The following is an 87,200-nucleotide window of genomic DNA, read 5'->3' as shown; positions in this document are numbered from 1 at the left end:
AGGATGTGCTGGAACGTTTGCCGTCCTTGCCGGCCCGCCGTATCGACGAACTCCTGCCGCATCGCTGGCGTCCCGCCGCGTAACTTCACGCTCCTCCAGCCTCAAGACGGGATGGCCGGGCGCTTACTAAGCATCAGCAAGCAGCCGCAAAACAAGACAAAGCCCGCGACCGGCAAGGCCTGTCGCGGGCTTCGTCGTTGATAGTGCCTGCATCGCCGGGCGCCGAGGCGGCTACCGAGCGGCTTATGCGGCTTTGAGCGGACGCAGCGGCATGCTGTCGAACTTCACGCCCGCCCAGCCGGACTTCATGAAGTTGCGGATGTTCTGGTGATCGTTGCCTTCAGGGTGCTTTAGCACATCATCGCGATAGTACGCACCAAAGCAGGCGAGCGTCTGCGCTTCGGTCAATCCGTTCAGTGAAGCGAACGCAAACAGTTTGCATGAGCCCGAGTTCTGGCCGGATTCATTCCTTACTGCACCGTTGGTGAATGCGGCAGGGGTGAATTCATACGATGCATTGATGCAGGCCATCGTGTCATCGAAGGTAATGGACTCGGGATTGTCGTTCAGTTTTTTAAGGAAGGCGTCGATATGCATGGTGTCCACAGCAGAAATGGGTGAGCGCGTCAGTTGCAGCGACATCGTATGTGGTCGCCTGCAACGCGAGCGGCATTTTACATACATTCAAGAAACGGACGCAGGCCGAGCGACGGAACGCCGGGAAGATACGTGATGAGAAGGCCAGGAAGACGGTAGTGGGGTAGGGAAAGTGCCTGGGAAGAGCGACGATGCTTTGCTCTGAGCGCTCCGTTGAGTGCAGCCCGACAGGATGCTGCGTATTCACGTAGCTGTGATGCATACATCCTGCCGACTGCTGGAAAGTGGTGCTGGTACTGCTTCCGACCGCCAGCTCCGGTGGATGCAGCCTGTTCTTTTGAAAGCGATGCCTCACTCCGAACGCTGCATGGGCACGCATGGTACAGAGATTGAATGACATCGGTGTTACATTGAGTAACTGCGTTGATGCTGATCAACAAGCTCGCTGCTTCGTTGCTTTGATCGCAACTACCCATCGCTTGCCCGCGAAGAACAACTGCGCCGTTATGCACTCAAACCGTTACTGCCCTGAATTGAGGGATAATGCGCGCCCGGCGTCTCGTCGCATTGAATGCGTAAATTGAACGCGTTTATTGAATGCGGTTATTGAATGCACTTCATCGGCGACTGCCTGGAACATCAGTAACTTTTTGAAAGAACATTACCTTGGCCACCAAAAGCAAACGCTGGAACGGCGATTTCGAGTCGCTTCCAGTCGAGTATCTCAAAGGCGTGATGGAAAAAATGGTCGATTACGGCGACCGCGTCCAGTTTTCTCTGATCAGCGGCGCAGGCGAACCGAGTTACCAGATCCTGAACACACTGGACAAGTCGATGGCCTTCGACCGCAACCATCACTTGTTTCGCCCCGAGCATGATGAATTCACCGGCCCCAACGCCACGCGTACGTTCACCCTTGACCAGGTCAAGGCTGCAGTCTCCGGGGTTGGTGCCAGCTCCCGCCCAACCGCACGTTCTCCGCGTGCCGTGCGCAGCACTGGCGGTGGCGGTACCCGTGTCAGCGCAGCGAAACTGAACGAGCAGTTTGCCGTGCAGCGTTATGAGTACTTCAGGAATAACCGGCAGTCCCTGCCGGCAGCCATCACTGAGCATTCGGATGAAATCACAGAGCTGATGAAGCAGGGAAAATCCGTCGAGGATGCCTTCGGTGAGGTTGTGAAGAAGTATTTCTGATGCAATCGACGTTGAGATGATTGCCCCGCGGCAGGCTGCTTGCGAGCCTGCCGGTTGTCTGGGGCTGCATTGCCGTAATGCAGCAAATTGCAGCAAGCTGCATCAAATCCCATCAAACCGTATTGATCCGGATATCGGGCGAACGTCACGGCCGCTTCCTTGCCGGACTTTCTTTACCGGGTTGCTTTTCCCGTACTACACCAGTTCGAGGACCGCGCCGTTCGGGGCGACGCGGCACATGTCTTCGATGCGCATCACCTTGGTTCGCCCTGACGCTTCCTCGATGAACAGCCAGTCTCCGGCGATGCCGGTCACCACGCCGCGAAACTCCGCCATGGCCGGGGCATTGCATTTCCTCACAACTTCGCGACGGAACGTCACGGTATCGCCTACACGTATCCAGCTCATTGCCTGCTCTCAAAAATATTGAACGCCCGATAGACAGCTTCTGCGCAGCAATGTTCCGGTGAGCAATTTTGCACATGCGCCGAGATCGCGGCCGTTGCACGAAGGTCTCGAATATCACGAACCCCGCACGCCGACGTGACGATGTTGGGCAGGCCGGAATTTTCCAATTGCGGGAATATATCTTTTCACTTTGAAGAAAACGGCGGCCACCATGGCAGTTTGCGTCTGCAAACATTTTTCCTCCAGTAGACGCGGTGCGGGCATTCTTCTTGGGGCCGCAAGCGTACCGGCGTAAAGGCCCACTTCCGTTCGGCGCGTGGCGCCGTGGCTCTCCCTTCCACGCCCATGGATTCTTTGCACCAATTTGGCGGATGGCACTAGTCTTGCTCCTATGCATTAAGCAAGCGGCCGATTCCTGAAAACGGGAATGCGCACTCACAACAATTACACCGGGAATGAGGCTCAGGACGTTTGGGCGCCCGGCCTCGCCGGCTTGGTCGGGAGAACGCGGGGATCCGCAACAGCATTCCATCCGGGCTGCCTGAGAAGACAACGACCTGGTCTCGGATTGACGGAATGCAGCACCAATACCGATAAGGAAACATGATGGACACATGGATGATCAATGTCGCTTATGTGCTGGCGGCCATCCTGGCATTGACCGGGCTGTTCTTTTTTGTCTTCACGCGCGGGACATTGCTGGTGCGTGAACTGTCACCCGCCGCGAAGAACGAAAGCTCGCACGTGTATCCGGTTTACTCGAGCATGCGGCTCATCAAGGCAGTCGATTTCCAGCCGGTCATCTCCGCGATCCTGCTGTTCCAGTACCGCCGCCTCGTATCGAAGATCGTTTCCGGCATCCGCCAGATGAACCTGAAGGACAAGAAGCTGCTGATCACGTCCTGTGCATTCGGCAATGTGATGCCACGCGTGGTCAAGGCGGCATTCCAGTCCGGCGCAAAAGGCGTGATCGTTGCCGACATCATCCCGAACGAGCTCGATCATGCGAGGAGCAAGCTCGCCAGATATGGGGACAAGGTGGAATACGTCGAAGACAACGCGACCGCGATGCAGCTGCGCGATGACGTGGTTGCCGCCAACGTGATCTTCTTCCTGTTGCATGAACTGCCGCATCACCTGAAGGGTCAGGCACTGAGCGAAGCCGGCCGCATGCTCACACCGGATGGCAAGCTCTTTCTCGCAGAGTTTCACCGGCCAAGCCTTGGTGTCATGCGCGCGTTGAGCTGGACCTACTTCAAGGTCTTCGAGCCGCTCGGCCTTGCGCTGTGGGATACGCACGATCCGGTGAAGTATCTTGAGGAGACGTGCGAGTGGACCTGCGAACGGTCGACCTGCTTCTTCGGCAATTTTCAGGTCATCACCGCGACGAAGAAGTGATCCGGCCTGAGCGGCTGTACTGCGGAGCATGTCGGGGCACAGTCGGGCGCAGGCCCGGATTTTTTATTGTTAGCTTGATCGCTCAGCATCTTCCTACCCGCCGATGATCTTCACAAGCACGCGCTTCCTGCGCATGCCATCGAACTCGCCATAAAAGATTTGCTCCCAGGGACCGAAGTCAAGCTTCCCCTCGGTAATCGCCACCACAACCTCACGCCCCATCACCTGTCGCTTGATGTGCGCATCTGCGTTGTCTTCGCCGGTGTCGTTGTGGCGGTACTGCGTGACGGGCTCGTGCGGCGCGAGCCGTTCCAGCCAGGCATCGAAATCATGATGCAAACCGCGTTCATCGTCATTGATGAATACCGACGCGGAGATATGCATGGCATTTACCAGCACCAGTCCTTCCGTCACACCGCTTTCGGTCAGACAAGCCTCGACTTGTGGCGTGATGTTGATGAAGGCGCGGCGCGTTGGCGTGTTGAACCAGAGTTCCTTGCGAAAGCTTCTCATGGCGGGGCTCCTGTGAATGCAGTGACCAACGATATTAATGGACGGGAAAAGGCGGTCTCCCGCAACGCATCAAAGGAATGCATGCACCCGCTGTCGGAGCCCGTGGCAGGTATCGCCAGCGTGAACTAAAGCACGGCAATGTTGCCTCATTCGTATCGTCCACATGGAGCTTTCATCATGAACAGCGAACAAGCAAAACCCGGTGTCGCGCAGCCCGCGGAGGAAAGCCTGAAAAAGCACGGTGACCAGCTCGAAAAGCCGGTCGAGCAGGCGGCCGGCACGGGGCAGCATGACAGCCAGCACGAGAGTGCCGACTCCAGGCAGGGAAAATCAGCCGGCGCCTGATGCAGCTCCCTTTTCGACATCACCTATGCGCACACCGCCCAGTCGGGCGCATGGAAAGTATTGCAGGAGATACGCATGCAGATTGACTCATCGTTGTTGAAGCGCACACTGACCTCGGGCACGGTTTCCGGTCTTGCCGTGGCCTTGACCGCGAGCCTGGCGGGCAAACGCGAGGCCGCGTCGTACTCGGCACCGCTGAACGCGACCAGCCATATCCTCTGGGGTGACGAAGCCGCCCGCCACAGCGAACCCTCGGCCAAATACACGGCCTCCGGCTTTCTTCTCAACCATGCCGCGGCGCTGATGTGGGCCGGCGTCTACGAGAAATGGGTCGAGCCGGCCGTCGAGCGATGGTTTGCGCAGCGGCCTCAGCTGGCACCGCTGGCGCCTGCTGTCAGCGCCGCCGCCGTGTCTGCCGGCGCCTACATTACCGACTACTACCTGGTGCCAAAACGTTTTACGCCAGGCTATGAAAAGCGTCTTTCCGGCAAATCGATGGCGGTGATTTATGGTGCACTGGCGCTGGGACTGGCTGCGACGACGCTGTTGAGAGACAGGCGCCCGGTCTTCGAGGCTGACTGAGCAATTGCCGGGATAGCGCGGCGGGGCGGCCTGCCTCGCTTCTATTTGGCATAGGCACGCTGCAAGCCTGCAATGTCAAGCTTCTTCATCTGCAGGAGCGCGCTCATCACGCGCTCGGTTCTTGCGCGGTCGGGATCGGCCATCATCTTGCTGAGGGAAGCAGGAACAATCTGCCAAGAGACGCCGAACTTGTCCTTTAGCCAGCCGCATTGCTGCGCGTTCGGATCTCCCCCGGCTGACAGCCTTTCCCAGTACTCGTCGAGCTCTCCCTGCGTTTCGCAATTCACCTGGAAGGAAATCGCTTCGTTGAACCGGAACGCCGGTGTGGCGTTGAACGCCGTGAAGGGCTGGCCGTCGAGTTCGAAGGCCACTGCCATCACGCTTCCCGGCGCCTTGCCATGAAACTCATGTCCGGCTTCGCCATAGCGGGAGATGGTGCCGATCGTCGAGTTTTTGAAGATGCCGGTGTAGAACCGGGCCGCTTCTTCTGCCTGGTCGTCGAACCATAGGCAGGGTGCGATTCTTTGGAGGGCTTGCATGGTCGATCTCCTGTTCTGTTCGCGCGTCGATTGATGATGGCGGATGCCCTGCGCGGTTAGGGGACTCTCACTTCCCCGACATTCACATCCCTGGCGGTGCATGCCAGTTGCGCGCCACCGGTTGCAGCATGCTCGCACGGTTTCCCTCGGTGTCCGAGAAGGCGACGTACTGGCCCACGCCGGGAATCTGCATCGGTTCACCGTAGACAGTTCCACCGGCCTGCGTGACTTTTTGCATGGCCTGACCGATGTCGTCCACGGCAATCACGACGGAAGGGGATTTCCCCGGCCAGTCGGGGCGGTGCGGAAAGAATCCGCCATTGATTGCGCCCGGCCGTACCGGTCCGGTGTCGTCGGTTTCGGTCGTCGTGGCCAGCACATAGTTGCCCATGTCTTCGCCCAGCTTCTGCGTTTGCCAACCGAAGGCCGCTTCGTAAAAGCTCGTCATGCGGTCGCGGTTGGAGTAGGGCATTTCAAAGTGAACGACTGGATTCATTTCGTTTCCTCCATGGTCATCGGATGGTGGCCGGGCAGGCTGGGCGCGGCCGGTTGATTGAACAGCAGTTCCAGATAGCGCCGCAGGTGCGCGAGCGAAGCGATGGCGACCTCCGGCCCTTGTTTTGCCTTCGCAAGAACGAATGCGCCTTGCAGCACGGCTTGCATGAAGTTGCCAAGGCTGTCGGCAGTCCACGTCGCATCGGGCGCGTAGCGCTGGCGGGCGGCTTCGATGTCACGCTGCAGCTCCGCGACATGGCTGCCGAGCACCCGCTCGCAGGCAGCGCGAATGCCGGGATGGGTCGCATACACCTCCTGCGTCAGCGTGCCCATCAGGCAGGTGAACTGTGCGATGTCGCCGCAGAGCATGGCGCTGCGAAAATCGATATAGCCCAGCAGGCGTTCCAGTGGGTCGCTCGCCGCATGGTATGGCGCTGCGGCGAACAGCTCTTTCGCCATGGTGCCGAATTGCTCCACTGCCGCAATGCCAAGCTGTTCCTTGGCAGTGAAATGATGGAAGAAGCTGCCCTTGGTGACGCCGGCTACAGCACAGATGTCGTCGACCGTGGTTGCCGCGTAGCCTTTGCTGCGCAAGACATCGCATGCGGCGTACAGCAGACGTTCTCTTGTCGCGGCCCCATCCCTCATGGCGATTCCACACTCCATACCAACTGGTTGGTATGGAGCTTAGGCGAGCGTGCGTGGGAATCAATGAGGAGCGAAGGCCGGTTTGCGAATGGTCAAACCGGCATGCATCCGAGCATGGCTGGTGTTTCTTCCATGCCCTCACATTGATGGTTCAGCCAAACCATCATCTGAACATCAGCCGAGCATGATCTGAACATCAGCGCTTGTAAGACCGGACATCCACCGAGTGACCATCGGCATCAAAACGCCGTGCCAGCGAAAACGATGTCACGCCGATGGTCCGCAGCGCATCGCACACGTCATCCGCTTCCTCTTCGAGCTCGCGGGCAGGGGCGAGCGGCTTGTCCGTCGAGGCGACCAGCGCACCATCGGACAGTGCATGCAGGTTCACGCGCAGCACCATTTCTTCGCCGGCTTCGGCCGGGCCGATCACCGCCTTTGTATTTTCCGGGGAGGTGTTGTGTACCTGCAGCCCATGGTGCAGGTCGGACATCATCTGCAGCATGTCGAGTTCTGCAATGCCGCTCTCCTTGCCGCCATGGAACAGGTCCTGGTAGAGGAAATCGATATCGATCTCGCGGCCGTCCGTCACCAGGCAGCGCTTGACCAGCGGCAGCGCTTCTTTCGTCCAGTGCCGGAAACGTGCGGCGCGTGTATCGAAGTAGCGGTCAGCGGCTGCCTCATCCTCCGGTACGCGGTAGAACGGGTCGTCCAGCGGCTTCAGCGCAAAGCCGAGCAGGAAACGCAGCTCCACTGCCTGGTCGTCCGGTGCAAAGTGGTTTTCCGGCCAGCCGCTGATGCTGCGACTGATCTCGGTGGCCGCCGTCTTCTTGCCAAGGAGTGAATCGGCCGCTTCGCGCACCATGTCGTTAAGCCGGCTGTAGTTGATCCGGTCGATTTCATCGAGATGGTAGGCGTGGCTGACGAGGACGACTTTGGCCTTGCGGCTTTCGAGCTGCGACTCGGAGATGCTTTGTTTCAGCAGATCGAAGGCTTCTTCGTCCTGAAAGCACTGCTCGCTGTGCAAGCCGCCTTGCGTATGGGCGAACAGCGGGATCACGAAGGCATTAACTTCCATCGGGCGGTCGCCGTCGGGCGTGAAGACGATGGTGCCCGAGGCTTCTTCTATGTTTTCCTTCAGGAAGACATAGCTGCCGTCCTCCGCCTCCAGTGCACGTTCCAGCGCTTCATATAGCACTTCGTCCTTCTTCTGGTGCAGGCACTTGCGGATGATCTTCTGGAAGTCGCTTTCCTTGTTCTTCAGCACCTGTGACGTTGTTGCGTGCAGTTGTTGGCGCGCCAGTTCCGCAGCAAGCGTCACCAGGCTTCGTGTCATTGCTTCTTCCTGCTGTTCCGGCGAATCGACGCCTTGTTTTGTGCCCGGGCGTTTGCCCTGTTTGTTTTTGTGCATGCTTGTCATTCCAGTAATTTTCCTGTGCGTGCGAGTGCTCTCGTTGCAGCAATGGCGCGCGCTTCTTCTTTTTTCCACACCGCTACCCTTGCTTGGTGTACGCTGGCCTCATGGACAGTGAGAACGTCATTCAGTTGAGTGGCCCGTTCAGTGTCACGGATTCCCTTGGGCGTACCTGGGACCTCAATGGTATCCGTATCTTTGACGAAGGCTACGGAATTATCGACGTCTACGTCGATTTCGCTTCTTCGATGGGCGATGAGCCGCTCTATGAAGACCCGCGGCTGATCGCGCAAATTCTCGACAGGCTGCATGTGCTCGGCTATGCCGGCCCCGACTTCGGCCCCGGCGACCCCGGCATGCAGGACGAGAAACTGATCGTCCTTGAGGCTCCGGAAGAATTCGGCCGCTTTGCCGCCAGCAAGGGCTGGAGAAACCTCGCTGCAGAATATGTGGAAGACTCTGATGCAGAGAATGCCGCCTTCTCCGGTGACATGGCCGGCGACATCCCGGCGCACCCGCTTGCACAGATCGTCTATGCCGCGCTAATGCAACGGCTCGGTGTCGGCCGAAAACCCTAGCAGTAGTTTTTCAACAGCCAGTCAGAGGGTGTTTTACATCGGCAACCACGCGCAGTGCGATGGAAGCGCCTGCTGAACGATTCATCCGGCGGAGAATCAGACGGATCTCCGTCTTCCTGCATTCGCGCCATGCCGAATATCCACGAACCCGCCTCGCGCAAGCGCGCACCGCGCATGCCCAAACAGCCGCCGCCGCGCGTTGCGCCGGATACGGGCACGCTCGCCGATGTGCGCAATGCAGCGCGCGACTGCAAGGCATGTCCATTGTGGATCGATGCAACGCAGACGGTCTTCGGTGAAGGCCCGGTGCCTGCACGCATCATGCTTGTCGGCGAGCAGCCCGGCGACCAGGAGGACCGCAAAGGGCATCCTTTCGTCGGGCCGGCCGGACAGTTGCTCGATCGGGCGCTTGCGGATGCGGGCATCGACCGCAGCCAAGTGTATGTCACAAATGCGGTCAAGCATTTCAAGTGGGAGCCGCGCGGCAAGCGGCGCATGCACAAGAAGCCCGGCGAGCTTGAAATTACCGCATGCCATCAATGGCTGGAACGCGAGCTGGAGCTGGTGGCGCCGCAACTCGTCGTCGCGATGGGGGCGACCGCCGCACGCGCCTTGCTTGGGCGTGCCACGCCGATTGAAGTTAACCGCGGCAGGCTGATGACTTTCGAGGCCGGGGTGCAGGTACTTATCACCGTCCATCCGTCCTACCTGCTCCGCGTGCCGGAAGAGTCACGCGTGGAATCCTATGGCCGCTTCGTGCGCGACCTGAAAATTGCCATGCCGTTTTCCAGGGAAGAAGGGCATTAGCAATCTGCAGAATATGCGCAGCGCGCTGGTCGGAAGGCGCAGTGTACGCACGAGTGATACGCAGTGGACCGCAGCGCAGGAATCAGGATCGGCTTGCGCAGTCGTTTCAACGGCGCGCTAGGCTGTGTTTGACAAGTGTAGCGAGCGGTTCGGAGTGGCGTCGAGGAGCGCACGCGTACGACTGGTACGCCGAGCACCGCAGACATCAATCCGGGCCGCGCAGTAGCTTGTCAAACACGGCCTAGGCCGGTTCGTCGGACTCCTTCAAGCCCAGCCTGAGCCGCAGTGTCGCCTCATCGATATTCATCAGCTTCGCGATGGCGGTGAAGTCGTCGGGAATCGCCGGGTCATCCCAGCCGTGCGCGGTGTGGCGCGCCAGGTCGACGGCCAGCTTGACGTTCTTCACGCGCGGCCTTTCGCTGTGCTTGCCATCCATCAGGCTGAGCAGCAACTCCGGCAATTGCCAGTTCTTGCACAGCACTTCCTGCAGATCGATCAGCGGGAACCCGAGCACCGATTTTTGTGCGTCAGCACTTCGCAAGGAAAGGTTGTCCTCCTGCAGCGCCTGGATGCCCAGCGCCTGTTGTGGCGAGAAGCACCAGACCAGCATTTCGGCGAGGTCGTGCAGCAGCGCCGCCACACCGATCTCTTCGCTGTTCAGGTCGCTGCGCCAGGTGGCCCAGTCCAGTGCGTACCGTGCTGCGCGCTGGGAGCGGCGGATTACCTGCAGCAGGCCGAGCAAGGCTTTCGGCTGCGCCTTGAGCGTATCTTCGACGATGTCGAATTGCGAGAAATGATGGAAGAAGGGCTCGACACCAAGCATCAAGATCGCATGTTCGACGGTGGAAATGTCCTGCAGCTTGCGCCGGCCGCGATGGCGCACGACGAAGCGCAGCACACGCACGGTCATCAGCGGATCGCGCATCACGATATCGGCCAGTTCCCGCACGTTGATGCCGTCGGCACGCTGGCGCGCCGCGGCAATTGCCCGGGGCGTCTGCCGAAGGACCGGGATTTCCCGCTCGTTCAGGAATGCCGTCCAGGAGTCAATGCCGGACAGTGAGGTTGTCATGTTGGCGGCTCGGAAAAACGGATTGGATGCGATGCATTGTACTGCGGACATACTGTCTGCCAAAGGGTTGCAATGCGAAGGAATGCACCTGCCTTTTTCCGCTGCGTGAAACATTTTCATGGTTTGGAGCCTTACTAGGCGCACCGTGCGAAATGCGGGCGCTGGGTGTGAAGCGCTTCATGGTTCACCTGTATTTGCAGGTTGCAACGAAACGGGAGGGCAACGCAGATGGGTTCTGAAGCAATGGCTTGCGACGTCAGGTTCGTATTGCCGCATGCATCATTCAGTCATGCTGCGTATCAAAGCGTCCTCCATTCAGCCGAAAACTTTTTCACGCTTTGCAGTCTTATCTGACTTCCACGACCGGAAAGGGGCTACATGCGACTGGCTGCTTCCCCGGTTTCATCAACACAAGTTCCGACCAGGCATGCTTCGTTTCGCCAGGTATTACAGGCAGGTGATGCGGCGTGCATGGTTTGTCTGCGCTATAGGAGAACCATCGCATGCTGCCCTCAAAAGGATATGGTGCAACCAGCGCCACCGAGCCGCTCAGTCTGCTGCAATTTGAACGCCGCGATCTGCAGCCCAAGGACGTCCAGATCGACATCCTGTATTGCGGCGTGTGTCATTCGGACTTGCACACTGCGCGCAATGAATGGGGAAACACCGTCTATCCGGTCGTGCCGGGCCATGAAATCGTCGGGCGTGTTGCTGCCGTCGGGGATCAGGTGCAGCGCTTCAAGCCGGGCGACATGGTCGGCGTCGGTTGTCTCGTAGACTCGTGCCTGCGTTGCAGCGCCTGTGCCGAAGGGCTTGAGCAGTATTGCGAGAACGGATTTGTCGGCACCTACAACGGCGAGGAGGGGCATGTCGGTGGCATGACGTATGGCGGTTATTCGACCAACATCGTGGTCACCGAGAAGTTCGTGCTGCGCGTGCCCGACGGGCTTGACCCGGCTGCCGCCGCTCCGCTGCTGTGCGCGGGCATCACCACCTATTCGCCCCTGCGGCAATGGAAGGTCGGCAAGGGGCAGAAGGTCGGCATCGTCGGCCTTGGCGGGCTGGGGCATATGGGCATCAAGCTTGCGCACGCAATGGGTGCCCATGTAGTGCTGTTTACGACTTCGCCGGGCAAGGCGGACGATGCGAAGCGCCTTGGCGCGGACGAGGTCGTCGTGTCGAAGAATGCGGCTGAAATGAAGGCGCATCTCAATTCGTTCGACTTCATCCTCAACACCGTGGCCGCGCCGCACAACCTGGACGCGTTCATTGAATTGCTCAAGCGCGACGGCACCATGACGCTGGTCGGGGCGCCTGCGTCGCCACATCCTTCGCCGCAGGTATTCGGCCTCATCATGCAGCGACGCCGCCTTGCAGGCTCCCTGATCGGCGGCATTGCGGAAACGCAGGAGATGCTCGACTTCTGCGCCGAACACGGCATCGTGTCCGATATCGAGATGATCCGCATCCAGGACATCAACGACGCCTACGAGCGCATGCTCAAGAGCGATGTGAAGTACCGCTTCGTGATTGATATGGCTTCATTGAAACAGTAATTCCGTAGGAGCTCTACGCGCCCTATAGGGCAAGCCGGGCAGCGCGCTGAGAATCGTCTTAAGGCTACGCTGAACAAGTTCACGCGTAGCCTTAACAGTCGAGCATGTGGCTTCCAGGCGGCTCGGGTGCCGGGTCGCTTCGGCCTCGGCTCTTTGGCAGCAAGCTTGCAACGGCGTGCAGCAGCGCATGCGCGGCGATGGGTTTGGGCAGATGCGACGAAAACCCGGCATCCAGCGCCTCGAGGCGGTCCTCCTTGCGGGCGAACGCCGTCAGCGCAATGGCGGGGATGCTTCTCTCCTCTCCGAGAAAGGCCTTCACATCGCGGATAAATGCATAGCCGTCCTTTCCCGGCAAGCCGATGTCGCTGATGATGAGGTCGGGCGTCTGCCGGACCACGGCTGCAAGCGCTTCATCTGCGGAGTGGTACGCGCGCACGCTGGCGCCGCGCGCTTCCAGGATCTGCTTGAGAAGCGCATTGGTGTCGACGTCATCGTCCACCGTGACGATCTGCGAGCCGGAGAACGCATGCTCGTCTACAGTGTGCTCCGGGAGCATGTTCCCGGGCCTGCCGGGTCCGTCGTATCCAAGCAGTGGCAGCGTCATGGTGAAGATCGCGCCGGAGCCTTTGCCATGGCTTTTCGCCTGCACGGCTCCGCCATGGCGTTCCGTGATGTGCTTGACGATCGCCAGCCCCAGGCCGAGGCCGCCATGCTTGCGTGTTGTGGAGGCGTCCGCCTGGCAGAATCGGTCGAACAGATGCGGCAGGAAAGCGGGATCGATGCCCTCGCCGGTATCGGCAACGGAAAACCGCGCGACGCCATGCTGTTCGACGAGCGAGATCCTGACTTGGCCGCCGGCAGGCGTGAACTTGATCGCATTGTCGAGCAGGTTCCAGATCGCCTGCTGCAGGCGCGCGGCATCGCCTTCCACCATGCCGCCCTCTGCGCAAAGGCATTCCTCAAGCTGCACGCCTTTCTTTTCGGCCGTGTGGCGCACGCTCTCGACGGCGTTGGCGATCACTTCCGCAAAATGCAGCCGCGTCGTGTTCAGCTCGAACTTGCCGGAGACGATGCGGCTCATGTCCAGCAGGTCTTCGATCAGCCGGACCTGTATCCATGCATTGCGCTCGATGATGTCGGCGGCCTTCTTCGTATCGCCGCGATCCATCGCCATGATCTGTGCCCAGCCGAGGATTGCGTTGAGCGGCGTGCGCAGTTCATGTGACAGCGTGGCGAGGAACTCGTCCTTGACGCGATTGGCGCGTTCCGCCTCGTGGCGCGCAATACGCTCGCTCTCGAGCAGGAAGCTGCGTTCTTCCTCCGCATGCTTGCGGTCGGTGATGTCGCGCGCGACGCCGAGCAAGCCGATCACATTTCCCTCCGTGTCCAGATAGGGAACCTTGCGGGAGAGCCAGGTTCGCTGGGTGCCGTCGGACAGAGGGACAGTTTCCTCGAAGTCTTCGGCGATGCCCTGCTGCATGACACGACGGTCGTTGGCCATCAACCTCCGCGCGGCTTCCTTGTCGTCCCAGAACTCCATGTCGGTCTTCCCGAGAATCTGATCCAGCGGTTTGCCGAGGAGGGCCAGCGTTGCCGGGTTGGCGTACGTCAACCGGCCTTCGCGGTTTTTTGCAAAGAAGGCATCGCCGGTGGTGTCGCTGATTGCTTGCAGCAGCAGGGTACTTTGCCGCAAGGCTTCGTCGGCATGTTTGCGCGCCGTGATGTCCTGCAGCGTGCCGCGCATGCCGACGATGTGTCCGGCCGCGTCGCGCACGACTTCGCCGCGTGCGGTGAGCCAGATCGGCACCCCGTTCCGGAGCGACTGGAAATCCAGCGTGTAGCCTTCGCCTGTACGCAACGCGTGCTGCCTGGCCGCATTCAGGCGCTCCCATTCGTCGGCGGAGTAGCAGTGCCCGCGCTGAGCATGGAACGCGGGGATGTCGTCCGTCTCGGGATCGATGCCGTAGATGCGGCAGAGCTCTTCGGAAGCGGTGACCATGTCGGTCCTTGCATCCCAGTACCAGTTCCCGATCTGGGCGATCCGCTGTGCCTCCTTCAGTTCGGCCTCGGTGCGGCGCAGCGCCTCCTCTGCGCGTTTCTGTGCAGTGATATCGATCTCGGTCACGACGCCGCCGACAATGCGCCCCTGTGCATCGCGGATCGGCGCGGCGGCGTTGATGATAGTGACACGTTCCTTGGTGTCGAATTTCTCGATTTCGATGACGTCGCCCGGCACGACCTGTCCGGTACGCAGCGCGCGCGCCATGGCCCAGTCATCGCTCTTGAGCGGCTCGCCGGTATCCGCCCATCGGGCCCGCCACCGTCGATAATCGTCAATGGACTGCGGCAAAGGGTGCGCGCCCCAGATGCGGACGAGGGCGGCGTTGAACAGCGTTACCCTTCCCTTGGCATCGGCAATCGCCACCCCGGCGGGCAATGCCTCCAGCACAGCTGCAAGGCGACGCCGTTCCAGTTCGGCACTTTCAAACGCGATGCGTACAGCATCTTCCGCCTGCCTGCGCGCGGTCACGTCGAGCACGACCCCTGGAAAGCGTACAACCTTCCCGTTTGCCTCGCGCTCCACCTTGCCGCGCGCAATGACCCAGCGTACCTGCGTGCCATGCATGATCCGGTATTCCGCCTCGTAATTCTTGCCTGTTTCCACCGTATAGTTCACCAGCTTCATGACCTGGTCGCGGTCGGCAGGATGGATGGCTGCCAGATAATCTGCCAGGGGGGCCGCCCCGGATGCATCCAGCGTAATGCTGAAGATCCGTGCGAAGTTGGTGTCGCCCCACAGGCGGTCGGTTACAACGTTCCATTCGAAGGTGCCCACTTCGCCAGCGATGAGCGCAGCGTCGAGTTTGCGGCGGGTTTCGACAAATGCCGCTTCGGTTTGCACGTGTCTGGTTTCGTCGGTGAAGGTGCACATCACGCCGCCCACCTCACCACTGTCGTCCAGGAGCGGGCTGCATGACACGGCGAAATAGGCATCTTCCCAGTGCTGACCTGCGCGCCTGCTGCGCAGATGCACGGCTGCCTGCGATGTGGACTCGCCGCACCGGGCAGCCTCGATATGCGGTTCCAGCAGATGCCATCCCTCGGGCCAGGCATCCGGCGCCGCCAGCCCGAGCGCTTGCGGATGGCGATCGCCGAGAATCGCGGCGAACGTGTCGTTGTAGATGCCGATCAGCTGCGGTCCCCACCAGATTGCCGTCGGGACCCGGAAATGCAGGCATATGCCGGCCGCGGTCCGCAAGACGGGTGGCCACCCGGTAACCGGACCGAGAGGCGTGTCGGCCCAGTTTCGTGTTTGCATGAGCCGCGACATTTCTCCGTCTGCTGCTCTTGTCACCGAGATGTTCGAGTGCAACGGAATACCTTGTCTGATTGTTCGCCGTGCGGGGAAGGGCTTATCGTGCAGGCGGCGAGCCTGCGGATAAGCGTTCTGATCCTACGCCTTCAACAGGCGGCGAGTCTGATCTAAGGCAGCTTTCATGTCGTCTCGTTGCACGTTGCGGCAAGTCTGGCGCATGTGGGGCATGGCACGCGGCGTTCATCGTGCCATCGTGCAAGTCAATCGCGGGGCATGGTGCATACAGACATTGGAGCGGACATTGATAGGGGCTGCAGGGAAATCTAAAAGGCTTTCCTCAGCCAGGCATTTCTCCTGACGCCGTTCTTGCGTCGGACTCCTTCCCTGAATCAGGCAGCAAGGACCGCTTCCAGCCATGTACGGAACAAATCGAAGGCGCGGCGTAAAACCACTTGGACCGACCGACATCCAAGACGAGCATTCTTTACTCTACGGCGCCGTTGCCAGTCAGCGGCTGGCGGTCTCTTGCTAGTCGATACCAGCGCGAGCATCCGGTTTTGCCAGCTATTTTCCGTGGTGCAGCAATCCCGTGAGCCGCGCTTGCCAAATGCACATTTATGGTGCAAAGAGGTGTTTCAACGAAATTTTTGGTGCATTCCAGCAATAAATGGCGAATAATGCTCCGTTTGAGTGCAGTGTGCGCACCAGTTTTTAACGTCCGGAGGGTATAAATGAAGTACCAGAACCTTGAGCAATTCCTCGAGTACGTCAAAGAGCGTAACCCGGGGCAGCCTGAATTCCACCAGGCGGTAGCGGAAGTGATGGAAAGCTTGTGGCCTTTCATTGCCGAAAACCCTCGTTATGCGGAGCATGGCCTGCTGGACCGTCTGGTCGAGCCTGAGCGCATCATCCAGTTCCGCGTGTCATGGGTGGACGACAAGGGTGAGGTGAAGGTCAATCGCGGCTACCGCATCCAGCACAGCTCGGCCATCGGTCCTTACAAGGGCGGCCTGCGTTTCCACCCCTCCGTCAATCTCTCGATCCTGAAGTTCCTCGCGTTTGAACAGACCTTCAAGAACGCGCTGACCACGTTGCCGATGGGCGGCGGCAAGGGCGGCTCCGATTTCGACCCGAAGGGCAAGAGCCCGGGCGAAGTCATGCGTTTCTGCCAGGCGTTCGTGTCTGAACTGTTCCGTCATGTCGGCGCTGACACCGACGTACCGGCCGGCGATATCGGCGTGGGCGGACGTGAAGTCGGCTACATGGCCGGCATGATGAAGAAGCTCTCCAACCGCGCCGACTGCGTGTTTACCGGCAAGGGCCTGACCTTCGGCGGTTCGCTGATCCGTCCGGAAGCAACCGGCTACGGCACCGTCTACTTCGTTGAAGAAATGCTCAAGACCAAGGGCAAGCAGCTCGACGGCATGCGCGTATCGGTGTCCGGCTCCGGCAACGTCGCCCAGTATGCAGTGGAGAAGGCAATGGCCTACGGCGCGAAGGTTGTGACCGTGTCCGACTCCAGCGGCACAGTGATCGACGAGCAGGGCTTCACCGCAGAAAAGCTGGCCGTCCTCATGGAAGTCAAGAACCATCTTTACGGTCGCGTCAACGAATACGCCGAAAAGGTCGGTGCGAAGTTCGTGCCTGGTGTACGCCCATGGGATGTCCCGGTCGACGTGGCGCTTCCCTGCGCAACGCAGAACGAGCTGGATGAGAAAGACGCGGCAACGCTGATCAAGAACGGCGTGCTGTGCGTGGCAGAAGGCGCGAACATGCCGTGCACGGCAGAAGCGGCGAAGCTGTTCGAGGAAAAAGGCGTGTTGTACGCACCGGGCAAGGCAAGCAACGCCGGCGGCGTGGCAACTTCGGGCCTGGAGATGAGCCAGAACGCGATGCGCCTGTCCTGGAACAAGGACGAAGTCGATGCTCGCCTGCATTCCATCATGCGCAACATCCACGATGCTTGCGTCACCCATGGCAAGCGTGCGGACGGCAGCATCAGCTACATCGATGGCGCCAATATCGCCGGCTTTGTGAAGGTTGCGGAAGCGATGCTGGCACAAGGCGTCATATGATCTTGCATCACGTCTGGACAGAGGTTGCTGGACGGGATCGAACGGGGTGGCGGCATGCCATACCTCGCCGGCAAAGGCACGTCATTCCTGACGAGATCAGAAAAAGCGCTCACCCGAGCGCTTTTTTTTCGCCTTTACCGAAAGCGGCGATGTGGATTGCCGATTCGGTTCGGGTGTCTTCCTATTACCCGCCAAGCAACACTTTCAGCTGATTAACGCTCGCGCACTGTCCATTTCGTGCGGTTCATGCTTACAATTTGTGTCTTTTAGGCAAGTTTCGCCGATTGCGAAGCAGTTCATCTTTCATTTAAAGGGCCGCGCACCATGTTGATGACCAATACCGAAATCATTCCCGGAAAACGTATCACCGTCTGCCACGGGGTCGTGTCGGGCAGTACTGTGCGCTCCAAGCATGTCGGCCGGGACATCATGGCCAGCCTGAAGAACATCGTCGGCGGCGAACTCAAGGGCTACACGGAGCTGCTGGAAGAATCGCGCAAGAGCGCGACCGAACGCATGAAGGCGCAAGCGAGGCAGATGGGTGCCAATGCCATCGTCAACGTGCGCTTTGCGACGTCGTCGGTGGCCGCCGGTGCCGCCGAAATCTATGTCTATGGCACCGCCGTCACGGTGGAGTAACCCGCCATGGAAATCCTGTTCTGGGTCGTACCGATCCTGCTGGGCTATTTCTTCGGCAAGCGCAACGAGAAGAAGCATTACGCTTCCATCAAGCAGCGGGAAAAGGCCTTGCTGAAGCTGCCGACAACCACCAGCAAATTCCCGATGGAGATTGCGATTCCGAGCATACAGCGCTCCGAGCTGGTGACCGGCAGCGTGGTGATCTCCGTCGATTACTTCAAGCGCCTGCTTGCCGGGCTGCGCGCCATCGTCGGCGGACCGGTGCAGTCCTATGAAACCCTGGTCGACCGCGCACGCCGCGAAGCGATGCTGAGGATGAAGGAAAGCTGCCCGGACGCAGACCAGATCATCAACGTGCGGCTGGAGACCTGCCCGATTTCCGATGGCGCTGCTAACCGCGTGAGCTCGGTCGAAGTGCTTGCCTACGGCACGGCGATTTACTGCAAGGCGCGATGAAATACCAGCCAGGCCTGCCAGAGCATAACGACAACATATCGCACGAGCAGCCCGTGCGCGAATTCTTCCTGATCGTCGGCGGCCTGGCAGCGCTGGCTGCGATCGCATTCTGGCTGCTCGGCCTGCTGGTCGACATCGGCGTGGACAATCTCAGTCCCGAAACCGAGGCGAGGATCAATAGCGCGTTCGTGGCGAAGTGGGAGAAGGAGAAACCCTTTGCACCGGAAAAGCGCGCCATGCTGCAGAAGATGGCGGACGAGCTGAAGCAGTGCGCCGACCTGCGGTATCCGGTGACGGTCTACTTCACGGAGTCGGAGATGCCGAATGCGGCTGTCTTCCCCGGCGGGAATGTCGTCGTGTTCTCGGGACTGCTCGACAAGGTGCAGTCGCAGAACGGCCTGGCCTTCGTGCTGGCGCATGAATTCAGCCATTTGAAGAACCGCGACCACCTGCGCGCGATGGGTCGCGGCGTGCTGCTCGCCATGATGTCGGCGATCCTGACCGGCTCGCAGTCGGACATGACGCAGGTCTTCATTCCGCTGAACAAGATGACAATGGCAAGGCATTCACAGGGCAGGGAGATGCAGGCCGACAGCAAGGCGCTGCATATCCTCAACTGCTACTACGGCCATGCGGGTGGCGCCACCGAGTTCTTCGAAGCGATGCAAAACGACCTGCGTTCGAAGGACGATGGCTATTCCCACTACTTCGGCACGCATCCGCAACTGCAGGTGCGCATCGACAACATCGGCCGGCTGACTCGGCAAAACGGCTTCCGGCTTGGCCCGGTCATACCGTTGAAAGAACTGAATTGACCGGCTGTTGAGCAGCTGCTTTGCGGGCCGGTCTGGCCGCATTCAGCCGACATTCAGGCCGGCCGCTCCTCCAGCGCAGTGTGCTCCAGCTCCGCCTTGTAGATGCAGGTACGGTTGCGGCCCGTATTCTTCGCTTCATACAGCGCAAGGTCGGCATTGCGCATCAGCGATTCGTCGTCCTCGGTCGTGTCCGGGAGGACGGTGCACACTCCGATGCTCACGGTGACGGGAATTTTGCGCTCTTCGAAGTGAATGTCCAGGCTTTCAACCGCCTTGCGGATGCGTTCTGCCACATGAACTGCGCCTTTGACGTCCGTCGCGGGCAACAGCACGACGAATTCCTCGCCGCCCATGCGGAACACCGCATCCGCCGGGCGTTGCAGCACGCTGAGGAAGGTTGATGCCACCTGTTTGAGGCAGGCGTCGCCGCCGAGGTGGCCATAGGTGTCGTTGACCTTCTTGAAATGATCGATATCCAGCACGAGCAGGCTGAGCGACTCGCCCGCACGCTGGCAGCGGCGCCATTCCTTGCCAAACACCTGGTTGAAGTAGCTGCGGTTGTTCAGGCCGGTCAGGCTATCGGTATGGCTGAGCGTGGTCAGCTTCTCGTTCGCATCGGAGAGCCTCTTCAAGGCAATATCCAGCTCGGCGGTGCGCTCGCGCACGCGCTGCTCAAGGGTCTCGGTGATGCCGCGCTGGATGGCTTCATTTTCCATCCGCAGCAGGCGCAGGCGGTGCGCCAGCGCGTAGGACAGCAGGATGGTTTCCAGCGCCGCTCCGATCTGCAGGCCGTATTCCGTGACAAAGACGTGCGGCAGGATGCCGACGGTTTTCAGGGTATAGAAGAAGATGAAGAACAGCAGGACGCTCCATGCAAGCATGAAGTACTTGGCATGCAGCACGCCCTTTTTCAGGCAGACCGCACCGGTGCTGAAGACCAGAATGGTTGCCACCATGGTGAGGAAAGTGCCGACCTTGATCGTGAACGTGTAACTCAACAGGAAGGAGCTCACCATCACCATCACGAACATCCAGAAAAACACCTGGAATACCGTGTCGACCCGGGGCAGGTGCTTGCGCAGATTGAGGAATTCGCGCGAGAACAGCATGATGGAGGTGTAGGCCAGCCCGATGGAGAACGGCGTGGCCACGTTCGCCCACCATGGGTGCTCGGGCCACAGATATTCGTAGGCGAGACCGTTCAGCGAACTCTGGAACAGCTGCACGCTGACAAGATAGATGACGTAGTACAGGTAGTTGATATCGCGGTTTGCGAGATAGATCATCAGGTTGAACAGCAGCATCGCCATCAGGATGCCGTAGAAGGCGCCGAGTACCAGGTGTTCTTCCTGGTCACGCTCCAGCAATGCCTGCGGGTTCCACAAGACGAGCGGCACCTGCATCGAACTGTCGGTCCGGACCCGGATCAGCATGGTCACCGTTTCCCCGGCTGCGAGTGGGACCTTGAACAGCATGTTGCGGTGCCTGACCTGTCGCTCCGAAAACGGGATCCGATCGCCGCCGCGTTAGGAGACAGTGCGCGCATCGGGACCCGCATACACGAGATGCAGGTCAATATAGTCAAGCAATGGATATTGCACTTCCAGCAGCCATTCCGATGTGCCGGAATCCTCGCTGCGCAGCGTCGTCTTGAACCAGTAGGTTGAACTCGTAAAACCGAGATTCGGTGACGGCTGGGTATTCCGTACGAAACTGCTGTCGAACTTTCCCGCCAGGACGTCGGCCAGCGTGATCTTCTGCGCCGCATCTTCCAAATAACTGACCTGCGGGCCGAGCGCATAGTGTTGCGTGCCCGGCGGAAGCCGGACGGCATCGTCTGCCGACGCGTTGCCGAACACTGTCCAGAAAAACAGCAAGGCAGCAATCAGTCGAAATGCAGAACGCGGGAGGAAAACGCCGCTGGATGAGGTGGGTAACCGCGTCATGTGGCTGGCTTCCGGAAGCGAGGTTGGCAAGGGCCGGTAAGCCCGTACCTCTTTTTTCATGACTATATTGGTTTCCCGGTGGAAATACAATTTGTAATCATTTTGCGCTGCACTAAAAGTTACAGCAGGGCGCTTGTGGTTTCATGGCGACAGAAAAGCGCCACAAGGCGCCTAGCGGCTGATGCGACGCAACGCCTGCCGTGTGCTTTCGGTTAGACTGGCGCTCATTTTCTCTTAACATACTGTCATCATGAAAAAACTCGCCGCCCTCATTCTGTCCCTTGCCTTTATCTCGGTGTCCCATGCCGCAGCCGATCCGGACCGCTACCTGCTGACCCCGGTCACGCTCAAGAAGATGCATGCAGTGACCCAGGACCTTGAGAAGGCGAACATCGAGGAACAGGACGACGAGGACGACAAGGATTTGTCCGTGGAAGAGTTTGCTCGCCTGCTTGAATCCAATCCAAAGGCCAAGGCAGTGCTGGCAAAGAACGGTATCTCCGCGATGGATTACGCATTGGCGACCTACGCAATGCTGGCGGCGGGACTGCACCTGATGTTCGAGCCGAGCATGGACAAGAAAAAGATCCCGGCGCTGCTTGCCAGCTACCCGAAGGAGCGCCAGGCCAACATCGAACTGCTGCGCAAGAATCCGCAGTACCTGAAGGCCAAGGAGTAGGGCGGCCTTTCGGCGTGTGAACGTACCGCGGGGCGGATGAAAAGAAGACTGTTTGTCCGCCCGCGTTCAGGCGCCCAGCACGGTGACCACGACGCTGCGCTGCTGCGCGCTGGTGCGGTGCTCCCACAGGTAGATGCCTTGCCACGTCCCGAGCAGCATGCGGCCCGCGCCGACCGGTATGCTCAATCCCGGGCCTGTCAGTACGCTGCGCGCATGCGCAGCCATGTCGTCCGGCCCTTCCAGGTCATGGCGGTAGGAAGGGTCGCCGTCCGGCGCAATGCGGCCGAGGAGGGTTTCGAGATCGCGCCGCACATCGGGATCGGCATTCTCGGTAATCGTCAGCGAACAGCTCGTGTGCTGCACGAAGACATGCACGATGCCGGTTTTTACGCCGGATTCTGTAACGACGCGTGCAACGTCCTGCGTGATGTTGCGCGTGCCGCGGCCGGAAGTGGAAAAGTCGAGGATACGCTGCAGGTCCTTCATGTTTCCCTCATTCGAGAAGTGCAATACGGCGTTCCAGATGCGGCAAACGTCCGGTTTGCATGAAGTGACGTCTCATGCCGCCTCATGTCGCCTCATGTCAACTTATGCGGCGGGCTTGCGTCCCATCGCCTCGCCCATGCGGATCGCACGTTCTGCCAGCCATTCCGGATTGAACTCAATAACGCCGCGCGGGAACAGCATGACGACGGTGGAGCCGAGCAGGAAGCGTCCCATCTCTTCGCCTTTCTTCAGGACGATGTTCTCGTCCTTGTAGTGCCATTCGCGCACAGTGCGCGAGCGCGGCGGGTTGACCACGCCATGCCAGACGGTCGCCATGCTGCCGACGATGGTTGCGCCGACCAGGACCAGCACGAACGGTCCGTAGGGCGACTCGAACACGCACACCACGCGCTCGTTGCGCGCGAACAGTCCGGGCACGCCGCGGGCAGTCGTCGGATTGACGGAAAAGAGCGCACCGGGCACATAGATCATGCGTGTGAGCTTGCCGTCGCACGGCATGTGGATACGATGATAGTCGCGCGGGCTCAGGTACAGCGTGGCGAAGCTGCCGTGGTCGAACTGGTCGGCCAGTGTCTTGTCGCCACCGACTAAGGCGGTGCTCGAGTAACGATGGCCTTTTGCCTGGATGATCTGGTCGCGCTCGATGGCGCCAAACTGGCTGATCGCGCCGTCCACCGGGCAGATGAAGTCGGCATCGGCAAGCGGGCGCGCATCGGTACGCAAGGCGCGGGTGAAGAAATCGTTGAAGCTGGTGTAGCTCGACAGATCCGGATTCAGCGCTTCCGCCATGTTGACGCCATAGCGCTTGGCGAACCAGCGAATCAGTTGCGGCGTGAATCGGCTGTCCTCGGCACGCGCAAGCCGTCCGGCGAAGGTGGTCAGTGCCTGCTTCGGCAGAACGTATTGATGTAGAACGGAAAATCGCTTGGACACGGCCAACCTCACGGAAAAGAATCGGCCACGATTATAGCCGCAGGTGTTGGGGCGGGTAAGGCAAGCGGTGATCGACAGGTGAGCGGTGAGTTTGAGATATCTCCGGTTCGTTGACCCCGGGATTTGATTCTCACCGAAAACGTCCTAAGGTAATCTGGCATGCTGTTTGTTCGTGCACGCTGCGGTGGAGGCTCGGTTGATGAAGAAAGTACTTGGATGGATGCTTGTGCTCATCCTGCTTGGCGTCGGCGCATTTGCGCTGTATCTCTGGAAACAAGGACGGTACGAACCCTTGCCGCCACTACCGCTGCCAGCGCCGGCGCCGTCTGTTGAGGCACCTCCGCCGGCGGCCGGCAACGCAGAACCGGTGATCCAGTACCCCGTTCCGGAAACGGCCGAAACACAACTGCCGCCCCTTGCCAGGAGCGACTCGACGGCCTTGGCTGCATTGGCCGACGTGCTCGGAAAGAACGCGGTAAAGCAGTTCTTCCAATCCGAAGAGGTTATCCGTCGCATCGTCGTAACCGTCGACAATCTGCCGCGCAAAGTCGTGTCGGCGCAGTTGATGCCGACCAAACCAGTCGAAGGAAAGCTGCGCACGGACGAGGAGGGGGAGAAGCTGGTACTTGCGCCGGCCAACCATGACCGGTACACGCCCTTCGTTCGTCTGGCGGACATGGTAGACGCAAAGACCTTTGTTGCGGCCTATGTCAGGCTCTATCCGCTGTTCCAGCAGGCCTATCGCGAACAAGGCTATCCCAAGGGTTACTTCAACGACCGGCTGGTCGCGGTGATCGACCATATGCTGGAGGCGCCGGAAGTCGATGGTCCGATCGCACTGGTGCAGCCACGCATTTACTACCAGTTCGCCGACCCCGAGCTGGAATCGCTGTCGGCCGGGCACAAGCTGATGCTCCGTATCGGCAGCAGGAACGCGGCACGGGTCAAGGCAAAGCTGCAAGAGATCCGCAGTGAACTGGTCGCTGCCGCGCCAGCTGCCGAATAGCTCGGCTATTGCCAGGTATCGCCAGGTTCCGCCGCCTTCCTGCGCACTTCAAAACCGTCTTTTCGGCACCGCATGCACCGCCTGACACACCAGGGGCGAGGTGTTTTTATGGCTTCCTGGAAGCCCATGGGAAACCGTCTGTCCGTCAATTCCGACCGCTCGTAAAACAGGCGTCGGCAGAGCGCTACGTTTCGCTCTTTTTCTTTGTAACAATTTATTTTGATTGACTAAACTCAAAACGAGTTGCTGCATAGTAACGATACGCAGCATGGCGACCCATGTGAGCGAAAAAGATAAAAAATGGTGGAGCGGGACACAGACGGGAGGCTGTATGGAGAAATATCATTTTTCTATTCTGTCGCGGAATAGGCTCAGGATCGACAGCATTGCCATCATGGGCAGGGACAGGGACGAGGCGGAGCGCAAACTGCGCCAGATGTACCGTCACTGCGAGGTGCTCAGCTGCGAAACCAGGCCGACGGCCGCCAGACCGGTCCCCGTGCCGGTGCAAAAGCCGGCGAACGACGACCGGATGTCCCTGGAACAGATCCTCAGGCTGATTTCGGTCTGATTGTTCCGGATCCAGGGTTACGCTGCACACCTTCACGCGCGCCGCGCGGACATGTAGCAGCCCTAGCCGAGAAACCGGTCCGCCAGCAATTCCTCCAGCAAAGCGACATAGTCCCTTGCTCCCCTGCTATTCGGCGCATGTTCAAACACCGTCTTGTTGTAGGCAGGGCATTCCGCCAGGCTCGCGCTTTCCGTGATATGCGTATGGCAGACTTCGTCGCGGAAGTGTTCTTCCAGCATGCGACGGACCTCGCGCTCGACGCGGCGGCCCGCATCAAAACGCGTCAGCACATAGCGGCGCCTGACCCGGCGTTTTAGCACCGGTTCCAGCGCCTTCAGGGTTTTCTCGATCTGCAGCGCACCCTTGTACGACAGGTGGTCCGCCGACACCGGCACCAGCACGCAGTCACTCGCGAAGATCGCATTCAGCGACAGCACGCCGATCATCGGACTGCAGTCGATCACCACCTTCGCGCCGTCCTCCGACAATCGCTCCGCTCGCAGGCTTGTGTTCAGCCGGTTCACCACGTCATAGCCCTTGCCGAACATCGTATCGACCTTCGACAGCTCAAGATGGGAAGGGATGATCCGGATATTGCTGGATGACGGGCACAGCAGCTCGCGCAGGGGACGCTCACGCTGGAACAGGCTCAGGACCGTGTCATCGCCGGACGCGGCAGTCACGCCAGCCATCGTGCTCAGGTGTGCCTGCGGATCAAGGTCGATTCCGCAGGTCGTGTGCCGGATTTGCGCCAGCGCAGCGGCAAGGTTGAGGGCGGTAGTGGTTTTGCCCACGCCGCCTTTCTGGTTGAAGATCGCGATGACTGTCATGGTAGTTGCAGCAATTTTAATCTTGATAGTAAGCAACTACGAAGCAGCGTGTCGTTCGAAAGCCGGTTTGGAGGCGGCAATACAACACATCGGCATCTTCTGCGGCGGGCATCACGCTGCGCGACAATCCCGGCACCTCCGTCGAGATGAGGGGGCCGGTTAAAGATCCCGTGGCGCCAGTCCTGCCAGTCCCGCGTAAAAGGCCTCCTTGTCTCAAACGATTTCCGCTCGACATCGTTCCTGATGCGACGTGGAACGACCTTTGATTTTCACCAATATTTCTCGCCAGCTGCCTTTAAGTTCCGCAACATTCTTGTTGGCATTTCGACAAATACTTTCTCCAGCCGTGCAGTGGTCACAGGCAACACAGGCCATGAAGGAAAGCAACTGCAGCAGCAGCGATGTCACACCATCAACGCTGCACAGCTTTCCGGCACCCGGGATCACGATCAATCCATTTGAGAAAGGGAGTCTGAACATGCTGATGAAAAAGAACCTGGTAATACTGGCCGCGATCGCGGCGCTTGTTTCCGCCTGCGGCGGTGGTGGTGGCGGTACGCCGAAAGTCGTCGGTGGCGAGCAGACCACGGACACCACCACTCCGCCATCCAACAATACGGGCAATCCGCCGCCGGCCGACCCGGTTAACCCGCCGGATGAGGATCCGTCCACGCCGGCCGACCAGCAACTCGCTGGCGATGTGCGCCTGGTTGCCAACCAGATGGCGTACATCCGGACAAATCGCTCGATCTATAACGCCATCGCGATCGAGGCATTCGAAAGCGAGCAGGGCATGTACGACTTTGCGTCCGGTACGGCGACACCGGAAACCGATGTTGCCGTACCTTCACCTGCGGCTGCACCGGCTGCCCCGATTGCAGCGGTTGGCTTCCGCGTAGACAAGTTCGTGCACGGTACTGGGGACATGCAGGTCTCCAACCAGACCGTCGTCGGCCGCATCGCGTTCAGCTTCACCGAGCGCGCCGGTTCCGCAGGCATTGGCGAGAACGAGATGGCAGAGATCATGCAGTTCGTGATCGATGGCGTCGAGCTGTCCACCGATGAAAATGGCCAGCTCTCGGCCAAGGTACGCGAAGGCGCGCAGATGCATGTTTATGGACGCAATGCCGGCAATGAGGAAGTGCGCGAAACCATCCCCGTCCCGGCCGGCGCAGTGCAACTGCTGGATGTCTCCGAGGTGCTCGACAACCTCGGCGACACCACCAGCACCGTGCTGCTGGTGGATCTGGAAACCGCGTTCTCGCAGGCTGGCCAGAAACTCGCCGCACTCGAAAACATCCGCGGGCATTTCGCTACGCAGGTCACCATGTCCGTCGCCAGGATCGTGCGCCCGGCAGAAGGCGCAACGGAGATGACGCCGGAACTCGAAGAGCGCGTGCTCATCGGTGAGCCGATCACGGTCAACACCCAGCCCGCCGTTACTGGCGCTGGCATCAGCGGCAATGCCTGGATCCGCATGTATCCGCCGCAGCCGTAATCAAAAACTTTTTCATGCCTGAAGCGAGGGGTTGGAGCGGATCGGATATCCGCTCCTTTTTTTGGGGGCCTATGTTATTTCGATCACGCATTGATGCCAATGTGATCGGAATCTCCTGCCGCGTAACGTTCCCGCGTAACGTTCTCTTACAGGAGATACAGGTTTAGTGGCTCTCAGTGCGAGGCTTTCTCCTTAAGATAAGTTCTGCAACACATCCACAATCGCCTTCCGGAGAAAGCATGAAACACACGAAGTCCCTGAGCCACGCTGCCATTCTGGGCGCACTCGCTGCTGCCATGATGTCGACGGGTGCTGCCGTTGCACAGACAACAACGGATGCAGCGACAACCACTACGACTACGACATCGGCTACTGCACCGGCCACCACCACGACAGCACCGGCACCGGTTACGACAACGACCGACGCGACGACAACGACGACAACGACATCGGAACCCGCCCGGGTCAGGAACGGTGCAACGGTCTACAAGCCGGGCACAACCCTGCCGGAGGGCGTAACCGCCAAGATGAACGGCAACGGCGCTGCCGTTGTGCTGCCCGAACCGGCGCAGGCCGGCCAGGCACGCGCGGCCGAGCACAGGGCCGCAGCCGTTGAGAGACGCGAAACTGCAGCCGCCACCAGGGTGGAGCGGGTAGCGAAGGTAGAGCGGGTCGAAAAAGCAGAACGGCCGGCGAAGATCGAAAGGATCGAGCGGCCTGAAAAAGTCGAGCGCACGCGCCGCAACTAAATGATTCACCCACGACCGGGCGGCATGCCCGGTTTTTTTATTTTGTATTTGAGATTGTTAAACGCATGAAAAAACTGAGTCTTGCAGTCGCTGCTCTTTTGTCGCCGATGGTGTCGAACCTCGCGTTCGCCGACAACAACCTCTCGCTGAAGACCGGCTTTGACTACACCACGGGCAAGTACGGTACCAGTGAAACGACCGAGATCACCTCGATTCCCTTCATCGCCAACTATGAAACCGGCAACTGGGCGTTCAAGGCGACGCTGCCTTACCTGCGCATCACCGGTACCGACAATGTGATCGCTGGCGTCGGCGCAGTACGGCGCACGTCGACGGTCACCCGCACCGACTCCGGCCTGGGCGACCTCACCACGTCGGCAACCTATTCCTACTTCGGTGACCCTGCCGCGCAGTTCGGCATCGATTTCACCGGCAAGATCAAGTTCAGTACCGCCGACAGCGACAAGGGCCTTGGCACCGGCGAGAACGACTACTGGGTCATGGTCGACCCGTACAAGAGAGTCGGCAAGATCACCTACTTCGGCGGCGTGGGCTACGGCATCCTTGGCGACTCCAGCACGCTCAAGCTCAAGAACGTCATCAGCGCCAGTGCCGGCCTGGTGTACAAGCTCGACCAGAAGGCAAGCATCGGTGCCGTCCTGGATTACCGCACCAAGTCGACTGACAACGGCTACAGCCAGCGCGAACTCACCGGCTTCTATTCGCGAAAGCTCACCGACCAGTACAAGCTCCAGGCTTATGTGCTGACGGGCTTCTCCGACGGCAGCCCGGATTGGGGCGCGGGCGTTAACGTGGGTTACGCCTACAAGTAAGCCACGTCAGGCGAATTCTCAGCCAGACAAGAGCGGCGCACTTTGGCCGCTCTTTTTCATTTTGGTGAAAATGAAATGGGCGAGAACGTCGTAGCAATGGAATAATTACCCTACAGTAAGAGCCGATCCCGCCGCCCGGCGATCGCGACAACGTAGGAAACCACTTTGGAAGCACATCACAAGCTGCGCGATCTCGTCGCGCGGAGCGCAACACGCATTGCCGGCTATTTCAAATCCGTCATCGACCCCGCACTCGGCAAACCGGCGAGGTTCAAAGCTCTTGTAAAGGCGGCATTCGCCAGCGGCGTCATTGCTGCATTGCTGCTGTTTGCCTACGCCATCATCCTGATCCCGTTCACGCCCGGTATCGCCGACATCCGCAAGGCCAAGGCGGAGACGCCAAGCATCCTGATGTCGGCTGACAGCAAGGAGCTGGCCGTCTTCAAGCGCATGAACCGCGAGTGGGTCGAGCTGGACCGGATTTCGCCACATGTGGTCAATGCATTGATTGCGACCGAAGACCACCGCTTCTACGAGCATCATGGCGTCGACCTCAAGCGCACTGCGGCCGGCATCCTGCGTACGCTGCAAGGCGACCCGGAAGGCGGCTCCACGCTGACGCAGCAGCTCGCACGCAACCTGTATCCGGAGGAGATCGGCCGCAAGCGCACCATCACCCGCAAGCTCAAGGAGCTGATCACCGCACTGAAGATCGAGTACGCGTATTCCAAGCAGGAGATCCTGCTGACCTACCTCAACACGATGCCCTTCCTGTACAACGCCTTCGGCATCGAGATGGGCGCGCGCACCTATTTCGACAAATCCGCGTCGGAGCTGAACGTGCTCGAGAGCGCAACCCTCGTCGGCATGCTCAAGGGCACCAGCTACTACAACCCGGTGCTGCGTCCCGAGCGCGCGCTGGAGCGCCGCAACGTCGTGCTGTCGCAGATGGCCAAGCGCGGTGTGCTGGCCAGGAGCGAGTTCGAACGGCTCAAGAAGCGCCCGATCCGGCTCGACTTCGAGCGCCAGCCGGAGCCGGTCGGCGCTGCGCCCCATCTTGCCGTGCAGGTGCGCAAGTGGCTGATCGACTGGGCCGACCAGAACGACTACAACCTGTATTCCGACGGCCTGGTCGTGGTGTCCACCGTCGATTCGCGCCTGCAGGCCTATGCGGAGCAGGCCGTCGCCCGCCAGATGCAGGCACTGCAGGCGGTGTCGGATGTGGAGTGGGGCGTCGGTTCAGGGCGCCTGATCTCCACCCGTCCGCAGGCCTATCTCGGCATGCGCTCGCAGGTGCGCCCGTTCGGGTTTTTCTGGAAGACGCATGGTGAGCTGCTGGATGCCTTCGTGCGAGAGTCCGCTGCCTATCGCAAGGCGATCGAAGAGGGCGTCGCGCCCGAGCAGGCGCTCAAGCAGCTGAAGGAAGATGCCGTCTTCATGGCGCAGCTGCATGCGGACAAGACGAGGCTGGAGACGGGATTTGTGGCGATCGACCCGACCAACGGCCATGTGAAAGCGTGGGTGGGCAGCCGCGATTTCAAGGTGGACCAGTTCGACCATGTCGCACAGGCGCGCCGCCAGCCGGGCTCCACCTTCAAGCCCTTTGTGTACGGTGCTGCGCTGGAAAAAGGCATGGCGCAGGACGACAAGTTTGCCGATACCGAGATTGAAATCAAGATGGACGACGGCACCGTCTGGCGGCCCACCGACATGTCCGGTCCGAGCGGCAGGCAGATGACGCTGCGCGAGGGGCTGGCCTATTCGAAGAATGCCATCACCGCGCAGGTGATGCAGGAAGTCGGCCCGAGGCGCGTTGCCGACTTTGCGCGCAAGCTTGGGGTCAGGCAGAGCCCGCTGGAAGAGGTTCCGGCACTGGCGCTCGGCACCAGCCCGGTCACGCTGCTCGAAATGACGACCGCCTACAGCACGATCGCCAGCGGCGGCGAATACCGCCAGCCCATCCTTGTCAGTCGCATCCTCGACAAGGATGGCAAGGTGCTGGAGACCTTCAGCAGCGATGGCGAGCGCGTCATCTCCGCAAAGACCGCGGACGAGCTGACGGACATGCTGCGTGCCGTCATCGACCAGGGGACAGGCCGACCGATGCGCTGGCAGGTGGGGCGGCGCCCGGATATCGCGGGGAAGACCGGCACCACGCAAAACAATGCCGACGGCTGGTTCATCCTGATGCACCCGCGTCTCGTTGCCGGTGCATGGGTTGGCTTCAACGATGCGCGGATCACGATGCGCAGCAATTACTGGGGGCAGGGCGCGCATACCGCACTTCCGCTGGTCGGCGACTTCACCCGGCGTGCGTTCGGCGCGCGTCTGGTTGATTCCGCCGCGCGTTTCCCCGAGCAGCCCGAGCCCTTCTTCGACGCGCTGATGGCCAAGGTGAAAGGCTGGTTCGACTGGCGCAATCCTCAGCCGGAGCCCATTCCTTCGCCGCCAGATCGTCCTCAGGTACCGCGCAAGCCTGCTCCGCAGGAGCTGCAGCCGCTGCCCGATCCGCGCAGCGAAGAAATGGAACGGATCAGCAACCAGGCAGAACTCGTGCCGATCAACGGCGAAGACAGCAACTTTGACCTGTCCGCACCGGAAGAGCCTGGGACGGCGCCTTTCCCCGCTCCAGGGGCAGCCGGTTCGATGAGCGACGAGGAAAACACAAACGCTCCCGGGCAATAGCGAGCTGCAAAATCCTCCGTGGCAGGTGTTGGTGATCGAATAATAGAAAGCAGAACGGTGGCGTGAGCGTGTCGCATGCCGATGCAGTACGCGCACTTTTAGGCTGTGTTTGACAAGCGTAGCGAGCGGTTCGGAGTGGTGTCGAGGAGCGCACGCGTACGACTGGTACGCCGAGCACCGCAGACATCAATCCGGGCCGCGCAGTAGCTTGTCAAACACGGCCTAGAGCGTCTGACACAATGCTGATCGCAAGGCGCGCCGACGAAGACAGTACATGGCGTACGGCGAGGAAGCGGACGGCCGCCCCACGCAACGCTGCAAGTGGCATTTTGTTAGACGCTCTTAGTCTGTGGGTTTGCGAAATTCGTTCTTGCAATCATCGCCTGCGTGATAGCATAGGCGCCCTTTTATTCATGCCGTTACCGGGATCATTCCAATGGCCGATTTTCGAGGCATGCTGCAGGATATCGTTATCACGCATGAGCTCCTGCGAAGGCCAAGTCGTCCGGCCAATCCACACGTAGAGAAGCTCGCGCTGGACGAGATCGCACAGCAGACGCCCCACGGCCGGGACGCCATTCTGCACGCCTTGTGCCGTCTCGGATTGCGGCTTTGCGATGGCGGGTCGTGCGGCATCAACCTGCTTGAAAACAGCCGGGAGGGTGGGCACTTCCGCTGGGTCATCATCGAAGGTGCGTTTGCTCCCTATAAAGGCGGCACCGGTCCGGTGGATGACAGCCCTTGTGGTTATGTCCGGGATCAGAACGCGCCGCAACTGCTCGCCAACACTGCGCGTTACGTCGAGTGGATGCAGGAAATCGAGATCCCTGTCGTGGAAAGCCTGATCGTCCCGTTGTGCAGGGAGAAGGACGAGGTCATCGGCACCATCTGGGTCGTGTCGCACGAGGAGCAGCGCCGATTTGATTCCGAGGACCTGCGCATACTGTCGCTGCTGAGTAACCATGCCACGGCGGCGCTCAAGCTGCACGAGTCGCTATACACGCTTGGCTGAGCCGCGACCTCGAGTCTTTTCAGGCAAGGATCTCTACGCGTGGAATGCAGTTATCTCTTCGCGTGTTCCAGCGTCACGCTCTTTTGCATCTCGAGGGCGTCCGGCGGCCAGTTGCTCTTGATGTAGGCGAGCACTGCCACAATCTCCTCTTCCGACAGCGTCTTGCCATACGCCGGCATGTCGGTCTGGTAGCCGTCCGGCGCCGTCCTTCCCGGTACCAGGCTGTTTTTCACGATGTCGATGAGCACCGCATCCGCGTGATGCCAGGTATGCCCGGTTTCGTCATGCGGAGGCGCCGGCAATCGGCCATTGGCCAGGCGCCTGCGCCATTCCGGCTGGCCTTCCAGGCTGGCGCCATGACAGGACGCGCAATGCTGCGCATAGATATCTTTTCCTCGTGCGACCAGTGCCGCATCGGACGGACTGATGAAGGCGCGTTCCGCTTTTGCTCCTGCGCTGGTGAAATACAGGACAGTGGCGGCTGCCAGTGCCGCGGCGGCGACGGTGGCGATGATCAAGGTTTTCTTTGCCATTGCATGAAAGTCTGGAGGCGTACAGTGAAGGAAGGTCCGGACCGCAAAGGCGATGCCGTGACCTCTCCTGCGGGACGCTCATTATGAGGCTGTCTTCGACAGGGCGGAACTGCAGATGTCCCCGTTCGACCGCTCCCTCGCCGTTCCCTTGAATTCACGTCAACGACAAAGGCGCAACCATGAAACCAGGACTGGAAGCGGTCAAAGCCGGACCTGCCATGATGAAGGCGAATGAGGGCATTTGGAAGAGGTTGCCATTTCCGGGCCGGAGCAACCCGCAGCCGATGGCGCCAATGTTCAAGCTTTCTGCCTGAACTCGTAGTGCACGAGATAGGTTCGCCTTCCGTAGATTACGGCAGTGGTGCGCTCGATGCCTTCCTCGGAATGCACGACATGCACTTCGAGGCAGTCCGGCATGCCAGGCGGAAGAACGCACAGTTTTCTGGCGTAATTGCGCACGGGAAGAAAAACCGGCATCACCCATTCGCGGACCGGTGTGGCGTCCGTCTCCGCGGAAGAGAAATGCGGTGCGTTCGGAAAGATTCCTGGCATTGGGGACCTCAATGAGAACAAGACGTGTGGCACGCTGGTGAAAAACGCCGGCGCAGGCCGCACCTGCTTGCCACGTTTTTCTGCAGCCCGCCCGGCTTTACGCCAGGCACTTGTATTTGGCATCCCGCCACCAGCTTCGTTCCGCTACAGGACACGAATACTCCGGACTTCCGGTTCTGGCAGCGGTTCCGCTGCCAGAGGTGCTAATGCCTCGGACCTGTTCCTTCACTATCCGTTGGTGGCGACTGCATTGGTGTCTGGGAGCCTGAAGAGCTATTGGTGTTGGAAACATTGGAGCCGTTGGAACCGTTGCGGCGGTCGGCCGTATTGCGCGGCACGGCACGTCGTTCCGCCATTCGCCGTTCCCTGAATTTGTTGAGATCGTAGCTCGCGGCTTCGAAAAGATCGTCAGGTCTTGTCATGGCTGTCTCCTTGTGTTGCTGTAAGAGAAGTATGCACCCGATTTGCACGAACAAACTGTTGATTCTTTTGACGCAGATCGACCTTTCCGTTGTGAATGCCCTTATTGCCACGGTTCGTTGATGCTTGTTTCACTCTTCATGTATCCGATTGATGCAATTCATGCAAGCCTAAGAGCCTGTTTGAAAACTGTAGCGAGCGGTCCGAGTTTGGCTTGAGAAGCGCAGTCGTACGTGAGGTACGACGAGCATCGCAGAGCCAAAATCGGGCTGCGCAGTAAGTTTTCAAACAGGCTCTAAGCGCGCATTGAATCGAGCATGAACTCACCCCTTGCACTCCGACTCCGCCACACACTTTGCCGCAGCGGCTTGTTGCCGGCAGTGCAGTGAGCCTGACTGTGTCCATCTTCCAATGGTAGTGGCCGCAACGATTGGTGCTGCCGCCCGGAGCAATCAAAAACGCAGCAATATTCCGGCCGGTACCAGCTGCGCATTCTCAACAAGACGCCAGAACCTTTCTCTCCCTGCGCAGCCTATCGGAGGGAGATTGTCGCGGTGATAACGGAGGGAGCATGAACATACCAGTACTCAGTCTGCTCGGTTTCACGCTCTGGACCATCTTGTTGCTGCTGGCAACGGTGGGCGTGTATCGCTGGCGAAGGATATTGACGCGTCGGGTGGCGATCAGCCGCTTCGTTGCCGGCGATGACCTTGGTGACGAGTGGTATGGCCGCGCAATGCGCGCGCATGCCAACTGCCTGGAGAACCTGCCGATCTTTGCAGTGCTGGTGCTTGCTGCCGGAGTGCTGGGCGCGGGAGGGCAATGGTTTGACGGCCTGTGCATCCTCGTCCTGGCCGCACGCGTTGCGCACTCGCTGATCCATGTGTGCTTCGTGCAGACGGATCGCGTGGTCGGTGTTCGATTCGTTTTCTACGTGATGCAGGTGGTGGCCTTTCTCGTGATGGCCGTGGTGCTGATCCGGTACGCCATGGGCGCCTGAATGAATGCAAGGAAAGGCCCGGCCGTCTTCCCCTTCCGGCCGGGCCCCCTTTTCGCCATACCGCTGCCGCCGTATCAGGCAGCGGCCTGCGCCAGACGCTTTTCGCGCGGTGCACTCCTGCGGCGGGTTTTCTGCGTTGCGGCGCCTGCCGGAAGCGGCGCGACAGAGGCGAGCTCCGGCTCGTTCACCCGCACTTCCATCCGGGCTCTCTTTCCGGCAGTCCTGCGTTTGACCGGGATCGCCGCCATCTTCTCCTTGACCTCCGATTCCTGCAGCAGCGCCATCAGTTCCAGGTGCGCTTCGCTCATATACTTCGCCAGCTCGCGCACATCCGGCACGGCGCGGCGGCAGGCAATCAGTCCGAAGTCGAGGGCGCCGTTATAGCTCTGCACCGTGATGTTGAGCGCTACGCTATGGAAGGGAATCGACACCGGGTAAAAGCTCGCCATGCGTGCACCCGCCATGTACATCGGTTCTTGCGATCCCGGGACGTTGGAGATCAGCACGTTCGCGATCGGCGGCATGTTGTCGCCGAGATTGGCGCGGCTGAAGAGCGATGCAAATGCGCTCATCAGCCACGGCACGCCGATGCTTGGCAGGTCGGTCGGCAACAGCGACTTCACGCGGTTGATCGTGCCCTTGAGCGAGCTGGAGGCATTGACGATTTCCACCATGCGTTCCTTCGCGCCGGCCTTGTCCGTGGGCAGATGCGTCATCGCAATGCTGAACTTGTTGCTCAGTTCCGTATCGCCTTCCTTGCGCAGGTTCACCGGCATCAGCACCTTCAGCGGTTCGCCGGGCAGGGCGCCCTTGGCGTCGAGATAACGCTGCAAGGCGCTGCTGCAGATCGCCAGCACCGCGTCGTTGAGGCTGCCGCCGAACGCCTTGCCGACTGCCTTCGCTTCCGCCAGCGGAATCCGAACGGTCGAGAACACGCGCTGATTCGTGATCGACACGTTCAATGGTGTCTTCGGGCCGGGCCGGAGCTTGTTCGCCAGGCCGCCGCGGCTGCTGCCGACGCTGCCGCGTTTTCCCTTGGGCATGAGCATCAGGCTGCCGATGGTCATTGCCGTGGTGGGCAGATGCTTCGCGATCTTCCAGTATTGCGCTACGGTGTGCCGCATGACATTGGCCAGCATGGCATTGATGCCCGGCACGCTTTCCTTTTTTCCTTCCGATGGCGCGGGGAATTCGCGCGGCTCCGGGCTCAGGTCCAGCAACACGCGCGCCAGCGATCCGGCGCCGATGCCGTCCAGTGCGGAATGATGGACTTTCACATAGAGGGCGGCCTGCCCCGACTTGAGCCCGTCGATCACATGGAATTCCCATAGCGGGCGGGTACGGTCGAGCAGCTGGGAATGCAGTTTCCCGACCATGGCTTCCAGTTGCACCATCGTGCCCGGTTTCGGCAGGACCGCCTGCTGGATGTGGTAGTCGAGATCGACATCGTCGTCTTCCACCCAAATCGGGTTGGCGAAGTCCAGCGGCAGGTGGGCGAGCTTTTTCGTAAACAGGGTGGCAAGGTGTATGCGGCCGGCCACGTGGGCCTTCACGTCATCGCGGAAGTTGCCGTCATACCCTTCCGGCAAGTCAAACAGATGCAGGGCGCCGATATGCATCGGCATTTCCGGCAGTTCCAGATGCAGAAACGCCGCATCCAGGCCGCTGAGTTGTTTCATTGTTTCTCCTAAGTGGACTGACTGAAGATGTGTCGGGAGCGCGTCAGTTTTCCAGATCGGACCTGCCGGGATGGGACATTTCTCAAACTTCGGGGTGGGACGGTTAGTGGCGGCGTTCTAATCGGAACGCCGGCGTGGCGCGGGATGGGCGGTGAATTTGGGCGTGCATACCGGATTCAGAACACGTCTGGTCAGGCCGCGAGCGCCGCAGTCGAGCGGGAAAGTGCTGCGGTGTGCTTTCGCGGCGGCACTGCCCGTACACCATGATTGCGCTTGCTGCTACAGTAGCCGTTCACGACTCGCGGCACGACGCGACCTTTGCGCACGGCCGAAGTTACTTCCCAGACGACCATCCATGCACGACCTGCTGTTTACGCCCATCGTTTTCCTCCTGCCCGCCGTCCTGCTCGTCCCGCTGGCGTACCGGCTCGGCCTTGGCTCCGTCCTCGGCTATCTGCTGGGCGGCTGCATTATCGGCCCCTGGGGACTGTCCCTCGTCCAGAACGTCGATGTCATCAGCCATGTTGCGGAGATCGGCGTCGTCCTCATGCTTTTCCTGATCGGGATGGAACTGCAGCCGACAAAGCTGCTTGAGATGCGCACCATCGTGTTCGGCGGCGGAGCACTGCAGATGGGAGCCTGCGGCATCGTCCTTGCGGCCGCAGCCAGCTTTGCAGGGCTGTCAATGACCGCATCGATCGTGGCCGGACTGACGCTGGCGCTGTCCTCCACGGCGATTGCCGTCCAGAGCATGCAGGAGAAGCATCTGTCGAACACGCCTGCCGGCAAGAACGCGTTTGCGATTCTACTGTTCCAGGACATGGCGGCGATGCCTTTGCTGGTGCTGATTCCGCTATTCGGCAGGAAGGTCGCAGGCGGTGATGCCGTTTTCCATTGGCCGCTTGCCGCTGCCGCACTGATGGCCGTGCTGCTGATCGGCCGCTATGCGATGCGCCCGACGCTGCGCCTGATCGCCCGTACGCGTCTGCGTGAAATCTTTACCGCATTCGCGCTGCTGCTGGTACTGGGCATCGCGCAGCTCATGACGCTGGCCCACCTGTCGATGGGCCTGGGCGCCTTCCTGGCCGGCGTCCTGCTTGCCCGGTCCGAATATCGGAAGGCACTGGAAACCGATCTTGAACCGTTCAAGGGATTGCTGCTCGGCCTGTTTTTTACCTCGGTCGGCATGGCGATGAACCTTGGCCTGCTGGCATCTGCCCCATTGAAGATCCTTGCGCTGACGATCGGCTACATGCTGCTGAAGATGCTGATGCTCGGCGTGATTGCGCGCTTGTTGCCCATCGCGCCGGTGCAACGCTGGCCCTTCGCCGGCCTGCTTGCGCAGGGGAGCGAGTTCGCGTTTGTGCTGTTTGCCGTGGCACGGGATGCGCAACTGATCGCAGCTCCCTGGAACGACATGCTGCCCCTTGTCGTTGCCGTCTCCATGGCGCTGACGCCGCTTGCGATTGCACTGGGAAACCAGGTGAGCAGGCTGCTGCATCCCGTCCAGCCGCGCGAGATCGACGTGATCCAGCCGGATGGCGCCCGTATCATCATCGCCGGCTTCGGCCGCATCGGGCAGATCGTCGCCCGCATGCTGTATGCCTCCGGCATCAAGGCCACCATCCTCGACAACGACCCCGACCTGATCGAGACCGTCCGCCGCTTCGGCTTCAGGGTGTTCTACGGCGATGCGACGCGGCTGGATCTGTTGCGTGCCGCAGAGGCGGACAAGGCCGTGCTGCTGATCAATGCCATCGACGATGTGGAAAGCAACCTGCGGCTGGTCGACCTGGTGAACAGCCATTTTCCGCACCTGAAGATCATCGGGCGCGCGCGTGACCTCCCGCATGTCTTCGAACTGCGCAGCCGCGGCGTGGACATGATCGAGCGGGAAACCTTCGAGGCGGCGCTATCGATCGGTGAGCGTGCGCTTGCACAGGTCGGCATGGAGGCGCAGCTGGCGCGGCTCGCCAAGGACAGGTTCCGTGCACATAACTATGAGACACTGGAAGCCATATTCCCTCACTACACCGACGAGGTGAAGACCATCTCGATTGCACAGACTGCGCGCGAGGCACTGGCGAAGTCCTTCGAGCAGGACGGAATCCGGGTCAGGGACGAGTTGTCGGACCGACGCTGAGCAGGTGGAGCGCCCGGAATGCCCTGGTCAGCTGACTCCTGCCCGCGATCGATGATCAACCTGCCCGAGCAGGTACGACGCAAGGCAATCGAGATCGCCAATGCCTTGCTGGAGGAAGGCATGGAAGAAGGCAAGGCGATCCGGATTGCCATCGCAAAAGCAAAGGAATGGGCGCGCCATCACGGCCTTCCGTACGAGTGAGTTGTAATGGTGTCGCGTCCATGAAACCTTACCGGGCGGGCGTGGACTAACGGATTTGGTATTTCCGCAACTTCTTATTCGGAGGACTCACGATGGCCGCTAATACCCAGAACAAATATCCCGCAGACAAGGCGGGCACGAAGTACAGCGAATTCAAGAACACCAAACGCGTGCCGCCCGGTAAAACCAAGGCCGAACAGGCCAGGCAATCCGGCGGTGGCAAGGGGCAGACCGCAGACAAGACTTCCTAGGCCGTGTTTGACAAGCTACTGCGCGGCCCGGATTGATGTCTGCGGTGCTCGGCGTACCAGTCGTACGCGTGCGCTCCTCGACACCACTCCGAACCGCTCGCTACGCTTGTCAAACACAGCCTAGAACAACACATGGATTAGCCGGAGGCTTGGTGCCACGGCCTATTTGCTCAGCAAATCAAGCAGGTCCAGGAACAGGTTGATGATGTCCAGATAGAGACTGATCGATATATCCATGGCCGCCGTCCAAGTATTCGCGGAATCCTTCCTGCTAAGCGCGCTGAGTTTGTTGAAGTCATAGACCAGATAAGCGGTAAAGACGAGGACCCCGCAGAATGCGCCTATTCGCTGCACCCAGCGGGGGATTTGGAAGAAAATTCGGATGAACCCGAAAACAATCAGCAGGGACAGTGCAAGGAAAAGCCCTGACCTCATGAATGAAAAATCAGTCGAGGTATTGACTCCATACAGCCCTGCTCCGGCAGTGACGAGCGCAGTGAGCGCCAGTACACGCGCGCCGAGGTTCTCGTCAACGGAGACAAGGGCCAGCGCAAGCATGAGGCCGGTCAGGACTGACCAGATGCAAAAGAGCGGAAACCCGACACCGAGGTTATTCTCGCCGTAGAAGATGAGAAAGAGAAATACCGCGAAATCTGCGACGATCAAGCTCCAGAAATACGGCTGGACGGCGTTCCAGTCCAAGTCCAGGTCAAGTTGTCCATGCTCGTTGACCCCGCCGGAAACCCATGCGCTACGAGCGTGATAGTGTCTGCGGAGCCATCCGATAAGCATTACCGTACTAAGCCATGTAATGCCTAGCTGGCTCACCAGAATAGAAAAAGTCTTTCCATAAAGCGTCTCGAACATGGATGCCCCATTGCTGAAAATGCAAAACGTTACGGGGAGCGAAAATAGCATTGCGTCGACGGTTTGCCATCCCATGAATTGGGGAGTGGATACGCTTCCCGCACGAGGGAGACGTGGGTCGAAGCGGAGCGAGTCAGGGCGAGTTAACCGAAGAGCGTGCGCAGACCGGCATCCGGATGGCGAGCTCATGGGGCGCGTCTGCTAACGGTAAAGTCTCAGCTACACTTCACGCTTGTGAAGAGCGGGGACACACTGGAATCATGGACAACCATCAATCATTCGACGGGACTTTGCTGGATCGTGTCGGGCTGAACCGTCATGCGGTATTCAATCTCGACGCGCTTCCCGAAGACGTCATTGCGCAGGTCCGCACTAGCTGCGCATCGCCGCGCGCCTATCGCCAGCTCATCCTGATCGGCCATGCGGGCCGGACGCTGTGGGACTCGGTCACCGCGTCGGGAATCAGATCGGATGATCCCATCGATGATTTTTCCACTCAGGTGGTAAGGCAGTGGTTCGCGCAGCACCACTCGTGCAACGAATACGAAATCCTCTATCCGGGCGCGCATGCTGTCGGGCTGCAAAGGCTTGGCATGCTGGCAGGCTGGCACCATGCAAGTCCGTTCATGGTCGGTATCGATAAGTCGTGGGGAACCTGGTACGCATACCGTGTGCTGATCGTGGCGGACACGCGTTTCGCGCCGACGCCGCCGGTGCAGGACGAGCACCCCTGCCAGCCCTGTGCGCATAAGGTCTGCATCACCAGTTGTCCCGCCCGAGCAATGGATCAAGGCCGGTTCGACCTTGGCAAATGCGTCGGTTACCGCAAGCAGGATGGGTCACGCTGCCGCACGACCTGCCTTGCCCGCGTCAGTTGTCCTGTGGGTGTCGAGCATCGCTATTGCGACGCGCAGATCCACCACACCTATCTTGGCTCAATGCGCGCGATTGAGCGCTTTTACTGAATGGCTGTTTGCAGGCGGAGCATTGGACGTGACGCGTCCGCTGCTACAGCACCTCGCTGACACTGCTTGCCTGACACAGGACGGCCCCACCCGTGAAAGGATGAGGCCGTCTTCTCCAGCGATCGGTTGTCGCTGGTCAATGCAGCGTGGTGGACGGGGTCAGTGCACCGTGCCGGCCGCGCGGCGTTGCCTTGCGCGTTCCGCCAGTGCCTTTTCCTTTCGGTTCGGCCTTGATGCCGGTCGTTGTGCCACTCTTTGTGGCAGTCTTTGTTCCAGTCTTCGCGCCGCTCTTGGCGGCAGCCTTGTTTGCCATCTTCACGCTCGCCTTGCTGGTTCCCTGCGAGCCGGCTTTCTCGCTGGAGCTTTTCTTGCCGGTCAGGGCACGTGCCGGCTTGGCCATGGCTTTGGTGCTGGTGCCGCCGCCCGCCTTGGCCGTCTGGCGTTCAAAGCGCGCCAGCGTCTCGTCGAAGATCTTCTCCTTCGAGATCACTTCCTTGAGGTTGGCGGACGGCGCCGCGCTGCGCTGGGTGCCCGACGCGGACTTGCCCTGCTGCCGCTCCACCATGCTGTGATACTTGTCGCGCGCCTTGCGCACGCGCTCCATGCGCTGCAGGAGCCCCTTGTCGCTCAAGGTGCTGACCGTCGGTGGAAAACTCTCGTTGATGAGCCTGAACTCGGTTTCCGAAAGTAGTCTTTGGGCTGTCGTTCGAGGAATAGGCATCTCCATCTCCTTCAGTAAAGGTTCGAGTGAGATAAACATCACACGATAAAGTTTCCATTCTTGAATCGGTATCCATGGTGCGCATGCTTGCGCGCGTTTCGATCGATGTCCCGCCACAGCGTGTTGTTCGGTTCTTCATGCATTCGCCGGTGTGTCGCATGAGCGCTTCTGGCATGGCGCTTCCATGCGCGTTGCGCATGCAGGCCAGGCTTCGTTGCCGCTCCTTGATCTGGGAAAGAGGAAGCGCACGCCACACCGCACAGCGGCGCGCCGGGTGCTAGGATGAATCCGCATGCTTTCGGATTGAACGGGAGGTGATGATGCCGAGTGAGCGCTTTTCCAATTACCGCTTTGAACTGTCCGGGTCGCAACTTCCGGATAGCGGCAAGTGGGTGCCCTGTGTCGAGATCCGCGACTATTCGGAAGATCCGCAAGATGGCGAGGTGATTTTTCCGTTGCAAAGAATTGCTGCGGAAGATGTGTACGACTCGGAGGAAGCGGCAATCGCCGAAGCGAGGCGTTTCGCCATTGCCCATGTATCGTCCGGCGAGTTCTGATTGCCGCGTGCTGACGATCCTGCGGCTGTGTGGATGAAGGCCGGAGGCGGGTAGGGCGCGCCTCAGTCGAGGCGCGCATCCGGTTCACTCAGTACTTCACGATCAGCACTGTTCCCGCAACCAGCAGCAAGGCACCGACAATGCGTGCGGTGCTGATGCCATGCTGGGCAAAGCCGATGAGGCCGTAGTGGTCCATCAGCAGCGAGCCGATCAGTTGCGCGGCGATGGTGAGCGCCACCAGGTTTGCCGCTCCCAGCTTCGGCGCTACGATGATCGTGGTCGCAACGAAAAACGCCCCGAAGGCGCCGCCCGACCATGCCCATGCCGGCACTTTTGCCATCACCTGCGCCACCGGCCATGCAGCGCGGGTAGCAAGTGCATACGCCAGCAGGCAGACAGTGCCTACGGCAAAGGAAATCAGCGCCGCTACGATCGGGCTGCCGATCCCCTGGCGAAGGGTTGTGTTCACACCGACCTGGATCGGTATGACTGCGCCCGCCGCGACGGCGAGCAATACATACCATGTGTTCATTTCTATTTCTTCTCGATAAATGCGTTATCCGTTTGCGCCGTCGTCATCACCGTTCAGACATCAACGCAGGGAGCGCCTGAAACAATAGACCGGCAAGGATAGCCGCTTTCCGCGAATTGAGCAGGCGAACTGGTGTCGCCAACTGTTTTCTTGTCCCAACCGTCGCTGGTGCTGCAATTCTGTTAACACAGTGCCCTCGAAAAGATGGCGGCCGCATGATTGAGGATGCAGAACACCACAGTGCCCGTAGCTGCCTGGAAGAAACAGGTTTGAAGCGTCTCGCTCCGGAAACCGGTGTGTGGATGCGGGAAGTGGCGGGATCGCTTGGCAAAGTACATGTATCTGCGGCGCAATGGCGGCGGTGATAATTGTCAAATTTAGAGTGCGGACTCGATTAAGCCGCATCAATTGGAACCTGCCTGCCTATATCATTGCCTGCTAGACCATCAACCAGACAGCGCTGCTGTCCCAACTTACAGGAGGAGCAATCCATGTCCCTTTCCATCAATTCGAACCTCGGTGACCTGCTCGACAATGCTGACAGCAAGGCTGTGCTCGAGAAGCACCTGCCCGGCATCTCTACCCATCCGCAAATCGCGATGGGCCGTGGCTTCCCGCTGAAGATGGTTGCCAATTTCTCCGGCGGCCTGATCACGAACGAAGCGCTCGAAAAAGTCGATACGGATCTCAAGGCACTGAGCTGATTTGCCAGGTCCCGCAACAACGGGGCTGGACTCGAAATGCATTGAGTCCAGCCCGGTCCACCCGCCACTCTTCCTTCCGATTCCCCCTCCACAGCACCACCCGCCACCCCGACTTCCCGAGCAGCGATACGGGGATAGAAATTCGGCGCGTCACTCCGCCATATCGATTGAATAGAGCCCTCACGAACGCAACGCGAAGCGGTCGCCGACGATAAGCCCATGCTTGCCGATATTTTCCATCGGCTTGGCACAGCGGTGCATCGCCGGCTTTCCCTATTCCGGTCGCTATTGCAGTCCTGCCGCGCTGTTATTCCCCATCCGTCTTGTAGATCGAGTGCTTCGGCCTGACCATCACCCGCTGCAGCATCGGTTCAAAGAACGACAGCGGCAGCGTGTCGTAGTCCGGATCGAAGGCCGGCGCGTCGTACTTCTCGCAAAACTCCAGCGTGCGCTCGTACAGCGGCTGGCCGGCAAACTGGTCGCGCAGGTTGCGGTTCAGGCCGAGGTGATGAAAGAAGTAGTAGCCCTGGAAGATGCCGTGCTTTTCCACCATCGCATGGTTCTCGGGGCTGACGAAAGGCTTGAGGATCGCCGCTGCAATGTCCGGATGGTTATAGCTGCCGAGCGTGTCGCCAATGTCGTGCAGCAGCGCGCATACCACGTATTCCTCGTCCTTGCCGTCGCGGTAGGCGCGCGTCGCAGTCTGCAGGCTGTGTGTGAGCCGGTCGACCGGGAAACCGCCGCAGTCGCCGTCGAGGATCTTCAGATGCGCAATCACTCGGTCGGGCAATGCCTGCGCATAGGGCTCGAATTCGCCGGCGATGATTTTCCAGTCCTCCGCTGTGCTTTGCTGCATGTCGCGGAACGTGGCGCGCGCTTCTTGTGTGTTGTCCATGCTGTGTTGTCTCCGTGGATTGTTATTGATGTGGTTGATGCGGGCTCAAGTGCGGTAGGACGGATCCTTGCGGTCGAGCCGCCGCAGCAGCGCAGGCCATGCGAGCATGCCGCCCTGTCCCTTCGTCACCGCCTTTGCCTGTTGTGTGGCGCCGTCGATGATCTGCTGAGGAATACGCACCAGCTCGCCGCCGCCCGCCTGCGCCCGCACCTGGATCATGCAGGCCGCTTCGAAGATGTACATGTTGACGAATGCATCCGCGATGGTCTTTCCGAGTGTCAGAAGGCCATGATTGCGCAGCATCAGGAACGACTTGTCGCCGAGGTCCGCGACGAGGCGCGGCTTTTCATCCTCATTCAGCGCCACGCCCTCGTAGTCGTGATAGGCAAGGCTCGCCAGCACGAAGATCGACTGCTGCGACAGCGGCAATACGCCGTCCTTCTGCGCCGATACCGCGACACCATTGATGCTGTGCGTGTGCAGCACGCATTGCGCATCATGGCGCACCGCATGAATCGCGGAATGGATCGTGAAGCCGGCCGGGTTCACCGGGAAGGGTGACTCTTCGAGCTTGTTGCCCTGCAGGTCGATCTTCACCAGCGACGACGCGGTGATTTCGTCGAACGTCATGCCGTACGGGTTGATCAGGAACTGGTCTTCCGTGCCCGGCACGCGCGCCGTGATATGCGTGTAGATCAGGTCACTCCAGCCAAAGTCCGCAACCAGCCGGTAGCAGGCGGCGAGATCCACACGCGTCTGCCACTCTTCCGGCGATACACGTTCTCTGGCCGAGGGGATGGATAGCCTGTCTGGTGCATTCATTGGGTGTCTCCTCGTCGTTGTAGATATGGATGTTATGCGCAGTATGGATGGGCGGCCGATCCGTGACCACCATGGTTAACGCCGCCGAACTGCCGATCGATTGTAGCGGAGGGGATGAAGCCTTGCTTTTCGCCTGTCATTACGTCGTGGCCAGGCTCGTTCCGCATCGACTCAACTGGTCATCAACCGTTCGCCCAGCGACCTGAGCAGTTGCGCACCATTGCCTTGCCATGCGCTGCCATGCATGCACGCAAGCGTCGTAGGCGCCTGGGCTGCGAGTTTTTCGATTAACGCCGGCGCATTCCTGGAGTGCGAAAAATAATCCATTGCATGCCGGAAGCCTTCGCTCGGCTCCAGGATGTCATCCTCGGTCAAGGCCGTTTCACCCAGTCCCGGCTGTGTGAACAGGTCTCCGCACAACAGCGTCTTGGTGCTGTCCTCCATCAGGTAGCCGGTTTCCCAGCCATGCGGCAAGTGCGGCGTATCCAGCCATTTCACGCGATGCCGGCCCAGTGCAATCGACTCGCCGTCGGCCAGCGCATGCGCTTCGCGCAACGCGACGTCATTGACCGATACCATCGCCGCTACCTGGCTACATACCGGCACTGCCTCCGGCGCCGCAGCCAGCCATTCGTTCAGCGATCCACATTCATCCGCCTCGTAGTGCGAAAAGCTGACGTATCGCAGCGTGTTTATCGCAATGATGCTTTCGACCGCCTCCCGCACCAGCGGAAACAGCTTGTGCGGGCCGGTATGGAACAGTAGTGGCGCATCGTCCACGATCAGGTATTGATTGAACGAAAAACCGCCGGCGATATTGACCGGCGTATTGATGCGAAAAATGTTGTCGGCAATTTCCTGCACATTCGTGCCGGACTGGGTATTGGTCACTGCCATGGTCGACTCCGCAATGGAAGAAGGGGAGCGCCGGCCAGGTCGCAAGACGGCCGGCCAGCGCACTGCCCAATACTCTCCCTGACGTGCGCAGGCGCTTTGAGGTGCCACAAATACATTCAGGCAAAGCCACGAGACGATGCCATTTTCGATTCCATTTCGCCTATTCAACGATCCCATTGGGAATCTCCGCCGCTTTCACTTTGTCTATTGGCTGACACCACTCATCAAGGACAACCATGAAAAAGCTCGCATTGCTCGCCTTGCTGGTCACCGCACCGGTGCTTGCGCACCACGGATGGAGTGAATATGACGCCAACCGGCCGCTGAAGCTGGTCGGCACGATCGAGGAATCCGGCTATGAGCATCCGCACGGATTCATACGGCTTAAAACGGAAGAAAAGAGCTGGACCGTCGTCCTCGCGCCGCCGACACGCATGCAGAACCGCGGGCTGGCGAAGGAGATGCTCCTGCCGGGCAACCGCGCGTCCGTCTACGGTTATCCCAACCGGAAGAAGCCCGAGGAAATGCGCGCAGAACGTATCACCATTGACGGCAAGACGACGGAGTTGCGCTGATGTCCGGCGCCGGCTTGCTTGGCTGGCTCGAAGCAACGCCGTTGTCGCAGGCCATGCGCGGCAGCCTGTGGCTATACCCCATCGTGGAAATCGTCCACATCGTCGGATTCGTCACGCTGGTCGGCTCGGTAGCGATGTTCGACTTGCGCGTGCTCGGTTTTGCCCAATCCTTGCCGGTACGCGCGCTGGGGCGGCACCTGCTGCCTTGGTCGGTCGCCAGCCTGGTGCTGGTCATACCGGCAGGGTTGATGATGTTTTCCGCCCACCCGCACGATTTCATCGGCAATCCGGTTTTCCAGACCAAGCTTTTTCTGATTGCGGTAGCGGCTATCAATGCTGCCTTGTTCCACGCCGTCGCGTATCGTTCAGTCGTTTCATGGGACAAGGATGTTTCCGCACCGGCACTCGCCAAGGGGCAGGCAATTGCATCGTTGCTGATCTGGATTGCGGTGATTTCCTGCGGACGCTTGCTGGCCTATACCTGACCTGTCTGCGTCAGTTGGCGCTTCAGTTACGCTTTCGCCAGAATCCCGCGCACTTGACCGCACCAGTAGCCCACGGCGTGGAGGTAGCCTTCCCACACGCAGCCATTGCAGCCGCGACCGCAGCAACTGGTCGGCTCTTCCGGCGGGTCGCGAAAGAAGATGTCGTGCAGGGTGAGTTGCCCGGCGAGCTCGGCAATCCACTGTCGGGCCTGTTCGGCATTGGCGGGTATCGGATGTTGTGGTTCGTCGCTCATGCGTGCGGTAGCGGTGTGAGGCAGAGGCGCGCTCAGCGCACCGGTCTTGGGGGCATTGGGTGCGCAGAAGTATAGCGGCGCCCGGAAAAAGGCGTACAAAGCGCGTTATTGGCCTGCAAGCGGCAGAGGGGCTTTGCGCAATTCGCTTTGCGCAATTCGCCTCGCGCGGAGCGGCGGAAACGTTTACCATCAAGTCCTTTCGCCATCCCGAGGCCACCCACCCATGATCGTCAGCCGCGAACTCTACGAAGCCGCTTTACTTATCAACCACCCGGACACGCTGTATCAACCGGGGCTGGCGGCGCACGAAGCTGCGCTTGCGGCTGGCATCGCGCGCCGCAACGGCAAGCTCATCGAACTCACCCACAAGGGCGAGGAAGTCGTTCGCCTGGAGTAGCGCAAAAAGCTGCACCACGCCCCGCACCGTTCGGGGGGCTTGGTAAGTGCGATGCAGCCGTTTTCAGCCCATCCGTCACAGGCGCTTGATCAGCGCTGCCGTAAATTCCGCCGTTGACGCCGTACCGCCCAAGTCGCGGGTGCGCACATTATCTTCAAGCAGCGTTGCCCGGATTCCGTCACGTAAACGCTTGGCCAGGTCCTGCCTGCCGACATGCTCCAGCATCATGCCCGCCGCCAGCAGCAGCGACGTGGGATTGGCGACACCCTTGCCCGCAATGTCCGGAGCGGAGCCGTGCACCGCTTCAAAGATCGCGACGTTTTCACCGATGTTTGCGCCGGGCGCCATGCCGAGGCCGCCGATCAGCCCTGCCAGCTGGTCGGACAGGATGTCGCCGAAGAGATTGGTACACAGCAGCATGTCGAACTGCCACGGGTTCAGTACCAGCTGCATCGCGCAGGCGTCGACGATGCGGTCATCCACCTCCACCTTGCCCGCGTATTCCTGTGCGACTTCTCGCGCGGCTTCAAGGAAGATGCCGGTCAGCGCCTTCAGCACGTTGGCCTTGTGCACGATGGTGATCTTCTTGCGGCCGTTCTTCACCGCATAGTCAAAGGCAAAGCGCGCAATGCGGCGGCAGCCGTCGCGGGTATTCACGCCGGTGGACACGGCGACCGCACGCGGGTCGCTGCCGACCGGGACGAAGTACTCATGCGCGACATACAGGCCTTCGATGTTCTCGCGCACCAGCACGATGTCGATGTTCTCGTACCGGCCCGGGATGATGGTCTTGGCCGGGCGCAGGTTCGCGTACAGCTTGAATTCTTCGCGCAGGCGCACATTGACGGAGCGGAAGCCGCCGCCAACCGGCGTCGTCAGCGGGCCCTTCAACGCCAGCTTGTTGCGGCGGATGCTCTCCAATGTTGCCGCGGGAAGCGGGTCGCCAGTGGTGTCGATGGCTGCCATGCCCGCAGCCTGCGTTTCCCATGCAAAGGGCGACCCGAGTGCGTCCAGCACCTGCACCGTTGCATTCGTCACCTCGGGACCGATCCCGTCGCCCGGGATCAGGGTTGCGGGAATCTGTCCGCCGGCTGTCGTTCCCATTGCTGCCATCTTCTTCTCCTTGCTTTGTTGACAATCCTCATGGATTGAGTCAATGCAGAATAGCACCCGCTCCCTGTCAGCACGCTTACAGCCGACAACCGCACTGCGTAAAACGCACAGCCTGTCGTACTTCCTTGACGTGCGACAGCATTTGCTCACGGGGATCTTCAGTGGATTGCTTCGGCGGGAAGAAGTTGCGCAGCTTTCGCGCGGGGACACGATGCCTTGGAAGCGGGAAGATGATGCAATGCGTGATGCAATGCGCAGGGAGGACGGTCGCGACCTTATGGAGGATTGCGACCGTCACCCCTGATCAGAATGGACTGTTGATTGCGGTGAATTCCCTACGCGAGGGACTTCAGGGAAATGCCCTGGTCCGGTGTGCCGTCCAGGTAGTCATGCCCGGTATTCGTCAGCCGCCAGAAGCCGCCTTCCGCTTCCGCGACCCATCCCTTGTCCTGCAGCAGGTGCAGGTGGTGAAGGATGGTCGACTTGTCTGCGTTCAACCGCTGTGCGACGCCGTTGACGCTGAGTTGCGGTTCCGGCGCTTCCAGCAGCTTTCCCAGAATCGCCTCCATTAGCATTTGATCTCGCTTCATGGTCTTGAATTGAAAAAAAGAGGCATCTTAGCGGAAGTTGGCTGTTGACCGTGCACCGTGCAGAACACAGAGATATCGTGACGCCGGTCAAGTACACCAAATTGTGCCCCGGTTTGCGATTGCTAGAATCGAGGCTTGCTGTGACCGGCAAGGCAGTATGCCAACGGCTGGTCCCACCCGAAACCGCATACAACGCACGCCCACGAGAGGATGTTTCATGAATGGCTCGCTACAGTCGCTCGAACAGGTAAAGGCTTCCGCCCTGGATATGGCGGTGAGGTTCGGGCCGAAGCTGGTGGTGGCGATCATCATCCTTGCTGCCGGCTATGTGGTCGGACGCTGGCTGGGCCGCTTGCTGGACCGCCTGCTGGTGCGCTTGAACCTCGAGGCGCCAGTCCGCTATCTGCTGGTGCGCATTGCAAGGCTCATGGTGCTGGTGCTGTTCGGCATCATGGCGTTGCAAAACCTCGGCATAGAGCTCTTGCCCCTCATCGCCGGACTCGGTGTGGCGGGCGCGGGCATCGCACTGGCCATGCAGGGAATCCTGGGCAATGTCATTGCCGGCCTCACGATCATCTTCACGCGGCCGTTCCATGTCGGCGATTACATTTCCATCGTCGGCGAAGAAGGCGAAGTGCTCGACATCCGCCTGTTTTCCACTACCCTCGGGCATACGGATCGCTCGCGGGTCGTGATCCCGAACCGCAAGATCGTCGGGGAGATTCTTCACAACTATGGGCAGATACGCCAGCTCAATATCAATGTCGGCGTGTCGTATGAAACCGATGTTGCCGTTGCACTGAACGTGGTGGAAGAGATCATGCACGCCAACGCACGTGTTTTGCACGACCCGGCGCCGCGCATCGGCGTCATACGTCTTGCCGAATCGGGCGTCACGATCAATATCGCACCCTGGGTCAATGTGCCCGATTATGAAGCAGCGATCCGCGAGCTCAACAGGACGATACTGGAAACGTTCGGCGCACGGAACATCGTCATCGCGCGGCCGCAGCGAGAAGTCCGGATGCTCGAACATCGTGCCTGAAGTGCTGCGGATGTAACTTGCAGCGGCTTCCCGCCGGCATGTCGCGGGCATCTCCGTTTCCTGCTGAGCAGTCCCTTATCCGGCATGTGCCGATGTCCGCGCCTGCAGCAGCCGTTCAAACTCTTCCGGCGGCACCGGCCGGGAAAACAGAAAACCCTGTCCGAAATCACAACCCGCACGCTGCAGCCAGTCGCGCTGCTCCGGCGTTTCGATGCCTTCCGCAATGACCTTCAGACCGAGTTTGTGCGCCATTACGATGATGGTTTCGGCAATGGTCCTGCTAGTGCTGTCCGGCGCGGTGTCGCGCACGAAGGACTGGTCGATCTTGAGATAGTCGACATCGAATTTCTTCAGGTACGCCATGGACGAATAGCCGGTGCCGAAATCGTCGATGGCCACCTGAATGCCGGCGTCGCGCATGTCCAGCAATTGTTCTTCCGTCGCCAGCGACGTGTTGAGCAATACGCCTTCCGTGATCTCGACCGAGATGCTGTTCCATGCCATGCCCTGTTCATCCAGTTGCCGGCCCCAGTTCATCGCACGCTTGCGCTGCATGAACTGGATGGGCGACGCATTGACGCTGACCTGGAACGGCGCGCCGGTCTGCTCGCTCCATCGCTTGGCCCATGCCAGCGACTGCATGAACACCCAATGGCCGATTTCATGGATCAGGCCGCTTTCCTCAGCGAGTGCGATGAATTCCGACGGCAGCAGCATGCCTTTGCGCGGATGCTGCCAGCGCAGCAGCGCCTCGCCCTTCGTTATTTTTCCGCTTGCCAGTTCCACAACCGGCTGGAAATGCAGTTGCAGTTCCTTGCGCGGCAGGGCGTTGCGCAGCTCGCCCATCATCCTGATGCGGTTCCACGCCTGCTCCTGCATCGACCGGGTGAAGAAGCGGAACTGGTTGCGCCCGCTGTTCTTGGCGACGTACATCGCCTGGTCGGCGTTGCGTACCAGGCGTTCCGGGTTGTCGCCGTCATCGGGATGCAGCGTGATCCCGATGCTCCCCGAGATATGCACGCGCTCCTGGCCGAGGTCGAAGGGCGCGGCCAGTGCATCCAGGATTTTCTGCGCGATGTCCTCGACATGGGCCTTGCTCTGGAGGTCGTTCAGGATGAGCGTGAATTCGTCGCCGCCCAGCCGCGCCACCGTATCCGCCGCACGCACGCAGGAGCAGATGCGGTCGGCGCACTGGCGCAGCAGCCTGTCGCCGGCATCATGGCCGAGCAGATCGTTGACTTCCTTGAAGTGGTCGAGGTCAAGGAACAGCAGGGCGACCGGCTTGCCGGTGCGCCTGGCGTTCTGCACTTCCTTCTCCAGCCGGTCGCGGAACAGGTTGCGGTTAGGCAGGCGCGTCAGGGAATCGAAATTGGCCCGGCGCAAGGTTTCCTGCTCGGTTGAAATATCAATCGTCGTGCCGACCATCCGGGTTGCCCGGCCGTTCTCGTCGCGCTGGACGACCGCGCCGCGCGACAGCAGCCATTTCCAGCGGCCATCCTTGCAGCGCACGCGGAATTCGGCGGAGAAGAAGGGAATCCGCCCCTTCAGGCAGGCCATCGTATTGGCCAGGATCCGTTCCTGGTCCTCCCGGTGGGTAATGGCCAGCCAGTCGTCGAGCCGCGGGCCGATCTCGTTTTCGGCATAGCCGAGCATGGCCCTGCCGCGTGCCGAAAACAAAAATCTGTTCGCGGGAATGTCCCAGTCCCACACGCCGTCGCCGGCCGCTTCCAGCGCCAGGTGAAAGCGCTCCTCGCTGGCGCTCAGTGCGTCGCGCGCCTGTATCTCATTCGTCACGTCGTGGCCAAACGCAAGGATGCCCGCCACGCTACCGTCCGCCGCAAATATCGGCTGGTACATGAAATCGACGTAGGCCTCCTCGCACGGCGCACCGGGGGAGGGCTGCAGCGTCAGCTTGTATCCGCGCCGGACATGCGGTTGTCCGGTGGCATACACCTGGTCCAGCAGTCGTACCAGTTCGTCATCGGCGGCATTGGGTAACGCCTGCCGTACCGGCATGCCGATGATCGGACGATGGCATACCACCATGTAACAGGACTTGTTGACGATTTCAAAGACATGCTGCGGACCGCGCGTCACGCAGATGAAACCGGGCGCGCGGTCAAACAATTCCTGGATCGGAAGCAAGCAGGCATCGCCAGCGTTGGTGCGCCCCTCGCGGATTCTGGCATTCGGAAAAACTTCGAAGACGGAATGCCCGACGATGTCGTCGCGCACCAAGGACCATGCGGCGAGAAATGCGTCGGTCGCATCCGCGATGGTCAAATCCTCCTCCAGCATCAACAGCGGTTTCGCGGATGCATTGAATGAGGGAAAGTGATCGGACGCCTGTGACATGAGCGTCCCTCCGAAGGTGGTCGGGAGTGTCATCATTTGGCGGTAGAAAGGGCGGATAGTTCCGTGGTGAATATTGGCGTGGATCACGGCCAAGTGTGGTCTTGGCCGTTTTGCGTTTGCGATGCCGGCTGCCAGACGCACGTGATGATGGAGTGCATCCGCACGGGCGCGTCATGTGAAAAAAAGTCTGATCGATGTCGATTTCCGCTTTCCCCGTTCGTCGTAGTGTCAGGACCAGCGACGATCCGTTGCGGGTCCATCAAGCAAGTGACCAAACAACCGAGCAACCAGCTAATCAGGAGAAACGACAATGCGTGTCATGGTGATTGTGAAAGCGACAAACGAATCCGAGGCGGGCAAGATGCCGAGCACCGAGCTGCTCGCTGCCATGGGCAATTTCAACGAGGAACTCGTCAAGGCTGGCGTGATGCTGGCTGGCGAGGGACTGCACCCCAGTTCGCGGGGCAAGCGGGTGCGCTTTTCCGGCAAGCAGCGCACCGTGATCGACGGTCCATTTGCCGAAACCAAGGAGCTGATCGCCGGCTTCTGGCTGTGGCAGGTGAGGTCCATGGAAGAGGCCGTCGAATGGGTGCGGCGTTGCCCGAACCCGATGGAAGGAGAGTCCGAGATCGAGATCCGTCCGGTGTTCGAGGCAGAGGATTTCGGCGCGGAGTTCACGCCGGAATTGCGGGCACAGGAAGACCGGTTGCGGGCGGAGATGGAAGCGCGCCCTTGACGATCGGAAGAGGACGTTTTCGGCGTGCGGTAGCAGCGGATGCAGGCCGCAAAGGACCGGGCCTGCAATGGCGTTTGCGTGCAGTGGCAGGACTGGGTTTTGCGGCCGCTGCACGTCATCAGCCGTTGTCAACCTGTTTTCTCTCCACACGACAACCGACACCTTGTGCACCATGACGCTTCCGGTATGGTGCGCGCTCCTGTCGTGCGTCGACAACTGGCGGAGGTGAAAATGCCGTGGGCGCGGCAAGTCGTGTTCGGCGCCTTGCTACCTCAAGGCAGCAGTCTTCACCCCGCCTTGCTTTCCCGCGCATCGATATCCGCCAGCGAGTCCCGCCCGCGCTCGGTCAGCGCGAATCCTCCTGTCGCTTCCTTCGGCGCAATCAATCCCTTCCGGCTCAGGAAGGTGGCGACATCATTGTCGAGAGCCGCCGGTGCGGTCGCTACTGCCGCCGCGTTGGCCACGGCCCGCAGCCCGTCGATACAGCGTTTGACAAACAGCGTCTGCTGTCCTTTCTCCGTCAACGACAGCGTGCCATCCCTGCTGCTCGCAACATATTTCAGCCCGACCAGCTTCTTGGCATTGCGCATCACGCAGGCGCTGGGCCGCACGCCTTTTTTCGTCGTGCGGATCTGGGCCAGCGCTTCCAATTCATCCTTCGTCAAACTGTCGTTCATCTCGATTTCCTGGTTGGTCCGGCGGAGGACCGCCGTCGATTCGCCGTTGATTATTTCTTGCGCTTGCCCGGTTGTGCCGGTTTGGGTGACGAAGGGCGGGACTGGCGGAGTTGTGCGAACAGTGTTTTCGCATCCTGCACCGCACGTTCCTGCGTGCGCATTGCCGGGATGTCGTCGTGCAGCGTGAAAAAGTCCGCCGCCTGTGCGCGCATCACATGCTTGATCGCCGCATCGTCGCTCATGTCGAACATTTCGGTCAGCAGCGTCGTGACTTCGTCCAGGTACTCTTCGTAGGTCATTGGCATGATGGGGGGAGGCCGGGCGAGTTGAAAAAGATTGCGCAGTATAGCGCGCGGTGGAAACAGCGCTCGCGATGCATCATCGATTGACGAGACGTGGAGCTTTTGCCAATCAACCAGCGTCGTCGTGACGATTACGTCTGCCTGTCTCTTGCGAACTTGCAAGCTACATCTTCAGGATGGGCCTATGGAAAGCGTCCGCCTTCAAATAAAACGACTTGTAATCCCCGCCGCAGTACGCATCTACAAACCTCCTGCAGGGCGATGCCCATGCACTTGCTGATATGGCACGAAAATGTCGTCCCGGCATATCAATGCAGACCTTGCATTACCCGTTTGAATGGGGGTTTCATCAATGAATTCCTTATTGAGCTACCGGCTCAGAAAGTTGCAACGCGGCGTTCTGGCAAAGGTGGTGATGCTTTCGCCCAGGCTCGCTCCCGTCCTGAAGACCGAAACGACTTTGGCGCGGCTGGATTTTCCCGCTGACCTGCCGAGCAGTGACCTGCTTGTCTTCCTGCCCGGCATTGGCGATCTTGCGGAAGATTTCGTCAGAAGCGGTTTCATCGCCGACCTGCGCCGGCACGGCATCAGCGCCGATGCGGTCGCCATCGATGCGCACTATGGCTACTACGCATCGCGCGCCATCCACACCCGGATCGCAGAAGACGTCATTGCGGCTGCGCAGGATGCCGGCTATGAACGGATCTGGCTGGCCGGAATTTCCCTCGGCGGTTTTGGCGCCACCTCCTTCGCCGCGCTGCATTCATCGCACATCGCCGGCCTGCTGTTGCTCGCCCCCTATTTGGGAACCGGCGAACTGGTGAATGAAATTGCCTCGGCGGGCGGCATCAGGAACTGGGAGCCGGGCGCCATCCGGGAGGACGACTACATGCGCGCCGTATGGGCGTGGTTGAAGAACGCGCATGCCTCGCCGGCAGAGAGCTTGCCGATCTATCTCGGCTATGGCGAAAGCGACATGTTTGCCCGCGCAAACAGCCTGCTTGCCGATATGCTGCCGGGCGAGCATGTGCATTCGATTCCCGGCGGCCATGACTGGCGTACGTGGAAGAAACTCTGGCAGCAAATGCTGCCGACCTACAAGGCGACGCAAGGCCGGTTCTAACCGGTATTCCTGTGATTGCCGTTGCTGTCGCCGGCATGCCTGTCACCGACGCTCCCGCCATCACCACTCCATGTGCCGGCGTCTTTTTCTTCACCGTCCTCTTCAACGTCCTCTTCGCCGGTCAGCGGCGCCATCGCGTCATGCGTCGCCTGGCACAGCCGCAGTATGGACTGCATATCCTTGCCTTCGGGATGGAGCACAGTGCCGATCTCCAGGCTGATTGGCGAGCGGCGCGGAAGCCAGCTTCTGGGCCGCAGGACATTTCGTGTACCACGCAGGCCAGCGACCACCACCGGTACATTTTCGGTCGCTGCTGCGACAAACGCGCCGGTGTGAAACGACCGTAACCCCGGCTCCGGAATGAAGCCGCCTTCGGGAAAAATGATCAGGCTCTCCCCGCGGCGCAACGTGACAGTCAGCACGACAATGTTGGACGCCTTACGCAGCGGACTGGAGTGGCGCAGCACGATCATCCCCAATCTCCTGAGTACGGGCCATAGCAATGCTTGGCTGGAAAACTGCTGGCGCGCCACGAAGGCATAGCCGGGGCGGGCCGGGAGCAGCGCGCTCAGGACCAGACCGTCCAGAAAGCTGGTGTGATTCACCAGCAGCAGATGCGGTGCTTGTGGCAGCTTTTCGAGTCCGTGCGCAGAGATCGGAATGGCTCCAAGCCGAAAAAGGATGCGCGTTGCGGTACGCGCAATCGGCCGGGCATGGGCGGGCGTGCCGGCCATGACGATCAGGCTGCCGAACACCAGCAAGCACAGGAAAGAGAGAAGCCAGGCATACGCGCCGTAAATCCATTCCCCCATGCATCGTATGCCCTTGACGATCTGCCTCCCGATGGCTTGCAGGGCATTCACTGGGGTGGATTCCATCATCAAGAGAGGATTGAACAGTCCGAATCGGGAACAGTTGCTCGCGGCGCGGCGCTTCATGCGATGCGCTGGCGTAGCGCACGTTGACGTCAGCATTGCAGGAAGCTTTCCGGGGCAGGTTACCACCGCAGGTTCGTTCGATTGAAGGTAACGGGCTGATTGACGCCGTGCCTTGAACTTAATCAATCGAAATATTTCTTTTCAAATCATAGGCTTGCATTGAAGAATCAAAGTTGTCCACAGACTTGATCACAGAAATTGTGGAAAGCTGCTTCTTCCCATGCCCCAGAATACCGCGACAGTAGCGACCGTTGCGACCACACCCTCAAGCCACAAACTCCAGCGTCTCCCCGTCCGCAGGAATACGCAGCCGTTCCGCCACACCGGCAGCTGCCGCAGCGCGTCTCAATTCCGTCCGTTGCACAGGGCAATGGCTCAACGCTTCCAGATGGTTCGCTACCGTGATGCCTTTCATCGCCTGGGTCAAAGCGATCACCTCTGCGGTGCCCATGATGATCTCGTGTCCGAGGTCGAACCGCGCGCCGCCGGCCGGAACCAGCGAAACGTCGGGCTGATGGCGCGCGATGAAGGCCAGCACTTCGGGCGTCAGGATGGTATCGCCGGACAAGTACAGGCTCGGCTCTCCCGGCATTTCGATAAAGTAGCCGACGCCATGTTCCATCAGCAGCGCCACCATGCCCTTGCCATGCCTGCACGCCACTGTCCGGATGCGCCCGCCGAGGAAGGGCTGCGGTTCCTGATGATTCTCCGCCAGCGACTGGACGTTCAGGCCGCGCTGGCGCAAATGCCCGGCATCGTGCGGCGTGCAGATGACCGGAATCCGCCGGCTGCGCAGCCAGTGCTTGCCCGCACGGTCGAGATGATCAAAATGCCCTTTCTGGCAATGCGTGATCAGGCAGTGCGTCACCGTGTCCAGCGCCGCATCGGTCACCGGCGGCAGACCGACGATGGGATTGCGCTCACGCCGGCCGAGAAACTTCAGCGGCGGCAGCGCGCCCTTGGGCGCCAGCATCGGATCCACCAGGATCCGGTAGGTGCCGATTTGGAGGATGGCTGTGGCATTGCGAAGCTGCGTTATTTTCATGGTCGATCCTTGTTAATGGGATGACGCATTGTGTGCTCCACGGATGCCCGCTTAAAATGGCCAGAACTGACATAAAACAATTATTTTCTGCCATGCCTGCACCGCGGACCTTGCCACCCACCTTGTCACATCCCTTTCGTATCGGTTTGCTTCTGTATCCAGAATGCATGGTGGCCGGGCTGTTCGCCTTCGCGGACCTTGTCCACGCGGCCAACCGGCGGGCCGGCGCAACGCTGTTCGAGCCGGTGTTCGTCGCAGAACACGCAGGCGTTATCGCATGCGCGCACGGCCATGCAATACGAGCCTCTTCATCGGTGAACGACGCACGTCTCGACGCGGTGCTGATCCCCGGCTTCTGGGCCGAATCGCCGCAGCACATCGCCGGCACCCTCGCAAACAACGCCGGCTTGATCGCAACAGTGAGGGCCTTGCCGGGAAACGTCATGATGTGGAGTTACTGCACCGGGGTTTGCCTCGCTGCTGCGACAGGCAGGCTGAACGGGCAGACAGCAACAATCACGTGGTGGCTTGCCGACATGGTGCGGGAACAGTTTTCCAAAGTGCTCTGGCACACAGAGCAGACCAGTGTTTTCAACGCGCAGACCGCAACCGCGTCCGGCGTCAACGGCCACCTGCCCATCGGCCAGGCATTCATCGAAAAGCACATCAGCAAGGAAGCCTGCCGCGACCTGACGAAGCTGATGGTGCTGCCGCGCCCGGAGCGCACCCATCACGCCTTCCAGGCGATGAACCTGATCGAGCAACCGAACCGGCTGCTGCGTGCGCTGCACGTGATCACGGAACGACTGCCGGCAAGCGAGGCGACAGTAGGCCGGCTGGCCGCGGAGCTGCACATGACGGAGCGTACGCTGGCCCGGAAGGTGGCTGCCGCAACGGGAGTTCCCGTCGCAAGCTATGTGCGCCGGATCAAGCTCAACCAGGTCAGCGAGCGCCTGATCCACACCTCCGCACCGGCAGCCACGATCAGTGCCGAACTCGGCTTCAGCAGCGACTCCGGCATGCGGCGCATGTTCAAGGAACTCACGACGCTGACGCCGGTGCAGTACCGGCAGGCGTTTGGGAGGACGTGAGGCGTTCCGGTCCGGACAGCCTGCTAAATTGAATCGCCTGCGCCGATGAAGTTGTTTGGACAGGAGGGCCGAAGGAGCGATCGCTTTCCTGCCGAGGGAGGCGGGCATGCATTCTGGCGCATGGGTGAGCGTACGGTGTGTCCCGACGTTTGCGGCAGAAATATGATCAGCCTCAGGTTTTCGCGTGTATGCAGGGCAAGACCTGATGTGGATCGCTCCATTGTTTCAGCCGACCTATATACTTCGGAAATACTTTGAAATCGCTTCTGAGTGCGCAGAGCGCCTCAAAGACGAAACACGGAGTCGCCTGTAGTCGTCCAAGGCAGGCATTCATCGACTTCAACTACTCTTTCTTCAATTACTCATTTCCGGGAGACAAGCGTGCCAGGTTTACTACCCCATGTTGATCGCGACGGACTTCTCGAATACTCGGTCGTCTATACGGACCGTGCAGTCAACCATATGTCCCAGCTCTTTCAGGGCGCAATGCGGGACATCTCGTCCACGCTGAAAAAGGTCTACAACGCCAGGTCGGTGGCCGTCGTGCCGGGCAGCGGAAGCTTTGGCATGGAGGCGGTCGCGCGGCAGTTCGCCACCAACAAGAAGTGCCTGGTAATCCGCAACGGCTGGTTCAGCTTCCGCTGGTCGCAGATTTTCGACATGGGCGGCATTCCTTCATCATCTATCGTCCTCTCTGCGCGCCCGGTGGAAGGTGGACGGCAGGCGGCCTTCGCACCTGCGCCAATCGAGGAGGTGGTCACGGCAATCAGGGAAAACAAGCCGGACCTCGTCTTTGCGCCGCATGTGGAAACCGCCTCCGGGATGATGCTGCCCGACGGGTACCTGCGCGCCGTTGCAGACGCGGTGCATGCAGTTGGCGGGATGTTTGTGCTCGATTGCATCGCCTCCGGCGCGATCTGGGTCGACATGCAGGCGACCGGTGTCGATATCCTGATCAGCGCGCCGCAAAAGGGCTGGAGCGCCTCGCCGTGCTGCGCGCTGGTGATGCTCAGCCCGCTGGCCCGCGAACGGATCGATGCGACTACCAGCACCAGCTTCGCCTGCGATTTGCGCAAATGGCTGCAGATCATGGAAAGCTACGAGAGCGGCGGGTTCGCCTATCACGCCACGATGCCGACCGATGCGCTGTGCAAGCTGCGTGACGTGATGCAGGAAATGGACGCCTACGGCTTCGAAAAAATTCGCGCAGAGCAGCAGGAGCTCGGCGAACGCGTACGCGCGCTCCTCGCCAGCAAAGGCATCAAGAGCGTCGCGGCAGCGGGCTTTGAAGCGCCGGGCGTCGTGGTCAGCTATACCGACGATGAAGGCATCCGGACCGGCAAGAAGTTTGCCGAAGCGGGCTTGCAGACGGCGGCCGGCGTGCCGTTGCAATGCGGCGAGCCGGACGACTTCAAGACCTTCCGCCTTGGCTTATTCGGCCTCGACAAGCTGCACAATGTCGAACGCACGGTCGATACGCTCGCCAAGGCATTGGAACGCATTGCTTAAGTGGAAAGAGCAGGGCGCGAGTAGCAAGAATATTCGTGCCCTGTCCTCGATGGCTTCGATTTGCTGCACAGTCGCCGCGCATTCGCCATTCGTTCGTCATTCATGCGCCACGCCAGGCCATTTCCACCCCGGCTTCACGCTGGTGGCGTGAAGCCGTGAGCGGTTCAATGCAGTTTCTGCATACCCGACTCGCGTACGATTGCTCCGTCAAAACTTCTATGGCAGCATGCAGGCACCCAAGCTTATAAAGAAGATTTCCCCCGCCTGAGATCGATGCGACCCGTCCGATCCTTCCGGTTTTAAAGTATCCCGATATGCAAAGTGTGAACGCGCAGCCGAATCCCGACGTCCTGTTGGAAATCATCAAGATTCAAACCGAAATCGCCAAGATGGGACTCGATCTCGCCGGCGTCATGGAACTGGTCACGCAGCGCACACGGCCGCTTACCGGCGCCACCGGTGCCGTGGTTGAGCTGGCCGAAGGCGAGGACATGGTGTATCGGGCTGCCGCGGGTATAACGGAGCCGCAACTCGGACTGCGCTTGAAGCGAAGCACCAGCCTGTCGGGCCGCTGCGTGGCAGAGCGGGAGATCCTGCGATGCGATGACTCGGAGACCGACGAACGCGTTGACCGCGAAGCGTGCCGCAGGGTGGGGTTGCGCTCCATGCTGGTTGTGCCGCTCAATCACCTGGATGACACTGTCGGCGTGCTGAAGGTGGTCTCGCCCGACGTCGGCGCGTTTTCCGATGCCGACGTGCAGATCCTGGGGCTGATGGCGGAGCTGATCGCCGCGGCCATGTTTCACGCCGCACGGCATGAGACCAACGAGCTGTATTACCGCGCCACGCATGACGCGCTGACCGGCCTTGCCAACCGCGCCTTGTTTTACGATCGCCTGCGGCAGAACCTGGCCCAGGCGCAGCGGCATTCGGAGCGCGTCGGCATCCTGAACCTCGATATGGACGGCCTAAAGCCGATCAATGACACCTTCGGCCATCGCGCGGGCGACTCCGCACTCAAGGAGGTCGCGTCCCGCATTCGCGGTGAGTCGCGGCGCTCCGACACGATCGCGCGACTGGGCGGCGACGAGTTTGGCGTCATCCTGTCACGCGTGGCAGACCGGGAAGGCGCCGAACTGCAGGCCTCAAGGCTCGCGTCGAAAATCACGATGCCGTTCCAGTTCGAGCAGCATCCGCTCAACTTGAGCGCCAGTGTCGGCGTCGCCGTGTTCCCGGACGATGGAACCGGTGTCGAAGAGCTACTGGAGAAAGCCGACCAGTCGATGTATCAGGTCAAGCGGACCCGGAAAAGCGGACGGGATCAAGCCGCGTCGAGCTGATCCGGGTGCGGCGGATTGCCGCACGCCCGGCAATAAAGGGCAGGCCACGATGAACAAGGCTGTTCGTGTTCTGCCCGTTTCGGGTAGTTATAGTGTTACAGCACGTGTTCGAGGAAGGCCCGCGTTCTCGCATGCTGCGGATGGGTGAACAGTGCTGCCGGGTTGCCCGCCTCCACGATTTCTCCCTTGTCCATGAACACCGCGTGGGTCGAGACGTCCCGCGCAAAATTCATTTCATGCGTGACGACCAGCATGGTCATGTGCTCTTCCGCCAATTGGCGCATCGCGCGCAGCACTTCGCCGGTCAGCTCCGGGTCGAGCGCCGAGGTCGGTTCGTCGAACAGCATCAGGTCGGGTTCCATCGCGAGTGCGCGGGCAATCGCGACACGCTGCTTCTGTCCGCCCGACAGCTGCGAAGGATAGCTGTCGCTCTTGCTCAACAGATCGACCTTGCGCAGCAAGGCTTGCGCTTTCGGCACGATCTCGTCGCGACGCAGGCCTTTCACCGTGATCGGCGCCTCGATGATGTTCTGCAGGACGGTGAGGTGAGGGAAGAGATTGAAGTGCTGGAACACCATGCCCATCCTGCTGCAGATGCGGCGCACATCGGCCGGCGGCACGTAGCGGCAGTTGCCGTCGGCATCGGTCGTTGCCATGGTTTCGCCTTCGATCGCGATGTGGCCGCTGTCGATCTTTTCAAGATGGTTGAGACAGCGCAGGAAGGTGCTTTTGCCCGAGCCGGAAGGGCCGATCAGCGCAACCACGTCCCCCTTCCGGACATCGAGCGATATACCCTTCAAGACTTCGAGGTTGCCGAAGCTCTTGCGGATATCACGTGCCTGGATCATCAACATTGCATCCATGGCTTCATCCTTCATAGACGGCATAACGTTTTTCCAGGCGATGGAAGCCCCAGGTCAGTACCAGCGTCATGATCAGGTAGAACGCGGCGGCGACGACGAAGGGCATGGTGGTGAAGTCGCGCTGCACGATGCCGCGCGCTGCGCGCAGCAGGTCGTTCATTGCCAGCACGTAGATCAGCGAGGTGTCCTTCACGAGGGTGATGGTCTCGTTGCTGACAGGCGCGAGGATGCGCTTGATCACCTGCGGCAGGATGATGCGGCGCATGGTCTGCACGTAGTTCATTCCCAGCACCTGCGACGCCTCGTACTGCCCGCGATCGACCGACTGGATGCCAGAACGGAAGATCTCCGCAAAATAGGCTGCGTAGTTGAGCGTGAACGCGACGATGGCGGCCGGGAAGTCCGGCAGGCGCACGCCGATGACCGGCACCCACGGCAGCGCGAAGTAGATGAACAGCATCTGCAGCATCAGCGGCGTGCCGCGCATCAGCCAGATGTAGCCGCTGACCAGACCGGAAGCGAAACGGAAATGCGAGACGCGGATCAGTGCCAGCACGAGGCCCAGCGGCACCGACAGCACCAGCGTGATGAAGAAGACCTTCAGGGTGACCACACTGCCGTCGAGCAGCGGGCCGAGGATTTCAAGGAGGTAGTTCATATTGCAGATGACCCGGCGGACAGCCGGGTCATGCAGTAGGGCACAGCAGTAAAGGCAGGCTTATTTGACGATGTTCTTGCCAAACCACTGGGTCGAGATGCGGTCGGCGGCGCCGTCCTTCTTCATGTCGTCCAGCGCCTTGTCCAGCTTGCCCAGCAATTCCGCATCGTCCTTGCGCACGCCGACGCCATACTCTTCGGTGCCGAAGTGATCTTCCAGCACGACGTACTCGCCCGGCTTCTTGGCCGTATAGTAGCGGCCGACTACTTCATCGACCACCAGCGCATCGAGGCGGCCGGTGCTCACATCCATCAGGGCTGCAACGTTGTCGCCAAACTTGCGCAGTTCCTTCAGGTCCTTCGCGACCGCATCTTTCTCGATCGCCTCGACCGCGCTGCTGCCTTCCTGCACGCCGACCACCTTGCCGGCGAGGTCGGCCTTGGCCTTGACCGGCGAATTGGCGGTCACGATGATGATCTGGCGGTTCTCCAGGTACGGCGCGGTAAAGGCGATCTGTTCCTTGCGCTTCTCGGTGATGGTCAGGCCGTTCCACAGCACGTCAACGCGCTTGCTGCCGAGTTCGGCTTCCTTCGCATTCCAGTCGATCGGCTTGAACTCGACCTCGACGCCGAGACGCTTGCCGGCCTCGCGTGCCAGATCGATATCGAAACCGACCAGTTCATTGGTTTTGCTGTCGCGGAAGCCCATCGGCGGGAAGTTGTCATCCAGGCCAATGACGATCTTGGCAGGAGCCGTCGGCGCCGAAGCTTCAGGTGCAGAAGACTTGTCGCAAGCCGACAGGAATACGCCGGCAACGAGGGCGGCGGAAAGCATGGAAAGCGTTTTTTTCATGGGAAGTTTCTTGAAGACAAGGTAGGCAAACGCTGGATTATTCCACAAAAACGTGGCCTTCTTTCATCGGTTTTGAGGTGCGAGCAGAGAAGTTTTCAGCGCTCAAATTTTTAACGAAATCAGGCGCTGTATAGCGATTATTCGCCGGTAATCCCGAGCTCTTCCTGAACTTTCTGAGGCGCGGAGCCGATGATGCGCATCGACCCGAACCGATCTTCCGGGCGACATACAAGGAAGCCGGGGAAACGAGCCGGGGAAGTGGCGCACAGAGCGCACCCATGGATGGCCGAATGCGCATTGGCTTTCGATTAACACCGGAAAATAAATTCCCACGGGCAAGCATACTTGAAGAGTCTCCGTTACGATAAGCCCCGTCGGCCTCGTCGCTCATCCACCCTCATCCAACGAAAACAATCATGCCTTCAGTCTTTCCCCAGCCCTTTCGTAGCGCCGGGTGCGCCGAGTGCCGCAACCCGAAGGTACTTGGCTTCGAGTTCACGATGGCATTCCAGCCCATCCTCGATCTCGACACCATGCGACCCTTCGCCTACGAGGCGCTGGTGCGCGGCCTGAATGGCGAAGGTGCCGGCGTCATCCTCGCCAAGGTCACCGACGAGAATCGCTACCGCTTCGACCAGGCCTGCCGCGTCAAGGCGATCGAACTGGCATCGGGGCTCGGGCTGCAGAAGCTCGACCAGTGCCGCCTCAGTATCAACTTCCTGCCCAACGCAATCTACCGGCCGGAAGCCTGCATCCGCTCCACGCTGGAAGCGTGCTCGCAGTTCGGCTTTCCATCGGAGCGGCTGATGTTCGAAGTCACAGAAGGCGAGCGGGTGGACGACTCCAACCACCTGATCGGCATTTTCAACGACTACCGCAAGCGCGGCTTCCTCACGGCCATCGACGACTTCGGCGCCGGCTATGCCGGACTGAACCTGCTCGCGCAATTCCAGCCGCAAGTGCTCAAGCTGGACATGGAGCTCACCCGCGGAATCGATGCCAGCACGGTGCGGCAGGCTATCGTCGGCGGCATCGCGCTGACGGCGCAACGACTGGGCATTACGCTGGTCGCCGAAGGCGTGGAGACAGAGGCGGAACGCGACGCGCTGTACGGCTTCGGCATCCGTTACCAGCAGGGATACCTGTTTGCCAGGCCGGTGGTCGGTGCGCTGGCGTTGGCCTGAGGCGACGTCAACAGGGCAGTCAAGCCGAAGCCGTTCTAATGAACCGGCATCCGCGCAGCCTGCTCAAGCGGCACAGGCTGCCCGAGGTGGTAACCCTGCATGTGCGAAATCCCCAGCTCGCGCAGCGTCTCGATTTCCGATGCGCTCTCCACGCCTTCCGCAACGATGATCGCCCCGGTCTCCCGTGAAAACATGGAAAACGCCGCGGCCAACGCCCGGCGCGAAGCGTCGCCGTCGATGTCCCGCGTCAGGCTCATGTCGAGCTTGATGCGTTCCGGCGCAAGGTTGAGGATGTGCCGGAAGCTTGCATAACCCGCGCCGGCATCGTCGACCGCAATCTGGAGCCCGCGCTCGCGAAAGGGCCGGATCCGCATGATCAGGTCATCGTAGTAATCGACGACCGTATGCTCGGTGATCTCGAGCACCACCCGGTGCAGTGATCGATCGCTGAAGATGTCGTCCAGCGCACCCTGCAGGATGTGTTGCGGGGAGAGATTGACTGAGACATAGACATCGTCCGGAAGGTGCTGCAGTGCCAGCACTGCCATGTGTATCGCCTTGGTCTCCAGTTCCAGCCCCAGGCCGATCTCGTTGGCGTCCTTGAACCAGCTGTCGGGTGGGCGGTGCGGGCGCGGACTGAAGCGGGCAAGCGCTTCAAAGCCGGCGATCCGGTCTTTCGACATGTCGTAGATGGGTTGATAGACCATCCGCAGCGCGTCGTGCTGCAGCACGTCCAGGATGCCGGCTTCCAGCGTCTCGCGCCGGCGCGATGCTTCCTGGTCGCGATCGATCAGCCTGGCCGCCACTTCCGCAAACACCCGTATCATGCTGAGGTCGCGCTGGTCCAGCGTGTGGTCCGGCGTGTAGCTGAAGCAGCAGAACGTTCCGTACACGTTGCCGTCGGCCAGCCGGATCGGCACGCTCACGTGCGCACCGACGGGCAGCGTGTGCGTGACGGGGAGCGCGGCAGCGACCGGATGGTCGCGTGCATCGTTCATCAGTTCCGGCAGGCGGCCATCGACAACACGCTGGCAGTAAGACTCCTCCAGCGGGTCGCCGCCACCGGCCTTCACCGGATTGCCCGGATCGACGGGATCCACATGGCGAAAAACGCGCCTGCCCTGCGTGAATTCCGAAACAAACGCAACATCCATCTGCAGGTGTCGCCGGATGGCGCTCAACAGTCCCGTTACTGATTCACGCCGTGCATGTGCAGAGCCGCCTATGCCCTGCAGCAATATTTCTCCTAGTTCCACTTTATCGAGCCTTGCTTCCTTTTGAGACACCGGGATTGGAGATTGGCACAGGGATAAGGTTCATAGGGCAGACAGACAGCGTCGTCTGAACAGCATTACCGACACCAAATAGGCGAGTCGTCGGCCGGAACAATCGCCATGTGTGTTCGTCGTATACCAACCCTTCAGCATCCCTCATTGTCACGCTGAAGAAGACCGACCGAATCACCGGCTCGGACTTTCAACAGGAGATCACCATGCCATTCGGTATCGATATCGGCCGCGTTCTGGGACAGTACACAGGAGCAAATGCAGGCCAGCAATTTCCCCGCGTCGAACAGGACTTTGATGATGTGGCGAGCAACTCGCCGCAAGAGCACCTGAGGGACGGCGTCAGCGAAGCATTCCGCTCCGACCAGACTCCGCCGTTCGGCAATATGGTCGCGCAGATGTTTAGTCAGGGTGATGCCGGACAGCGCACCGGTATGGTCAACCACCTGCTGAGCGCGCTCGGCCCGGGCGCGATTGCGTCTGTCCTCGGCAGCGGCGCTGCGAGCGGCGTGCTGGGCGGATTGCTCACCCGCGCAGGCGGACAGCAGCAGGTTCAGCTCACACAGGACGAAGCGCAGCAACTGAGTCCCGACGAAGTGCAGGCGCTGGCCAGCCGCGCGGAGCAGGAAAACCCCGGCATCATCGACCACATGAGTAACTTCTACGCGAACAATCCCACGCTGGTGAAAGCGCTTGGCGGTGCAGCGCTGGCTATTGCACTGGGAAAGATGGCGCAACGCAAATAGGGCGAGGGCAGGCGACGGGCGGCTCTCAAGCCGTCAATGTCGCTTACCTCATACAGCTTTGCGCCAAATTCACCAGAAGGCAGCGATGGCGCCACCAGCGCTTTCTTTCATCATGGCCCGCTGCCGGCAGCCGCCCGAGGTGCGGCTCCCAGCGATACGGCGTCCACCTTACAACCAACACTTCAAATCACGTTGTCCTCCACAACAGGCGTTGTACTTCCCGCCTGCAGCGTGATGCGCGTGCGCTTAGACAGCAATTGCTCCGGCTTGGCGCCGGTGTCCGTCAACGGATTCACCTTATTGAACAGCACCGTAAACGACGTCGGCGTCACCGTGGCGACCGCGTAACCCTGCGCGTGGTGGTCGATGTAGGCAAAGTCCGGGTTGTTCATGCGCAGCACATGGTCGAAGGTTTGCGGCGTGGCGACCAGCGGTGCGAGCGGCGTCGTACCGGCACCGGCCTTCACATACGAGTAAAACGAGGAACTGCTGATGCCCGCCGCAACAAAGTCGACCGCGACCGGCGTGCCGGTGGCCGGGTCGGGTTTGTCGCGCACGACGCCGCACTGGAACGCGTGCAGGTCGCCGGTGATGGCGACCACGTTGCTGATGTTCTCCGCTTTCAGATAGCCCATCAGCTCCGCGCGGTGCGACGGATAGCCGTCCCATGCATCGGCGTTGACGACATACAGGTTGTTATACGGCGGCGGCGCCATCGTGCGCATATCGAGCCATATGCGGTTGAGCGTGACTTCATTGCCCCAGACTTTCCAGGTCGCGCCGGAATTCTTCAGTGTGTCCTTCCACCATTGCGCCTGTGTCGTGCCAAGAATGCTCGGCGCACGTCCGCGCAGTGCCGTCAGGTTTTCTTCAAAGGCCTGCAGCAGCGGTTGCGGCACAAAGTAGCGCGCACCGACGGAGTCGCTGCCGTTGACCGGATCATGCCCGACCATTTGCGCATAGGCGGCTTCGTTGACGACGTGGTCGTCACGGTACAGCCGCTGGTCGGTCATCACCAGATGCATCAGGTTGCCGAAGCGGAAGTCGCGGTAGATGCGGATATTGTCGTAAGCGGCGTTGTTCAGGTCGAAGGACACATCGCCGAAGTCGACCGGCATGTATTCCGCCCATGCCTGGTTGGCGTTGCGGCGGCGCGAGGTCTCCTGCCGGTTGCTGTTGCTGTAGGTCTGGTGGTCCTGCCAGCTGTCGTCCGAGAATTCATGGTCGTCCCAGATCACCACCATCGGGAATTTGCGGTGCAGCGCCTGCAGGCGCTCGTCGCTGCGATAGGTACGGTACAGCGTGCGGTAATCCTCGACGCTGTTGGCATAGATGCCGCCGGACGCAGAAGGCAGGCCATTCGGCAGCGTGATCTGGCCATGCGCCGCCTCGGCCTTGCCCGCCTGGAAGGATGCGCCGACCGTCTCGTAAATATAGTCGCCGAGGTGGACGAGGAAATCGACCTCTTCCTCCACCAGCAGCTCCATCGCCCCCCAGTGATTGACCGTCCAGTCCTGGCAGGTCAGCCATGCAAACTTCATCTGCGCGACAGGCGCCCCGGCTGCCGGCGCCGTCTTCGCCTTGCCGATATGGCTGGCGTCCTGCCCTGCGACAAAGCGATAGTAATAGCGGGTGCCTGGCGTCAGGTCGCGGACTTTCACCCGCACCGTGAAGTCGTACGTCGCGGTCGCGACCAGCGGAACGGAAACGACAAGTTCCTGGAACGAGGGATTGGTCGCCACCTGCAGTTGCAGCTCCACCGGCCTCGCCGTGCCATCGCTCCTGACGCAACGCGTCCAGAATACGATGCTTGTGTCTTTCGGATCCCCGCTCGCAATGCCCTGCGGGAATGAAAACATGTTGTTTGCTCCCTTCGATGCGTTCTTCGCGAACGCAGATGCCCCTTGCGATCCGTCCGCCACATCAGTCGATCCGCCGCACGCGGTCAGTGTTCCGGTCGCGCTCACGACAGTGAAGTACATCGCACTCTTCAGAAATTTCCGTCTCTCCATTTTTTCTGCTCCTCTTTCTAGTTATGAATCGGCTTGGTCGCCTAGGTGAGCGTCCGTGAGAGAAGAAACCTGTGCCGGGGACACAAGCAACAATGCTCCACAGCGCCCGTTCAACTCGGCAGGGCGCTGTCTCCACATCGTGTGGCGACACCTCGGAAGGAGGTGCCGCAGGGGGAATCGGCCGGATCGGATCCGCCTCGCCAGGACGTCGTGGCAGATTAGAAAGAAGGATTTGTCGCTGTATTGCTTTATTGCGACACGCTCTTATGCGAACGCGCCAAACGTACCGACGTTTGCGAAAGATTAAAGAAGGAAGCTTTGGTTGGATAGGACGTTCAACCGCGCGTGTGCTCCACGTCTGTTTCGCCGCGGCGCATCAGATCCAATGGGGTCATTACTGATCCGGCATGGTCCGGCTCCCCGCTCCCGCTCCCGCTTGCGGGGCAGGGGGAGAGGGAAGAGCTCAACAATGCGCGGCCGGTTCCGGAGAAGGGCCATTAGATACATCAGATAAAAAACAAAATGGACAAATGATGTCCATAACGCACTGGCGCAGCGTAATACACTGGGAGCCCCAGCGATTACTTACTGCACCATGCTCTCCGCTATTTCCCAGTTGCTTATCTTCCAGCTCGCCGGCGAGATCCTTGCGCGCACTTTTGCTCTGCCGGTTCCCGGGCCGGTCATCGGCATGCTGCTCCTGTTCCTTTTCCTCGCGCAGCGCGGCGGGCCAAGCGACGAGCTGCAAACGACCAGCCAGGGTTTGCTGCAACACCTGTCGCTGCTGTTCGTCCCCGCCGGCACAGGCATCATGCTGCACTTCCAGCGGATTTCCGCCGAGTGGCTGCCGTTGCTGATTTCGTTGTTGGTGAGCACCACCGCGACGCTGGTGGTGACGGCATTGGTGATGAAGCTGTGCCGGCGCAAAGCGAGGGCGACGCGATGAGCACGCAAGTCGACGCTCTCTGGGTCTATCTTTCGGCGTCGCCGTTGCTGGGCCTGACGCTGACGCTGCTTGCTTATCAGGTGGCCGTGTGGCTCCACCGGCGCAGCGGAAACCATTCGCTGGCCAATCCGGTGTTGATTGCCGTAGCCATCCTCGTCGCCTTGCTGAGCGTGACCTCGACCGAGTACGAAACCTACTTCTCCGGCGCGCAGTTTGTGCATTTCCTGCTTGGCCCGGCGACGGTGGCACTGGCCATTCCGCTGTACACGCATTTCCGGCTGGTCAAGGCGATGCTGCTGCCGATCGTTGCCGGCTTGTTGGCAGGCAGCCTGACCGCCATCCTCACCGCGCTTGCCGCCGCGCGCTGGTTTGGTGCCAGCCTGCCGACCCAACTTTCGCTCGCACCCAAATCCGTGACCACGCCGATTGCCATGGGCATCGCGGAGCGGATCGGCGGCATTCCCTCGCTTACTGCCGCGCTGGTCATCATCACCGGCATCCTTGGCGCGGTCAGCGCACGTACCATTTTCAACGTGATGAAGATTTCCGACCCGGCCATCAGGGGCTTCGCGCTCGGCACCGCCTCGCACGGGATCGGAACGGCGCGCGCCTTCCAGGTGAATGAACAGAGCGGTGCGTTCGCGGCGCTGGCAATGGGGTTGAATGGCGCACTCACCGCACTGTTGCTGCCTACCATTGCGGGTTGGATTGGCCGCCTGGGATAGTGTGGGTCGGCCAAATTGACAGTGGACAGTAGGGTGCGCTCTGCGCACCGGTGCAACGCAATTTTGGTCCATCACGCACAGCGGGGGACGGTGCGCGTAGCGTAGCCAACACGTGCCAGATACGATTCCGGTCCGGCATCCACTCGCAGTTCAGCGGGCCGAGGTGGGGCGCGGTGTTGCATAGGCTTCTCTTGGCACGTCCGTGAAAAGCTTGTTGACGATTCGCCACCGGCCGTCCTCCCGCACGAAGGAAAGATAATCGGTGTAGTGGTACTCGAACATCGGGCAGTACACCTTCGCAAACGCGATTTCATGCGTCACCTCGACGGCGACCGGCCGCATCCGGAACGCCTCACCCAGCGTCTCCGGCGACTGGCGGTTGGCAACGACCGCAAGATATTCCTCCAGCGGCCGGTAGTACGGTTGGCCGCGCACTTCCGCGAACAGCGCCGCCTTCGGGTGAAACACCGAACGCAGCAGCGCGACATCGCCGCGATACACGCCCCTGCAATATGCATCGACGGCCGCAAGAACGGCTTCATGATCGCCCATGGTGTTCTCCTTTGATTGGGATTACGAAAGACGTTCAGCCGCCGCGCGCACGCGCTTGCCGAACAGGAGAGCGGTGCGCAAGTCGCCGTACGACATTTCGTCGGGCGACGCATCCGCCGGCGTCGCCGTCGCCAGTCCCGCAAAGGACGACAGGTAGTTGATGTCCTCGCGCGTCGACGCCTTCGTATTGGCGGGCATCATGCCCATCCCGGCCCACAGCATGCCGTGCTGCTGCGCGAGCGTGAACAGCGTATAGAGCGCGGTCTGCTTGTCGCCGGCGACGGAAGCCGAGTTGGTGAACGCCGCCGCCAGCTTGTCCTTCCAGCCCTGCGTGGCCCAGACCTTCGAAGTGGCATCGGCAAATTTCTTGAACTGCCAGCTGACGTTGCCCATGTAAGTCGGCGAGCCGAAGATGATGGCGTCGGCATGCGCCAGCCTGTCCCAACTCTCGTCAGGGATGTTGCCGTCGGCGTCGATGGCAAGCAGCGCGCCGCCGCTGCCCTCGGCGACGGCTTCCGCCACCTTGCGGGTGTGGCCGTAGCCGCTGTGATAGACGATAGCGATGTTCTTGTTCATGGCGTGCTCCTACTAATGAAATTAGTTCGCGGCCTTCGCGCGCAACGCGATGACCGACCTGCCGGCCACACCCCAGTTGTCGGTATCGACTTCATCGATCACGACAAAGGTCGTGGCCGGATCCTTGTCCAGCACATCGACCACCAGCTCGGTCGCGCCAGCGATCAGCCTGCTTTTCTGTTCCCTCGTCACGCCTTCTCGCGTCACTTGGATGAGGATTTAGAGAGTGTTATGAACTGGATTGGGGGTCACGTTCGATCGAGAAGGGATGCAGTGCCAGGCGCGACGCGACGCACAGGGTGGCCCCCTGTGTAAGCGGCGCAACGCCGCAATGCGCCCTTCTCGACCGAACCCTCCGGGCAGCCGCGGGAACCGGCCGCCTGCGGTGTTGCGGCTCCTTGCCGTAGCACCGCTACGCCGCGTCGCCGCGCCTAGCATTCGACCGGTTCCCACGGCTGCGTGACCCCCAATCCAGTTCATAACACTCTCTAAGGCATTGCGTTCTCCGTCTTGTTGTGTAGCGATTGCATCTTATTTCCTCCGCCAATGCGGATAAAGATAAGATGCGGAATAACATTCATTACATGGTGTAATAACAATGGCACGAACCTTCGACGGACAAATGCTCGGGAGCATCGAACTCTTTTGCAGGACGGCAGAACTCCAGAGCTTCACCGCGGCCGCTGCGCAGGCAGGTGTAACGCAGGCGGCGGTGAGCCGGTCGGTGTCGCGGCTGGAGGCACGGCTCGGCGTTCAACTCTTCATCCGATCCACACGCAGCGTGCGCCTCACCGAGCGCGGACAGGCCTATTACCAGCAATGCAGGCAAGCGCTCGGTCAGCTCGCGGAAGCCGAGCGCGAAGTGACCGGCCAGCAGGCCGTGCCCACGGGACTGGTGCGCATGAGCCTGCCGACGACCTACGGCCACTTCCGCGTGCTGCCCATCCTCGCGCAGTTCCGTCGAAAGTACCCGCAAGTCCGGCTCGAGATCCAGCTCACCAACCAGAACGCCGACCTGGTCGCCGACGGCATCGACCTCGCCATCCGCGCACGCACGCCGCCCGACTCGGGAATGATTGCGCGCAAGCTCGAAGACGCCGAACTGGTCGTTGTCGCCACCCCGTCTTACCTGAAGCGCCACGGAACGCCAAAGACGCTGGACGACCTCAAGCAGCATGACTGCATCCAGTTCGCGCTTCCGCGCACGGGGCAGGCAATCCCGTGGCTGCTGCGCAAGGACGGCGTTGACGTCGAGGTTGATACGGCAGGCGCCGTGTGCATCACCGACGACGTGCTCGGCGTGGCGACGGCCGCGCAAGCAGGCGTGGGGCTGGCGCAGACCTATCGCTTCATCGTGAAGGAGCAACTCAAGAACGGAAACCTGGTGGAAGTGATGCGCAAGTTTGGCGGCACGTCACGGCCGTTCAACATCCTGTATCCGGCGCACAGGCATATGCCGCAGCGGGTGCGGGTGCTGGTGGAGTTTTTGCTGGAGAAGTTGCGGAGTGAATAACGAACACGGAAGAAGGCAGGCCAGGCCCGGGCAGGTCGACGATCTGGCATTGGTGCAGATCGGGTAACGCTCTGCGCACCGATTCAGAGAAATGACAGCCCGTCACATGCACCGGAGTAGGGGAAATGGTGCGCAGAGCGCACCCTACGTGCCTCGTCGACGACCGCGCCGCAATTGGCGTGCAACAGTGACCGCAAGGGTGATGACTGTCAGCGGCACCACGAACCAGGTCAGCGCCAGGTTGAACGTGTCCAGCGCACGGTGCTCGGCCGCAGCCAGGATCAGGAACGTGGTGTAGGCAATGTAGTAGCCGAAGAAAACCACGCCTTCCCATCGTTCGATGGTGTAGCCCGTGAAGAAAATCGGCAAGCAGGCGATCGACGCGGCGATCATGATGGGAATATCGAAGCGCATTGCCGATTGGGCGACATTGATGCCCTCGGGAGAGACCATCGCAGCCACGCCAAGCACCGCCAGGATATTGAAGAGACCGCTGCCGATGACGTTGCCGACGGCAATGTCGCGCTCCCCCTTGATGCTGGCCATGACCGATGCGGCGACTTCCGGGAGTGAAGTGCCGGCTGCAACGATCGTCAGACCGATGACCAGTTCGCTGACACCCAGCATGCGCGCAGCCACGATCGCGCCGTCCACCAGCCAGCCCGAACCGAGCACCAGCATGGCCAGGCCCGCGCCGACGAACAGCAGGTTCATCATCACGCTGCCGCCTTGGCCTGGCTGCGCCGCATATTCGCCCGCATATTCATCCTGGATCGCCTTGCTCTCCTTGCGGCTCTGCCGGATCGCAAACACGGTATAAGCAAGAATCCCCGCAAACAGGAGCAAGCCGTTCAAGCGGCTGACCAAGCCATCGAGCGTGAGCACGTAGAGCAAAAGGGAAGCGGTGATCAGGAGCGGCACTTCGATGCGCACCAGCTGCTGCGCCACCGGCGACGGCGCGATGATGGCCGTCAAGCCGAGAATGAACAGGATATTGAAGATATTGCTGCCGACGACATTGCCGACGGCAAGGTCCGCACCGCCTGCACCGCTCATGGCGGCTTGCACGCTCACCGCTGCCTCGGGCGCGCTGGTACCGAAGGCGACGACCGTCAATCCGATCACCAGCGGCGAAATCCCCAGTAATGCCGCCAGCCTGGACGCGCCCCGGACGAGCACCTCGGCACCGAGGGTTAATAACACCAAGCCAACCACAAAGAGAAAAATAACCATGTCGTCTTTCAAAAAAGATTGGTTGATTCATCCTGCCGAGGCCGCAGCTCCTGAGCTCCTGAGCGGCCAGGGCCAGCTATCCACCCCGGAACGTGAGTCGCCGGAATGCCCTCCTGCGTTGCGACCTCTTGTCGTGACGCGTCACTGCCGTATCGTCGCGCCTTGCCAGCGGCATTTTTTCAGGTGCCCGAATCAGACGCAGGTCGCGCTGATGACGGAAGCCGGGCTGCTTCCTGTTTATGACATGAATCCGGCTTCGGTTTCTCATTCCGGCGTACGTTTTCTGGAGCGGATTTGACAGACGACAGAATTTGGCGCCGACACCAAAAGCGCTTTTGCGAGCGCATCCGTTTTCCGTGGACAGCTCGTTACCGCACGTCATTTTTTAACAATCGTTACAGCTTGTTGCAACATTGACAGCGAACCCCGCCCGGTTTTCCCGGCCTAAGGTAGCAGGACGTGTGAGAACGACCCTGTCAAAGTGGATGATCTCTACGTATGGAAGCAGGTATGTTCGACCAAAACTCGGCCCACCCAACTTTCTCACGATTCCCGTCCCCAGCTTTCCGAGTTCTCCGGCTCCTGCTTCTGTTGCGTGTATCCATGCATGATGAAGGAGAAAAATGATGAAATCCGGACTCAAACAAAAACTGACCTGCGTTGCACTCGCCTCGGCATTCGGGCTGGCAGCTTCCATGCCATCCTTTGCACAACAAGGCGCATCAACCACGGCCGACAAGAGAGCGAATCAGACGGCAAGCCAAGCCTCCACAGACGCGAAACAGAGCGACCGCGACGTGCGCGCAAGTAAAGTCATCGGCAAGAACGTCGAAAACGCCGAGGGCGAAAGCCTGGGTGAAATCAAGGACCTGATCGTCGATCTCGGCAGCCAGCGCGTGCACTACGCTGTACTGGCTTCCGGAGGCGCCCTGGGCCTCGGTGAAAAACTGTTCGCCTATCCGATGAGCGCATTCAAGTCCGAGGCCGACGGTGACAAACTCGTCCTGAACATCGCCAAGGACAAGCTCAAGGATGCACCGGGCTTCGACAAGGACAAGTGGCCCGACTGGTCGGACAACCGCTATCGCGGCGAAGTTGACCGCTACTTCAAGAGCGAGACCGCAAAAGCCGCGCCGCGCAGCGCGAAGATGGTTCGTGCCAGCGAGTTGATCGGCAAGAGTGTCGATGATCGCAGCGGCAAGGATGCCGGCGAGATGGAAGACCTCGTCGTGAACATGAACAACGGCCGCATCTCGTACGCTGTCCTCGACTTCGACAAGGCATGGAGCCCGGACGACAAGCTCATGCCGATGCCGCTCACCGCGTTCACCTTCCCGACCGACAAGAAGAAAGACATCGTGCTCAACGTCGCCCGCAACCAGATCGACATGAAGCGGGGCTTTGACGAAAACGACTGGCCCGACATCAACTCCGCAGAATTTCGCCGGGATATGAGGACCCACATGGCCGGAATGGAAAAGGGCACGCAAAGAGCCGCCCGCGCTGTGGACGATGCAACGACTTCGTCCGGTCGCTAAGCGCTGATTTCAGTGTGATTGACGCCGGCATTGCCAACCGGGGAACCGGCCGGCAATGCCGGTTCGTGCATGCTCGGCGTGCGCACATGGGGGCGTGGCAGCAGGGGCAGGGTACGCTTTGTGCACCGCTGCGAAGGAAAATCGCTCACCACGCCGCTTGTCATCGGCATCGCCGGCATCCTCGGTACGATCAGCGCTTGCATCATTTTTTCAACGTCATGAAGATTTTCGATCCAGCGATCAGGGACTTCGCGCGCTTTCCAGGTGAACGATCAGGGCGTTGCGTTCGCAGCACTCGCGATGGGATTGAATGGTGCACTTACCGCACGGTTGTTGCCGACCATTGTGAGCGGGATCGGTCGTCTGGGATAAGTGCGGTGTGGGGCAGATTGGAGTGGAAACCTCAATTCATGCAGGTTCAGGGCGGTAGCAGATAATGCGCTTGGTTGACAAAGGCACGATGCGGCCGCGTTCGACATCAAAGGTCCAGGCGCGCTCGACACCCGTACGCCAGTTGATCTGTTCCCGATTACCCCAGCGTACCAACGCAATGAAACTGGTATCGGTCTTGCCATCCAGTTCGCAGTCGCCAGTCTCAAACAGCCGCAATGCATTTGGTCGTCGTCCGGGATCGGGATCGCGCATGTACCGCGGCAACACCAGGGTATCGACGATGCGCCATGTAGAAACATCTGGGGCGGACCTACTGATGAATCGTTCGAGCATGATGACTGGTTGCCCTTGGCACTGTCCCTTGTTGATCGACCAGTCGTGATGATCAACGCCATTAACCAGCATGGCACCTCCGCCCCCAACCATACAGCTCAATCTGCCTGGAGCGATCTGTTCACCCGGCGTGGATGAGGTGTATTCCAAACCAATCAGTGCGCGTGCCTCCTGCGCTGCGGTCATGGCTGGCTTGTCACCTGCCAGTGCCGTTGATGAAGTAAACGCCAAGGCGAGTGTGAAGCTTCGCAATATCATTCGACACGCTCCGCCACGTTGACGCCCCGCACCTTGAGGCCCAAGCCGGTCACCGCTTGCTTTTGGCCGTGCGCCTCATAATAGCTCCAGCCAATCGGAGCGTGGCCGTACATGACGGCTGGATCGATTCGGCCGTTCAGTCCTTTACCGGGTTGCAGAATCGTGCGGATCTCAAAATGCAGATGCTGATCTTCCCCCTGCATTGAACGGGCGTTGCCGGTATTGCCGGTAAGACCGATCAACTTCCCTTTCTCGACTGGAGCTCCTCTTCTTACGAGGATCATGCTCAGGTGGGCGTATGTCGCATAGAGTGTCTGCCCACGATGTTGGAATTCAAGCAGGATTAGATTCCCAAAGTCACCATAAGGCTCTGCATATCTGATCGTGCCATCAGCAATCGCATAGCACGGTGTGCCGGGAGCAGCGTATAAATCCCAGCCCTGATGCGGTCGGGTGCCATTGTTGCGCACCATGCCGAAGGCATTGTTCTTTCCTTCCCGGCGAATCTGATTGCGTTCAAGCGGCCATGCCAGTGTAGCCATCGCGGTCTCTCGTCATTGAGGTGGGAAAGGATTTTGGTGTAACTGTGTGAAATTGTCAAAGTTGCAATTAAGGCTCATGGTCATGGCGCAAACAACGTACCAAACCTTGACGCACAGCACATGACCGCGTTGTCTTTCTGGTATGAAAGAGTTGTATCAAAGAGTTGTATTGTCCATTTCTCATATTTGCCGCACAGCAAGGCTTTGGTAGCATCAGGATTTGGACAATGCAATGAAAGATAGGTCGGCTCTCATTGCATTAAATGCAATCAGTTGTGAATGAACAAAGTTGCAACACGAGCCTCTGCATATAAGGAGCAGGACGAATGGATACATCGCGTGTCGCGACAGACGCTGAAGGTGCCTCGCCACCCCAGGGCGACGCAACTCAGCAGAACAAGAGCAACAAGGTTGATGCAAGCCTGTTGACAGAAGCCTTTCTGAAAGGCGCAGGCTTGCCGGCAGCGGCGCTCCCTTCCGGGCTCACACCGGAGCTGATGGAGCTTGTCGGTCAGCTGCTCAAGACGTCCATTAACCACAACCTGGAGCTGACCAAGCTGCGCGCAACCGTAAAGCGGGAAGTCAACGCAGAAGTCACCATGGTCGTGGTGCGCAATAACAACCCGCTGAAGTTCTTTTCCGACAGCGAGACCGTGCTCACGCAAATGCTGCGCAAGAAGATGCCCGGCTTCATGAGCCCGATCGAGGCGATGGACGATGCGCATGAAGACATCAAAGGGCATCAAATGGCGCTGATGGCAGGCGTGCGCGAACAGATGCGCGCCTTGATCGCCTCGTTGAACCCTGCGGCGCTTGAAAAAGACGTGCCCGCCAGTCCGCTGATGGATGCGGTCGTGCCCTCCGCCCGCAAGGCGCGCGCCTGGGACAAGTTCCTCGAGGTCTTTGCCAGGATCAAGCGCCAGCATGACGGCGATGTGCACGCCGTCTTTGGCAAGGCATTCCTGGACGCGTACGAGAAAGAAGCCGAACGCGTCAAGAGTGCCACAGCAAAAGAGTGAACCAATTGAGTCAATCGGCCGCCATCCTCAAGCCTCGCCTGACCTTGCGCTTCGACGCAGTCACGAACGTGGGCGGACGCGCCAACAACGAAGACGCCTATCGCATTTGCGTGTGTGACGCGCGAGCCTGCTTCACCGTGTCCGATGGGGTGGGCGGGGAAAATGGCGGCGAGATTGCCTCGCAGGCGATTGTCAATACCGTCACGACGCTCTTCGCACAGCAGGAAGACGCCAGCGATGCGACGCTGCTTGCCTGCCTCGACGCAGCCAAGGCGGAAGTCGCGCGGCTGCAGGCCACGGATGCGGCGCTGGAAAAAATGAGTGCCACCGTCGCCATGCTGCTGCTCGACTGCGAGCGGGGCGAGGCGCAATGGGGCCATCTCGGCGACAGCAGGATCTACCAGTTTCGCGATCAAAAAATCTGCCGGGTGACTAAAGACCACAGCGCCGTGCAGCAGCTCGTCGAAGCAGGCTATTGCAGTGCGGACCAGTTGCGCACGCATCCGCTGCGCTGCAGCCTGCTTGGTGCGATCGGCGCGCCGGAGGGGGAAGGCGCAGAGGCCGTGCAGGAAACCAGCGAGTTCGCTAGCGGCGATGCTTTTTTGCTATGCACCGATGGCTTCTGGGAGTGGATTGAAGAGCATCAGATGGAGGCCGCGTTGCAGGAAGCGGCCTCGGTAGAACAGTGGCTCGACGAGCTGGAAAAGATAGCCGACGAAAGGTCGCATTCCTCGCACGCCCCACGCGATAATTACACGGCTATTGCCATCTGGATAGAAAATCCGGCACCACCCTCTGACTAGGCACAGTGTGAAACAGAACGTCATCCCTTTGAACACGCAAAACACGATGCAGTTATCGGATAACTGCCTCGCTGTCGGCACACGCCTTGCGGAATTCGAGATCCGCCGCGTGATCGGCGAAGGCGGCTTCGGCATTGTCTATCTTGCATTCGACCACTCGTTGCAGCGCACCGTCGCCATCAAGGAATACATGCCTGCCGTGCTGGCCGGTCGTGGCATGGACGGTGGCATCACCATCCGTGCCAAGCAAAACCAGCACACCTTTGAAAAAGGCCTGAAAAGCTTCATCAACGAGGCACGGCTGCTGGCCCAGTTCGACCATCCCGCGCTGATCAAGGTCCATCGCTTCTGGGAGCAGAACAACACCGCCTACATGGCCATGCGGTATTACGAGGGTCGGACACTGAAGACGATCCTCAAGGAAAACCCCGCCGTCATCAACGAAGCCTGGCTGAAGGCTATCCTCGCTCCCGTGCTGGATGCGCTCGAAGCGCTCTACAAGCTCAACATCCTGCACCGCGACATCTCGCCCGACAACATCATGGTGCAGAACAACGGGCAGGCGGTGCTGCTCGACTTCGGCTCTGCACGGCAGATCCTCAGCGATTTCACTGAATCGTTGACAGTGATCCTCAAGCCCGGCTATGCGCCGGTCGAACAGTACGCCGACGAGCAGTTCAGCGAAGATGCCACGATGATGCAAGGTCCGTGGACCGATATCTATTCGCTTGCGGCCGTCATCTATTTGCTGATCACCAAATCGCCGCCGCCGGTATCCGTCGGCCGCATGATCAAGGACCCGATCGCGACACTGGAAAACGGCGATTACCCGGGATTCAGCAAGCCCTTCCTTGCCGCCATCGACAAGGGGCTGCGCGTCGTTCCAAAGGAGCGCCCGCAGTCCATCGACGAATTTCGTCGCCTGCTCGGTCTGGAGGCCGGTGCGCCGTTACAGAGCCAGCTGCCAAGTCAGCAAGTAAGTCAGCCAATAAGCCAAACATCTGGTCAGCCAATAAATCACGAACCGCCGGCCAAAAGCGCAGCGATCCCCGCAGAGGTAGAAGCGAAGGACAGCCAGCCGCCGATCAAGGCTTCAGATGAAAACGCGTCAGCGCCCCCGACGCCAAAAGCAAAATGGCCGTGGATAGCAGCCGCTCTTGTGCTTGCTGCCGTCGTCACCGCAGGCATGCTTGTCGGTGGCAAGCAGGACGCAGGAGAGGCCATTGTCGCTGCCAGCGCAGAGGCAGCAGCGGACGCCGAGACCAGCGAATGGAACAAGCTCAAGGACAACGAGAACGCAACGCCCGCTGAAATAAAGGCCTATCTCGAGCGCTACCCCGGCGGGAAATTTGCAGAACTTGCTCAAACCAGACTGGTGATGCTGCAAGAGCAGGAATTCATCAAGCGCATAGAAAACAGCGACTTGACGACCTCAACACCGGCGAAGGACAAGAAGGCAGAAGGTGCGCTTGGCGACGTCAAGCTGATGATCGCCCCCTGGGGCACGGTATCGGTCAACGGCGTGGACAAGGGCGTCAGCCCCCCGTTAAAGAACCTCTCGCTGCCCGCAGGTAAACACCGCATCAAGATCGAGAACCCGGCATTCAAGCCGCATGTCATCGATATCGACGTTCGCGCGAATAAACAATTCACCATAGAGCACCATTTTTCGGCCAAGCCATGATTCGATTTCCCCGTTTTGTCGTCCTGTTGTCTGCCGGTTCCATGTTGATGGCGGGATGTACGACGTTGCAGAACTTAAAGAACGACGCGCCAGAACCCAAGCCTGCCGCAGAAAAACCATCGCCAGCACCTAAAGCAAGCGTTGAAAAGCCCGCTGCACCGGAAAAGAAGCAGCGCCCTCCGGAAAAAACAGTATCCGCTTCCGAGACGGCATTAAACGAAGGTATCGCCCTGTATAACAACGGCGATTTCAATGGCGCAATCAAGAAACTGAATACCGTCAAGGGTGCAGAAAAGCCGGTCCAGTTATCGGCATACAAGTACAGCGCCTTTAGTTACTGCGTCAGCGGCCGACCGCTCGCGTGCAGGAAGCAGTTTGAGAAAGCATTGAAACTCGATCCGAAGTTCGACCTGGAACCGGGTGAAAAAGGACATCCGCTTTGGGGGCCGGTGTTTGCGCGCGCGAAGACCAAGAAGAAGTGAGCGGATAACAGCGCGGTAGGGCGGAAAAGCGCAGCGCCTTCCGCCGCATGTGAAAGACGCATCTTCCGCTGCGCATGCCGACAAATCAATGCTGGTTCATACCGATATAGCCAAGCCAAACGACATTGTGGCGGACAACCGCATATGGACATATGTCGAGCCTGAGCCTACCTATAAGCGGGCACGGTGAATAGCACATGCGGCGGAAGACGCTGCGCTTTTCCGCCCTGCAGCCCGGTATATTCACTGACGTTCGTAGTCCGATAATCCAGCCCTGAGCTTCCTCGGACTTCGGTGCAGGGTTGGTTTGCGGCCCGGCTCTGCACTTGCACTTATTCGTTCATCGGCTCTGCTTCCGGCCACAGGCGCGGGAACAGATAACGGAAGAGATGCATGGGAAGCGCCAGTTCAACAGGTCCCTTCGGTGTTTTGGAAGAAATAATCCCCAGCTTGAATAAATCGGCCAAGGCACGCTCCGCGGTGCGTGCAGCCAAACCTGTCATGCCTTTGAATCTGGCCCTGTCCATTGAGGGGACCGTCGCCAGGTATGCCAAAGGAGCGGCGGCTTCGATCTTCAGCGATTTTGTTCCTTCCTTCGTGGATTCCGAAGCGAGCATCTGCTCCAGCCTTTGTTCAAAGGCTTTCATGTCGAGCATCTTGTTCATGAAGCCGATCTGGTCGAGGCAGGTATGCATGAGAAAGGTAATGAACTCGACGAGGCCTTTCTCGCTTAATATTCCGCGCCCGTCATAATCGCCTTCCCGGTCGCGATCGGCTCCTGTCAGATGGGCGTAGTAGTTTTTCTGCTCACGCGCCAGTCCGCGCATGGGTGACCAGAGACCTTGCGTCAGGCCCAGCGCTGAAAGCCCCAAATGGGTGTGCAGGCGGGCTGTGCGTCCATTCCCGTCAAGGAACGGGTGTATCCATGCAAGGCGGTGATGGGCGGCCATCAGAGCGATCACTGCGGTTTCGCCGGAACGGGCAAACATATAACCCGTATGCCATTCATCCATGAATTTGGGGACCGTTATCGGATCGGGAGGGATGTGTCTTCCGACCTTGACGCCATCGTGTCTCCATTCCCCCGGGATAATTCTTTCTTCTACGCCGTCATCGTTTACCTGGATCAAATCGCTTTCTGGTAGCTGGTCATGCAGATGCCGATGGATCGCTTGCACTACGGCGGATGTGAAGAACGTTGCCGAGTCAAAAGTCAGGTAAGTCGACTCGCCCCAGCGCTCTGTGTTGATGTGCGCGACGGCTATGCGCTGTCTTCGCGCTTCATCGGGTTTGCTCAAAAAGTCCTGCTGTAGCGCGCGCTCGATCAGGAGCGGTTCGGCTTGTTGTCCTTCTATCTTGTTGGTATAGAAGGAGTTCATCGGCCTGAGGGCTTCGCGAAGCAGTTTGCGCAATTGAGGCATGCCTTGAGCGGACAGATCCTTTGCGCTGCCAATGACCTCGGCCGCCAATGGGCGCAGATCTTCCATTCTCTTTCCCGAGGGGAGTAATGGGTGCATCTGGTGCGGGCTGTGGTAGTGGTACTTTGACGGATTTTGGTCCATGGCGGATCTTTTGGCGAATGTTTTGGCGAATCATAAATCAATTATTGTCGCCATAAACTTCTTTTTAAACAAATACTTGTGATGATAAGTTGGAGGTGTTGGCGGATGTTTTGGCGAATCTTTTGGCGGGACTGTCGGCTATCCCGCCCTTCGTTGCTGATTGGTCCACATGAGGATTCGCCATCAAAAATAGGGACAGATCACGATTGATTACGAATAATCGTCGTCTGTCCCCTATTGCTCCAGTCGTTCTCCGCAAGTGCCTCGCCGAACCAGTGCAGGTAGCAGAAATAGTCCTCCTCGCAAAAGAAACACGCTTCACGATTGTGGCCGCGCTGCACGGTGTGCAGCGGGAGTCCGTCAATGTGAATGCGTGGGCGGAGAGGCATGACGGGAAGATAACAAAAAAGGCCAGCGCGAAAATTGAAATAAATCGAGCTTGGCCCCTTCCTTTCGCATTGCGCCATCGCCGCTTTCGTTATGCCGAGGGCGAAGCGTTTTTTGCAATGTCGACAGTTGTGAAAATTCTAAGAGCCTGTTTGAAAACTGGGTAGTGTCAGAAATTCTGTGTGCTGAGGTCGGGTTAAAAAATCTCAACGCAGGGCGTTCGGGTAGTGTCAGAAACTCTGTGTATTGGGTCGATTGAAAAAATCTCAGCGCAAGTCGCGTCTCAGCATATGCTTCCGCCAATACTCTTTCCGGACTTCAGGTCGAAGCCGAAGTAGCAAGAGTATTCGCCGTTCTTGCTCCTGACGCAGGAGATTTTCTCTTCATCGCGGGAACGAAAGCGCGTGCCTGCATCATGAGAGCACTGATCCTTCCGGTCGGGCCCGATCGCCTCGAAGAGATCCTTCGCGGCACGACCGGCGACTTCGAACGCGATCTTCGTGTCGTCCCTGGTTGGCGCCGTGGGGTCGCCAAGGCTATTGCCGTAAGTTGCATACTTCACGGAAGCAGGACGATAGGAGAAAGCCCAATCATCGGCAAACGCGCAAAAGGCGGCAAGCGAAAGCGCAAGGCAGGCCATCGGTTTGAGTCTCATCTTGTCTCCTCAAAGCTTGACTTCGACATGAAGGTGGTCGTCGTGGCCGGTCATCATCTGGACGCCGGGAATCGCGATGTCATTGAACGCCACACGCTTCACCAGGCCCGTTTGCCATATCAGTTCGATCAGTTTCCTCGTGGCTTCTCTGTCATATTGAATGTCTTGATAGCGCACAGGAAGACGCTTTCCATCCTTTCGCAGCGGCCGCATATCGACTTCAAGGCCGCTGCGATGGCTGCGGTGGGGTGGGAACGATGCACCATTAGCCAAGCTGATATTTCCTATGCCAATCTTTCTGCTATCCATCGCGCCCCATCGGTGCTCGAGGAAGAGGATGAACGTCAGCATTTGCGGATGCGCATACTGACCGCGTCCGGCACCGGGCGTGCCATAGGTGTAATAAGCCGCTTCTTCAGGCGCTTGGGGAAGAACGAAGTAACTTCTTGAGTCTTGATGTACGACCTGGTTCATCTGCTAAATCTCCAATACTGCGGTCTGCCGCGAATGAACTCCGTTGAATGAATACCGCCACGGGGGCGGGGAAGACGGAGATTGTATGTCGATTTGTGGTTGTTTTTACAATACCGGCATTGCGGAAAAAAAGTGAGTCCGGTCTTGGGTACCGGACCTAAGGGGGGCAGCTCGATACTTTTCAGAGCCCAAAATCCTTCTGAGAATCACCCGTAGCATCTGCCAGGTCATTCTTCGTCCGAGGCCGCCCGCGAGGTCTGGCTTCACGCGGCGTCCCAACTATCTTCTCGATTTGCGCGTGGAATCTGCCGTTGCCGATCGGCTGATTCTGACTCACCGCAAGCCGGATATCGGCTATCGCATCCTGATCAAGGTTCGCACGAAACAGTGCTCGGTAGGCATGCCGGCGCTCCTCGGCGCTTCTTCCCAAGGCAAGATACGCATCATGCTGTTTGATTCGGCTGTCGGGTTGTCCGAACGCATTGGCATGGTAGCTGGACCAGCGGTAGTGGGCCGGGTCTTGAACCATCGCGGCGCGCACGGGATTCAGTTCGATATAGCGCTGGCAGTTCAGCAAATAGGTTTCCGCCTGAATCAGGGAAGACTTGTAGCGGCTGTCCCATAGTGTTCCCGTACGCTTGTAGGTGCGATTGATGTACTGCACGTAGCGGCGGCCAATCGAAATGATGAGCTTTGGCACAGATTCCGCCTTCCTGGGAGTCAGGAGCAGATGGACATGATTCGTCATCAGCACGTAGGCGTGTAGGCTGCATTCGTTCTCCGCCAGCGCCTCGCCAAGCCAGTGCAGGTAGCTGAAATAGTCCTCGTCGCAAAAGAAACAGGCTTCACGATTGTGGCCGCGCTGCACGATGTGCAGCGGGAGTCCGTCAATGTGAACGCGTGGGCGGCGAGGAATGACGGGAAGATAACAAAAAAGGCCGGCGTGAAAATTGAAATAAATCGAGCCTGGCCCCTTTAATTCACACCCTCCTGAAAAAGCAGTGTCCTCTTCAGAGGCTGCATTAAACGAGGGCATCGCCCTGTATAACAATGGCGACTTCAATGGCGCGATCAAGAAGCTGAACACCGTGCAGGGCGCAGAAAAGCCAGTCCAGTTATCGGCATACAAGTACAGCGCCTTCAGCTACTGCGTGAGCGGACGCCAGCTCGCATGCAGGCAGCAGTTTGAAAAAGCATTGAAGCTCGACCCAAAGTTCGACCTGGAGCCGGGCGAAAAGGGGCATCCGCTATGGGGCCCGGTGTTTGCGCGCGCGAAGAAGAGGTGAGCGGATAGCAGTGCGTGCTTAACCAATGCACGTACAGCAAACGGAGTCAGGCCTCCGCAATCCAACATTTGCGATTGCGGAGCCTGACTCCGCTTGCGCATAAGAAGGAATCGAAATCCGTTTGCAATCGAATAAAGCAAATGGTGAGACTTGTCCGAGCTAATTTTTATGAGCCGGTAGCTCTGATGTCCAACGATAAGCTCCTTAAAAGTTCCATCTTCGCTGCATTTCTCTGGCTGCGATCAATGTTCAGTGCAACTTTAAACAAAACTGTCTTTGTTTTGTTTTAGTTGTGAGTAACGTGTAAAGAGTAGGTCGCTATCTCCAATACAAAATACCTACCAGATTGTTACCGCAATAATGAGAGGTCGCCGTGAACTTTGTATTGCAAGCAATAGCTCTTTGTAGCGCTCTTGCTTTTCTTCAGCATGTGAGAGCAGCGGAAGAGGGCGCAGACTCTTCTGGTCAAGAAATTGGCATCCAAAGTGATAGCGCCTCCGGTGACCTGACCCGAGATTTTCGGGCCACGGCAAATTTGAGAAGATAGCTCCCAAACGAAAGGGAGCAATGAAGAAGAGCCGATACAGTGACGAGCAAATCGTCCGGATTTTGCGGGAAGCCGACAAGG

95 protein-coding genes and 1 pseudogene are annotated in these 87,200 nt (G+C 59.8%); 49 read left to right on the top strand and 47 right to left on the bottom strand.

Going from position 1 to position 87,200, the window contains the following annotated elements:
- Positions 1–243: 243 nt before the first annotated feature.
- The gene (locus tag ACYVIA_RS19755) at positions 244–642 is read right to left on the bottom strand and encodes a HopJ type III effector protein (RefSeq protein ID WP_460843877.1); all 399 of its coding nucleotides are present in this window, start codon (positions 640–642) and stop codon (positions 244–246) included.
- A gap of 621 nt (positions 643–1,263) precedes the next feature.
- Here ACYVIA_RS19755 and ACYVIA_RS19750 point away from each other — a divergent pair.
- On the top strand, positions 1,264–1,791 hold the full coding sequence (locus ACYVIA_RS19750; protein WP_460843876.1) for a hypothetical protein: 528 nt from the start codon (positions 1,264–1,266) through the stop codon (positions 1,789–1,791).
- 195 nt (positions 1,792–1,986) lie between these two features.
- On the opposite strand, the gene ACYVIA_RS19745 is transcribed toward ACYVIA_RS19750, so the two are convergent.
- Positions 1,987–2,199 (bottom strand): hypothetical protein, encoded by a 213-nt coding sequence (locus ACYVIA_RS19745; protein ID WP_460843874.1) that lies wholly within the window; start codon positions 2,197–2,199, stop codon positions 1,987–1,989.
- A 603-nt stretch (positions 2,200–2,802) separates the two neighbouring features.
- Between ACYVIA_RS19745 and ACYVIA_RS19740 the strand changes: the two genes are divergently transcribed.
- Positions 2,803–3,597: a class I SAM-dependent methyltransferase gene (locus ACYVIA_RS19740; protein WP_460843872.1), complete on the top strand. Its 795-nt coding sequence runs from the start codon at positions 2,803–2,805 to the stop codon at positions 3,595–3,597.
- A 93-nt stretch (positions 3,598–3,690) separates the two neighbouring features.
- Here the strand turns inward: ACYVIA_RS19740 and ACYVIA_RS19735 are convergent, their stop codons facing one another.
- Positions 3,691–4,110 (bottom strand): secondary thiamine-phosphate synthase enzyme YjbQ, encoded by a 420-nt coding sequence (locus ACYVIA_RS19735; protein ID WP_460843870.1) that lies wholly within the window; start codon positions 4,108–4,110, stop codon positions 3,691–3,693.
- Between the two features lie 177 nt (positions 4,111–4,287).
- On the opposite strand from ACYVIA_RS19735, the gene ACYVIA_RS19730 reads away from it, so the two are divergent.
- Positions 4,288–4,455, top strand: a complete 168-nt coding sequence (locus tag ACYVIA_RS19730; protein WP_460843869.1) for a hypothetical protein — start codon at positions 4,288–4,290, stop codon at positions 4,453–4,455.
- A 75-nt stretch (positions 4,456–4,530) separates the two neighbouring features.
- Positions 4,531–5,037, top strand: coding sequence for a hypothetical protein (locus ACYVIA_RS19725; protein WP_460843867.1), 507 nt, complete (start codon positions 4,531–4,533; stop codon positions 5,035–5,037).
- A 41-nt stretch (positions 5,038–5,078) separates the two neighbouring features.
- Here ACYVIA_RS19725 and ACYVIA_RS19720 read toward each other — a convergent pair whose 3' ends face one another.
- The 4 genes from ACYVIA_RS19720 to ACYVIA_RS19705 form a co-directional block, all read right to left on the bottom strand.
- Entirely contained in the window at positions 5,079–5,576 is a 498-nt protein-coding gene (locus tag ACYVIA_RS19720) for a VOC family protein (RefSeq protein WP_460843865.1), read from the bottom strand.
- An 82-nt stretch (positions 5,577–5,658) separates the two neighbouring features.
- Positions 5,659–6,072, bottom strand: a complete 414-nt coding sequence (locus tag ACYVIA_RS19715) for a VOC family protein (RefSeq protein ID WP_460843864.1) — start codon at positions 6,070–6,072, stop codon at positions 5,659–5,661.
- Positions 6,069–6,719: a TetR/AcrR family transcriptional regulator gene (locus tag ACYVIA_RS19710; protein WP_460843862.1), complete on the bottom strand. Its 651-nt coding sequence runs from the start codon at positions 6,717–6,719 to the stop codon at positions 6,069–6,071. The genes ACYVIA_RS19715 and ACYVIA_RS19710 overlap by 4 nt, the downstream gene beginning before the upstream one ends.
- Positions 6,720–6,915: 196 nt before the next feature.
- Positions 6,916–8,130, bottom strand: a complete 1,215-nt coding sequence (locus ACYVIA_RS19705) for a DUF2863 family protein (protein ID WP_460843861.1) — start codon at positions 8,128–8,130, stop codon at positions 6,916–6,918.
- Between the two features lie 110 nt (positions 8,131–8,240).
- Here ACYVIA_RS19705 and ACYVIA_RS19700 point away from each other — a divergent pair, with 110 nt between their 5' ends.
- Both ACYVIA_RS19700 and ACYVIA_RS19695 read left to right on the top strand, forming a co-directional pair.
- Complete coding sequence (locus ACYVIA_RS19700; RefSeq protein ID WP_460843859.1) at positions 8,241–8,711, top strand: hypothetical protein; 471 nt, start codon at positions 8,241–8,243, stop codon at positions 8,709–8,711.
- Between the two features lie 129 nt (positions 8,712–8,840).
- Positions 8,841–9,518 (top strand): UdgX family uracil-DNA binding protein, encoded by a 678-nt coding sequence (locus ACYVIA_RS19695; protein WP_460843857.1) that lies wholly within the window; start codon positions 8,841–8,843, stop codon positions 9,516–9,518.
- Between the two features lie 241 nt (positions 9,519–9,759).
- Here ACYVIA_RS19695 and ACYVIA_RS19690 read toward each other — a convergent pair whose 3' ends face one another.
- Positions 9,760–10,590 (bottom strand): HDOD domain-containing protein, encoded by an 831-nt coding sequence (locus ACYVIA_RS19690; RefSeq protein WP_460843855.1) that lies wholly within the window; start codon positions 10,588–10,590, stop codon positions 9,760–9,762.
- Between the two features lie 503 nt (positions 10,591–11,093).
- On the opposite strand from ACYVIA_RS19690, the gene ACYVIA_RS19685 reads away from it, so the two are divergent.
- Positions 11,094–12,146 carry an NAD(P)-dependent alcohol dehydrogenase gene (locus ACYVIA_RS19685; RefSeq protein WP_460843853.1) on the top strand — a complete coding sequence of 351 codons (1,053 nt, stop codon included), beginning with the start codon at positions 11,094–11,096 and terminating at the stop codon, positions 12,144–12,146.
- A 91-nt stretch (positions 12,147–12,237) separates the two neighbouring features.
- Here the strand turns inward: ACYVIA_RS19685 and ACYVIA_RS19680 are convergent, their stop codons facing one another.
- Positions 12,238–15,465 carry a hybrid sensor histidine kinase/response regulator gene (locus ACYVIA_RS19680; RefSeq protein WP_460843851.1) on the bottom strand — a complete coding sequence of 1,076 codons (3,228 nt, stop codon included), beginning with the start codon at positions 15,463–15,465 and terminating at the stop codon, positions 12,238–12,240.
- Between the two features lie 728 nt (positions 15,466–16,193).
- On the opposite strand from ACYVIA_RS19680, the gene gdhA reads away from it, so the two are divergent.
- The 4 genes from gdhA to ACYVIA_RS19660 all read left to right on the top strand — a co-directional run bounded on the left by gdhA (position 16,194) and on the right by ACYVIA_RS19660 (position 19,447).
- Positions 16,194–17,537, top strand: a complete 1,344-nt coding sequence (gene gdhA / locus ACYVIA_RS19675) for an NADP-specific glutamate dehydrogenase (protein WP_460843849.1) — start codon at positions 16,194–16,196, stop codon at positions 17,535–17,537.
- 330 nt (positions 17,538–17,867) lie between these two features.
- Positions 17,868–18,176, top strand: coding sequence for a YbjQ family protein (locus tag ACYVIA_RS19670; protein WP_460843847.1), 309 nt, complete (start codon positions 17,868–17,870; stop codon positions 18,174–18,176).
- A 6-nt stretch (positions 18,177–18,182) separates the two neighbouring features.
- On the top strand, positions 18,183–18,632 hold the full coding sequence (locus ACYVIA_RS19665) for a YbjQ family protein (RefSeq protein ID WP_460843845.1): 450 nt from the start codon (positions 18,183–18,185) through the stop codon (positions 18,630–18,632).
- A complete protein-coding gene (locus ACYVIA_RS19660) occupies positions 18,629–19,447 on the top strand; it encodes a M48 family metallopeptidase (RefSeq protein WP_460843843.1) in 819 nt (272 codons plus the stop codon). The genes ACYVIA_RS19665 and ACYVIA_RS19660 overlap by 4 nt, the downstream gene beginning before the upstream one ends.
- A gap of 53 nt (positions 19,448–19,500) precedes the next feature.
- Here the strand turns inward: ACYVIA_RS19660 and ACYVIA_RS19655 are convergent, their stop codons facing one another.
- The gene (locus tag ACYVIA_RS19655; protein WP_460843888.1) at positions 19,501–20,163 is read right to left on the bottom strand and encodes a GGDEF domain-containing protein; all 663 of its coding nucleotides are present in this window, start codon (positions 20,161–20,163) and stop codon (positions 19,501–19,503) included.
- Between the two features lie 27 nt (positions 20,164–20,190).
- Positions 20,191–21,393 (bottom strand): annotated as a pseudogene (locus tag ACYVIA_RS19650) (7TMR-DISM family protein); the annotation flags it as partial.
- 250 nt (positions 21,394–21,643) lie between these two features.
- Here ACYVIA_RS19650 and ACYVIA_RS19645 point away from each other — a divergent pair.
- On the top strand, positions 21,644–22,072 hold the full coding sequence (locus ACYVIA_RS19645; protein WP_460843841.1) for a hypothetical protein: 429 nt from the start codon (positions 21,644–21,646) through the stop codon (positions 22,070–22,072).
- A gap of 66 nt (positions 22,073–22,138) precedes the next feature.
- On the opposite strand, the gene ACYVIA_RS19640 is transcribed toward ACYVIA_RS19645, so the two are convergent.
- Together ACYVIA_RS19640 and asd are read right to left on the bottom strand one after the other, a co-directional pair.
- The gene (locus ACYVIA_RS19640) at positions 22,139–22,558 is read right to left on the bottom strand and encodes a secondary thiamine-phosphate synthase enzyme YjbQ (protein ID WP_460843839.1); all 420 of its coding nucleotides are present in this window, start codon (positions 22,556–22,558) and stop codon (positions 22,139–22,141) included.
- Positions 22,559–22,660: 102 nt separating this feature from the next.
- On the bottom strand, positions 22,661–23,512 hold the full coding sequence (asd, locus tag ACYVIA_RS19635; protein WP_460843837.1) for an archaetidylserine decarboxylase: 852 nt from the start codon (positions 23,510–23,512) through the stop codon (positions 22,661–22,663).
- A 199-nt stretch (positions 23,513–23,711) separates the two neighbouring features.
- Between asd and ACYVIA_RS19630 the strand changes: the two genes are divergently transcribed.
- Together ACYVIA_RS19630 and ACYVIA_RS19625 are read left to right on the top strand one after the other, a co-directional pair.
- On the top strand, positions 23,712–24,518 hold the full coding sequence (locus tag ACYVIA_RS19630; RefSeq protein WP_460843836.1) for a DUF3014 domain-containing protein: 807 nt from the start codon (positions 23,712–23,714) through the stop codon (positions 24,516–24,518).
- A 268-nt stretch (positions 24,519–24,786) separates the two neighbouring features.
- Entirely contained in the window at positions 24,787–25,089 is a 303-nt protein-coding gene (locus tag ACYVIA_RS19625; RefSeq protein WP_460843834.1) for a hypothetical protein, read from the top strand.
- Positions 25,090–25,151: 62 nt separating this feature from the next.
- Here ACYVIA_RS19625 and ACYVIA_RS19620 read toward each other — a convergent pair whose 3' ends face one another.
- A complete protein-coding gene (locus ACYVIA_RS19620) occupies positions 25,152–25,919 on the bottom strand; it encodes a ParA family protein (protein ID WP_460843832.1) in 768 nt (255 codons plus the stop codon).
- 373 nt (positions 25,920–26,292) lie between these two features.
- On the opposite strand from ACYVIA_RS19620, the gene ACYVIA_RS19615 reads away from it, so the two are divergent.
- From ACYVIA_RS19615 to ACYVIA_RS19595, 5 genes are all read left to right on the top strand, one after another.
- Positions 26,293–27,417, top strand: coding sequence for a hypothetical protein (locus ACYVIA_RS19615; protein WP_460843830.1), 1,125 nt, complete (start codon positions 26,293–26,295; stop codon positions 27,415–27,417).
- 239 nt (positions 27,418–27,656) lie between these two features.
- Positions 27,657–28,166 (top strand): hypothetical protein, encoded by a 510-nt coding sequence (locus ACYVIA_RS19610; RefSeq protein WP_460843828.1) that lies wholly within the window; start codon positions 27,657–27,659, stop codon positions 28,164–28,166.
- Between the two features lie 65 nt (positions 28,167–28,231).
- A complete protein-coding gene (locus ACYVIA_RS19605) occupies positions 28,232–28,999 on the top strand; it encodes a transporter (RefSeq protein WP_460843827.1) in 768 nt (255 codons plus the stop codon).
- 240 nt (positions 29,000–29,239) lie between these two features.
- Positions 29,240–31,684, top strand: coding sequence for a penicillin-binding protein 1A (locus tag ACYVIA_RS19600; protein WP_460843886.1), 2,445 nt, complete (start codon positions 29,240–29,242; stop codon positions 31,682–31,684).
- Positions 31,685–32,120: 436 nt separating this feature from the next.
- Positions 32,121–32,696 (top strand): GAF domain-containing protein, encoded by a 576-nt coding sequence (locus ACYVIA_RS19595; RefSeq protein WP_460843825.1) that lies wholly within the window; start codon positions 32,121–32,123, stop codon positions 32,694–32,696.
- Between the two features lie 50 nt (positions 32,697–32,746).
- On the opposite strand, the gene ACYVIA_RS19590 is transcribed toward ACYVIA_RS19595, so the two are convergent.
- The 3 genes from ACYVIA_RS19590 to ACYVIA_RS19580 form a co-directional block, all read right to left on the bottom strand.
- The gene (locus tag ACYVIA_RS19590) at positions 32,747–33,229 is read right to left on the bottom strand and encodes a c-type cytochrome (RefSeq protein WP_460843824.1); all 483 of its coding nucleotides are present in this window, start codon (positions 33,227–33,229) and stop codon (positions 32,747–32,749) included.
- Positions 33,230–33,526: 297 nt separating this feature from the next.
- Complete coding sequence (locus ACYVIA_RS19585; protein ID WP_460843822.1) at positions 33,527–33,781, bottom strand: hypothetical protein; 255 nt, start codon at positions 33,779–33,781, stop codon at positions 33,527–33,529.
- Positions 33,782–33,984: 203 nt separating this feature from the next.
- The gene (locus ACYVIA_RS19580) at positions 33,985–34,203 is read right to left on the bottom strand and encodes a hypothetical protein (protein WP_460843820.1); all 219 of its coding nucleotides are present in this window, start codon (positions 34,201–34,203) and stop codon (positions 33,985–33,987) included.
- A 569-nt stretch (positions 34,204–34,772) separates the two neighbouring features.
- Between ACYVIA_RS19580 and ACYVIA_RS19575 the strand changes: the two genes are divergently transcribed.
- Positions 34,773–35,201: an MAPEG family protein gene (locus ACYVIA_RS19575; RefSeq protein WP_460843819.1), complete on the top strand. Its 429-nt coding sequence runs from the start codon at positions 34,773–34,775 to the stop codon at positions 35,199–35,201.
- 74 nt (positions 35,202–35,275) lie between these two features.
- Here ACYVIA_RS19575 and ACYVIA_RS19570 read toward each other — a convergent pair whose 3' ends face one another.
- Positions 35,276–36,880, bottom strand: a complete 1,605-nt coding sequence (locus ACYVIA_RS19570; protein WP_460843817.1) for a WS/DGAT/MGAT family O-acyltransferase — start codon at positions 36,878–36,880, stop codon at positions 35,276–35,278.
- 355 nt (positions 36,881–37,235) lie between these two features.
- Between ACYVIA_RS19570 and kefC the strand changes: the two genes are divergently transcribed.
- The 3 genes from kefC (at position 37,236) to ACYVIA_RS19555 (ending at position 39,475) form a co-directional block, all read left to right on the top strand.
- Positions 37,236–39,023: a glutathione-regulated potassium-efflux system protein KefC gene (gene kefC, locus ACYVIA_RS19565; protein ID WP_460843815.1), complete on the top strand. Its 1,788-nt coding sequence runs from the start codon at positions 37,236–37,238 to the stop codon at positions 39,021–39,023.
- 18 nt (positions 39,024–39,041) lie between these two features.
- On the top strand, positions 39,042–39,224 hold the full coding sequence (locus tag ACYVIA_RS19560; protein ID WP_460843814.1) for a DUF2188 domain-containing protein: 183 nt from the start codon (positions 39,042–39,044) through the stop codon (positions 39,222–39,224).
- A 92-nt stretch (positions 39,225–39,316) separates the two neighbouring features.
- Entirely contained in the window at positions 39,317–39,475 is a 159-nt protein-coding gene (locus tag ACYVIA_RS19555; protein ID WP_460843812.1) for a hypothetical protein, read from the top strand.
- Positions 39,476–39,637: 162 nt separating this feature from the next.
- Here the strand turns inward: ACYVIA_RS19555 and ACYVIA_RS19550 are convergent, their stop codons facing one another.
- Positions 39,638–40,342, bottom strand: coding sequence for a Bax inhibitor-1 family protein (locus ACYVIA_RS19550; RefSeq protein ID WP_460843810.1), 705 nt, complete (start codon positions 40,340–40,342; stop codon positions 39,638–39,640).
- 260 nt (positions 40,343–40,602) lie between these two features.
- Between ACYVIA_RS19550 and ACYVIA_RS19545 the strand changes: the two genes are divergently transcribed.
- Entirely contained in the window at positions 40,603–41,307 is a 705-nt protein-coding gene (locus tag ACYVIA_RS19545) for a hypothetical protein (RefSeq protein ID WP_460843807.1), read from the top strand.
- A 136-nt stretch (positions 41,308–41,443) separates the two neighbouring features.
- On the opposite strand, the gene ACYVIA_RS19540 is transcribed toward ACYVIA_RS19545, so the two are convergent.
- Positions 41,444–42,028 (bottom strand): hypothetical protein, encoded by a 585-nt coding sequence (locus ACYVIA_RS19540; protein WP_460843805.1) that lies wholly within the window; start codon positions 42,026–42,028, stop codon positions 41,444–41,446.
- Between the two features lie 317 nt (positions 42,029–42,345).
- Here ACYVIA_RS19540 and ACYVIA_RS19535 point away from each other — a divergent pair, with 317 nt between their 5' ends.
- Positions 42,346–42,585: a hypothetical protein gene (locus tag ACYVIA_RS19535; protein ID WP_460843804.1), complete on the top strand. Its 240-nt coding sequence runs from the start codon at positions 42,346–42,348 to the stop codon at positions 42,583–42,585.
- 88 nt (positions 42,586–42,673) lie between these two features.
- Here ACYVIA_RS19535 and ACYVIA_RS19530 read toward each other — a convergent pair whose 3' ends face one another.
- Positions 42,674–43,117 carry a DMT family transporter gene (locus ACYVIA_RS19530; protein ID WP_460843802.1) on the bottom strand — a complete coding sequence of 148 codons (444 nt, stop codon included), beginning with the start codon at positions 43,115–43,117 and terminating at the stop codon, positions 42,674–42,676.
- A gap of 491 nt (positions 43,118–43,608) precedes the next feature.
- Here ACYVIA_RS19530 and ACYVIA_RS19525 point away from each other — a divergent pair, with 491 nt between their 5' ends.
- Positions 43,609–43,821 (top strand): hypothetical protein, encoded by a 213-nt coding sequence (locus ACYVIA_RS19525; RefSeq protein WP_460843800.1) that lies wholly within the window; start codon positions 43,609–43,611, stop codon positions 43,819–43,821.
- Between the two features lie 307 nt (positions 43,822–44,128).
- On the opposite strand, the gene ACYVIA_RS19520 is transcribed toward ACYVIA_RS19525, so the two are convergent.
- The 3 genes from ACYVIA_RS19520 to ACYVIA_RS19510 all read right to left on the bottom strand — a co-directional run bounded on the left by ACYVIA_RS19520 (position 44,129) and on the right by ACYVIA_RS19510 (position 46,435).
- Positions 44,129–44,716 carry an HD domain-containing protein gene (locus ACYVIA_RS19520; protein ID WP_460843799.1) on the bottom strand — a complete coding sequence of 196 codons (588 nt, stop codon included), beginning with the start codon at positions 44,714–44,716 and terminating at the stop codon, positions 44,129–44,131.
- Between the two features lie 45 nt (positions 44,717–44,761).
- Positions 44,762–45,538 carry a class II aldolase/adducin family protein gene (locus tag ACYVIA_RS19515; protein WP_460843797.1) on the bottom strand — a complete coding sequence of 259 codons (777 nt, stop codon included), beginning with the start codon at positions 45,536–45,538 and terminating at the stop codon, positions 44,762–44,764.
- 171 nt (positions 45,539–45,709) lie between these two features.
- Complete coding sequence (locus ACYVIA_RS19510; RefSeq protein ID WP_460843796.1) at positions 45,710–46,435, bottom strand: oxygen-binding di-iron domain-containing protein; 726 nt, start codon at positions 46,433–46,435, stop codon at positions 45,710–45,712.
- Between the two features lie 236 nt (positions 46,436–46,671).
- Between ACYVIA_RS19510 and ACYVIA_RS19505 the strand changes: the two genes are divergently transcribed.
- Both ACYVIA_RS19505 and ACYVIA_RS19500 read left to right on the top strand, forming a co-directional pair.
- Positions 46,672–47,010 carry a DUF6152 family protein gene (locus tag ACYVIA_RS19505; protein WP_460843794.1) on the top strand — a complete coding sequence of 113 codons (339 nt, stop codon included), beginning with the start codon at positions 46,672–46,674 and terminating at the stop codon, positions 47,008–47,010.
- Positions 47,010–47,495 carry a DUF6644 family protein gene (locus ACYVIA_RS19500; protein ID WP_460843793.1) on the top strand — a complete coding sequence of 162 codons (486 nt, stop codon included), beginning with the start codon at positions 47,010–47,012 and terminating at the stop codon, positions 47,493–47,495. Before ACYVIA_RS19505 ends, ACYVIA_RS19500 begins: the two co-directional genes overlap by 1 nt.
- Positions 47,496–47,521: 26 nt before the next feature.
- On the opposite strand, the gene ACYVIA_RS19495 is transcribed toward ACYVIA_RS19500, so the two are convergent.
- Positions 47,522–47,749, bottom strand: coding sequence for an oxidoreductase-like domain-containing protein (locus ACYVIA_RS19495; protein ID WP_460843791.1), 228 nt, complete (start codon positions 47,747–47,749; stop codon positions 47,522–47,524).
- Between the two features lie 223 nt (positions 47,750–47,972).
- Between ACYVIA_RS19495 and ACYVIA_RS19490 the strand changes: the two genes are divergently transcribed.
- The gene (locus ACYVIA_RS19490; RefSeq protein ID WP_460843789.1) at positions 47,973–48,146 is read left to right on the top strand and encodes a hypothetical protein; all 174 of its coding nucleotides are present in this window, start codon (positions 47,973–47,975) and stop codon (positions 48,144–48,146) included.
- Positions 48,147–48,221: 75 nt separating this feature from the next.
- On the opposite strand, the gene ACYVIA_RS19485 is transcribed toward ACYVIA_RS19490, so the two are convergent.
- Both ACYVIA_RS19485 and ACYVIA_RS19480 read right to left on the bottom strand, forming a co-directional pair.
- Positions 48,222–49,259 (bottom strand): isocitrate/isopropylmalate dehydrogenase family protein, encoded by a 1,038-nt coding sequence (locus tag ACYVIA_RS19485; RefSeq protein ID WP_460843788.1) that lies wholly within the window; start codon positions 49,257–49,259, stop codon positions 48,222–48,224.
- A 335-nt stretch (positions 49,260–49,594) separates the two neighbouring features.
- Positions 49,595–49,849, bottom strand: a complete 255-nt coding sequence (locus tag ACYVIA_RS19480; protein WP_460843786.1) for a hypothetical protein — start codon at positions 49,847–49,849, stop codon at positions 49,595–49,597.
- Positions 49,850–50,066: 217 nt separating this feature from the next.
- Between ACYVIA_RS19480 and ACYVIA_RS19475 the strand changes: the two genes are divergently transcribed.
- Entirely contained in the window at positions 50,067–50,894 is an 828-nt protein-coding gene (locus tag ACYVIA_RS19475; protein WP_460843784.1) for a mechanosensitive ion channel family protein, read from the top strand.
- 75 nt (positions 50,895–50,969) lie between these two features.
- On the opposite strand, the gene ACYVIA_RS19470 is transcribed toward ACYVIA_RS19475, so the two are convergent.
- On the bottom strand, positions 50,970–53,249 hold the full coding sequence (locus tag ACYVIA_RS19470; protein ID WP_460843782.1) for a putative bifunctional diguanylate cyclase/phosphodiesterase: 2,280 nt from the start codon (positions 53,247–53,249) through the stop codon (positions 50,970–50,972).
- Between the two features lie 310 nt (positions 53,250–53,559).
- Between ACYVIA_RS19470 and ACYVIA_RS19465 the strand changes: the two genes are divergently transcribed.
- A complete protein-coding gene (locus tag ACYVIA_RS19465; protein WP_460843780.1) occupies positions 53,560–53,985 on the top strand; it encodes a YciI family protein in 426 nt (141 codons plus the stop codon).
- A gap of 287 nt (positions 53,986–54,272) precedes the next feature.
- Here the strand turns inward: ACYVIA_RS19465 and ACYVIA_RS19460 are convergent, their stop codons facing one another.
- Positions 54,273–54,662 (bottom strand): hypothetical protein, encoded by a 390-nt coding sequence (locus ACYVIA_RS19460; RefSeq protein WP_460843778.1) that lies wholly within the window; start codon positions 54,660–54,662, stop codon positions 54,273–54,275.
- 50 nt (positions 54,663–54,712) lie between these two features.
- Positions 54,713–54,961, bottom strand: a complete 249-nt coding sequence (locus ACYVIA_RS19455) for a hypothetical protein (protein ID WP_460843884.1) — start codon at positions 54,959–54,961, stop codon at positions 54,713–54,715.
- Positions 54,962–55,316: 355 nt separating this feature from the next.
- On the opposite strand from ACYVIA_RS19455, the gene ACYVIA_RS19450 reads away from it, so the two are divergent.
- Complete coding sequence (locus ACYVIA_RS19450; protein WP_460843776.1) at positions 55,317–56,087, top strand: alpha/beta fold hydrolase; 771 nt, start codon at positions 55,317–55,319, stop codon at positions 56,085–56,087.
- On the opposite strand, the gene ACYVIA_RS19445 is transcribed toward ACYVIA_RS19450, so the two are convergent.
- Together ACYVIA_RS19445 and ACYVIA_RS19440 are read right to left on the bottom strand one after the other, a co-directional pair.
- Positions 56,084–56,950, bottom strand: coding sequence for a lysophospholipid acyltransferase family protein (locus ACYVIA_RS19445; protein ID WP_460843774.1), 867 nt, complete (start codon positions 56,948–56,950; stop codon positions 56,084–56,086). The two genes, ACYVIA_RS19450 and ACYVIA_RS19445, sit on opposite strands and share 4 nt — an antisense overlap.
- A 340-nt stretch (positions 56,951–57,290) precedes the next feature.
- Positions 57,291–58,070, bottom strand: a complete 780-nt coding sequence (locus ACYVIA_RS19440) for an MBL fold metallo-hydrolase (RefSeq protein WP_460843773.1) — start codon at positions 58,068–58,070, stop codon at positions 57,291–57,293.
- A 122-nt stretch (positions 58,071–58,192) separates the two neighbouring features.
- Between ACYVIA_RS19440 and ACYVIA_RS19435 the strand changes: the two genes are divergently transcribed.
- From ACYVIA_RS19435 to ACYVIA_RS19425, 3 genes are all read left to right on the top strand, one after another.
- A complete protein-coding gene (locus ACYVIA_RS19435) occupies positions 58,193–59,161 on the top strand; it encodes a GlxA family transcriptional regulator (protein WP_460843771.1) in 969 nt (322 codons plus the stop codon).
- Positions 59,162–59,542: 381 nt separating this feature from the next.
- On the top strand, positions 59,543–60,670 hold the full coding sequence (locus ACYVIA_RS19430; protein WP_460843769.1) for an aminotransferase class V-fold PLP-dependent enzyme: 1,128 nt from the start codon (positions 59,543–59,545) through the stop codon (positions 60,668–60,670).
- 314 nt (positions 60,671–60,984) lie between these two features.
- Positions 60,985–62,010 (top strand): diguanylate cyclase domain-containing protein, encoded by a 1,026-nt coding sequence (locus ACYVIA_RS19425; protein ID WP_460843767.1) that lies wholly within the window; start codon positions 60,985–60,987, stop codon positions 62,008–62,010.
- A gap of 95 nt (positions 62,011–62,105) precedes the next feature.
- Here ACYVIA_RS19425 and ACYVIA_RS19420 read toward each other — a convergent pair whose 3' ends face one another.
- From ACYVIA_RS19420 to ACYVIA_RS19410, 3 genes are read right to left on the bottom strand one after another with little or no spacing between them, the layout of a single operon-like run.
- Positions 62,106–62,873: an amino acid ABC transporter ATP-binding protein gene (locus ACYVIA_RS19420; protein WP_460843765.1), complete on the bottom strand. Its 768-nt coding sequence runs from the start codon at positions 62,871–62,873 to the stop codon at positions 62,106–62,108.
- 4 nt (positions 62,874–62,877) lie between these two features.
- Positions 62,878–63,531: an amino acid ABC transporter permease gene (locus ACYVIA_RS19415; RefSeq protein WP_460843763.1), complete on the bottom strand. Its 654-nt coding sequence runs from the start codon at positions 63,529–63,531 to the stop codon at positions 62,878–62,880.
- Between the two features lie 60 nt (positions 63,532–63,591).
- A complete protein-coding gene (locus ACYVIA_RS19410) occupies positions 63,592–64,383 on the bottom strand; it encodes an amino acid ABC transporter substrate-binding protein (RefSeq protein WP_460843761.1) in 792 nt (263 codons plus the stop codon).
- 416 nt (positions 64,384–64,799) lie between these two features.
- On the opposite strand from ACYVIA_RS19410, the gene ACYVIA_RS19405 reads away from it, so the two are divergent.
- On the top strand, positions 64,800–65,567 hold the full coding sequence (locus tag ACYVIA_RS19405; protein WP_460843759.1) for an EAL domain-containing protein: 768 nt from the start codon (positions 64,800–64,802) through the stop codon (positions 65,565–65,567).
- A 35-nt stretch (positions 65,568–65,602) separates the two neighbouring features.
- On the opposite strand, the gene ACYVIA_RS19400 is transcribed toward ACYVIA_RS19405, so the two are convergent.
- The gene (locus ACYVIA_RS19400) at positions 65,603–66,805 is read right to left on the bottom strand and encodes a sensor domain-containing phosphodiesterase (RefSeq protein WP_460843756.1); all 1,203 of its coding nucleotides are present in this window, start codon (positions 66,803–66,805) and stop codon (positions 65,603–65,605) included.
- A 254-nt stretch (positions 66,806–67,059) separates the two neighbouring features.
- On the opposite strand from ACYVIA_RS19400, the gene ACYVIA_RS19395 reads away from it, so the two are divergent.
- Positions 67,060–67,599, top strand: coding sequence for a hypothetical protein (locus ACYVIA_RS19395; protein ID WP_460843755.1), 540 nt, complete (start codon positions 67,060–67,062; stop codon positions 67,597–67,599).
- Positions 67,600–67,781: 182 nt separating this feature from the next.
- On the opposite strand, the gene ACYVIA_RS19390 is transcribed toward ACYVIA_RS19395, so the two are convergent.
- Positions 67,782–69,611, bottom strand: a complete 1,830-nt coding sequence (locus tag ACYVIA_RS19390; protein ID WP_460843753.1) for an alkaline phosphatase D family protein — start codon at positions 69,609–69,611, stop codon at positions 67,782–67,784.
- A gap of 595 nt (positions 69,612–70,206) precedes the next feature.
- Here ACYVIA_RS19390 and ACYVIA_RS19385 point away from each other — a divergent pair.
- Both ACYVIA_RS19385 and ACYVIA_RS19380 read left to right on the top strand, forming a co-directional pair.
- Positions 70,207–70,557 (top strand): CidA/LrgA family protein, encoded by a 351-nt coding sequence (locus ACYVIA_RS19385; protein ID WP_460843751.1) that lies wholly within the window; start codon positions 70,207–70,209, stop codon positions 70,555–70,557.
- Positions 70,554–71,282, top strand: a complete 729-nt coding sequence (locus tag ACYVIA_RS19380; protein ID WP_460843749.1) for an LrgB family protein — start codon at positions 70,554–70,556, stop codon at positions 71,280–71,282. Before ACYVIA_RS19385 ends, ACYVIA_RS19380 begins: the two co-directional genes overlap by 4 nt.
- Before the next feature lie 150 nt (positions 71,283–71,432).
- Here ACYVIA_RS19380 and ACYVIA_RS19375 read toward each other — a convergent pair whose 3' ends face one another.
- Genes ACYVIA_RS19375 through ACYVIA_RS19365 form a run of 3 tightly spaced genes read right to left on the bottom strand, consistent with a single transcriptional unit; the run spans position 71,433 to position 72,629 of the window.
- Positions 71,433–71,834, bottom strand: coding sequence for a nuclear transport factor 2 family protein (locus tag ACYVIA_RS19375; RefSeq protein WP_460843747.1), 402 nt, complete (start codon positions 71,832–71,834; stop codon positions 71,433–71,435).
- A gap of 21 nt (positions 71,835–71,855) precedes the next feature.
- Positions 71,856–72,410, bottom strand: a complete 555-nt coding sequence (locus ACYVIA_RS19370; RefSeq protein WP_460843745.1) for a flavodoxin family protein — start codon at positions 72,408–72,410, stop codon at positions 71,856–71,858.
- 21 nt (positions 72,411–72,431) lie between these two features.
- Entirely contained in the window at positions 72,432–72,629 is a 198-nt protein-coding gene (locus ACYVIA_RS19365; RefSeq protein ID WP_460843882.1) for a tautomerase family protein, read from the bottom strand.
- A 379-nt stretch (positions 72,630–73,008) separates the two neighbouring features.
- On the opposite strand from ACYVIA_RS19365, the gene ACYVIA_RS19360 reads away from it, so the two are divergent.
- Positions 73,009–73,923, top strand: a complete 915-nt coding sequence (locus ACYVIA_RS19360; protein WP_460843743.1) for a LysR family transcriptional regulator — start codon at positions 73,009–73,011, stop codon at positions 73,921–73,923.
- Positions 73,924–74,067: 144 nt separating this feature from the next.
- Here the strand turns inward: ACYVIA_RS19360 and ACYVIA_RS19355 are convergent, their stop codons facing one another.
- On the bottom strand, positions 74,068–75,156 hold the full coding sequence (locus ACYVIA_RS19355; RefSeq protein ID WP_460843741.1) for a calcium/sodium antiporter: 1,089 nt from the start codon (positions 75,154–75,156) through the stop codon (positions 74,068–74,070).
- On the opposite strand from ACYVIA_RS19355, the gene ACYVIA_RS19350 reads away from it, so the two are divergent.
- The 3 genes from ACYVIA_RS19350 (at position 75,155) to ACYVIA_RS19340 (ending at position 77,066) form a co-directional block, all read left to right on the top strand.
- Positions 75,155–75,454: a hypothetical protein gene (locus ACYVIA_RS19350; RefSeq protein WP_460843740.1), complete on the top strand. Its 300-nt coding sequence runs from the start codon at positions 75,155–75,157 to the stop codon at positions 75,452–75,454. The two genes, ACYVIA_RS19355 and ACYVIA_RS19350, sit on opposite strands and share 2 nt — an antisense overlap.
- A gap of 325 nt (positions 75,455–75,779) precedes the next feature.
- Positions 75,780–76,694 carry a PRC-barrel domain-containing protein gene (locus ACYVIA_RS19345; protein ID WP_460843738.1) on the top strand — a complete coding sequence of 305 codons (915 nt, stop codon included), beginning with the start codon at positions 75,780–75,782 and terminating at the stop codon, positions 76,692–76,694.
- A 231-nt stretch (positions 76,695–76,925) separates the two neighbouring features.
- Positions 76,926–77,066 carry an LrgB family protein gene (locus ACYVIA_RS19340; RefSeq protein WP_460843881.1) on the top strand — a complete coding sequence of 47 codons (141 nt, stop codon included), beginning with the start codon at positions 76,926–76,928 and terminating at the stop codon, positions 77,064–77,066.
- 36 nt (positions 77,067–77,102) lie between these two features.
- On the opposite strand, the gene ACYVIA_RS19335 is transcribed toward ACYVIA_RS19340, so the two are convergent.
- Entirely contained in the window at positions 77,103–77,606 is a 504-nt protein-coding gene (locus tag ACYVIA_RS19335) for a hypothetical protein (protein ID WP_460843736.1), read from the bottom strand.
- Positions 77,607–77,674: 68 nt separating this feature from the next.
- Positions 77,675–78,220 carry a M23 family metallopeptidase gene (locus tag ACYVIA_RS19330; RefSeq protein ID WP_460843735.1) on the bottom strand — a complete coding sequence of 182 codons (546 nt, stop codon included), beginning with the start codon at positions 78,218–78,220 and terminating at the stop codon, positions 77,675–77,677.
- 326 nt (positions 78,221–78,546) lie between these two features.
- On the opposite strand from ACYVIA_RS19330, the gene tagH reads away from it, so the two are divergent.
- Genes tagH through ACYVIA_RS19310 form a run of 4 tightly spaced genes read left to right on the top strand, consistent with a single transcriptional unit; the run spans position 78,547 to position 82,208 of the window.
- The gene (tagH, locus tag ACYVIA_RS19325) at positions 78,547–79,239 is read left to right on the top strand and encodes a type VI secretion system-associated FHA domain protein TagH (RefSeq protein WP_460843733.1); all 693 of its coding nucleotides are present in this window, start codon (positions 78,547–78,549) and stop codon (positions 79,237–79,239) included.
- A complete protein-coding gene (locus ACYVIA_RS19320) occupies positions 79,236–80,042 on the top strand; it encodes a PP2C family protein-serine/threonine phosphatase (protein ID WP_460843731.1) in 807 nt (268 codons plus the stop codon). Before tagH ends, ACYVIA_RS19320 begins: the two co-directional genes overlap by 4 nt.
- A gap of 46 nt (positions 80,043–80,088) precedes the next feature.
- Positions 80,089–81,726, top strand: a complete 1,638-nt coding sequence (locus tag ACYVIA_RS19315; RefSeq protein WP_460843730.1) for a serine/threonine protein kinase — start codon at positions 80,089–80,091, stop codon at positions 81,724–81,726.
- Positions 81,723–82,208, top strand: a complete 486-nt coding sequence (locus tag ACYVIA_RS19310; protein ID WP_460843728.1) for a TssQ family T6SS-associated lipoprotein — start codon at positions 81,723–81,725, stop codon at positions 82,206–82,208. The genes ACYVIA_RS19315 and ACYVIA_RS19310 overlap by 4 nt, the downstream gene beginning before the upstream one ends.
- A gap of 332 nt (positions 82,209–82,540) precedes the next feature.
- Here ACYVIA_RS19310 and ACYVIA_RS19305 read toward each other — a convergent pair whose 3' ends face one another.
- Positions 82,541–83,695, bottom strand: coding sequence for a Fic family protein (locus ACYVIA_RS19305; RefSeq protein WP_460843726.1), 1,155 nt, complete (start codon positions 83,693–83,695; stop codon positions 82,541–82,543).
- A gap of 281 nt (positions 83,696–83,976) precedes the next feature.
- Here ACYVIA_RS19305 and ACYVIA_RS19300 point away from each other — a divergent pair, with 281 nt between their 5' ends.
- Positions 83,977–84,324 carry a hypothetical protein gene (locus ACYVIA_RS19300; RefSeq protein ID WP_460843725.1) on the top strand — a complete coding sequence of 116 codons (348 nt, stop codon included), beginning with the start codon at positions 83,977–83,979 and terminating at the stop codon, positions 84,322–84,324.
- A 116-nt stretch (positions 84,325–84,440) separates the two neighbouring features.
- Here the strand turns inward: ACYVIA_RS19300 and ACYVIA_RS19295 are convergent, their stop codons facing one another.
- From ACYVIA_RS19295 to ACYVIA_RS19285, 3 genes are all read right to left on the bottom strand, one after another.
- Positions 84,441–84,812, bottom strand: coding sequence for a hypothetical protein (locus ACYVIA_RS19295; RefSeq protein WP_460843723.1), 372 nt, complete (start codon positions 84,810–84,812; stop codon positions 84,441–84,443).
- A gap of 9 nt (positions 84,813–84,821) precedes the next feature.
- Positions 84,822–85,286, bottom strand: coding sequence for a penicillin-insensitive murein endopeptidase (locus ACYVIA_RS19290; RefSeq protein ID WP_460843722.1), 465 nt, complete (start codon positions 85,284–85,286; stop codon positions 84,822–84,824).
- 181 nt (positions 85,287–85,467) lie between these two features.
- Positions 85,468–86,178, bottom strand: coding sequence for a transposase (locus ACYVIA_RS19285; RefSeq protein ID WP_460843879.1), 711 nt, complete (start codon positions 86,176–86,178; stop codon positions 85,468–85,470).
- A 109-nt stretch (positions 86,179–86,287) separates the two neighbouring features.
- Here ACYVIA_RS19285 and ACYVIA_RS19280 point away from each other — a divergent pair, with 109 nt between their 5' ends.
- On the top strand, positions 86,288–86,572 hold the full coding sequence (locus tag ACYVIA_RS19280) for a TssQ family T6SS-associated lipoprotein (protein ID WP_460843720.1): 285 nt from the start codon (positions 86,288–86,290) through the stop codon (positions 86,570–86,572).
- Positions 86,573–87,200 lie beyond the last annotated feature (628 nt).

This window comes from Noviherbaspirillum agri, assembly GCF_054780595.1.
The sequence above is the reverse complement of the archived record's forward strand: the minus strand, read 5'-3'. Positions and strand labels throughout refer to the sequence as shown.

Excerpts from the sequence above, each read along its gene's own strand:
- ACYVIA_RS19470 (WP_460843782.1), bottom strand. The coding sequence starts at position 53,249 with ATGTCACAGGCGTCCGATCACTTTCCCTCATTCAATGCATCCGCGAAA.
- ACYVIA_RS19510 (WP_460843796.1), bottom strand. The coding sequence starts at position 46,435 with ATGGCAGTGACCAATACCCAGTCCGGCACGAATGTGCAGGAAATTGCC.
- ACYVIA_RS19500 (WP_460843793.1), top strand. The coding sequence starts at position 47,010 with ATGTCCGGCGCCGGCTTGCTTGGCTGGCTCGAAGCAACGCCGTTGTCG.
- ACYVIA_RS19685 (WP_460843853.1), top strand. The coding sequence starts at position 11,094 with ATGCTGCCCTCAAAAGGATATGGTGCAACCAGCGCCACCGAGCCGCTC.
- ACYVIA_RS19535 (WP_460843804.1), top strand. The coding sequence starts at position 42,346 with ATGATGCCGAGTGAGCGCTTTTCCAATTACCGCTTTGAACTGTCCGGG.
- ACYVIA_RS19555 (WP_460843812.1), top strand. The coding sequence starts at position 39,317 with ATGGCCGCTAATACCCAGAACAAATATCCCGCAGACAAGGCGGGCACG.
- ACYVIA_RS19715 (WP_460843864.1), bottom strand. The coding sequence starts at position 6,072 with ATGAATCCAGTCGTTCACTTTGAAATGCCCTACTCCAACCGCGACCGC.
- ACYVIA_RS19660 (WP_460843843.1), top strand. The coding sequence starts at position 18,629 with ATGAAATACCAGCCAGGCCTGCCAGAGCATAACGACAACATATCGCAC.
- ACYVIA_RS19745 (WP_460843874.1), bottom strand. The coding sequence starts at position 2,199 with ATGAGCTGGATACGTGTAGGCGATACCGTGACGTTCCGTCGCGAAGTT.
- ACYVIA_RS19615 (WP_460843830.1), top strand. The coding sequence starts at position 26,293 with ATGAAGGAAAGCAACTGCAGCAGCAGCGATGTCACACCATCAACGCTG.
- ACYVIA_RS19655 (WP_460843888.1), bottom strand. The coding sequence starts at position 20,163 with ATGGAAAATGAAGCCATCCAGCGCGGCATCACCGAGACCCTTGAGCAG.
- ACYVIA_RS19440 (WP_460843773.1), bottom strand. The coding sequence starts at position 58,070 with ATGAAAATAACGCAGCTTCGCAATGCCACAGCCATCCTCCAAATCGGC.
- ACYVIA_RS19490 (WP_460843789.1), top strand. The coding sequence starts at position 47,973 with ATGATCGTCAGCCGCGAACTCTACGAAGCCGCTTTACTTATCAACCAC.
- ACYVIA_RS19570 (WP_460843817.1), bottom strand. The coding sequence starts at position 36,880 with ATGAAACAACTCAGCGGCCTGGATGCGGCGTTTCTGCATCTGGAACTG.
- ACYVIA_RS19580 (WP_460843820.1), bottom strand. The coding sequence starts at position 34,203 with ATGACAAGACCTGACGATCTTTTCGAAGCCGCGAGCTACGATCTCAAC.
- ACYVIA_RS19485 (WP_460843788.1), bottom strand. The coding sequence starts at position 49,259 with ATGGCAGCAATGGGAACGACAGCCGGCGGACAGATTCCCGCAACCCTG.
- ACYVIA_RS19630 (WP_460843836.1), top strand. The coding sequence starts at position 23,712 with ATGAAGAAAGTACTTGGATGGATGCTTGTGCTCATCCTGCTTGGCGTC.
- ACYVIA_RS19380 (WP_460843749.1), top strand. The coding sequence starts at position 70,554 with ATGAGCACGCAAGTCGACGCTCTCTGGGTCTATCTTTCGGCGTCGCCG.
- ACYVIA_RS19310 (WP_460843728.1), top strand. The coding sequence starts at position 81,723 with ATGATTCGATTTCCCCGTTTTGTCGTCCTGTTGTCTGCCGGTTCCATG.
- ACYVIA_RS19480 (WP_460843786.1), bottom strand. The coding sequence starts at position 49,849 with ATGAAGCGAGATCAAATGCTAATGGAGGCGATTCTGGGAAAGCTGCTG.
- gdhA (WP_460843849.1), top strand. The coding sequence starts at position 16,194 with ATGAAGTACCAGAACCTTGAGCAATTCCTCGAGTACGTCAAAGAGCGT.
- ACYVIA_RS19345 (WP_460843738.1), top strand. The coding sequence starts at position 75,780 with ATGATGAAATCCGGACTCAAACAAAAACTGACCTGCGTTGCACTCGCC.
- ACYVIA_RS19610 (WP_460843828.1), top strand. The coding sequence starts at position 27,657 with ATGAAACACACGAAGTCCCTGAGCCACGCTGCCATTCTGGGCGCACTC.
- ACYVIA_RS19730 (WP_460843869.1), top strand. The coding sequence starts at position 4,288 with ATGAACAGCGAACAAGCAAAACCCGGTGTCGCGCAGCCCGCGGAGGAA.
- ACYVIA_RS19720 (WP_460843865.1), bottom strand. The coding sequence starts at position 5,576 with ATGCAAGCCCTCCAAAGAATCGCACCCTGCCTATGGTTCGACGACCAG.
- ACYVIA_RS19625 (WP_460843834.1), top strand. The coding sequence starts at position 24,787 with ATGGCGACCCATGTGAGCGAAAAAGATAAAAAATGGTGGAGCGGGACA.
- ACYVIA_RS19590 (WP_460843824.1), bottom strand. The coding sequence starts at position 33,229 with ATGGCAAAGAAAACCTTGATCATCGCCACCGTCGCCGCCGCGGCACTG.
- ACYVIA_RS19515 (WP_460843797.1), bottom strand. The coding sequence starts at position 45,538 with ATGAATGCACCAGACAGGCTATCCATCCCCTCGGCCAGAGAACGTGTA.
- ACYVIA_RS19395 (WP_460843755.1), top strand. The coding sequence starts at position 67,060 with ATGCCATTCGGTATCGATATCGGCCGCGTTCTGGGACAGTACACAGGA.
- ACYVIA_RS19495 (WP_460843791.1), bottom strand. The coding sequence starts at position 47,749 with ATGAGCGACGAACCACAACATCCGATACCCGCCAATGCCGAACAGGCC.
- ACYVIA_RS19305 (WP_460843726.1), bottom strand. The coding sequence starts at position 83,695 with ATGGAAGATCTGCGCCCATTGGCGGCCGAGGTCATTGGCAGCGCAAAG.
- ACYVIA_RS19460 (WP_460843778.1), bottom strand. The coding sequence starts at position 54,662 with ATGAACGACAGTTTGACGAAGGATGAATTGGAAGCGCTGGCCCAGATC.
- ACYVIA_RS19420 (WP_460843765.1), bottom strand. The coding sequence starts at position 62,873 with ATGGATGCAATGTTGATGATCCAGGCACGTGATATCCGCAAGAGCTTC.
- ACYVIA_RS19690 (WP_460843855.1), bottom strand. The coding sequence starts at position 10,590 with ATGACAACCTCACTGTCCGGCATTGACTCCTGGACGGCATTCCTGAAC.
- tagH (WP_460843733.1), top strand. The coding sequence starts at position 78,547 with ATGGATACATCGCGTGTCGCGACAGACGCTGAAGGTGCCTCGCCACCC.
- ACYVIA_RS19450 (WP_460843776.1), top strand. The coding sequence starts at position 55,317 with ATGAATTCCTTATTGAGCTACCGGCTCAGAAAGTTGCAACGCGGCGTT.
- ACYVIA_RS19415 (WP_460843763.1), bottom strand. The coding sequence starts at position 63,531 with ATGAACTACCTCCTTGAAATCCTCGGCCCGCTGCTCGACGGCAGTGTG.
- ACYVIA_RS19695 (WP_460843857.1), top strand. The coding sequence starts at position 8,841 with ATGCCGAATATCCACGAACCCGCCTCGCGCAAGCGCGCACCGCGCATG.
- ACYVIA_RS19735 (WP_460843870.1), bottom strand. The coding sequence starts at position 4,110 with ATGAGAAGCTTTCGCAAGGAACTCTGGTTCAACACGCCAACGCGCCGC.
- ACYVIA_RS19390 (WP_460843753.1), bottom strand. The coding sequence starts at position 69,611 with ATGGAGAGACGGAAATTTCTGAAGAGTGCGATGTACTTCACTGTCGTG.
- ACYVIA_RS19595 (WP_460843825.1), top strand. The coding sequence starts at position 32,121 with ATGGCCGATTTTCGAGGCATGCTGCAGGATATCGTTATCACGCATGAG.
- ACYVIA_RS19410 (WP_460843761.1), bottom strand. The coding sequence starts at position 64,383 with ATGAAAAAAACGCTTTCCATGCTTTCCGCCGCCCTCGTTGCCGGCGTA.
- ACYVIA_RS19505 (WP_460843794.1), top strand. The coding sequence starts at position 46,672 with ATGAAAAAGCTCGCATTGCTCGCCTTGCTGGTCACCGCACCGGTGCTT.
- ACYVIA_RS19355 (WP_460843741.1), bottom strand. The coding sequence starts at position 75,156 with ATGGTTATTTTTCTCTTTGTGGTTGGCTTGGTGTTATTAACCCTCGGT.
- ACYVIA_RS19585 (WP_460843822.1), bottom strand. The coding sequence starts at position 33,781 with ATGCCAGGAATCTTTCCGAACGCACCGCATTTCTCTTCCGCGGAGACG.
- ACYVIA_RS19370 (WP_460843745.1), bottom strand. The coding sequence starts at position 72,410 with ATGAACAAGAACATCGCTATCGTCTATCACAGCGGCTACGGCCACACC.
- ACYVIA_RS19550 (WP_460843810.1), bottom strand. The coding sequence starts at position 40,342 with ATGTTCGAGACGCTTTATGGAAAGACTTTTTCTATTCTGGTGAGCCAG.
- ACYVIA_RS19465 (WP_460843780.1), top strand. The coding sequence starts at position 53,560 with ATGCGTGTCATGGTGATTGTGAAAGCGACAAACGAATCCGAGGCGGGC.
- ACYVIA_RS19620 (WP_460843832.1), bottom strand. The coding sequence starts at position 25,919 with ATGACAGTCATCGCGATCTTCAACCAGAAAGGCGGCGTGGGCAAAACC.
- ACYVIA_RS19705 (WP_460843861.1), bottom strand. The coding sequence starts at position 8,130 with ATGCACAAAAACAAACAGGGCAAACGCCCGGGCACAAAACAAGGCGTC.
- ACYVIA_RS19530 (WP_460843802.1), bottom strand. The coding sequence starts at position 43,117 with ATGAACACATGGTATGTATTGCTCGCCGTCGCGGCGGGCGCAGTCATA.
- ACYVIA_RS19710 (WP_460843862.1), bottom strand. The coding sequence starts at position 6,719 with ATGAGGGATGGGGCCGCGACAAGAGAACGTCTGCTGTACGCCGCATGC.
- ACYVIA_RS19540 (WP_460843805.1), bottom strand. The coding sequence starts at position 42,028 with ATGCCTATTCCTCGAACGACAGCCCAAAGACTACTTTCGGAAACCGAG.
- ACYVIA_RS19425 (WP_460843767.1), top strand. The coding sequence starts at position 60,985 with ATGCAAAGTGTGAACGCGCAGCCGAATCCCGACGTCCTGTTGGAAATC.
- ACYVIA_RS19360 (WP_460843743.1), top strand. The coding sequence starts at position 73,009 with ATGGCACGAACCTTCGACGGACAAATGCTCGGGAGCATCGAACTCTTT.
- ACYVIA_RS19665 (WP_460843845.1), top strand. The coding sequence starts at position 18,183 with ATGGAAATCCTGTTCTGGGTCGTACCGATCCTGCTGGGCTATTTCTTC.
- ACYVIA_RS19375 (WP_460843747.1), bottom strand. The coding sequence starts at position 71,834 with ATGGGCGATCATGAAGCCGTTCTTGCGGCCGTCGATGCATATTGCAGG.
- kefC (WP_460843815.1), top strand. The coding sequence starts at position 37,236 with ATGCACGACCTGCTGTTTACGCCCATCGTTTTCCTCCTGCCCGCCGTC.
- ACYVIA_RS19645 (WP_460843841.1), top strand. The coding sequence starts at position 21,644 with ATGAAAAAACTCGCCGCCCTCATTCTGTCCCTTGCCTTTATCTCGGTG.
- ACYVIA_RS19385 (WP_460843751.1), top strand. The coding sequence starts at position 70,207 with ATGCTCTCCGCTATTTCCCAGTTGCTTATCTTCCAGCTCGCCGGCGAG.
- ACYVIA_RS19455 (WP_460843884.1), bottom strand. The coding sequence starts at position 54,961 with ATGACCTACGAAGAGTACCTGGACGAAGTCACGACGCTGCTGACCGAA.
- ACYVIA_RS19725 (WP_460843867.1), top strand. The coding sequence starts at position 4,531 with ATGCAGATTGACTCATCGTTGTTGAAGCGCACACTGACCTCGGGCACG.
- ACYVIA_RS19525 (WP_460843800.1), top strand. The coding sequence starts at position 43,609 with ATGTCCCTTTCCATCAATTCGAACCTCGGTGACCTGCTCGACAATGCT.
- ACYVIA_RS19640 (WP_460843839.1), bottom strand. The coding sequence starts at position 22,558 with ATGAAGGACCTGCAGCGTATCCTCGACTTTTCCACTTCCGGCCGCGGC.
- ACYVIA_RS19575 (WP_460843819.1), top strand. The coding sequence starts at position 34,773 with ATGAACATACCAGTACTCAGTCTGCTCGGTTTCACGCTCTGGACCATC.
- ACYVIA_RS19475 (WP_460843784.1), top strand. The coding sequence starts at position 50,067 with ATGAATGGCTCGCTACAGTCGCTCGAACAGGTAAAGGCTTCCGCCCTG.
- ACYVIA_RS19405 (WP_460843759.1), top strand. The coding sequence starts at position 64,800 with ATGCCTTCAGTCTTTCCCCAGCCCTTTCGTAGCGCCGGGTGCGCCGAG.
- ACYVIA_RS19545 (WP_460843807.1), top strand. The coding sequence starts at position 40,603 with ATGGACAACCATCAATCATTCGACGGGACTTTGCTGGATCGTGTCGGG.
- ACYVIA_RS19755 (WP_460843877.1), bottom strand. The coding sequence starts at position 642 with ATGTCGCTGCAACTGACGCGCTCACCCATTTCTGCTGTGGACACCATG.
- ACYVIA_RS19605 (WP_460843827.1), top strand. The coding sequence starts at position 28,232 with ATGAAAAAACTGAGTCTTGCAGTCGCTGCTCTTTTGTCGCCGATGGTG.
- ACYVIA_RS19290 (WP_460843722.1), bottom strand. The coding sequence starts at position 85,286 with ATGAACCAGGTCGTACATCAAGACTCAAGAAGTTACTTCGTTCTTCCC.
- ACYVIA_RS19350 (WP_460843740.1), top strand. The coding sequence starts at position 75,155 with ATGTCGTCTTTCAAAAAAGATTGGTTGATTCATCCTGCCGAGGCCGCA.
- ACYVIA_RS19335 (WP_460843736.1), bottom strand. The coding sequence starts at position 77,606 with ATGACCGCAGCGCAGGAGGCACGCGCACTGATTGGTTTGGAATACACC.
- ACYVIA_RS19670 (WP_460843847.1), top strand. The coding sequence starts at position 17,868 with ATGACCAATACCGAAATCATTCCCGGAAAACGTATCACCGTCTGCCAC.
- ACYVIA_RS19315 (WP_460843730.1), top strand. The coding sequence starts at position 80,089 with ATGCAGTTATCGGATAACTGCCTCGCTGTCGGCACACGCCTTGCGGAA.
- ACYVIA_RS19700 (WP_460843859.1), top strand. The coding sequence starts at position 8,241 with ATGGACAGTGAGAACGTCATTCAGTTGAGTGGCCCGTTCAGTGTCACG.
- ACYVIA_RS19520 (WP_460843799.1), bottom strand. The coding sequence starts at position 44,716 with ATGGACAACACACAAGAAGCGCGCGCCACGTTCCGCGACATGCAGCAA.
- ACYVIA_RS19740 (WP_460843872.1), top strand. The coding sequence starts at position 2,803 with ATGATGGACACATGGATGATCAATGTCGCTTATGTGCTGGCGGCCATC.
- ACYVIA_RS19560 (WP_460843814.1), top strand. The coding sequence starts at position 39,042 with ATGCCCTGGTCAGCTGACTCCTGCCCGCGATCGATGATCAACCTGCCC.
- ACYVIA_RS19680 (WP_460843851.1), bottom strand. The coding sequence starts at position 15,465 with ATGCAAACACGAAACTGGGCCGACACGCCTCTCGGTCCGGTTACCGGG.
- ACYVIA_RS19330 (WP_460843735.1), bottom strand. The coding sequence starts at position 78,220 with ATGGCTACACTGGCATGGCCGCTTGAACGCAATCAGATTCGCCGGGAA.
- ACYVIA_RS19295 (WP_460843723.1), bottom strand. The coding sequence starts at position 84,812 with ATGAGACTCAAACCGATGGCCTGCCTTGCGCTTTCGCTTGCCGCCTTT.